Raw genomic sequence first — 86,526 nt, 5'->3', positions numbered from 1 at the left:
AGAAGGGTCGAGCCCCCGCACACCGTGCGGGGGCTCCCCGCATTTAACACCCGTTGTCAGCACGAGCTCTACGGCACAGGCCCTCATGGCACGGTGAGGGCCTGTCCTCGTCCCAGGGCTCCACTGCCGCCGGCGGAGGTGAGCCGGACCCGCGGTACGGCCCCCGCTCCACGGACCGACCGCTGTCCGTCACAGAAGCGCGGGAACGGCTCTCGGCGCATAATGCGGGCATGGATGCGACCGACGATGAGTCCGAGACCCCGAGGGTGATGGAGCAGGACGAGCAGCCCACGGCGGTGGTGACGGGGACGGTGGCCGTGAGCGAGCTGCGGGAGTTCTTCGACCGCGCCTTCGGCGAACTGGGACAGGCGATGTCCGACGGGGCTTTCGAGCCGAGCGGTCCTCCGATGGCCGTCTACCACGGGGTTCCGGCGGAGACGGTGCACCTTGAGGTCGGTTTCCCGGTGCAGGGGGAGGTCTCCCTGAAGGGCGCAGTGATGGCGGGCCGGCTGCCTGCCTCTCGCGTGGTGACGTCCGTGCACCGCGGCAACTACGACGACCTCGGACGATCCTGGCAGCATCTGGTGGAGTGGGCGGGGGAGCAGGGCCTCGCCCTCGGCGACCGCATGTGGGAGGTCTACGTGACCGAGCCGCGGCCGGGGGACGACCCTGCCGACATGGTCACCGAGCTCCACTGGATGCTTCGTCCCTGATGCCCCACGGGCCGCTCCGCCCACGGCCGGGGAAGGCCTCGTGCCCGGGGCCCCGGAGCTGTCCTCGTCAACTGGCCGGGTCGTACCCGAACTGCCGGAGTTCCTGCGGGCAGCGGCAGGCGGCGGCGAACGTCGCGGCCCACTCGAGTGCCGCCTCCCGCGAGGGCAGCTCGAGAACGGTGTAGCCGCCGTTGGTCGCCTCGTGGCCCGGATGCGTGCCCTCGGTGACGGTGCCGTCAGCGGCCACGAGCACCGGGTCCACGTCCTCGTCGATCCCGCCGCCGAAGACGTACACGCCCGCCGCCTTGGCCTCCTCGATGACGGCGTGCGAGGCCTCCACCACCGCCTCGAAATCCTCCTCGGGGACCACCATGGCCTCACTCGGGAACGAGATCAGGTACTTCGTCATGGAAGGACTCCTCTGCTCCGGCGGCGCCGTCCCTCGGCTCCTCGGCGGGGCACCGCATGGGTACCCCGCCCGATTATGGCTCCGGCGCCCGACCTGGGGTCAAGGCGGAGCTTCGGGAACGATCCGCGGCATCCGGTCGAGGGGGACCGTCCGAGCGGGCGCTGCGGAGCCCCGCCCCGCAGTGGAAGGAGCCGGACGACTACCGAGCGGTGTGTGAGTCCGACAGCGTCAGCTCCGCCGGCCTCTCCTGCGCGGATCCGGTTACCGTGCGCCGGCCGATGAGCTTGTTCATGACCACGGCGATGGCGCCGTCCCCGGTCACGTTCGTCGCGGTGCCGAAGGAGTCGATGGCGATGTACGTGGCGATCATCAGGGCCACCGCGGTCTCGTCGAAGCCGAGCATGCCCTGGAGCAGACCCACGGCCGCCATGATCGCCCCGCCGGGAACGCCCGGGGCGGCGACCATCGTGATCCCCAGCATGAGGATGAAGCCCACGTAGGCCACGTCGTCGATCGGGGTGCCGGTGATGGTCATGACGGCCGTCGAGAACAGCACGATCTTCAGGGTGGATCCGGCGAGGTGGATCGTCGCGCTCAGCGGGATCACGAAGCCTGCCACGGACGGACGGACGCCGTTGGTCTCCGCGCACCTCAGGGTGACCGGGATGGTCGCGGCGGAGGACGACGTGCCCAGCGCTGTGGCGTAGGCCGGAAGCATGTTCTTCAGCAGGGTCGCGGGGTTGCGGCCCACGTAGATCCCTGCGACGACGTACTGGGCGACGAGCAGCACGACGGACAGTGCCAGGGCGACGAGCACCACCTTCGAGAAGGTGGCGACGACCACCAGGATCTGACCGTTCATGGTGAGGCCCATGAACATCCCGAAGATGTAGAGGGGCAGCAGCGGGATGATGACCAGCTCCACGATGCGCATGATGATCCGACGCAGGTCGTCCATGCTCCGGTGGAGGGTGTCACCCGGTATGAGGGTGATGCCCACCCCCAGGCAGAAGGCCAGGAGGAGCGCTGTCATGACGCCGAACACGGGTTCCATCTCGAGCGTGAAGAAGCCGGCGAGGGCGCTCTCCTCCGGGTTGGCCAGGGCGTCGACGTCGCGCTCCCCGTCCAGCAGCCACGGGTATCCGGCGCGGGCGACGGCGAAGGCCAGCAGGCTGGAGAGGACGGTGGAGGCGTACGCGATGGCGGCGGTCACGCCGAGCCACTTGCCGGCCCCTCTGCCGAGGTCGCCGATGGCCGGGGTGACGAGACCGACGATCAGCAGCGGGACGATGAAGCCGAGGAAAGCGCTGAAGAGGCCGTTGAACGTCAGGAAGGCCCGGGCGAGCGGTTCGGGGAAGAACAGACCGCAGGCGACGCCCAGGACGATGCCGAGCAGCACGCGCACCAGGAGGTGGGACGTGAGGGGTTTTTTGGACATGAGCCCAACATCCGACGAGGGCCCGGCCGGGGACGAATCGGGACAGAGGGTCGTCGGACCTGCTTATACAATGGGAACGATCATCATGGCGGACCGTTCTCCGGCCACCGCCGACATCCACGAGAGCCGACCGGCACCGCGTCGGCACAGAGGAGCGGTACGTGTCCGAGTCTTTCCAGCACGGGTCCCGGGACGAGCGTCGGAACGGACAGTCCGGCGACCGCCGGTCCGGCGGAGGAGCCGGGCGCGAGGGCGACCGGTCCGGCGCCCAGCCCCGACGCCGTTTCGACGAGGGGCGGCGCGGTCCGGCTCGCGACGGCGAGGCGCGCGGACGCAACTCCGAGGACCGCGGAGCCGCCGACCGGCCCGGCCGCGACCGTCAGGACGACCGTCGTGGTGGGTACGCGCCGCGGGGTGACCGTCGGGACGACCGTCAGGACGACCGTCGTGGTGGGTACGCGCCGCGGGGTGACCGTCGGGACGACCGTCAGGACGACCGTCGTGGTGGGTATGCCCCGCGGGGTGACCGTCGGGACGACCGGCAGGGTGAGCGGGGGCCGCGCCGTGAGGGCGATGGCTACCGTGGTCGTCGCGACGACCGCCAGGACGACCGTCGCGGTGGGTATGCCCCGCGCGGTGACCGGCCGGGTGAGCGGGGGCCGCGCCGTGAGGGCGATGGCTACCGTGGTCGTCGCGACGACCGCCAGGACGACCGTCGCGGTGGCTACGCCCCCCGCGGTGACCGTCGCGATGACCGGCAGGACGACCGTCGTGGCGGGTATGCCCCGCGAGGTGACCGTCGGGACGACCGGCAGGGTGAGCGGGGGCCGCGCCGTGAGGGCGAGGGCTACCGCGGTCGTCGTGACGACCGGCAGGACGACCGTCGCGGTGGCTACGCGCCGCGAGGCGACCGTCGGGACGACCGGCAGGACGACCGTCGCGGAGGCCACGGCGACGACCGCCGCGGCGGGTACGCGCCGCGCGGTGACCGCCGCGGCGGGTTCCCGGACCGCGACGAGGGCTACCGGGGCCGGCGTGACGACCGGGACGACGTCTCGACCCACCGTCACCGGGCGCCCGAGGTGGACGAGGACATCACGGGTCGTGAGCTCGACAAGCCGACCCGTGCCCAGCTGGGGGCGCTCGAGCCGCGCAACGCCGAGGCCGTCGCCAAGCACCTGGTCATGGCCGGGCGCTACCTGCTCGACGTCCCCGAGCTCGCGCTCGAGCACGCGCAGGCGGCGGGACGGCGCGGCGGTCGCATCGCCGCGGTGCGGGAGGCGACCGGCGTCGCGGCGTACGAGGCCGGTGACTACGCACTGGCGCTCAAGGAGCTGCGCACGTTCCGCCGGATGACCGGAGCCGACATCCACCTGCCTCTGATGGTCGACTGCGAGCGGGCCCTCGGGCGCCTGGACAAGGCCGTGGAGCTCGCGACGTCCGAGGCCGTGCAGTCGCTGGAGCCCAGCGAGAAGGTGGAGCTGGCCATCGTCCTGGCCGGCATGCGCCGGGACCAGGGGGACGCCCAGGGTGCGGTGGACGCGCTGACCATTCCGCAGCTGGACAGGAACCGGGGCTTCCCGTACAGCCCCCGGCTGTTCCGCGCCTACGCCGAGGCGCTGCGGGGCGTCGGGAGGGACCGCGAGGCCCTGACCTGGGACCGGCAGGCCGTGGTGGCCGAGGCCGCCCTCGGGACGGGGCAGTTCGCCGAGCCGGAGATCGTCGACTTCGACGACGAGGAGGAGACCGAGCAGGTGCCGGCCGGCGGCGTCGTCCTGGCCGACGCCGAGGAGACGGCTCAGGACCCGACCTCGGACCCGGCGGACGCACCGGTCCCGGACGCGGCTGAGGTCGCCGGCGACAATCCGGGCCTCGACCCCGACGGCGGGGCGGACGACGAGACCGAGGACGTGCTTGACGAGGGCACCGAGGAGCAACCGGACCTGGACCCGGACGACGAGGCGGAGGGCTCGGAGCACGACCTGGACCCGGACGACGACTTCGAGGGCGGCTCCGAGGCCGATCTCGACCCGGACGACGACGCGGATCTCACGGACCTCGGCGGCGACGACGCGAGTGACGAGGCGAACGACGGCACGGACGGCGGCCCGCAGCGTGGCTGAGCGGCTGCTCGACCGGTACGACGCCGTCCTGAGCGATCTGGACGGCGTCGTCTACGCCGGCCCGCACGCCATCCCCGGCGCACCGGAGGTCCTCCGCCGGATCGCCGCGGACGGCGTGCCCGTGGTGTTCGTGACGAACAACGCCTCGCGCTCCGTCGCGACGGTCGCCGAGCACCTGACGGACCTGGGCGTGCCCACGGGCCCGGACGGCGTGGTGAGCGCCGCGCAGGCGGGAGCCGAGCTCCTGGCGCAGCGGGTCCCGGCCGGCACCGCGGTGCTCGTCACCGGTTCCCAGGCCCTGGCCGACGTCGTCGCGGAGGCCGGGCTGGTCCCGGTCCGCGCCCAGTCCGACGAGCCCCGCGCCGTGATCCAGGGCTTCGACCCCGGCCTGGGCTGGGCCGAGCTGGCCGAGGCCGCGTACACGCTGGCCGACCCGGACGTGCTGTGGGTCGCGACCAACACCGACCGCACCATTCCGCAGGCCCGCGGTCTGGCACCCGGCAACGGCACGCTCGTGGCCGCCGTGGCGGCCACGACGGCGCGGCCGCCGGTCGTGGCCGGCAAGCCGGAGGCCCCCATCTTCCGCACCGCCGCCGAGCGCGCGGGCAGCGCCCGGCCCGTGGTGCTGGGGGACCGGCTGGACACCGACATCCGGGGCGGCAACGCCGCCGGCTTCGCGACGATCGCGGTCCTCACCGGAGTGGACACCGTGCACACGATCCTCGCCGCGTGCAGCGCGGAGCGCCCGGACCACGTCGTCGGGACCCTGCACGCGCTTTTCGAGCCGTACCCCGACGTCGAGGTCTCGTCCTCCGCCGGAGCGCACTCCGCGCGCTGCGGGGCGGCGGAGGCCGAGACCGACGGCACACGGCTGCGGATCCGCGGCGCCCAGGACGACCTCGACGCCTGGCGGGCCGCGTGCGCGGCCTGGTGGGCGGCGCACCCCGACACCGATGTCCCCGTGGTCCCGGACCCCGAGTGGGAGGCGGGCGAGTGACCGGGGGCGCCGGGGCGCAGCGCGCGGCCGGGGACGACGGTCCAGCCCTGCGCCCGACCGGTCACGCCCGGGTGGACGCCGTGCTGGACCGTGCCGGTGAGCTGGAGGCGCTGCCCGTCGCGGAGCACCCCGGCCGCTACGACGAGCTGCACGCGGCACTCGTCGCCGAGCTCGACGCCGAGGCCGGCACGGTCCCCGCCGGCCTCGTGCCGCGACCCGGCACCGGACAGGAGGAGGCGGCGCACCGGTGAGCTCCCGTCTCGACCAGGAGCTGACCACGCGGGCGCTGGCCCGCTCCCGCACGGTCGCCGCCCGGTGGATCGGCGAGGGCCGGGTCCTCGTGAACGGCCGCCCCGCGACCAAGCCCTCCGTCCGGGTCGGCCCCGAGGACCTGCTGGAGGTCCGGCCCGCGGACGTCCCGGACTACGTCAGCCGGGCCGGGCACAAGCTCGCCGGAGCGCTCGCGGCCTTCCCGGACATCGGCGTGGCCGGCAAGCGGTGCCTCGACGCCGGCGCCTCGACGGGCGGGTTCACCGACGTGCTGCTGCGACGCGGCGCCCGGGAGGTCGTCGCCGTGGACGTGGGCCACGACCAGCTCGACCCCTCGCTCCGGGCAGATCCCCGGGTCCGGGTGCTGGAGGGCATGAACGTGCGCTGGATGCGCCCCGAGGACATCGGCGGCCCGGCGGAGCTCACGGTCTGCGACCTGTCCTTCATCTCGCTCACCCTGGTCCTGGAGCCGCTGGCGGCGGCCACGGTGCCGGACGGTGACCTCGTGCTCATGGTCAAGCCGCAGTTCGAGGTGGGCGCCGAGCGCCTCGCGCGCACGGGGGTGGTCACGAGCGAGCAGGAGCGGGCCCGGGCCGTCGAGGCCGTGGCCGCCGCCGCCCGGGCCCACGGACTGTCGGTCCGGGGCCGGGAGCGCAGTCCGCTGCCGGGGCAGGACGGCAACCACGAGTTCTTCCTGTGGTGCCGCCGGGACAAGCCGTCCTGACTGTCCCCGCCCTCGCGTAGGGTGGTGAGCGGTGCCCGGTCCGCGGGCACGGCGTGCGCCACGGGCCGGTCCCGGTCCTGACGACGCCCGCGCGCACCGAGCAGTCGAGAACGGGAGGACCCGGTGAGCAGAAAGATCCTGGTCATGGCCCACATGGGCCGGCAAGAGGCCAAGGACGCCGCCCGCGACTCCTGTCTCCAGCTGCACGAGGCCGGCCTGGTGCCGGTGATCTCGCGGGCGGACCTCGAGGCGCTCCAGGAGGACGCGGAGCCGCTGGCGCCCGTGGAGGTCATCGAGGAGGACGTCTCCCTGCGGGAGATCGAGCTCGTCATGGTGCTCGGCGGGGACGGGTCCATCCTGCGCGCCGCCGAACTGGTGCGCAGCGTGGACACCCCGCTGCTCGGGGTCAACCTGGGCCACGTGGGCTTCCTCGCCGAGAGCGAGCGCTCCGACCTGCGCGAGTCCGTGGAGGCCATCGTGGACGGGCGCTACACGGTGGAGCAGCGCATGACGATCGACGTCACCGTGTGGCAGGGCGAGAAGAAGGTCCTGCACACCTGGGCGCTGAACGAGGCCTCGGTGGAGAAGGGCGACCGCGAGAAGATGGTCGAGGTGGTCATCGAGGTGGACCGCCGGCCGCTGAGCACCTTCGGGTGCGACGGCGTGGTCCTCGCCACCCCGACCGGCTCCACTGCCTACGCGTTCTCCGCGGGCGGGCCCGTGGTGTGGCCCGAGGTCGAGGCGCTGCTCATGGTGCCCCTCAGCGCCCACGCCCTGTTCTCCCGGCCCCTGGTCATCTCCCCGAACTCCATGATGGCCGTCGAGGTCCTCACCCGCACCGACGCCCGCGGTGTGCTGTGGTGCGACGGGCGCCGGACCACCGAGCTGCCGCCGGGCTCCCGGATCGAGGTGGTGCGCTCCCCGAAGGCGGTCAACCTCGCGCGGATGCACCTCACCCCCTTCTCGGAGCGGCTCGTGCGGAAGTTCGAGCTGCCCACGAGCGGCTGGCGGGGGCCGGTGCCCCCGCACGAGGCGGCCGCGGCGCGGACCACGGCCCTGCCCACCGTCCGCGGCGACGAGGCGCAGGAGCAGCAGAAGTCCACCGTCGGGCACGAGATGCCGCACGAGCCGGACGCCCCGGCGCCCATCGCACCCGCGACGAGTCCGGGGAGGCCGGCTGAATGATCGAGGAGATCCGCATCCACGACCTCGGGGTCATCACCGACGCCGTGCTGCCTCTCGGCCCGGGGCTGAGCATCCTCTCCGGTGAGACCGGCGCGGGCAAGACCATGGTGGTGACCGCCCTCGGGATGCTGCTGGGCAACCGCTCCGACGCCGGCGCCGTGCGCTCCGGGGCGCCCAAGGCCGTCGCCGAGGCCGTCGTGCGGGTGCCGGCGGGCCATCCCGCCGCGGTCCTCGTCGAGGACGCCGGCGGCGCGGTCGACGTCGAGGCCGTCGGGGACGCCGAGGAGGCTCTCGTCACCGTCGCGCGGACGGTGACCGCGGAGGGGCGCAGCCGCGCCCACGTCGGTGGCCGCTCCGCTCCCGTGGGCACCCTCTCCGCGGTGGGCCAGACCCTGGTGGCGGTGCACGGCCAGTCCGACCAGCTGCGGCTGAGGTCCCCGGCCGCCCAGCGCCACGCCCTGGACCAGTACGCGGGGGAGGAGCTGGCCGCCGAGCTGCGCCGCTACCGGGAGCGCCTCGCCGAGTACCGCTCCGTGCAGCAGACCCTGCGCGAGGTCACCGAGCACGGCCGCGAACGCGCCCTCGAGGCGCAGAGCCTGCAGGGCGCCCTCGAGGAGATCGACGCCGTGGACCCCCAGCCCGGCGAGGACGAGCGGCTCGACCAGGAGAGCCAGAAGCTGACCAACCTCGAGCAGCTGCGCGCCGCCGCCCTCACGGCCCACGCCGCTCTCAGCGGCGGGGAGTTCGCCGACGCCGACACCCCGGACGCGACAGCCCTCGTGGCGGCGGCGCACCGGGCCCTGGAGCAGGAGTCCGGCGCCGACCGTGATCTCGAGGAGCTGTCGGGACGGGTCGCCGAGCTGGCCGTGCTCGTCAACGACATCGCCGCGGACCTCTCGGGCTACGCCTCGGGGCTCGACGACGAGGGCCCCGCCCGCCTGGCCGAGGTGGAGTCCCGGCGGGCCAAGCTCAAGTCCCTGACCCGCAAGTACGGCGCCACCGTGGACGAGGTCCTCGACTGGGCGGGGCGCTCGCGGGCGCGCCTCGACGAGCTCACCGACGACCCCGCGCGGGAGCAGGAGCTCCGGGCGCGGCTCGAGCAGCTGCACGCCGAGCTGAGCGAGCTGGCCGCGCGGATGACCGAACGGCGCCGGGACGCCGCCCACCGGCTCTCCGGGGCCGTCAGCTCCGAGCTCACGGCGCTGGCCATGCCCAACGCCTCCCTCGTCATCGAGGTCGAGCCCACCGAGGAGTTCTCCGGTCACGGGAGGGACGAGATCTCGTTCCTCCTCAGACCGCACGCCGCCGCCGCGCCCCGGCCCCTCGGCAAGGGCGCCTCCGGCGGCGAGCTGTCCCGCCTCATGCTCGCCATCGAGGTGGTCCTCGCCGCCGTGGACCCCGTGCCCACCTTCGTCTTCGACGAGGTGGACTCGGGGGTGGGCGGCAAGGCCGCCGTGGAGATCGGCCGCCGGCTGAAGATGCTCGCCCAGCACGTCCAGGTCCTCGTGGTCACGCACCTGCCGCAGGTCGCGGCGTTCGCCGACCAGCACATCCTCGTCACCAAGAGCACGGACGCCACGGTCAGCGACGTGCGCGTGCTCGACGCGGAGGAGCGCGTGGTGGAGCTCGCCCGCATGCTCGCGGGCCACGAGGACTCCGCGGCGGCCCGTGAGCACGCCCGGGAACTCGTCCGCGGCGCGGCGCTCTGAGGTGCCGCCGCCCGGTGATCCCCAGCACGCAACCGACGTCCTGAGCGGACAAGAATGATAGGGTCGAATTCCGTGGTGAATGCAAACGAAGCCGCCCACGAGGCCGGCGCACAGCAGACCGAAAACCAGCGACCGGGCAAGGTGACCCGCCAGATCTTCGTGACGGGCGGCGTGGCCTCCTCCCTCGGCAAGGGCCTGACGGCCTCGTCCCTCGGGATGCTGCTGCGGGCGCGCGGGCTCTCCGTGACGATGCAGAAGCTGGATCCGTACCTCAACGTCGATCCGGGCACCATGAACCCCTTCCAGCACGGCGAGGTCTTCGTGACCGACGACGGGGCGGAGACCGACCTCGACATCGGCCACTACGAGCGGTTCCTCGACGAGAACCTCGACGCCTCGGCGAACGTGACCACCGGCCAGGTGTACTCCACGGTCATCGCCAAGGAGCGCCGCGGCGAGTACCTCGGGGACACCGTCCAGGTCATCCCCCACATCACCGACGAGCTGAAGAACCGCATGCGCCGCCGCGCGCAGGGCGACGACCAGCCGGACATCATCATCACCGAGATCGGCGGCACGGTCGGCGACATCGAGTCCCAGCCGTTCCTCGAGGCCGCACGGCAGGTCCGCCAGGACGTCGGCCGCCGCAACGTGTTCTACCTGCACGTCTCCCTGATCCCGTACATCGGGCCCTCGGGCGAGCTGAAGACCAAGCCGACCCAGCACTCCGTGGCGGCCCTGCGCGGGCTCGGCATCCAGCCGGACGCGCTGGTGCTGCGCTCCGACCGGCAGGTGCCGGACACGATGCTGCGCAAGATCGGCAACGCCTGCGACGTCGACCACGACGCCGTGATCTCCTGCCCCGACGCCCCGAGCATCTACGACATCCCCAGGACCCTGCACACCCAGGGGCTCGACACCTACATCCTCGACTACCTGGGGCTGGACTACCGGGACGCGGACCTGGCGCAGTGGGAGCGGCTGCTCAAGGCCGTGCACGAACCGTCCCACTTCGTCACGGTGGCCATGGTCGGCAAGTACATCGACCTGCCGGACGCCTACCTGTCGGTCTCCGAGGCCCTGCGGGCCGGCGGCTTCGCCAACGACGCCCGCGTGAAGATCAAGTGGGTGGCCTCGGACCTGTGCGAGACGCCGGAGGGCGCCCAGCGCGAGCTCGGCGACGTCGACGCGATCTGCGTCCCCGGGGGCTTCGGCATCCGCGGCATCGAGGGCAAGCTCGGCACCCTGCGCTTCGCCCGGGAGCACCGCATCCCGACCCTCGGGCTGTGCCTGGGCCTGCAGTGCATGGTCATCGAGTTCGCCCGCTCGGAGCTCGGCCTGGCCGGGGCCTCCTCGACCGAGTTCGAGCCGGAGACCGCCCACCCGGTCGTGGCGACCATGGACGAGCAGAAGCAGTTCGTCGAGGGCGCCGGCGACCTCGGCGGCACCATGCGGCTCGGCCTCTACGACGCGCAGCTGCGGCCCGGGTCCGTCGTGGCCGGCGCCTACGGCTCCACCGAGGTCAAGGAGCGCCACCGCCACCGCTACGAGGTCAACAACGAGTACCGCGAGCGCCTCGAGGAGGCGGGGCTCGTGATCTCCGGGACCTCTCCGGGCGGCACCCTCGTGGAGTTCGTGGAGCTGCCCGCCGACGTTCACCCGTACTACGTGGGCACCCAGGCGCACCCCGAGCTCATGTCCCGCCCGACCCGCCCGCACCCGCTGTTCGACGGGCTCGTCAAGGCGGCCCTCGAGCGCCGTGAGGCCGAGGGCCGCTGAGCCCCCGCCCGTCACCGCACGGGCGTCCCGGTGCAGGCGCCGGTCCTCGCGAGGACCGGCGCCTGCACCGTCTCCCCACCTGCACCGTCTCCCCACCCGCACCCCGCCCGCCGCTCCCGTCGCCCCGCGACGGCGGCCGCTCCGAAAGGGACCCCCATGGACATCCGCCACCTCGCACCCGAGGAGCTCTCCGACCAGCTCAGCGACCGCCGCACGGTGGCCTCCGAGACGGTCTACGAGGGCTTCATCTGGGACGTCCGGCGCGACGAGTTCGAGCTCGCCCGGGGGGAGGACCCGCTGCGGCGCGACTACATCACCCACCCCGGCGCCGTGTCCGTGCTCGTGCTCAACGACCACGACGAGGTGTTCCTGATCAACCAGTACCGCCGGCCGGTCGGGATGACCATGTGGGAGATCCCCGCCGGCCTGCTCGACGTCGAGGGGGAGGACCCCGCCGTGGCGGCCCAGCGGGAGCTCGCGGAGGAGGCCGACCTGCGGGCCGAGCGCTGGGACGTGCTCGTTGACTTCCACAACAGCCCCGGTTCCTCCTCGGAGGCCAACCGGATCTTCCTGGCCCGTGGTCTCAGCGACGTCCCCGACCACGAGCTCCACGAGCGCGACGGGGAGGAGGCGGAGATCCACGGGGCGTGGGTCCCGCTCGACGGCGCGGTGCGGGCGGTGCTGGAGGGCCGGCTGAACTCGCCCGCCGCGGTGATCGGCGTCCTCGCCGCCCACGCCGCCCGGGCGGAGGGCTACCGGTCCCTGCGCCCGGCCGACGCCCCGTGGCCCGGTCACCCCGACCTCCGGTGACCGACCTCCCCGCCGACGGTACGTCCGGGATCTCGCCCGGCGCCCCGTCCGGTGACCACCCCGGCGACGCGCTCGACCGCGCCCTGGAGCGCTATCTGCAGCACCTGGCCGTCGAACGGGGCCTGGCCGCCAACACGCTGGCCGCCTACCGCCGGGACCTGCGCCGCTACGCCGAGCACCTCCGCGAGCGGACGGACCCGCCCGTGACCACCCCGGAGGGCATCACCACCGGTCACGTGCGCGACTTCCTCCGGGACCTGTCCGCCGGGTCGCAGGACAGCGAGCCCCTGAGCACCCGCAGCGCCGCCCGCACCCTCGTCGCGGTCCGGGGCGCCCACCGGTTCTGGGTCCTCGAGGGGATGACGCGCACGGACCCCGCGGCCCCCGTCCAGCCGCCCACTCCTGGGATGCGCCTGCCCAAGGCCGTCCCGGTCGAGCAGGTCACCGCGCTGCTCGAGTCGACCGGCACCGACACCCCCCAGCAGCTGCGCGACCGGGCGCTGCTGGAGCTGCTCTACTCGACGGGCGCCCGGATCTCGGAGGCGACCGGCCTCGACGTCGACGACCTCTCCCGGGCCGTGCGCCGCAGCGGGGAACCGGAGGAGAGCGGCGCGGGGATGCCCTTCGTGCGGCTGTTCGGCAAGGGCGGCAAGGAGCGGATGGTGCCGCTGGGCTCCTGGGCCGTGCGCGCCGTGGACGAGTGGCTCGTGCGGGGCCGGCCCGCGCTCGCCGCCCGGGGACGAGGCACCCCCGCGCTGTTCCTCAACGCCCGGGGCGGGCGGATCAGCCGCCAGACGGCGTGGACCACGGTGAAGACCGCGGCGGAGCGGGTGGGCCTGGGCGACCGGATCACCCCGCACACGCTGCGTCACTCCTTCGCGACCCACCTCCTCGAGGGCGGCGCCGACCTGCGGGTCGTCCAGGAGCTGCTCGGCCACGCGTCGGTCAGCACCACCCAGGTCTACACCCTGGTGACCGTCGACTCCCTGCGCGAGGTCTACGCCGCTGCCCACCCCCGCGCCCGGTAGCCGGGGCGGGTCACCGGCAGCGTGTCTCGGAGGGGTCACACACGCGCCGGTGCTATCGGGAAGGCCCGCCGGCGGCCTAGCCTGGACGCACGCCCGGGCGCTCCGCTCGGCGGACGGACGGGGACGTCATGCGCGAGACCACGCAGCCCAGCACGCGGAGGACCGGGCGGACGGGCCGGACGCTGCTCGTCCTGCTGTTCGCCCTGGGACTGGCGCTCCCGGGACTGGTCCTCCCGGGCCTCGGCACCCCGGCGTTCGGGGCCACGGCGATCCAGGCCGAGCACCAGCGGCTCGGGGGAGCGGACGGCCGGCTCGGCCGGGCCCTGGGGGCCGAGCGGTGCGGGCTCGTCCGGGGCGGCTGCTACCAGAAGTTCGAGCGCGGGACCATCCACTGGTCCCCGCGGACCGGGGCCCGTCCCACGTGGGGTGCGATCCGTGCGGCGTGGGCCGCGCAGGACCACGAGCGGGGGCCGCTGGGCTACCCCGTGGGCCGTGAGGTGTGCGGACTGCGCGACGCCGGCTGCCACCAGGCCTTCGAGGGCGGGGTCGTGGTGTGGTCGCGGCCGAGCGGGGCGCATCCCACCGGCGGCGGCATCCGGGCGGCCTGGCTGCGCCACGGCGCGGAGCACGGCGCCCTGGGGTACCCGGTCTCGGCGGAGTCCTGCACGGGCGGCGGCTGCCGGCAGACCTTCCAGCGCGGGTCCGTCAGCTGGGCCCGCGGCGCCGGGACCAGGGTGGTCCGGGAGATCGACCGTGCCGCGTCGGTGTACGTCGTCGTCAACAAGCGCCGCCCCCTCGACCCGGCCGACCACGTGCCGCGCCCCCTCGAGTCCGTGGGCGGGCAGCTCCTGCGGGCGGACGCCGCCGCGGCGTTCCGGCGGATGCAGCGGGCCGCGGCGGCGGACGGCGCGCCCCTGACCGCGGTCAGCGGCTACCGCTCCTACGCCACGCAGGCCGGCCTCTACCGCGACTACGTGGCGCGCTACGGGCAGGCGCAGGCGGACTTGATCTCGGCGAGGCCGGGTCACAGCGAGCACCAGACCGGGCTGGTCATGGACATCGGCGACCCGAGCGGGGAGTGCGGTCTGCAGAGCTGCTTCGAGGGGACCCCGGCCGGGGCGTGGGCGCGCGAGCACGCCCACGAGCACGGCTTCGTCGTGCGGTATCCCCGCGGCCGGACCGCGACCACCGGCTACGCCTACGAGCCGTGGCACCTGCGCTACGTCGGCGTGCACGTGGCCTCCGGCATGGTCGACCAGGACATCCCCACGCTCGAGCACTACATGGGGCTGCCCGCGGCGCCCACCTACTGAGCCCGCCGCGTCCCGCCCGGAGGTCTCCCGTCCGGACCGTCGCGGGACGGGAGCGGGCCGGCGGGGACGGGCCGGGGGCGGGTCAGCGGATCCGCCCCCGGCCCGGCGCGCTACAGGTGGCGCTCGTCGGGGCCGTTGTACTCGGACAGCGGGCGGATCAGGGAGTTGGCGGCCACCTGCTCCATGACGTGCGCGGTCCAGCCGGTGATTCGGGCGGCCACGAACAGCGGGGTGAACGTGGGGATGTCGAAGCCCATGAGCCAGTAGGTGGGACCGGCCGGGTAGTCGAGGTTGGGCTTGATGCCCTTCGCCTGGTCCATGGACCGCTCGAGCCCGTTGTACAGGCCCAGCAGCTCGCCCCGGCCGTAGTGGGCGACCATCGTGTCCAGGGCCGCCTTCATGGTGGGCACCCGCGAGTCACCGTGCTTGTACACGCGGTGGCCGAAGCCCATGACCTTCTTCTTCGCCGCCAGGGCCTCGTCCATCCAGGCCTTGGCGCGGGCCTCGGCCTCGGCCTCGGTCTCCTCCTTGCGGATGCCCAGCTCCACGAACGTCTCCATGACGGCCTCGTTGGCCCCGCCGTGCAGCGGCCCCTTGAGCGCGCCGATGGCGGCGGTGACCGCCGAGTGCAGGTCCGACAGGGTCGAGGTCACCACCCGGGCCGTGAACGTCGAGGCGTTGAAGGAGTGCTCGGCGTAGAGGATCATCGACACGTTGAACGCCTCGACGACCTGGGGGTCGGCCTCCTCCCCGAAGGCCATCCACAGGAAGTTCGCCGAGTAGTCGAGGTCGTCGCGCGGCTCCACCATGTCCTGGCCGCGGCGGCGGCGCTGGTCGTAGCAGACGACGGCGGGCATCGCCGCGAACAGCTTCTGCGCCTTGGCCAGGTTCGCCGCGGGGGAGGAGTCCTCGGCCTGCGGGTCCTGGGCGCCCAGGACGGAGGCCGCGGTGCGGCACACGTCCATGGGGTGGCAGGTGGTCGGCAGGGCGTCGATGATCGCCTTCAGCTCGGGCGTCAGCGCCCGGTGCTCCCGCTCCCGGGCCCGGAACTCCGCCAGCTCCTCGTCCGTGGGCAGCTCGCCGTTCCACAGCAGCAGGGCGACCTGCTCGAAGGAGCAGTTCGCCGCGAGCTCCTGGACGGGATATCCGCGGTAGAGCAGGGAGTTGGTGTCCGGGTTGACCTTGGAGATGGCCGTGTAGTCGGCGACGACGCCGGCCAGTCCCTTGTGGACCTCGCTCTGGGTCTCGGTCATGGTGGTCTCCTTCACGTGGTCGGTGCGGTGGGTGCGGTCAGTGGTGCAGCCCGGGGACCTCGAAGTCGAAGACCCCGGAGTCGAACTGGTTGTACCCGTTGTAGTCCACCAGCTCGTAGAGCCGGGCGCGAGTGAGCATCTCCGGCACGGCCGCCTCCTGGGTGCCGTCGGTGCGGAGGGTGTCCAGCACGCGCTCCATGGCGCCCAGGGCGGCGCGCATCAGGGTCACCGGGTAGATGATCATGTTCACCCCGGCGTCCTGGAGCTGGTCGGCGGTGAACAGCTGCGACTTCCCGAACTCGGTCATGTTCGCCAGGATCGGCACGTCCACCGCGGCCCGCATCGCCTCGAACTCCGAGAGGTCGGCCATCGCCTCGGGGAAGATCGCGTCCGCCCCGGCGTCCACCAGCGCCCGGGCCCGCTCGGTGGCGGCGTCCAGGCCCTCCACCCCGCGGATGTCGGTGCGGGCCATGATCAGGAAGTTCGGGTCCCGGCGGGCCTCGGCGGCGGCCCGGATCCGCTTGACGGCGGTGGCCAGGTCCACGACGTTCTTGCCGTCCAGGTGGCCGCAGCGCTTGGGATTGAACTGGTCCTCGATGTGGCACCCGGCCAGGCCCGCGTTCTCGAGCTCCTGGACGGTGCGGGCCACGTTCATGGGCTCGCCGAAGCCGGTGTCGGCGTCCACGAGGCACGGCAGGTCCGTCACCCGGGCGATCTGCCCGGCCCGGGCAGCCACCTCGGGCAGGGCGGTGAGCCCGATGTCGGGGAAGCCGAGCTCGTTGGCGAGCACGGCCCCGGAGATGTAGACGCCGTCGAAGCCCTGCTCCTGGATCAGCTTCGTGGACAGCGGGGTGTAGGCGCCGGGGAAGCGGACGGTGCGGGGGCCGGCCAGCATCTCGCGCAGGGCGATCCGCTTGGCCTCGGGGGTGGTGGTGGAGAACAGCATGGCTCTAGAAGATTCCCTTCGTGCCGGTGCGCAGGTCGACGGAGGCGGTGACGTTGAGGGCGTCGAGCTCGCCGGCGCCCAGGGACGGGAGGTTCTCGGCGGCGGCGATGAAGCGCTCCAGCTCGTCGTCGGCGACGATCCCGGCGGCGAGGGTGCGCAGCTTGGTGACGTACTGCTCGCGGGCGAACGGGCGGGCCCCCAGCGGGTGGGCGTCGGCCACGGCGATCTCCTCGACCACCGTGGAGCCGTCGGCCAGGGTGATCTCGGCCCGTCCGCCGAAGGCCTTCTCGGCCGGGTCCAGGGAGTGGTAGCGGCGGGTCCACTCGGCGTCCTCGGCCGTGGTGACCTTGTTCCACAGGGCCACGGTGTCGGGCCGGCCGGCGCGCTCGGGGGCGTAGGAGCCCACGTGGTCCCAGTGCCCGTCCTGGAGCGCGACGGTGAAGATGTAGGGGATCGAGTGGTCGAGGGTCTCCCGGGTGGCGGTCGGGTCGTACTTCTGCGGGTCGTTGGTCCCGGTACCGATCACGTAGTGGGTGTGGTGGGAGGTGTGCAGCACGATGCGCTCGATCCGGGCCGGGTCGGCCAGCTCGGGGCGCTCGCGGTGCAGCTTGCGGGCCAGGTCGATCCAGGCCTGCGCCTGGTACTCCGCCGAGTGCTCCTTGGTGTAGGTGTCCAGGATCGCGGCCTTGGCCTCGCCCGGGGCCGGCAGCGGCACCTCGTAGGCGGCGCCCGGGCCGTCCAGCAGCCAGGCGATGACCCCGTCCTCACCCTCGTAGATCGGGGTGGGGGACGTCTGCCCGCGCATCGCGCGGTCCACGGCCTCGACGGCCATCTTCCCGGCGAAGGCCGGCGCGTGGGCCTTCCAGGTGGAGATCTCGCCCTTGCGGGACTGGCGGGTCGCGGTGGTGGTGTGCAGGCCCTGGCCGATGGCGTGGAAGATCGTCTCGACGGGAAGGCCGAGCAGGGTGCCGATCCCGGCGGCCGCGGACGGGCCGAGGTGGGCGACGTGGTCGATCTTGTGGGCGTGCAGGCAGATGGCCTTCACGAGGTCCACCTGCAGCTCGTAGCCGGTGGCGATGCCGCGCACCAGGTCGTGGCCGTTCGCGCCCACGTGCTGGGCCACGGCCAGGATCGGCGGGATGTTGTCGCCGGGGTGGGAGTACTCGGCGGCCAGGAACGTGTCGTGGTAGTCGAGCTCGCGCACGGCCACGCCGTTGGCCCACGCCGCCCACTCGGGGGAGACCTTGCGGGTGGCGGTGTCCACGCCGTAGAGGCCCGCGCCCGTGCCGCCCGGGGTCGGCGCATGGGCCAGGGCCTGGTCCCGGGCGGAGACGATCGGCGCCCGGTTGAGCGAGGCGATCGCGACCGAGGCATTGTCCAGGACCCGGTTGATCACCATCTCCGTCACCTCGGGGGTGACCTCGACCGGGTCCGCGGCGACCTCGGCCATCTTCCAGGCCAGCTGCTCCTCGCGGGGCAGGTTGTCCTTGGACGGGTGGACGCGCACGGAATGGAGAACGGTCATGGGAGTTCCTCTCGTGGGGACGGACGACCGCCGGCGGCGGTCGAAGGGGTGTCCGCGCTCAGCCGGCGGCCTCGAGCGGGGGAGCGGGCTGGACCCACTCCCGGACAGGGGTGGTCAGGACGGCCTGCAGCGAGTTGGCCAGGTGCACACGGGTCGACGCCTCGGCGAGCTCCTCGGAGCCCTCCGCGACGGCGCGGGCGATCTGGGCGTGCTCGGCGGCGGCGCGCGCGAGCCGGTCGGGGTTGGTGCGGGAGAGCTTGCGCACCCGGGCCAGGTGCAGGCGCAGGGAGCGCTGGGCCGCGGTGAGGTACGGATTGGCCGTGGCCTCGTCGATGGCCCGGTCCATGCGCTCCACGAGGTCGTAGTACCCGGCCCGGTCCGTGCCCGGCCCGTGGAGCTGGGCCACGACCGCCTCGAGCTCGGCGGCCAGCTCCTGGAACGCGACGGGGTCGCGGCGCCGGGCGGCCAGCCGGGCCGCCCGGCAGTCGAGGGCCTCCCGCAGCTCGAACAGGGCGCGGACGTCCTCGAGGGAGACCTGGGAGACCACGACGCCGCGGCCCCGGTGCGCCTCCGCGAGACCGTCGGCGGTGAGCCGGCTGAGGGCCTCGCGGATCGGCGTGCGCGAGATGCCGAAGCGCTCCGACTGCTCGACCTCGCCGAGCACCTGGCCCGGGAGCAGCCGCCACTCGACGATGTCCTCGCGCAGGGCCTCGTAGGCGCGGTCGCTGGCTCGCACGGCTCCCTCCTCGCTCTTGTCGCCCGCGACGGGGAGTGCGCCGCGGACTCTGGGTGACAGGCATCACAATGCACGAGCATTGTATACACAGTTCGGTGCAAATGACGAGGGATTTGGTCCAGCTCGGCTCGATGGTGCATCTGTGTATACAGAGGTCTTGTCGTGTGTGACCTGCACCACTAGGGTGTCCGGCAGGACCGCAACCCCTGGGAGGGACCCATGAGCACCGACCACCGAACACCGCCGCCGGCCGAGGGCTACGCGGAGCTCTACCGCCGCAGCGTGCAGGACCCGGAGGGGTTCTGGCTCGACGCCGCCCGCGCCGTGGACTGGGTGCGCGAGCCCACCACCGCCCTCGACGACACCGCCGCCCCGCTCTACCGCTGGTTCCCCGACGGCGAGCTCAACACCTCCTACAACGCCCTTGACCGGCACGTGGAGGCCGGCCACGGCGAGCGCACCGCGCTCGTCTACGACTCCGCCGTGCTGGGGGTCCAGGAGCGGTTCAGCTACGCGCGCCTGCGGGACGACGTCGCCCTGTTCGCCGGGGCGCTCGCCGCCCGGGGGGTGGGCAAGGGCGACCGGGTGCTCGTCTACCTGCCGATGATCCCGCAGGCCGTCGTGGCGATGCTCGCCTGCGCCCGGCTGGGCGCGGTGCACTCGGTGGTCTTCGGCGGGTTCGCCCCGAAGGAGCTCGCCTCCCGCATCGACGACTCCCGGCCGGTCGTGGTGGTGACCACGACCGGCGGGGTGGAGCCGAAGCGGCGGATCGAGTACATCCCGGCCATCGAGGAGGCCCTGCGGATCGCCGAGCACGCCCCCGGGACGGTGCTGGTGCACGAGCGCCCGGGGTTCGAGACGACGCTCGAGGACGCCCGGGGCCGGGCCGGGGCCGGCGGGCAGCCGGCCGTCGAGTGGCTCGACTGGGCGGAGGCCGTCGAGGGCGCCGAGCCCGCGGCGCCCGTCCCGGTCGCGGCCACCGACCCGCTCTACGTCCTGTACACCTCCGGGACCACCGGGACCCCCAAGGGCGTGGTCCGCGACAACGGCGGGCACGCCGTGGCCCTGACGTGGTCCATGCGCCACATCTACGACGTCGGCCCCGGCGAGGTGATGTGGACCGCGTCCGACGTCGGCTGGGTGGTGGGCCACTCCTACATCGTCTACGGCCCGCTCCTGGCCGGCGCCACGACCGTGCTCTACGAGGGCAAGCCCGTGGGCACCCCGGACGCCGGGGCGTTCTGGCAGCGCGTCGAGGACCACGGCGTCAAGGTGCTGTTCACGGCGCCCACGGCCCTGCGGGCCATCCGCCGGGCGGATCCCGAGGGCGAGCTGGTGCGCCGGCACGACATCGGCTCCCTGCGGGCCCTGTTCGTGGCGGGGGAGCGGCTCGACCCGGAGACGTACCACTGGGCCGCCCGGGTGCTGGGCGTCCCGGTCGTCGACCACTGGTGGCAGACGGAGACGGGGTGGGCCATCTGCGCCAACCCCTTCGGGATCGAGCGGCTGCCCCTGAAGGCCGGCTCGCCGTCCGTGCCGGTGCCGGGCTACCGGGTGGAGATCCTGGACCCGCTGGGGCGGCCGGTGGAGACCGGCGAGGAGGGCAACATCGCCCTGCGCCTCCCGCTGCCGCCGGGCACGCTCCCCACGCTGTGGGGCGACGACCAGCGGTTCGTGGACTCCTACCTCAGCGCGTTCCCCGGCTACTACGCCACGGGCGACTCCGGCCACGTGGACGAGGACGGCTACGTCTACGTCATGGGGCGCACCGACGACGTCATCAACGTCTCCGGGCACCGCCTGTCCACCGGGGCCATGGAGCAGGTCCTCGCCTCCCACCCGGCGGTGGCCGAGTGCGCCGTGATCGGGGTGGGGGACCCGCTGAAGGGCCAGCGGCCGTCCGGGTACGTGGTGCTCAAGACCGGCGCCGACGTCCCGCCGGAGCAGCTCCGGGAGGAGCTCGTGGCGCTCGTGCGACGGCAGATCGGGGCGGTGGCGGACTTCAAGGACGTGGCCGTGGTGGAGGGGCTCCCCAAGACCCGCTCCGGGAAGATCCTGCGCAAGACCATGCGGCAGATGGCCGACGGCGAGGACTACACCGTGCCCTCGACGATCGAGGACGCCTCCGTGCTGGAGGCCCTCGAGGGCGTGCTGCGCCCGCCGAGCGGTCGGTGACGCCCCGGCGCGCGGCACGGGGTCAGCGGCCGGGGGAGACGTCCTGCCCGGCCCAGCCGTACTCGAGCTCGGGCCGCCCGGGGGTGCCGTGGCGCGGGCGGCGCTGCACGAGGCCCCGGGCCGTCAGGTGCTCGAGGTAGCGCCGCGCCGTGACCCGGGACAGCGTGCCGCGCTCGGCGACCTCACCGGCCGAGAGCCACTCCCCGCCCCGGATCAGCGCGGTGACGGACTCGAGGGTCTGCGGGGACAGGCCCTTGGGCGCGTCCGGGCGGGTGGGCGCGCCCAGGGCGGCGAACGCGCGGTCCACCTCCGCCTGGCCCACCGTCCCGGCCGCGCCCAGGGCGGAGCGGTAGCGCCGGTAGGCGTCGAGCTTCTCCTCGAACACGGCGTAGGTGAAGGGCTTGATGAGGTAGCCGACCACGCCCAGGGCGCTCGCGGCCCGGACGGTCGCCACGTCCCGGTGCGCCGTGATCACCAGGAGGTCCACCGTCTCGCCGCGGGCGCGCAGGGTCCGTGCCACGTCGAGACCGGACATGTCCGGCAGGTTCACGTCCAGCAGCACCAGGTCCACGGGTCGCCCCGCCCGCCGGGCGGCCTGCACGGCCTGCACGGCCGTCCGCCCGGACACCGCGGTGGCGGCCGCCTCGAAGCCCGGTGAGCGCTCGACGTACTGGGCGTGGGCGGCGGCGGTGAGCGGTTCGTCGTCCACGACCAGGACGCGGACCGGCGCGCTCACGGGGCCCGCCCCGCCGCGGCGTCGCGGGCCACCGGGACGGTCACCGTGAACACGGCCCCGCCGTCGTTGCGGTGCTCGATCCGCGCGCCCCACCGCTCGACGACCTCCCGCACCAGGTGCAGGCCCACGCCGCGGCCCTCCGGGCCGGCCGGCTTCGTGGTGACGCCGAGCTCGAACACCTCCCGGGCGAGGTCGTCGGGGACCCCCATCCCGGTGTCGGCGACGGTGATCACGACCGCGTCCCGGGCGGGGTCCGCGGCGTCGGGCGCCCGGGCGATCTCGACCTCGACGACCGGGCGGACCCGGTCGGCGTTGGCCGCGGCGGCCTCGACGGCGTTGTCGACGAGGTTGCCGACGAGGGTCACGAGGTCGGCGGGGGAGACGGGGATCCGGGGCGCGTCCGGGTCGACGACGACCTCCAGCTCCACACCGCGCTCGTGGGCCGCGGCGGTCTTGCCGACCAGCAGGGCCGCGAGGAACGGGTCGTCGAGGTGGGCGAGGAGGTCGTCGGACAGCACCCGGGTGCGCACCATGTCCGCCGAGGCGAAGCCGAGGGCCTCCTCGTCCCGGCCGAGCTCCAGCAGGGAGACGACCGTGTGCATGCGGTTGGCGTGCTCGTGGGTCTGGGCCCGCAGCGCCCCGGCCAGCGCCGCGGTGGCGCGCAGCTGTCCCGAGAGCCGCGAGATCTCGGTGTGGTCCCGCAGGATCACGATCGTGCCGCGCCCCGCGAGCGCTCCGCGGGCCGGGAGGGCCGAGACGATGAGGGTGCGCTCCCCGACCACGAACCACTGCTCCTGCACGGGCGCGCCGGCGCGCAGGAGGACGGCCAGCGCGTCCGGCAGGTCCAGGTCCGCGACAGGGAGCGGTTCGTGCCGGGCCGGTCCCGGGTCCGCCGGCGCCCGGACCCCGAGCAGCTCCCGCGCCCGGGCGTTGAGCACCTGCACCGCGCCGGTCGTGTCCACGAGCAGGAGGCCCTCCGTGGCCTCGTTGAGCACGGCGTCGTGCAGCGAGTGCACCTGGGCGAGCTCCTCCGGCCCCCAGCCGTGGGTGACCCGGCCCAGGTACCGGGAGCCGAGGGCCGCGACCGTCGCCGACGCGGCCAGCAGCAGCAGCCCGACGAGGAGCACCGCCGGCAGCTGGGCGAGCGCCTGCTGCGAGACGGCCTCGAGGAGGACACCGGTGGCCACGAGCGCCACGACCGTGCCGTCCCCGTCCCGGACCGGGGCGATCGTGCGCACGGAGGGGCCGAGGTTGCCGCGCTCCGTGCTGGTCCAGGTCTGCCCGGCGAGCGCGTGCGAGCGGTCCCCGCGGTAGGCCTCGCCGACCGAGGAGGGCAGGGGGTGCGTCCAGCGGGTGCCGTCCGGGGCCATGATCGTGACGAAGTCGAGGTCCGTGTCCGCGAGCAGCCGGTCCGTGAGCGGCTGCAGCACGGCGTGCGGGTCCGGCCCGCCCACCGCCTCGAGCACGTACGGGTCGTCCGCGAGGGCCGTGGCGAGGACCCGGGTCACCGCCTCCGCACGGTCCACGACCGCGCCGCGCTCGTGGGCGAAGAGGACCAGGGAGACGGCGAGGGTCACCAGCGCGACGACGGCGAGCTGCATCAGGAAGAAGTGCCGGGCCAGGGACATGTCCGCTCCTTGATCTCCCGGTCGTCCCTCCCTCGGTTGTGGTGGGCGTCACGACCATTATGACCACAACACGACAGGGCGCCGGGCCGCGGTGAGACTCGTCACATCGGCCCGATCCCGGGCCCCGCACCGCCCCACCGCACCGCCCACCCGAACCGGAGGACAAGCATGGCCACCGTCGCCACGGACCCCGTCGACCCGCAGCCGCCCGCCCAGAAGCAGAAGAAGGACAGGACGCACTACCTGTACGTCTTCGTGATCGTCGCCGTCGTCGCCGGCGCCGTCCTGGGCCTCGTGGCCCCCGAGTTCGCCCAGACGCTCAAGCCGGTCGGCACCGCGTTCATCGCCCTGATCAAGATGATGATCGCCCCCATCATCTTCTGCACGATCGTCCTGGGCGTCGGCTCCATCGCCAAGGCGGCGACCGTCGGCAAGGTCGGCGGCCTGGCCCTGGCCTACTTCATGGCGATGTCCACCATGGCACTGGGCATCGGCCTGGTGGTGGGCAACCTCATCCACCCGGGCGAGGGCCTGAACATCCAGGGCTCGGAGTACGAGGTCACGGACGCGGGCCACGGCGACGGGGAGGGCGGGACCATCGGGTTCCTGCTCGGCATCATCCCCACGTCCCTGCTGTCCTCCCTGACCGAGGGCAACATCCTGCAGACCCTCTTCGTGGCGCTCATCGTGGGCTTCGCGCTGCAGCAGATGGGCCCGGCCGGCAAGCCCGTGCTCAAGGCCGTCGGCTACGTCCAGGCACTGGTCTTCCGGATCCTGATCATGGTCATGTGGGTCGCCCCCATCGGGGCGTTCGGCGCGATCGCCGGTGTGGTCGGCGAGACCGGCGTCCAGGCCATCGTCTCGATGGCCACCCTGATGATCGCCTTCTACCTCACCTGCGTCCTGTTCATCGTGGTGGTCCTGGGCGGGCTCCTGAAGGCGGTTACGGGGATCAACATCTTCCGGCTCATGAAGTACCTGGGCCGCGAGTACCTGCTGATCTTCTCGACCTCCTCCTCCGAGGCGGCCCTGCCCCGGCTCATCGCCAAGATGGAGCACGTGGGCGTCTCCAAGCCCGTGGTCGGCGTCACGGTCCCGACCGGCTACTCCTTCAACCTGGACGGCACGGCCATCTACCTGACCATGGCCGCCCTGTTCGTCGCCTCCGCGATGGGCAGCCCGCTGGCCATCGGCGAGCAGATCTCCCTCCTGGTGTTCATGATCATCGCCTCGAAGGGCGCCGCCGGGGTCACCGGCGCCGGCCTGGCCACCCTGGCGGGCGGCCTGCAGTCCCACCGCCCCGACCTGGTCGACGGGGTCGGCATCATCGTCGGCATCGACCGCTTCATGTCCGAGGCCCGCGCTTTGACCAACTTCACCGGCAACGCCGTGGCCACCCTGCTGATCGGCAAGTGGACCCGCGAGATCGACCTCGTCCAGGTGGAGCGTGTGCTCTCCGGCCAGGACCGGTTCGACGAGTCCACCATGGCCGCGCACTCGCACGGCACCGCCGAGGACCGGCCCGCCGCCGAGCCCGCTCCCGGGACCCGGGTGGAGGACTCCGTCGCGGAGAAGGTCGAGGCCGCGGCCGGCGCCGGCGCGCGCTGACCCGCCCCCGCACCGGAACCCGTGTCCGGCCCGCGCCCGCCGTGCCCCCTCTCGGGGGCGCGGCGGGCGCGGGCCGTCGTCGTCGGCCGGCTCCACCGCGCCCGGGAATTCGGGGCCGCCCGGCGGCGGCGGTACCCTGGTAGCTGATCGAGTCCAGGAAAACCCCAGGTCGGCCCGTCCGGCCCGGGCCGCCCCGTGCCCGGGGCCGGTCCGCCCGAGCGCGACCCCGAACGAAAGAGCGGTGCCACGAGTGAGCCAGCAGAGCGACGAGAGGAACCCCGGCACGGGCGAGGCCGGGACGGGAACCGTCGGCCTGACCGGCCGTCCCGCCCGCGACTTCCCCGAGCCGCCCGAGCTCTCCACCCACGGGCCCGCCCGGATCATCGCGATGGTCAACCAGAAGGGCGGGGTCGGGAAGACCACCTCGACCATCAACCTCGGCGCGGCGCTCGCCGAGCTGGGGCGCAAGGTCCTGCTCGTCGACTTCGATCCGCAGGGCGCCCTCTCCGCCGGCCTCGGCGCCAACCCGCACGAGCTGGAGCTGACGGTCTACAACGTCATGATGGACCGCTCCGTGGACGTCTGGGACGTGGTCCAGGAGACCGACGTCGAGGGCGTCGACCTGCTCCCCGCGAACATCGACCTCTCCGCGGCGGAGGTGCAGCTCGTCACCGAGGTGGCCCGCGAGCAGGTGCTGGCCAGTGCCCTGCGCAAGCTCGAGGAGCACTACGACGTCATCATCATCGACTGCCAGCCCTCGCTGGGGCTGCTGACGGTCAACGCGCTGACCGCCGCGCACGGGGTGGTCATCCCGCTCATCGCGGAGTTCTTCGCCCTGCGCGCCGTGGCGCTGCTCGTGGACTCCATCGAGAAGGTCCAGGACCGGCTCAACCCCCGCCTGCAGATCGACGGGGTGCTCGCCACGATGTTCGACTCCCGGACCCTGCACTCCCGCGAGGTCATGGCCCGGATCGTGGACGCCTTCGGCGACAAGGTCTTCGACACCGTCATCAAGCGCACCGTGAAGTTCCCGGACGCCACGGTGGCCGCCGAGCCCATCCTCTCCTTCGCCACGGCCCACCAGGGCGCCGAGTCCTACCGTCAGCTGGCGCGGGAGCTCATCTCGCGCGGCGGCGCACCCTGATGCACCCCGAGGAGCCGCCGGTCCCCGAGGGTCCCGGCGGCTTCGCGGTGCAGCTGGAGGACTTCGCGGGGCCCTTCGAGGTGCTGCTCTCCCTGATCGCCAAGCACGAGCTGGACATCACCCGGATCGCGCTGGCCACCGTCACGGACGAGTTCCTCCAGTACGTGCGCGCCCTGCACGAGATCGGCTCGACCCGCGCCCTCGACGAGGCCAGCGAGTTCCTCGTGGTCGCCGCGACGCTCCTGGACCTCAAGGCCGCCCGGCTGCTGCCGCTCGGGGAGGTCGAGGACGAGGAGGACGTGGCCCTGCTGGAGGCGCGGGACCTGCTCTTCGCGCGGCTGCTGCAGTACAAGGCGTTCAAGGAGGTGGCCGTGCTGCTCGACGAGCGGATGCGGGCCGAGTCCACCCGCCTGCCCCGGTCGGTGCCGCTGGACCCGGAGGTGGCGGCCGTGCTGCCCGAGCTCGACTGGCGGACCACGCCGGAGCAGTTCGCCGAGATCGCCCGCTCCGTCTTCGTGCCCCGCCCCGGGGCGCCCGCGGAGGTCGGGGTGGACCACCTGCACGGGGCCGCCGTGACGGTCCGGGACGAGGCGGAGATCCTCGCCGGGCTGCTCGAGGACGGAGCCCCGCGCTCCTTCCGGGTGCTCGTCGCGGACGCCGGGTCCACCCTTGCGGTGGTCGTGCGGTTCCTGGCGCTGCTCGAGATGTACCGGGACGCGGTGCTCGAGCTCGCCCAGGAGCAGCCGCTGGGGGAGCTGACGGTCCGCTGGACCGGGTCGGGCACCGGGTGGACCGCCGACCGGCTGTCTGAGGACGCCGCGGGCCCGGCGGCCGTCGTCGCGGCCCCGGACGGGGTCCCGGCCGTCTCGGGGGCCCCGGCGTGAGCCCCGCGGCCGAGGGCGGACCGGACCTCGAGGCGCTGCCCGGCGGGGTGCGGGCCGCCGTCGAGGCGATCCTGATGGTGGCCGACGAGCCCGTCAGCGAGTACGAGATCGCCGCCGCCCTCGTGGTCCCGGTCGCCTCCGTGCAGCGGGTCCTCGACCGGCTCCGCGCGGAGTACGACGGCGTCGCCGCCGATCCGGGGTATGATGGGACGTTGGCGCCGCGCGGGTTCGAGCTGCGCAGCACCGGTGCCGGCTGGCGGATCCACTCGCGCAGCGAGTTCGCCCCCGTCGTCTCCGCGTTCGTCGCGGAGGGACAGACCGCCCGGCTGTCGCAGGCGGCCCTGGAGACCCTGGCCGTCGTGGCCTACCGCCAGCCCGTGAGCCGGGGACGCATCTCCGCGATCCGCGGGGTCAACGTCGACGGCGTCGTCCGCACGCTCGTGCAGCGAGGCCTGATCCGCGAGCTCGAGCGGGACGGCGAGTCCGGCGCCGTGCTCTACGGCACCACCACGTTCTTCCTGGAGAAGATGGGCATCGGCTCGCTCGACGAGCTCCCCGACATCGCCCCTCATCTGCCGGGCATCGACCAGATCGACCACTACGAGGACTGAGACACCACCATGGCCACTTCACGTTCATCATCCGGCCGCCCCGGGCCCGGCGGCCGCCGCGCCCCCGGCTCCCAGGGCGGCCAGAAGCCCCGCACCGGCCAGGGCGGCACGTCGTTCCAGGGCGGGAAGGGCGCTCCCGGCCGCGGCCCCGCCAAGGGCGGCGCCGGCAAGGGCGGTGCTGCCAAGGGTGGCGCCGCCAAGGGTGGCGCCGCGAAGGGCGGCGCCGCCAGGGGCGGGTCCTCGGCGGGCACCGGTCAGGACCGCGGGCCCCGCCCGTTCGCGTCCTCCGAGAAGAGCGCCCGGCGGATGCCCGCCACTCCGTACCGCCCGCCGCACCGGAAGCGCCGGCCCAAGAACCCGCCCGTGGACCGGCTCGACCAGCACGACCCGGACGGGGTGCGCCTGCAGAAGCTCATGGCCCAGGCCGGCGTGGCCTCGCGGCGCGTGTGCGAGGAGATGATCGAGGCCGGCCGCGTGCAGGTCAACGGGGAGACCATCACCGAGCTCGGCATCCGCGTGGACCCGGACACCGTCGAGATCCACGTCGACGGCGTCCGCGTGCAGCTCGACGAGAACCTCGTCTACTACGCCTTCAACAAGCCCGAGGGGGTGCTCTCCACCATGGAGGACCCCGAGGGCCGGCCGTGCGTGGCCGACTACCTCAACCAGCAGAAGAACGAGCGCGTCTTCCACGTGGGCCGCCTCGACGTCGAGACCGAGGGCCTCCTGCTGCTGACCAACGACGGCGAGCTGACCAACCGGCTCACCCACCCCTCCTACGAGGTCCCCAAGACCTACCTCGTACAGGTCCGCGGGCCCATGGAGAAGGGCGTCGGCGCGGCCATGAAGGCCGGCATCGAGCTCGAGGACGGCATCGCCTCCGTCGACTCCTTCCGGCTCGTGGACTCCACCCCCGGCCACCTGCTGGTCGAGGTCGTCCTGCACTCCGGGCGCAACCGCATCGTGCGCCGGCTCTTCGACGCCGTGGGCCACCCCGTCGAGAAGCTCGTGCGCACCGAGGTCGGCCCCATCCGGATCGGGGACCAGCGCCAGGGCACCATCCGCCGCCTGTCGAAGACCGAGGTCGGGCACCTCCTCGCCTCGGTGGGCATGTAGGGAGCGCCCGTGACGCAGACCCCCACCGCACCGCCGCCCCCCGCGGCGACCGCCGGGCCCGTGCTCGTGGTCGGCGCCGGCCTGCTCGGCGCCAGCATCGGCCTGGGCCTGCGCCACCTCGGCGTGGACGTCTGGCTGCAGGACTCCTCGCCCACCGCCGAGGCCGTGGCCCAGGACATCGGCGCCGGCCGCTCCTGCCGCGCGGCGGGGGAGGACCCCGTGCCGGAGCCGGCCCTCGTCGTCGTCGCCACCCCGCCCGACGTCACCGCCGAGACCGTGGTCGAGGCGCTGGGACGCCACCCGGAGGCGGTCGTCCTCGACATCGCCTCCGTGAAGGAGGCCGTGCTGGAGGACGTGCGCGCCCGGGGCGGGGACCTCACCCGCTACGTGGGCACCCACCCCATGGCCGGGCGGGAGAAGTCCGGCCCCGTGGCCGCCCGCGGCGAGCTGTTCACGTCCATGCCCTGGGTCGTGTGCGACTCGGGCCGCTCCGCGCCCGCGGCGCTCGCCGCGGCGAAGAACCTGGCCGTGGACCTCGGGGCGACGGTCACGTTCATGGACGCCCGCGAGCACGACGCGACCGTGGCGCTGATCTCCCACCTGCCGCAGGTGATGTCCTCCCTGCTGGCCTCCCGGCTGCAGGACACCCCGCTGCACCACCTGTCCCTCGCGGGCCAGGGGCTGCGGGACACCACCCGCATCGCCGCCTCCGACCCGGGCCTGTGGGTGCAGATCCTCTCCGCGAACGCCGCTCCCGTGGTGGCGTCCCTGCACGGGGTGCGCGAGGACCTCGACCGGCTCATCGCCACGCTCGAGGCCCCGCGGGCCCCGGGCGCCCGGCTGGACATCGCCCAGCTGATGTCGGAGGGCAACGCCGGCCGGGCCCGGATCCCGGGCAAGCACGGCGGCGCGCCCCGCGCGTTCGCGACCCTCACCGTGCTCGTCGGGGACGTCCCCGGGCAGATCGCCCGGCTGCTCACCGAGATCGGGGAGATCGGCGTCAACCTCGAGGACCTGCGCCTCGAGCACTCCCCGGGCCAGCCCGTGGGCCTCGTGGAGGTCTCCGTGCTGCCCAACCGCCGCAAGGAACTCGTCGAGGCGCTCCAGGAGCGCGGATGGAAGGTCGTGCAGTGAACACCGGAACGAACACCGCCCGCAGCGCAGCACCCGGCACCGGGGCGCCGGCCGCCGCCGGCCGGCAGCTGGTCGTCGCCATCGACGGGCCCTCCGGCTCCGGCAAGTCCAGCGTGTCCAAGGAGGTGGCCCGCCGCTTCGGCCTCGCCTACCTGGACACGGGCGCGATGTACCGCGCGCTGACGTGGTGGTGCCTCGACCGCGGGGTGGACCTCTCCGACGGCGACGCCGTGGTCGAGGCCGCCCGCTCCTTCCCGCTCGCCCAGGGCACCGACCCCGACCGGGAGCTGGTGTTCGTGGGCGGGACCGACGTGGGCGTCGAGATCCGCGGCGCCCGGGTGACCGAGGCCGTCAGCGCCGTGGCCACCAACCAGGCCGCGCGGGCGGTGCTGGTGGCCCGCCAGCAGGAGCTCATCGCGGACAGCGGCCGGCGGATCGTGGCCGAGGGCCGGGACACCACCACCGTGGTGGCCCCCGACGCCGACGCCCGGATCCTGCTCACCGCCGACGAACGGGCCCGGATGGCCCGGCGCGGCCTGCAGAACGGCGGCGTCGAGGACGCCGATCAGCTGCGGGCACGGGTCGTGGGCCGGGACGCCAAGGACGCCACGGTCGTGAACTTCACCGAGGCCGCGGACGGCGTCGTGACGATCGACTCCTCCGAGCTCACCGTGGAGCAGACGGTCCAGGCCGTCATCGACGTGGTCGTCCGGGCCGCGGGCCGCTCCGCCTGAACCGCTCCGCCCCGCCTCCCCCGACATTTTTCCGCACCCCGACCGGCCGCACCCGGCCCAGCGAAGGACAGCCATGACCGGCAACCCCGAGAACTCCGCGCACGACACCGCCCACGACCCCTACGAGGCCGAGATCCTCGGCGGCACCACGGACGACGTCGCCCAGCGGCTCGCGGCCATCGACGACGACGAGGCCGAGCAGCGCGCGCAGGCGCTGCGGGCCGGGCTCGAGGACTACGAGCTCGACGAGGAGGACGCCGCGCTGCTCGCCGAGTGGGCGGAGGACGGGGACCAGGCCCCCGTGCGCCGGCCCGCCCCGGTGCTCGCCATCGTGGGCCGCCCCAACGTCGGTAAGTCGACCCTCGTCAACCGCATCCTCGGCCGGCGCGAGGCCGTCGTGGAGGACACCCCGGGCGTGACCCGGGACCGCGTCTCCTACCGGGCCACCTGGAACGGGCGCAACTTCACCCTCGTGGACACCGGCGGGTGGGAGTACGACGCCAAGGGCATCAACGCCCGCGTCGCCGAGCAGGCCGAGATGGCCGTGGAGTTCGCCGACGCCGTGCTGCTCGTGCTCGACGCCACCGTGGGCGTCACCGCCGCGGACGAGGCCATCGTGAAGATGCTGCGCAAGGTCCGGAAGCCGGTGATCCTGGTCGCCAACAAGGTCGACTCCCCGCAGCTCGAGGTCGAGGCCACCTACCTGTGGTCCCTCGGCATGGGGGAGCCGCACCCGGTGTCCGCCCTGCACGGGCGCGGCGCCGCCGACGTCCTCGACGCGGTCACGGACCTGCTGCCGGAGTTCTCCGCCGTGGCCGAGACCGAGCTGACCGGCGGGCCCCGCCGCGTGGCGCTCATCGGGCGCCCGAACGTGGGCAAGTCCTCGCTGCTCAACAAGCTGGCCGGCTCCGAGCGCGTCGTCGTGGACCCCCTGGCCGGGACCACCCGCGACCCCGTGGACGAGCTCATCGAGCTGGGCGGCAAGCCCTGGCGCTTCATCGACACCGCGGGCATCCGCCGCCGCGTGCACATGGCCCAGGGCGCGGACTTCTACGCGTCCCTGCGCACCCAGGCCGCCCTCGAGCGCGCCGAGGTGGCCGTGGTGCTGCTGGCCGCGGACGAGGTGCTCTCCGAGCAGGACGTCCGCATCCTGCAGCTGGCGGTGGACTCCGGCCGCGCCCTCGTGCTCGCCTTCAACAAGTGGGACCTCATGGACGAGGACCGCCGCTACTACCTGGAGCGGGAGATCGACCGCGACCTCGCGCACGTGGCCTGGGCGCCGCGGGTGAACGTCTCGGCGAAGACCGGCTGGCACAAGGACCGGCTGGTCCCCGCCCTGGAGACCGCCCTGGCCTCGTGGGACACCCGCGTCCCCACCGGGCGGCTCAACGCGTTCCTCGGCGAGATCGTGGCCGCCCACCCGCACCCCGTGCGCGGCGGCAAGCAGCCGCGCATCCTCTTCGGCACCCAGGCCTCCTCCCGGCCGCCGCGCTTCGTGCTGTTCACCACCGGTTTCCTCGACCCCGGGTACCGGCGGTTCATCACCCGCCGCCTCCGCGAGACCTTCGGTTTCGAGGGCACCCCCATCGAGGTGTCCATGCGCGTGCGGGAGAAGCGGAACCGGAAGCGCTGAGGCGCCCGCCGAGATGAATTCCGCCGGAGCTTGCTGTAATGTGATGCGAGTGCTCGGGGCGGGAACGTACTGAGCACTTCGGGCTGTGGCGCAGCTTGGTAGCGCACTTGACTGGGGGTCAAGGGGTCGCAGGTTCAAATCCTGTCAGCCCGACGATTCGAGGCCGGTGGACCGCGGGAACGCGGACCACCGGCCTTCTTTCGTTCCCGGGGACGGCGCCTGCGGCACCCGTGCGGCCTACCGGCGGGCCCGGGAGGCCGACTCCCGCAGCCGGTCCAGGTCGAGGTCCGGCCGGCCGCCGGCGCTGCCGACCACGTCGGCCGCTGCCGCCGCGGCCCACCAGGCGGCGGACTCCGGGCTCTCCCCGCGCAGCAGCGCGACGGTGAGCGCGGCCACGAACGAGTCGCCCGCCCCGGTGGGGTCCACGGGATCCTCGCCCAGGTGGGGCAGGAGCACGTGCCCGCCCGGCCAGGCGACCACGTCGCCCTCGCCGGTGGCCAGGGCGACGACGCGCGGGCCCTCCGCGAGCAGCGACTCCGCGGCCCGCACCGTCCCCGGCACGTCCTGCGGCGCCCAGCCCACCAGTGCCTCCGTCTCGGCGGTGTCGGCGCGCACCACGTCCGCGGTGGCCAGCACCCGCCGGCGCACCGCCCCGTCCGCCGGGGCGCCGTCGGCCACCGTGAGCGCGCCCCCCGCCGCGGCCGCCTCGAGGGCCTCCGTCACGGCCGTACCCGGCTGCTGCAGCTGGACCAGCACGGCGTCCGCCGAGCGCAGCAGGTCCCGGCTCGCGCGCACGTCCGCGGCGTCCAGCAGCATCCGGGCGTCCACGTCCTCCAGCAGGCGGCGGACCCCGCGCGGCCCCACGAGGTCGACGAGCAGCGCGGTCGGGGCGCCGGCGCGGCGCACCACGGCGCCGACGTCGATCCCGTCGGCCGCGGCCTGGGCGAGCACCTCCGCGCCGGCGGAGTCGGTGCCCACGACCCCCACCAGGGCGACCTCGACGCCGAGCTGGCGGCACGCCACGGCCTGGTTCGCGCCCTTGCCGCCGAGCAGCTCCTGCCGCTCGAGCACGTCGGCGGCACCGCCCTCCGCCGGCAGCTCCGCCACGGTCAGCACGAGATCCCGTCCCACCTGTCCGACCACCACGACACCGGACATCCGGCACTCCTTCCTCCGAGCGGCTCCGCTCGCGAGCCTAGAGCACTCCGGCCGCGGAGCCGACGGCGGTCGCGCGGTGCGGGGCGACCCGGCCGCGGGGGCGGAGCCCCGGCGCCGATGGCGGCGCATACACTGCACGGGACGCAGAGTGCTCCGGTCCCCGGGGCCGACCACGAAGGAGCGCCGGAGTTGAACGACCTGCACACCCTGCCCAAAGCGGAGCTGCACCTGCACATCGAGGGCACCCTCGAGCCTGAGCTCGCGTTCGCGCTCGCCGCCAAGAACGGGGTGGAGCTGCCCCACGGCTCCGTCGAGGAGCTGCGGCGGCAGTACGACTTCGAGGACCTGTCCTCGTTCCTCGCGCTCTACTACGCAACGATGGCGGTGCTGCGCGACGCCTCCGACTTCGAGGCGCTGACCCGGGCCTACCTCGAGCGCGCGGCGGCGCAGGGCCTGCGGCACGTCGACGTCTTCTTCGACCCGCAGGCGCACACCGCCCGGGGCGTGCCGCTCGGGACGGTGGTCGACGGCATCCGCGCCGCCCTCGACGCCGCCCGGGCCGAGCACGGCCTCACCAGCACGCTGCTGCTGTGCTTCCTGCGGGACCGGCCCGCCGCGGAGGCCGTGGAGCTCTTCGACTCCCTCGGGGACCAGCTGCCGCGCATCGACGGGATCGGCCTCGACTCGGCCGAGGTCGGCCATCCCCCGGCACTCTTCGAGGAGGTCTACGCGCGGGCACGGGCGGCCGGACTGCACGTCGTCGCCCACGCGGGGGAGGAGGCGGGCCCCGAGTACGTCCGGGAGGCCCTCGACGTGCTGCGCGTGGAGCGGGTTGACCACGGCATCCAGTGCCTGAGCGACCCGGAGCTCGTGGACCGCCTCGTCGCGGAGCGGGTCCCGCTCACCGTGTGCCCGCTGTCCAACGTGCGGCTGCGCGTGGTCGACACGCTCGCCGACCACCCGGTCCTGGACATGCTCGAGCGCGGACTGCTGGTCACGGTCAACTCCGACGACCCGGCCTACTTCGGCGGCTACGTGGGGGACGTCTTCCAGGACCTGCGCGACACGCTGGGACTGACCGACGAGCAGGCCGCCGCCCTGGCCCGCAACTCGGTGGACGCGTCCTTCGCGGGAACGGAGCGCAAGCGGGCGATCCACGCCGAGATCACCGCGTGGGAGGGCCGCTGAGCGGCCGGCACCCGCGACGCACCGCGCCCTCGGGCCACGGGGACGTCTGTGCCATAATCGAGCCGACCGCACCCGCCGGACCAGGAGCCACCCCATGAGCAACATCCCCGCCGACCTGTCCTACACGGCCGAGCACGAGTGGATCGCGGGCCCCGACGCCGACGGCGCGGTGCGCATCGGGATCACCGACCACGCGCAGGGCGAGCTGGGCGACGTCGTGTTCGTCCAGCTGCCCGAGGTGGGGGAGAGCGTCGAGGCGGGCGCCGCCGTGGGCGAGATCGAGTCCACCAAGTCCGTGAGCGACATCTTCGCCCCGGTCTCCGGCGAGGTCACCGCGGTCAACGAGGCGCTCGAGGCCGAGCCCGGGACCGTGAACTCCGCCCCCTACGCGGAGGGCTGGCTGTTCGAGGTCCGCCCCTCCGGCGAGGACTACCGCTCCGGGCTGCTCGACGCCGACGGGTACGCCGCCCAGCTCGACTGACCCGCGCAGGACCCGACCACGCGCGAGCCGGGACGTGTCCCGGCCGCCCCTCCGTGTCTCCACCACCCGGTACACTGACAAGCAACCGGGTGGCTCCGGCCGGTCGCCCGGGAACCGCCGGGACAGGAGGTCGCGGGGCAGGGGTCCCACAGGACCCGTCCACCAACACGTCACCAGTCGAGGGAAGAGATGTCCAGAACCCAGAACGGCTCGAACGCACCCCAGGGGGAGCCGGAGACCACGTCGATCCAGATCGTGGCCGAGGTCCTCTCGCACGCGGCTTCCCACAAGCTCTCCCCCGAGGAGAGCTCAGCGGTCTCCGCGCTCCCGCCGCGCAGCGCACTGCTCGTGGCCCACGACAGCGGCGGCTCCGGGTCACGCTTCCTGCTGGACCGGGACGAGGTCCCTGCCGGCCGCCACCCGTCCTCCGAGATCTTCCTGGACGACGTCACCGTCTCGCGCCGGCACGCGCGGTTCGTCCGGCGCGGCGACTCCTTCGAGATCATCGACTCCGGGTCCCTGAACGGCACCTACGTCAATGGCGACCGCGTGGACAGCGCGCAGCTGGACAACGGCGACGAGGTCCAGATCGGGAAGTTCCGGTTCACGTTCTACCGTTCGCTGCGCTCGCAGTCGGACCAGTAGAAGGGAGCCATGACCGACCCCGCGGAGACCGATCCCCACCGGGACGACGTCCAGCACGAGGCCCGGGTGGGCATCAGCGCCGTGCTCAAGGAGCTCGGCGAGGACCACCCCGGCATCACCGCCTCGAAGCTGCGCTTCCTGGAGGACAAGGGCCTGGTCCACCCGGCGCGCACCGCGTCCGGCTACCGCAAGTTCTCGCGCGCGGACGTGGACCGGCTGCGCCGGATCCTGGAGCTCCAGCGCGACCGCTACCTCCCGCTGAAGGTGATCCGGGAGCGGCTGGACGCCGACGAGGACGCCCGCGCCGACGACGCCCGGCGCACCGCGGAGCCCGCCGACCCGGTCACCGCCCCCCTCCCGGTCGTCAGCGCGCCGCGCACCTACAACCTGCGGGAGCTCGCCGCCCGCACGGGCGCCGGCATCCCGCTCGTCCGCGAGCTCGTGAGCTACGGGCTGATCCGGGAGCAGAACGGGGCCTTCGACGACCACGCCCTCGCCATCACCCGGGCGGCCCTCGCGCTGACGGCCCACGGCCTGGAACCGCGCCACCTGCGCCCCTTCAAGGCCGCCGCGGACCGGGAGCTGGGCCTCGTGGAGCGCGCCGTCGCGCCCCTCACCTCCCGCCGGGACGCCGCCTCGAGGGCCCGCGCGGTCGAGCGCGCCCAGGAGATCTCGGGCCTGTGCCTCACCATCCACACCTCGCTCGTGCGCTCGGAGATCGCCGCGCTCCAGGAGCGCGCCGCGGTGGAGGGCTGACGTGGCCGTGCACCAGGTCCTGATGGAGATCGCGGGCGTCCGCATGGACGTGCCGTCGGCGCAGCCCGTCGTCGTCCTCCGCGAGGTCGAGGGCGGACGGCACCTGCCGATCTGGATCGGCACGAACGAGGCGACGTCCATCGTCTTCGCCGTGCAGGGGATCGAGCCGCCCCGGCCCCTGACGCACGACCTCGTGCTGTCGGTGGCCACCGCGTTCGGGCGCACGCTCACCCGGGTGCGGATCCACACGGTGGAGGAGGGGGTCTTCCACGCCGCGCTCGAGTTCTCGGACGGCACGGTCGTCGACTCCCGCGCCTCGGACGCGATCGCCCTGGCCGCACGCACCGACTGCCCGATCCTGTGCACCGAGACCGTCCTCGACGAGGCCGGTCTCGTGATGAGCGGGGACGGGGAGCTGCGGGAGCCGTCCCCCCGCGCGGGGGAGGGGGAGCCGCAGCTGCCCCCGGAGACGCAGGTCGAGCAGTTCCGCGACTTCCTCGACAACGTCGACCCCGAGGACTTCTGAGCCGTCCCCGCCCGCCCGACACGGGGTCCGGGCCCCTGATGTCTTTGACCCCGTCCCCGGGGAGGTCTACCGTCATAAGGTGTACTCGAGGTGTTCCCGGGGGGATCCGGACGTCTCTGTGAGACCATCCACTCCCGGCGCCGCGAGCACCGGGTCCACGAGCGAGGAGGCGGCGTGAGCGAACGCGAGCAGCCCGGCGGCCCTCCGGCGCACGGCACCCAGGGCGTCCTCTTCGACGACTCCGTGATCCGGGACGAGTCCGTCGGCTACCGCGGCCCCACCGCCTGCAAGGCCGCGGGCATCACCTACCGGCAGCTCGACTACTGGGCGCGGACCGGTCTCGTGGAGCCCACCGTGCGCGGCGCCTCCGGGTCCGGCACGCAGCGGCTCTACAGCTTCCGCGACATCCTCGTCCTGAAGATCGTCAAGCGGCTCCTGGACACCGGCGTCTCCCTGCAGCAGATCCGCACCGCCGTGGGGGCGCTGCGCGCCCAGGGCGTGGAGGACCTGGCCCGGCTCACCATGATGAGCGACGGCGCCAGCGTCTACGCGTGCACGTCCCCCCACGAGGTCATCGACCTGGTGCAGGGCGGACAGGGCGTCTTCGGGATCGCCGTGGGCCGGGTCTGGCGCGAGGTCGAGGGGACCCTCGCGGCGCTCCCCGGGGAGCACACCGGAGCGGACCGCGCCCCCGCCCAGGAGCCGCTGCCCGGGGACGAGCTCTCCGAGCGCCGGGCCCGCCGGCAGAGCGCGGGCTGAGCCGGGCGGCTCAGGACGAGCCGTCGAGCAGGCCCTGCAGGATCGCCGTGTACCGCCCGGAGATGTCCTGGGCCTCAGCTCCCGGCCAGCGGTGGATCGGCCAGGCCGCGCCCTGCGCCTGCTGCCAGACGGGCAGGTCCGGGATCACCGGGCTGACCAGCAGGGGGCCGAACAGCTCCTGCAGCTCGTCCAGGCGGTGACGGTGCTCCACCGACGAGTGCTGGACCTTGTTGACCACCACCCCGGCAGCCGGCACGGCCCACGTGCGGCTCTGCTCGAACTGGGCGATCGCCGTCATCGTGCGCTTGGTGCCCGCCACCGAGAACAGCGAGGGCTCCGCCACCGAGAGCACCTTGTCGCTGGCGGCCCACGCCGTGCGGGTCAGCGCGCTGAGGGTGGGCGGGCAGTCGACCAGCACCAGGTCGTACCCCTGGGCGCCGGAGAGCGCGCGCTCCAGCCGGCCGAGGTCCTTCTCCCGGTACTCGGAGCGGTCGAGGTGGGACGAGCGGGCCGAGCCCGGGGCGACGTCGAGGGCCCTTCTGTCCAGACCGGCCCGCACCGCCCAGGCCGAGGCCACGACGACGCGCTCTAGTGCACCCCGGCGCGGCCTGCGCAGCACCTCTCCGATGTCGTGACCGCGCTCCGGGTGCACGCCCAGCCCGGTCGTGGCGTCGGCGTGCGGGTCGAGGTCCACCACCAGCGTGGGCACTCCCGCCTGCAGGGCCGCCGAGGCGATCCCCAGGGTCACGGAGGACTTGCCGACACCGCCCTTGAGGCTGCTGACGCTGACGATCTGCACGGAGGGGACACCCTTCGCTCGCGGGGAAACGGGAGGAGCGGCTCCTCGGGTCCGGGATCGGGGGCCGCGGCGAGGAGACGGCTGCGCCCATCGTAGCCGGGCGGGCGCGCTCCGCCCCGATCCGGCGCGGAGCCGCCCGCGGGCGCCCCGCCGTCCCGCGCCGCCGCCGTGTACGCTGACCACGACGTCGCTCTGTGACAGCAGTCACAGTGTGCCCCGGGGTGGCGTGGTTCACTGGTCAGGACCGCCCGCGGACGGCCATGCTGACCGTGTGCGCGACGTTGTACGACCTTCGACGAATCAGTGCCCGGGTGTCCGCCGAACGGCCCCGGGTGCGGAACGGGTGTTGATGTTCTCCAAGATCCTGGTGGCCAATCGCGGCGAGATCGCGATCCGTGCTTTCCGTGCCGCCTACGAGCTGGGCGCCAAGACGGTGGCGGTGTTCCCGTACGAGGACCGCAACTCGATCCACCGGCAGAAGGCTGACGAGGCGTACCGGATCGGGGAGGAGGGCCACCCCGTGCGGGCCTATCTCGACGTCGAGGAGATCGTCCGGGTGGCCAAGGAGTCCGGGGCGGACGCGATCTACCCCGGCTACGGGTTCCTCTCGGAGAACCCGGACCTGGCCCGTGCCGCCGCGCGCGAGGGCATCACCTTCGTCGGCCCGCGGGCCGAGATCCTGGAGCTGGCCGGCAACAAGGTCGCGGCGCTGAAGGCGGCGAAGCGGGCGGGGATCCCGACCCTGGCCTCCACGGAGCCCTCGGCGGACCCCGAGGAGCTGCTGGCGCAGGCGGAGGGCATCGGGTTCCCCATCTTCGTGAAGGCCGTGGCCGGCGGCGGGGGCCGCGGCATGCGCCGGGTGGAGACCCCCGAGGCGCTGCCCGAGGCGCTGGCCGCCGCGATGCGCGAGGCCGACACCGCCTTCGGCGACCCCACCGTCTTCCTGGAGCAGGCCGTGCTCCGGCCCCGCCACATCGAGGTGCAGATCCTCGCCGACAGCGAGGGCGGGATGGTGCACCTGTTCGAGCGCGACTGCTCCCTGCAGCGCCGGCACCAGAAGGTCGTGGAGATCGCCCCGGCGCCGAACCTCGACGAGGGGATCCGCCAGGCCCTGCACCGGGACGCGGTGAAGTTCGCGAAGGAGCTCGGCTACGTCAACGCCGGCACCGTGGAGTTCCTGGTCGACACGGCCGGGGAGCGGGCGGGTCAGCACGTGTTCATCGAGATGAACCCGCGCATCCAGGTCGAGCACACGGTGACCGAGGAGATCACCGACGTCGACCTCGTCCAGTCGCAGCTGCGCATCGCCTCCGGGGAGACCCTGGCGGACCTGGGCATCGCCCAGGACGAGCTGGCCGTGCGCGGGGCCGCCCTGCAGTGCCGGATCACCACCGAGGACCCGGCCAACGGGTTCCGCCCCGACGTCGGGAAGATCTCCGCCTACCGCTCCGCCGGCGGCGCGGGGGTGCGCCTGGACGGCGGCACGGTCTACGCCGGGGCGGAGATCTCCCCGCACTTCGACTCGATGCTGGTGAAGCTCACCTGCCGGGGCCGGGACTACGCCACCGCCGTGCACCGGTCCCAGCGTGCCCTGGCCGAGTTCCGGATCCGCGGGGTGTCCACCAACATCCAGTTCCTGCAGGCCGTGCTGGCCGACCCGGAGTTCCTCGCCGGCAACGTGGCCACCGACTTCATCGAGCGCCGCCCCGAGCTGCTCGAGGCCCGCACCTCCGGGGACCGGGCCACCAAGGCGCTGACCTGGCTGGCCGAGGTCACGGTGAACCAGCCCAACGGGGAGCGGGTGGAGGGCATCGACCCGCGCACCAAGCTGCCCCACTACCCGGGCGACAAGCAGGACGAGCCGTTCCGCTCGCCCTTCGACGGACCCTCCGAGCACACCCCGCCGCCGGGGTGGCGGCAGCGGCTCGTGGAGCTCGGCCCCGAGGGGTTCGCCCGGGCCCTGCGGGAGCAGCAGGCGGTGGCGGTGACCTCGACGACGTTCCGGGACGCCCACCAGTCGCTGCTGGCCACCCGGGTGCGCACCCGGGACCTGCTGGCCGCGGCCCCGGCCTACGCCCACACGCTGCCGCAGCTGCTGTCCGTGGAGGCCTGGGGCGGGGCGACCTACGACGTCGCGCTGCGCTTCCTCGGCGAGGACCCGTGGGAGCGGCTGCGGCTGCTGCGGGAGGCGATGCCGAACATCCCGATCCAGATGCTGCTGCGCGGGCGCAACACCGTGGGCTACACCCCGTACCCGACCGAGGTGACGGACGCGTTCGTGGCCGAGGCCGCGGCCACCGGGGTGGACATCTTCCGGATCTTCGACGCCCTCAACGACGTGGAGCAGATGGCCCCGGCCATCGAGGCCGTGCGCAAGACGGGCACCGCGGTCGCCGAGGTCGCCCTGTGCTACACCGGGGACCTGCTGGACCCGGCCGAGGACCTCTACACCCTGGACTACTACCTCGAGCTCGCCCAGCAGTGCGTCGACGCCGGGGCCCACGTGCTGGCGATCAAGGACATGGCGGGGCTCCTGCGCCCCGTGGCGGCGGCGAAGCTGGTGACCGCCCTGCGGGAGCGCTTCGACCTGCCGGTGCACCTGCACACCCACGACACCGCCGGCGGGCAGCTCGCCACGCTGATGGCCGCGATCGACGCGGGCGTGGACGCGGTGGACGTGGCCGAGGCCTCGATGGCCGGCACGACCTCCCAGGTGCCGGCCTCGGCGCTGATCGCCGCCCTGGCCCACACCGACCGGGACACCGGCATCCCCCTGGAGGCCGCGACCGCCCTGGAGCCCTACTGGGAGGTCATCCGCCGGATGTACGCCCCGTTCGAGTCCGGGCTCACTGCCCCGACCGGGCGCGTGTACCGGCACGAGATCCCCGGCGGTCAGCTGTCGAACCTGCGCCAGCAGGCCATCGCGCTGGGGCTGGGGGAGCGGTTCGAGGCGATCGAGGACATGTACACCGCCGCCAACGCCATGCTCGGCAGGCTGGTCAAGGTCACCCCCTCGTCCAAGGTCGTGGGCGACCTCGCCCTGCAGCTGGTGGGCATGGGCGTGGACCCGGCCGAGTTCGAGGCGAACCCGCAGAAGTTCGACATCCCGGACTCGGTGATCAGCTTCCTCGCCGGGGAGCTCGGCACGCCTCCCGGCGGGTGGCCCGAACCGTTCCGCTCCAAGGCCCTCGAGGGCCGCAACGTCAAGGTCGGGATCACGGAGCTGGCCCCGGAGGACTCGCAGGCCCTGGCCGGGGACCCGGCCACCCGGCGGGCCACGCTGAACCGGCTGCTGTTCGCCGGCCCGACGCGGGACTACGAGGCCAGCCGGGCGAAGTACGGCGAGCTGGCGCTGCTGCACACCCGGGACTTCCTCTACGGGCTGACCTCCGACCGGGAGCACGTGATCTCCCTGGGCAAGGGGGTGCGGCTGCTGGTGACCCTGCAGGCCATCTCGGAGCCGGACGACAAGGGCATGCGCACCGTGATGGTCACCCTCAACGGCCAGCCCCGGATGATCGAGGTCCGCGACACCTCGATCACCTCCTCGGTGCCCGAGACCGAGAAGGCCGACCCCACGGACCGCGGCCACGTGGCCGCCCCGTTCGCGGGGGCGGTGACCGTGACGGTGGCCGAGGGCGACACCGTGGAGGCGGGCGGCCAGGTGGCCACCATCGAGGCCATGAAGATGGAGGCCTCCATCACCGCCCCCACGGGCGGCACGGTCGCCCGGGTGGCCCTCAAGGGCGTCACCCAGGTCTCCGGCGGCGACCTCCTGCTGGCGCTCGACACCGCGGGCTGACCCGGCACGTTCGCGCCGGCACCACGGACCCCGGGAGGGCCGCGGTGCCGGCGGGGGCCGCCGGGAGGCCGCCGCGGCCGCGCATAGGATGGGCCGCATGCGGAAATTCGACCTCATCATCATCGGCTCCGGCTCGGGCAACTCGATCCTCACCGAGGACTACGAGGGCCTGGACGTCGCCATCATCGACGGCGGGACCTTCGGCGGCACCTGCCTCAACGTGGGCTGCATCCCGACGAAGATGTACGCGTACCCGGCGAGCGTGGCCCGCCGCGCCCAGGAGGCGGACCGGCTCGGCCTCGACGCCTCGGTGAACGGCGTGCGCTGGCGGGAGATGCGGGACCGGATCTTCGGGCGGATCGATGCGATCTCCCACGGCGGGCTCGAGTACCGCCGGACGCTGCCGCACGTGACGGTCTACGAGGAGCACGTGCGCTTCACCGCCCCGCGGACCCTGCGCACCGCCTCGGGGGAGGACCTCACGGCCGACCAGATCGTGGTGGCCTCCGGCTCGCGCCCGGTGCGGCCGGAGATCCCCGGGATCGACCTGCCCCAGGTGCACACCTCGGACACCGTGATGCGCATCGAGGAGATGCCCCGCCGCGTGGTGGTGGTCGGCGGCGGCTACATCGGCGCCGAGTTCGCCCACGTCTTCTCCAGCCTCGGCGCGCGGGTGACCCAGGTCAACCGCTCGCACCGGATCCTGCGCTACCACGACCCGGAGATCGCCGAGCGGTTCGCCCGCGAGGCCTCCCGGCAGTGGAAGCTCGAGACGGGCTGGTCGCTGAGCGAGGTCGAGGAGTGGGACGGCGACGAGTGCGCCGTGATGGTCACCTTCCGCGACCCGCAGGACCCGGAGCTCGTCATGCGCCTGCCCGCGGACGTGGTGCTGGTGGCCACGGGCCGGCAGCCGAACACCGACGTGCTCGACGCCCGGGCGGGCGGCCTGGACGTGCGGCCGGACGGGCTGCTGGCCGTCGACGAGCACCAGCGCGCCCTCTCCGGGGGCCGCCCCGTCGAGGGCGTGTGGGCCCTGGGCGACATCAGCTCGCCCTACCAGCTCAAGCACGTGGCCAACGCCGAGGCCCGCACGGTGCAGCACAATCTCCTGCACCCCGGCGACCTCCGGGCCACCGACCACCGGTTCGTGCCCTCCGCCGTGTTCACCAGCCCGCAGATCGCCTCCGTCGGCATGACGCAGCAGGAGGCCGAGCAGTGGGCGGTCGAGCAGGGCACCGAGATCACCGTCAAGGTGCAGGACTACGGGGCCACGGCCTACGGGTGGGCCATGGAGGACCGCACGGGGCTGTGCAAGCTGATCGCGGAGAAGGGCACCGGTCGCCTCCTGGGCGCGCACCTGATCGGGGAGGAGGCCTCCCTGCTCATCCAGCCGCTGGTGCAGGCCATGTCCTTCGGCCTCGACGCGCACACGATGGCGCGCGGCCAGTACTGGATCCACCCCGCCCTCAGCGAGGTCGTCGAGAACGCCCTGCTGGGCCTCGACGTCCCCGAGCACTCACCGCTGTCCCCGGGGGCCCTCGTCGGCGGCCGGTGATCCCACCGGCCGCCGGCTGGCCCCGGGTCAGCCGCGGCCCGGCAGGTGCGCGTGGGAGAGCTTCTCCTTGATCCGCTCCGCCGGGGTGGCGGGGGCCGCGGCCGGTTCGGGGGCGGGACGCGAGTAGATCTCCTCGATCCGGTCCGCGAAGTCCTGCGCGATCTTGGCCCGCTTGATCTTCATGGACGGGGTCAGGTGCCCGGAGGCCTCCGTCCAGTCGACGTCGAGGATCTCGAAGGCCCGGATGCTCTCCGCGCGGGAGACCGCCTGGTTCGCCCGGGTGACGATGTCCTGGACGTGCTCGACGACCTTCGGGTGGCGGGCGGCCTCGGCCACCGGCATCGCGGGGTCCAGGCCCATCAGCTCCAGGCGAGCGGGGAGCACGTCCTGGTCGAGGGTCACGAGGGCGGCCACGAACGGCCGGTCGTCCCCGACCACCATGACCTGGGAGACCAGGGCCGAGGCGCGGATGGGGTCCTCCAGCACGTTGGGGACCACGTTCTTGCCGCCGGCGGTGACGATGATCTCCTTCTTCCGGCCGGTGAGGGTGAGGGCGCCGTCCTCGTCGAGCGAGCCGAGGTCGCCGGTGCGGAACCACCCGTCCTCGAAGGCCTCGGCGGTGAGGTCCTCCCGCCCGTGGTAGCCGCGCATGACGTGGGTGCCCCGGACCAGGACCTCCCCGTCCTCGCCGATCCGCACCTCGTTGCCCGGCAGCGGCAGGCCCACGGTGCCGATCTTGCCGATCTCCGGGGTGTTGACGGCGATCGGGGCGGTGGTCTCCGTGAGCCCGTAGCCCTCCACGACGTACACGCCGATCCCGTTGAAGAAGTGGCCCAGCCGGGTGCCGAGGGCGGCGCCGCCCGAGACGGCGTGCGTGACCTCCCCGCCCATCGCGTCCCGCAGCTTCGAGTACACGAGCCGGTCGTAGAGGGCATGGCGCGCCCGCAGGAGCGGCGGGACCCGCCCGTCCTGCCCGGCCTTCGAGTACGCGACGGCCGTGGTCACCGCGCGCTCGAAGATCAGGGACTTCGCCCCGCCGGCCTTCTCGGCCTTGAGGCGGGCGCTCTGGTAGATCTTCTCGAACACGCGCGGGACGGCCAGGATGAACGTGGGCCGGAAGGCCCCGAGGTCCGCCATCAGGTTCTTCACGTCCGGGGTGTGGGCCAGGACGGTCCCGGAGTAGAGGGCGATCACCTCCACGAAGCGGGCGAAGACGTGGGCCAGCGGAAGGAACAGGAGCGTCCGGGCGCCCGGGTGGATGATGTCCTCGACGACCAGGGTCGTGTTCTCGCACAGCCGCACGAAGTTCCCGTGCGTCAGCTCGCACCCCTTGGGCGGTCCGGTGGTCCCCGAGGTGTAGATGATCGTGGCGACGTCCTCGAGCCCGCGCGACGTGCGGCGGGCCTCGAGCTCCTCGTCCGGCACGTCCGCGCCGGCGCGCGCGAGGTCGTCGAGGCCCGTGCCGGTGCCGTCCAGGCGCCAGACGTTCTCCGCGGCGCGGAACGGCGTCTCCCGCGAGGCAGCGAGCACGGACTCCTCGAGGGCCTGCGTCTCGACGAACACGGCCTTGGCGTCGGAGTCGCCCATGATCCAGGCGATCTGCTGCGTCGAGGACGAGTCGTAGACGGGGACGGGAACGGCGCCGGCGTACCAGATCGCGAGGTCCGCGAGGGTCCACTCGTAGCGCGTCCGGCTGAGGATGCCCACCCGGTCCCCGGGCTCGATCCCCGCGGCCACGAGACCCTTGGCCACACCCTGCACGGCGGCGAGGAACTCCCGGGCGCGCACCTCGCGGGCGGCCCCCTCCGGTGCCAGGACGGTGTACAGGTGCGGATCCTCGTCCTGGCCCGCCTGCATGAGCAGGAAGTCGGTGATGCGGCTGTGGGCCGGTGGGTCCACGAGGGCGTCGGTCGCGACGTGGCGCATGGGGTTCTCCTCGGATCGGGGTCGGTGGGCCGTCCGCTACAGTCTAGTGAATTGGCTCACGCAAACCCCGTCAGACGCGGGCGCCGTCGTCCAGGTCGTCGCGGTCGTCGGGCAGGGACCGCAGCAGGTGGCCGATGGCCCCGACCACGGCGACCAGGCCCCCCACGATGGCCCACCACGGCAGGGAGCCGGGCAGGAGGGAGAGCACCACCAGCAGCACGGGCACCCCGACCAGCACGGTCCAGGACAGCAGCGCACCGCCGCTGAGTCCCTGCGTGACCGGCCCGGGGTCGGGGGAGTAGGGCGCGTCGTCGTCCCCCGCGTCCTCCGGCTCCCCGACGCCCTCTGCCGCGGCAGCCTCTGCCCCGGAGTCCGCCGCCCCGGCGGACGCGCCCGGCCCGGCGTCCTCGGGGGACCAGTCCCGGGGCCCGGCGAGGTGCCGGTCCCCGGCCCGGCGCACGTCCTCGAGGTCCGACACGATCCGGCTCCACTCGTCCTCGGGGCCGTGCCCGGCGCCGCCCGGCGTCCCCGGGCCCGCACTCATCGCCGGTCCCCCCGGGAGGTGGGGCGCAACGGTCTCGCGGTGACCGGGTTGCGGCCCGCCAGCAGGTCCTCCAGGAAGCGCACGGACCGCGCCGCGACCACGTCCGCCTCCCGGTCCAGGGTGGCCACGTGGAAGCTCTCCGCCAGCCGCACCAGCTCCACGTCCCCGCCGGCCCGGCGCAGCACGTGCAGGTGCGAGGCGTCCGAGACCACGTGGTCGTGCTGCGAGCGCAGCACCAGGACCGGGGCGGTGACCGCGGGCAGCATCCTCCGGGTCCGGGTCATGAACCGGCCCAGCTCGGCGACGCCCGCCACGGGCGTGCGCGGGTAGGCGTGCTCGGTGACGCCCGGGAGGCTGATGTCGTTCCCCACGCCCGGCACGGAGGGCACCGCGCGGTGCAGTGCCGGGGCGAGGCGGGCCGTGCGGCTGACGAGGGACAGCGCCGGGTTCAGGGCCACGACCCCGTCGACGGGCAGGGTCGCGGCGAGGTGCAGGGCGAGCGCCCCGCCCATGGACAGCCCGCACACCACCACCACGTCGTGCCGGGCCCGCAGCCGCTGCACGTGCTCGGCCGCGTGGTCGCGCCACTGCTCCCAGCGGACGCCGGCGAGGTCCTCCCAGCGGGTGCCGTGGCCGGGCAGCACGGGCCCGACGACGTCGGCGCCCGCCGCGTGCAGCGCCCGGCCCCACGGGCGGACGCTGAACGGGACGCCGGTGAAGCCGTGTAGCACGAGCGCGCCCGCGGGCCCGTCGGCCGGATGGTGGAAGGGCGCGCCCGGATCGTCCGCGGCGGCGGGCCCGCCGGCCGCGGAGGGGGTGGGCAGGTGCTGGTCCTCGACGGGTGGCGTCATGCGTCCATGATGTCAGGGCGGGCGCCGTCGGCGGGCGGACCGGCGCGGGTGCCCGTGCGGACGTGAGAGAATACCGGAGGCCGGACCCGGTCCGAGCGGCACGGACCCTCGCGACATCCCGATCAGCACGAAGGAGTCCTCTCCCACATGGTCTACATGTTTCTGAAGCGCTACGTCGTCGGCCCCCTGATCAACGTCGCCTTCCGTCCCGAGGTGCGCGGCCTGGAGCACGTGCCCGAGGAGGGCCCGGCCATCCTCGCGAGCAACCACCTCTCCGTCTCCGACTCGGTGTTCATGCCCGTGGCCGTGCCCCGGCAGGTGTACTTCCTGGCGAAGTCCGACTACTTCAACAGCCCCGGCGTCAAGGGCCGGGTGATGGCCGCGTTCTTCCGCGCCATCAACCAGATCCCCATGGACCGCTCCGGGGGCCGGGCCAGCGCGAAGTCCCTGAGCAACGGCGGCCGCAAGCTGCTGGAGGGCGAGCTGCTCGGGATCTATCCGGAGGGCACGCGCTCCCCGGACGGCCGCATGTACAAGGGCAAGATCGGGGTGGCCCGGCTCGCGCTCGAGACGGGGGCCCCGGTCGTCCCGATCGCCATGGTCGGCACCGACAAGGTCCAGCCGATCGGGACCAGGCTCCCGCTGCCCCGTCGCAGCGCCCGGGTCACCACGATCTTCGGCGAGCCCCTCGACTTCTCCCGCTACCGGGGCCGGCAGGGCGAGCACGCCCTGCTCCGCGAGGTCACCGACGAGATCATGCACGCGATCCAGGCCCTCTCCGGCCAGGTCTACGTGGACGTCTACGCCTCGGAGCACAAGAGGCGGCTCGCCGAGCAGAAGCGCCAGGAGACCAAGCAGGCCGCGGCGGAGCTCGTGGGCAACGCCAAGGACAAGGCGCGCAGCGCCGCCCACACCGCCCGCCGGACCGCGGACTCCCTCGCCCACCGCGACCGTCCCGGGGCCGCGGACGACGACACCCCGCGGCCCACCGCACCCTGATCCCGCGCCCGGCCCCGCCCCGGACGAGACATAGGAAGACATGATGCTCGACTTCACCGTTCCCGACAGCCTCCGCAACCTCGCCTCCCCGGTGCCCTCCGCGGCCGACTACCCGGGGCTGGACGACTGGCGCGAGCTGGCCGCCGACCAGCAGCCGACCTGGCGCGACCACCCCGACTTCGCCGCATCGATCGCCGAGCTCAACGCGGTCCCGCCCCTCGTCTTCGCGGGGGAGGTGGACAAGCTGCGCGACCGTCTGGCCGAGGTCGCCAACGGCCGGGCGTTCTTCCTGCAGGGCGGGGACTGCGCCGAGACCTTCGAGGGCGCCACCGCCGACCGGATCAGCGCCCGGGTCAAGACGCTGCTGCAGATGGCCGTGGTGCTCACCTACGGCGCGTCCATGCCCGTGGTGAAGATGGGCCGGATGGCCGGGCAGTTCTCGAAGCCCCGCTCGTCCAACGACGAGACCCGCGACGGCACGACCCTGCCGACGTTCCGCGGCGAGATGGTCAACGGCTTCGACTTCACCGAGGAGTCCCGGGTCCACGACCCGCGGCGGATGGTGCGCGGCTACCACACCTCGGCCTCGACCCTGAACCTCATCCGGGCCTTCACCACGGGCGGGTTCGCGGACCTGCGCCTCGTGCACGCCTGGAACATGGGCTTCACCACGAACCCGGCCCACGCCCGGTACGAGTCGCTGGCCCGCGAGATCGACCGGGCCGTGAAGTTCATGGACGCGTGCGGCGCGGACTTCGACGCCCTGCGCACCACGGAGTTCTACGCCGGCCACGAGGCCCTGCTGCTGGACTACGAGCGCGCGCTGAGCCGCATCGACTCCCGCACCCACCTCCCGTACGGCACGTCCGGGCACTTCCTGTGGATCGGGGAGCGCACCCGGGAGCTCGACGGCGCCCACGTGGACCTGCTCTCCCGGCTGCGCAACCCGATCGGCGTGAAGCTCGGCCCCAAGACCACCGGGGACGACGCGCTGGCGCTCATCGACAAGCTCGACCCGGAGCGCGAGCCCGGACGGCTCACCTTCATCACCCGCATGGGCGCGAAGAACATCCGGGAGAAGCTGCCCCCGCTCGTCGAGGCCGTGGAGCGCTCCGGCGCCAAGGTCGTGTGGGTCACCGACCCCATGCACGGCAACACCGTGTCCCTGCCGTCCGGGTACAAGACCCGCAACTTCGACGACGTCGTGGACGAGGTCCGCGGCTTCTTCGAGGTGCACGAGGCGATCGGGTCCTTCCCCGGCGGCATCCACGTGGAGATGACGGGCGACGACGTCGCGGAGTGCCTCGGCGGCGCCGACCCCGTCGACGAGTCCTCCTTCCAGGACCGCTACGAGTCGCTGTGCGACCCGCGCCTGAACCACATGCAGTCCCTGGAGATCGCGTTCCTCGTGGCGGGCTATCTCTCCCGCCGCTGAGCGCGGGACCGGCCGACGGGGCCGGGGCCGTCCCTGCCGTCCGCTCAGACGACGGTGAGGACGACCTCGGCCCCGTCCGTCGTCTGGGCCACCACGTAGCCGAAGGGGGCACCGAGGCTCTCCTCGACCCGCGCCGCGAACCCCGCCTCCGCGAGGAGCCGGACCGCCTCGTCCACGGGCCTGCCCAGCACCCCGGGCGCGGAGTCGGCGCGGGCCCCGAGGGAGACGGCGAGGTCCACCGCCGACCCCTCGGCCACCGCCTCGCCCGCCTCGGGGTGCTGGCCCACGACCGTCCCGGCGGCGGCGTCGTCGGCGACCGGGCTCCGGGTGCCGGCCGCCAGCCCGGCGTCCTCGAGGCGCGCCCGGGCGTCCTCCTCCGACATCCCGGTGACGTCGGGCGCGGTCGTCCGCACGGGACCGGTCGAGACCAGCAGGACGACCTGCTCCGCGGAGCGCACCGTGGACCCGGCCTCCGGGTCGGTGCCGAGCACGGTGCCGGCGGGGGCCACCGGGTCCGCGGTCTCGTGCACCGCGACGTTGCCCAGACCGGCCCCGGCCAGGTACTGCTCGGCGAGCTCCGGACCCGCTCCCCGCACGTCCGGCACGCTCACGGTCCCGCCCGGACCGGAGCCCAGGAGCCAGCCCAGGAACGCCGCCCCGGCCACCGCGAGCGCGACCAGGGCCAGCGTCCCCGCCGCGTGCAGGGGCCGGGTGGGGCGCAGCTCGACCTCGGGCCGCCAGGGGTCGGAGGAGCCGGTCGGGGGCCGCGCCGACACCGGTCGGCCGGAGACCCCCGGGGCACCGGGCCCGGCCGGCCCCAGGGGCGCGGCCTGCGGACCCGGCACCCCGGTCCGGCTGGCCGCCGGGCCGAACGCCTCCGTGGGCGCGTCGCGGCCGAGGGCTTCTGTGGGGGCGTTCCGGCCGAGGGTCTCGGTGGGGGCGTCCCGGCCGATGGTCCCCGTGGTGCCGCCCGATCCGAGAGCCTCCGTGGGAGCGGTCCGGCCGAGGGCTTCCGTGGGGGCGCCCGCCCCGAGGGCCGCGGTGGTTCCGACCGCGGGGTGCAGGGCCGCCGTGGCCGCGGCGTCCGGCGCCGGCCCGGCCGGGGTGCCGCGGGCGGCGCCGGGTCCCGGGGGGCGGTCGAGCTCCGCGGGCCGCAGACCCGCCCGGACCGACCGGAGCTCGTCGAGGAAGCTGCCGGCGTCGGGCGGACGCCGCTCCGGCTCCCGTGCCGTGGCCCGGGCGACCAGCCGCGCCACAGCGGCCGGGAGGCCGGGGTCGAGGGTGCGCAGGTCCGGGACGGCGCCCTCGGCGTGGGCCCGGGCCACGGCCAGCGGGCCGCCCTCGAAGGGACGGCGTCCGGCCAGGAGCTCGAAGAGCATGATCCCGGCCGAGTACACGTCCGCGCGGGTGTCGACCCGCTGCCCCGTGACGAGCTCCGGCGAGGCGTAGCCGACCGTGCCCAGCACCGTTCCGGTCGCGGTGTGCTGGTCGACGGCGCGGGTGAGGCCGAAGTCCGCGACGGTCACCCGGCCGGTGGCGGAGATCAGCACGTTCTCCGGCTTCACGTCGCGGTGCACCAGGCCCTCCCGGTGGGCCGCCGCCAGCCCGTCGAGGACCGGTTCCAGCAGCCCGAGCGCCTCGCCGGGGGGCAGGGCGCCGCGCCGGCGCAGGAGGTCCCGCAGCGTCGAGCCCGCCACGTGCTCCATGACCAGGTACGGCACCCCGTCCGGGGCGTGGCCCTGGTCGAGCACGGAGACCACGTGGGGGTGGGACAGCCGCGCCGCCGACCGGGCCTCCCGCACGAACCGGTCCGCCGCGGCCGGGTCCTCGGCCAGGTGGGCGTGCATGAGCTTGACCGCCACGACGCGCTGCAGGCGGGTGTCCACCGCCCGGTACACGGTGGCGGTGCCACCGCGGGCGATCCGCGGACCCAGCTCGTAGCGGCCCTCGAGGACGGTCCCGGTCAGGTGGTCGGGGAGCGCGTGCTGCACGGGATCAGCCTAGGGCGGGGCGCTGTGCGCAGGCTGGGTCGCAGGTCACGGTCCGAACCGCTTGCGGTGGGTCTTGACGCTCTTGACGTACTGCTTGGTGTCGTCGTACATCCCGTACTTCTTCACCCCGTGCAGGCCCTGGTAGTACGCGGCGATGGCCACGTCGGTGCTGGGTGCGGCGCGGCCCAGCTGCCGGATGATGGCCACGCCGGCGGTGACGTTGTCCTGCGGGTCCAGCAGGTCGAGCTCCCGGCCCACGAGTCCCGAGGCCCAGTCCCCGGCGTCCGGGATGACCTGCATGGTGCCCACGGCGTCGGCGGGGGACACGGCCCGGTGGTCGAAGCCCGACTCCTGGTGGGCGTGCGCCAGGGCGAGCGCCGGGTCCACGCCCATCCGCACGGCGGTGTCGTGGACGAGCCGGCGCATCTCCTCGCGCGAGGGCGCGGGGCGGGCGGCGAGCTGCTCGTGGTGGCGGTTGGCGGAGTCCACCACCCCGTCCTCGTACGTGCGGCCCAGGAAGGTGTCGCCGACGGCGCGCTCGGGCGCCGGCCGGGGCTGTTCGGCCCGCTCGGGGGCGGGGGCCTGGGCAGGCCGCACGGTCTCGGGGGCCGGCTCCGTGACCGACAGCCGCTGGCCCGGGCGCAGCAGCGAGTTCACCGTGAGGTCGTTGCCGTCGAGGAGCGACTGGACCGACACCCCGCGCGCCTGCGAGATGCTCCACAGCGAGTCGCCCGAGCGCACCACGTGCTCCGTCCGGGGCGGCTCCGCCGCGGGCGGGGCCGGCTTCTTCGGGGGCTCGGCCGCCGGGGCCGCGCCGCCGGAGAGGCGCAGCTCCTGGCCGGGCAGCAGCAGCGCCGCGCCGGAGAGGTCGTTCCACCGCATGAGCTCGTCCACGGCCACGCCGTGGCGCTGGGCGACCGCCCACAGGGAGTCCCCGGGGGACACGGTGTGCACGGGGGTCTTCGTCGTCTTCTGTCCGGCGAGCAGGGGCGCCGAGGCCACCTGGGCCGTCTGGGCGGGGGCGGCGTGGGCCACGGTGCCCCCGCCCAGGGCGGCGAGGGCGGCGACGGCGGTGACCGCCGACCCCGTCCGGGCGCGGCGCGCCCAGCCGGGGGAGCGGTCGTCCTGCTGCCCGGTGGTCTCGGCGGTGGTCTCGGCGGTGGTGGAGCGCGGTGCGTCGTTCGGGTCGGTCGTGTCGCTGTCGGGGGGATACGGCATGAAGTAACTCTCTGACGCTGATCGGGGAAGGTGCGGAGGTCTCAGCCGGCTCCGCGGGTCGAGCATACCGTGGCGGGCCCGCGTGGCACGGGCACCGGCGGACGTGGCACTCTGGGGGCGTGAAGAACACATCCGGAATCAGCACCGAGGAGTTCGACCGCCTGGACGGTCTCGTCCAGGAGTGGTTGCCCCTGCCCGACGTCGCCGAGCAGCTCGGCCTCGTGGTCACCCGCGTCCACGGCCTCGTCGACGACGGGACGCTCCTCGCCGTCCGCAACCCGCACGACAGCATCCGCCGGGTGCCGGCCGCCTTCCTGCTGGACGGCGCCGTGGTCGACTCGCTGAAGGGCACGGTGGCGGTCCTGCGGGACTCCCGCTTCACCGACGTCGAGGCGATCACGTGGCTGTTCACCGAGGACGAGTCCCTGCCGGGCCGTCCCGTCGACGCGCTGCGGGACGGGCGCAAGACGGAGATCCGCCGCCGGGCGCAGGCCCTGGCCTGGTGACCCGCTCCTGACCGGCGCGCCGGACCGGCCCCGACCGCGGGACCGGCCCGGCGCACCGGACTCAGGACGAGCGGCGGACCGCCGCCGTCGCGAGGCCGCGCAGCGCGGCCATCGGCACGGCGTCGGCCCCGAGCCGGTCCAGCGCCGTGAACGCCTCCCCGCTGAGCCGTTCGATGAGCTCCTCCGTGGAGCCCAGGGCGCCGCACGCCGTGATGAGCGAGCGGAGCTCCTCGACGTCGTCCTCCGTCAGCTCCGGCCGGCCCAGGGCGTCCTCGAGCCGCGCGATCTGCGCCTCGCTGCCGAGCGTGCGGACGTAGCCGACGAGCACCGTCCGCTTGCCCTCGCGCAGGTCGTCGCCGGCGGGCTTGCCCGTGGCCGCCGGGTCGCCGAACACGCCCAGGACGTCGTCGCGCAGCTGGAACGCCTCGCCCAGGGGCAGCGCGAACGCGGAGCAGCGCTCCAGGACCGGCTCCGGCGCCCCGGCCAGGGCGGCGCCGAGCACCACGGGGTGCTCCACCGAGTACTTCGCCGACTTGTACCGGATGACGTCCAGGGCCCGCTGCACCGCGCCGTCGCGGTCCTGGCCCCCGCCGGCGACCTCGCCCTGCACGTCCAGGTACTGCCCGGCCATCACCTCGGAGCGCATGAGGTCGAAGACCGCCCGTGCGCGGTGGCCGCCGGGCGCCGTGGTGGTGGCCGCGGCGAACGACTGCTCGCTCCAGGACAGGCACAGGTCGCCCGAGAGGATCGCGGCGGCCACGCCGAAGGCCGGACCGTCCAGGGCCCAGCCCCGGTCCGCGTGCACGGACTCGAAGCGGCGGTGCACGCTGGGGGCTCCGCGGCGGGTGTCGGAGCGGTCGATGACGTCGTCGTGGATGAGCGCGGCGGACTGGAAGAGCTCGAGCGCCGCCCCGGCCCGGACCACGGCCGGGTCCTCCGGGGCGCCGCCCGCCGCCCGCCAGCCCCAGTAGCACAGCCGCGCCCGCAGCCGCTTGCCGCCGGCGGAGAGCGCGACGACGGCGTCCAGCAGCGGGAGGGCGTCCGCCGAGATGCCGCCCAGGACCGCTCGCTGCTGGCCGAAGAACTCCTCCAGCTCCGCGTGCAGCCGCGCCACGAACCGCTCGTCCTCGGCGCGGAAGGCGTCCTCGGGCCGGGCCTGCGGCGCGGCGCCGGCGGGGGCGTCGGGGTGGTGCGGGAGGGGCGGGCACGTCATGGGCGGATCGACCTCGGTCTCGGGGCGGCGGCGGACGCCCTCTGCCGGCCGTCCGCGATGTCCGCCCCAGCCTATCGAAGGCCCGGTGTGCGGGCCGGGGCGCTCCGCCCGGGCCGGGGCCCGCACCGCGGCCGGGATGTCCGCGCCGGGGGCTAAGCTGTGCCGGACCCGGGAGGAGGACACGGTGACCGAGACGCCGAGGGACCGGCTGGAGCGCTGGCGGCAGTGCGCCGTGCTGCACGTCGACATGGACATGTTCTACGTCGGCGTGGAGCTGCTCGCGGCCCCCGAGCTGCGCGGCCGGCCCGTCATCGTGGCCGGGGCGGGCGGCCGCTCCGTCGTCCTCTCCGCGTCCTACGAGGCCAGGGCGTTCGGCGTCCGCTCCGGCATGCCCCTGGCGCGGGCCCGGGCGATGTGCCCCCGGGCCGTCCTGCTCGAGCCCCACCGGGACGCCTACGACGCCTACTCCCGCCGGGTCATGGCCATGTTCCGGGAGATCACCGACCGCGTCGAGCAGATCAGCGTGGACGAGGCCTTCCTCGACGTCGCCGGAGCGGTCCGGCGGCTCGGCCCGCCCGTGGGCATCGCCCGCGGCCTGCGGGCCCGCGTGCGGGACGAGCTGGGGCTGACCGCCTCCGTGGGGATCGGTGCCAACAAGACCGTCGCGAAGATCGCCTCCACCCGCTCCAAGCCGGACGGCCTGCTGCTCGTCCAGCCCGAGGACACCGTCGCGTTCCTGGCGGAGCTGCCGGTCTCGGCGCTGTGGGGCGTCGGCGGGCGCACGGCCGAGACGCTCACCGGCGCGGGGCTCAGGAGCGTGGAGGACCTCGCGGCCGCCCCCGTGCCGATGCTGACCCGCCTGGTCGGACGGGCGGCCGGCCACCACCTGCACGAGCTCGCCAACGGGCGGGACCCCCGTCCCGTCGAACCGGTCCGGGAGGAGAAGAGCGTGGGCGCGGAGGAGACCTTCCCCCGGGACGTCGCGGACGACCGCGTGCTTCACGAGACCCTCCTGCGACTCAGCCATCGGACCGCCTCGCGGCTGCGCCGGCAGGGGCTGCGCGCCCGCCGGGTGGGGCTCAAGGTGCGCTGGGCGGACTTCACGACCATCACCCGGTCGCGGACCCTGCAGCATCCCTTCACGTCCGCCCACGACCTCCTCGAGCACGGCGTGGGCCTGCTCGAGGAGCTCGGGGACCGGCCCCAGCCGGTCCGGCTCATCGGCATCCGCGCCGAGCGGCTGGAGCCTGCCACGGACGCCCTGCAGCTGAGCCTGGACGGCCGCGAGGAGGAGTGGGGGGCCGCCGAGCAGGCCATGGACCGGGTGCACGCCCGCTTCGGCGCCGAGCGCCTCGGGCCCGCCCGCCTCCTGCCTCCCGCACCCCGGAGTCCGGAGGGCAACTCGGAGGCTGTTGACAGCCGTGTGCGCGGTGCCAAATCAGCACCCGACGGTCTATCCTGGTAGCAGGCGGCGCCGGAACAGCCGGGGAATCCGCACCCGAAGGATGAGGAGGCATACCGTGCCACTGTCCGAGCACGAGCAACAGCTCCTGGCGCAGCTCGAGAAGCAGCTCCACGCGGACGACCCGAGGTTCGTGACGAGCATGGGTTCCCGCGCCGTCAGGGGTGCTTCCACCCGTAACATCGTCCTCGGGATCGTGATCGCCGTCGTCGGCCTGCTCGTCCTCCTGGGCGGGGTCGTCATCGACTCCATCCTGGTCGGGGTCCTGGGCTTCGTCGTGATGGGCGCGGGTGTCTACGTCGCCACGCTGCGCTCCGGCAAGCCGCGCCCCGGCGGGGAGCCCGGCAAGGGGGGCCCGCCCCGTCGCTCGTCGCCCTTCCTCCAGAACCTCGAGGAGCGCTGGGACCAGCGCAACTCCGGGGGCCCGTCCACCTGACCGGCCCCGCCGGGACACGTAGCCGACCGCGAGGCACCCGCCGCAGGGCGCCGCCCGCTCGGACCGACCCGCCTGGCCCCTCCACCTCCCCCCACCCTGCCGCCGCACAACGGTGTGCAGGGTCCGACCAGCTCCCCGGTGCACCGCCGGGGAGCTTTTGCATGCCCCGGAGGTGCCGCCGCCGCACCCCGGCCGCACCACGGGAACGTCCGGGGGAGCGTTCCTCCACCGTCCTCCCCGCAGCCCGCACCGCGGCGTCCTCCACTCTCCTCCCCGCAACCCTCCGCCGGCGCCCGGCGCCGCGGGCCGCGGCGTCCTCCACCACGCTCCCCGCCGCCGGCTGCCGACGCCCCGCACCGCGGGCCGCGGTGTCCTCCACCCTCCTCCCCGCCGCCCTCCGCCGCAGCGCCGCCGTGCCCACCTGGGGCGACGCCCGTCGCGGCGCCCGGGCGCCGCGCCACGCCGCGGCGCCCGGGCCCCGCGTTCGTTGACCGGGGAGTGAAGTGGAGTAAAGTGGGGCGAAGAGATGGATCTGGGAGAACTCTCGGGCTGGAGAGGCGGTGAGCATGTTTCTCGGAACGTACTCACCCCGTCTCGACGAGAAGGGCCGCCTGATCCTGCCGGCGAAGTACCGGGAGGAACTGGCGGAGGGACTCGTCCTGACCCGCGGTCAGGAACGGTGCCTCTACGTGTTCAGCGTCCGCGAGTTCGAGCGGGTCCACGAGCAGCTGAGGGCGGCACCGCTGTCCTCGAAGCAGGCCAGGGACTACATCCGGGTCTTTCTCTCGGGCGCCTCGGACGAGGTCCCGGACAAGCAGGGCCGAGTCACCATACCGCCGCCGTTGCGGGACTACGCCGGGCTGGGCCGGGAGCTCGCCGTCATCGGCGCGGGCACCCGGGCGGAGATCTGGGACGCCCAGGCGTGGACCGACTACCTGAACGAGAAGGAGGCCGTCTTCTCCGAGACCGAGGAGGAAGTGGTGCCCGGGCTCTTCTGAGCGCAGGGCCGCCGAGACCACCGCGGAGCACGCGGAGCCGCTTCCCGGATGAGATCTCCAGCCGCACAGCCGTCACCGTCCTGACTCACCTTCCCCTGAGCCAGGCCGGATTCGAGGGACGGCCAGCGGATGGGGTTCTGATCCTGGAACGCCCGCCGCCGCACCACGGCGTCGACCCGGCGCCGGCCACCGAACACCGATCCACCGTCGACCGCCGAAGAGAGGGCCCATGGCGCAACGCCCAGCCGAGCAGCTCCACGTTCCCGTGCTGCTCGAACGGTGCCTGGACCTGATGGCTCCCGCACTCGGCGAGGACGGCGCCGTGGCGGTGGACGCGACGATGGGCATGGGCGGTCACTCCGAGGCGCTGCTGCGGCGCTTCCCCGGCCTGCAGCTGGTGGCGATCGACCGGGACCCGCAGGCCCACGCGCTGGCCGGCGCGCGGCTCGCCCCGTTCGGCGACCGGTTCCACCCCGTGCACACGACCTACGACCGGATCCCGGAGGCCCTCGGCCGGCACGGGTTCGACCACGCGGACGCGGTGCTCTTCGACCTCGGGGTCTCGTCCCTGCAGCTCGACGAGCGCGAGCGCGGCTTCGCCTACTCCTACGACGCGCCCCTGGACATGCGCATGGACTCCACCGCGCCCGTCACGGCCCAGGACGTGGTCAACGACTACAGCGAGGAGGACCTGCGCCGGATCCTGCGGGACTGGGGCGAGGAGCGCTTCGCCGGTCGGATCGCCCGCGCGATCGTGGCGGAGCGGGCCAGGACCCCGCTGCGGACCACGGGCGAGCTCGTCGAGGTCGTCCGCGGGGCCGTGCCGCAGGGTGCCCAGCACCGCAAGGGGCACCCTGCGAAGCAGACCTTCCAGGCGCTGCGGATCGAGGTCAACGAGGAGCTCGACGTGCTGCGCCGGGCGATCCCCGCCGCGCTGGACGCCGTGCCCGTGGGCGGGCGCGTGGTGGCCATGAGCTACCACTCCCTCGAGGACCGGATCGTCAAGCAGGCCTTCGCCCGCGGAGCCGCCTCGACGGCGCCGAAGGGCTTCCCCGTGGAGCTCGACCAGCACAAGCCCACCCTGCGGGTCCTGACCCGCGGGACGGAGACCCCCACCCCCCGGGAGATCGACGAGAACCCCCGTGCCGCCTCCGCGCGCCTGCGCGCGGTGGAGCGCATCCGAGAGCACGTCCCCCCCACAGCACAGAACGCGCAGAGGTACACGGCATGAGCGGAACCGGACTCCAGCGACGCCCCGTCCGCCCGACCTCCCAGCGCACGGGCATCGGCGCCTGGGCCGGGCGGCGCGGGCAGCGCCCGCCGGTGGAGGGCACCTCCGCCCGCCAGCTGAGCGACCCGGCACCGCCCGCCGAGGAGCGGGCCGGTTCGACCCGGGCCCCGCTGTCCGTGGTCCCGGGCCGGGCGCGCCGGCAGCGGTTCTCCACCGTGGTGCTCAGCCTGGTGGCGCTCGTGGTGGCGCTGGCCTCGATCCTGGTCCTGAACATCCAGATCTCCGGGGGCCAGTACCGGCTCGTGGAGCTGCGCGCCCAGGAGCAGGCCCTCAGCCAGCAGAACGAGGCGCTCACCCAGGACCTCGAGTTCTACAACGCCCCGCAGAACCTCGCGGTGATGGCGACGGACCTCGGCATGGTCCCCGCGCAGGACTCGGGCACGGTCGACGTCACGAACGGGACCGTCGAGGGCGACCCCATGCCCGCGCAGCCCCAGGAGAACCACGAGATCCTGGTCGACCACGCCCACCAGACCGGCTCCGAGGCCGCGGACCGTGCCGCCCAGCGCGCCGAGGACCGCGAGCGGGAGCAGGCGGCGCAGGAGCGGGAGGACGCCGAGCGCAGCGCCCGCGAGGACGCCGCGCCGGCCGGCGCCGCGGACGCGGAGGGCGGCTCCCTCCCGGCCCCGCCGCAGCGCACGCCCGGGGAGTGACCGGGCCACCGGCCCCCGCACCCGCCGGCAGCAGCCCCCCGGACATCTCCCAGTCGCAACCAGGAACGAGGCAGACACGTGGCACGCGCACGCTCGACGTCCGACGCCCCCCGCGCCCGCGGCATCGGCCGCAGCCACATCGGCGTCGTCCTCGTGCTCGGCCTGCTCGTGGTCCTCGGGATCCGGCTCGTGTGGGTGCAGGGCTTCGACGCCGCCGGCCGGGCCGAGGCCGCCGCCGGTGAGCGGTCCCGCACCGAGGTGGTGCCCGCGCTGCGCGGCGAGATCCGCGACACCCACGGCAACGTCCTGGCCCGCACGCTCCAGCGCTACGACGTCACGGTCGACCAGTCCCTGGTGCGCGAGTTCGAGCGGCCCCTGGCCGACGGCACCACCGAGACCGTGACCCCCACGCAGGCGGTGTACCAGCTCGCCGACGCCCTCGAGCTCGAGGACACCGAGGTCAAGGACGCCCTCGACGGCGACAAGCAGTTCGAGTACGTGGCCCGCGGGGTCACGCCCGAGCAGTGGAACACCGTTCGCGAACTCGGCCTGCCCTACGTGTACGGGCAGCCGTCCTCCGACCGCATCTACCCCAACGGCCCGGTGGGCGGCAGCGTGGTCGGCTTCATGGGCGGGGACGACGAGGCGCTCGGCGGGATCGAGCAGACCCAGGACGAGCTCCTGCGCGGCACGGACGGGAGCCGGACCTTCGAGATCAGCGCCGACGGCGTGCGGATCCCGGTGGCGCCCCAGGAGGAGAGCCCGGTGGAGGACGGCTCCTCGGTGCAGCTGTCGATCGACAGCGACGTCCAGTTCTTCGCCCAGCAGGCCGTCACCGAGCGCGCCGAGGAGCTCGACGCCGAGTGGGGCACGGCCGTGGTCATGCGGATCGAGGACGGCGCGGTGCTCGCACTGGCCGACTCCTCGACCGTGGACCCCAACGACATCGGCTCCGCCGAGGCGGAGGACCTGGGGGCGCGGGCCGTCACCCAGGCCGTGGAACCCGGCTCCACCCAGAAGATCCTCACCGCGGCGGCCGCCGTGGAGGAGGGCGTGGCCACGCCCCGCACGGAGGTCACCGTGCCCCCGTTCCTGGAGATCGACGGGCAGAAGATCACCGACGCCTTCGACCACGGCGAGCAGCGGCGCACGTTCACCGGGATCATCGCCGACTCGATGAACACCGGCACCGTCCTGATCGGCGGCAAGCTCGCCCCGGAGCAGCGCCACGAGTGGATGCAGCGCTTCGGCGTCGGCGAGACCACGGGCATCGAGCTGCCCGGCGAGTCGCCCGGCATCCTCACGAGCGCGGACCAGTGGGACGTGCGCCAGCAGTACACCGTGCTCTTCGGCCAGGGCGTCGCTCAGACCCCGCTGCGCACGGCGACGATCTTCCAGGCCATCGGCAACGGCGGGGTCCAGGTGGAGCCCCGGGTCGTCGAGTCCGTCCTCGCCCCCGACGGCACCAGCACCCCGGTCGAGCGGCCCGAGGGCGAACGGGTCGTCTCCGAGGAGACGGCCGAGCAGGTGCTCGACATGATGGAGGTCACCGTCACCCAGGGCGGCGCCAAGGAGGCCGCCGTGGAGGGCTACCGGGTGGGTGGCAAGACCGGCACCGCCGAGGCCCCCAGCCCGGAGGGCGGCTACGACGGCTACACCACCTCCTTCGTGGGCGTCGCTCCCGTCGAGGACCCCCAGTACCTCGTGGCGGTCACGCTCCAGCGACCCCAGGGCGACGTCCGCGCGATCGGCACCACCCCCACCTTCAGCAAGATCATGGGCCAGGTGCTGCGCCACTACGACGTCCCGCCCTCCACCACCGAGCCCGTGCGGATCCCGCTGCGCACGGACGATCCGGAGGAGGACGAGAGCGAGCAGACGGCGCCGGTGGACACCCCGCCGGGCGTCGAGGCGCCCGAGGACGGCGGCACCGGGGCGGACGCCCCGGGCGACGCCGAGGAGGGGCCCGCCGCCGACACGGAGGCCGACACGGAGGCCGGTACCGGGGCCGACGCCGCGGCCGGGACCGGTCCCGCCGGGACCGGTGGGACCGCCCCGGAGGCGTCCCGGCGGGCCGACGAGGGCGACTAGACTTCCATATCGCCGTGCCCGGCCACCCCCCGGGCCCGCCCCCCGCTCCCGGCGGACCACCCACCCGCCGCCCAGACCACGAAGGACGTTGATGGACGCGACAGCCCAGCAGGGACACGACGCGCAGACGATGCGCCCCGCCCGCCCCCGGCCGCTGAGCCTCGCGGAGACCGCCCGGCTCGCGGGCGGGACGGCGCCGTCCCGCGCCGTGGACGTCACCGGCATCTCCCTGGACTCCCGGGAACTGCGCCCCGGGGACCTCTACGCGGCGCTGCCCGGCGCCCGCACCCACGGCGCCCGCTTCGCCGCGGCCGCCCAGCGCTCCGGCGCCGCCGCGGTGCTCACCGACGCCGAGGGCGCCGCGATCCTCCGGGACGCCGGCATCGGGCTGCCCGTGGTCGAGGCCCCGGACCCCCGCCGGTCCGTGGGGGCGATCGCCGCACGCGTCTACGGCTCCCGGCCGGAGGACGGGACCGCCCCGGCCCTGTTCGCGGTGACCGGCACCAACGGCAAGACGACCACGACCTACTTCACCAACTCGGTGCTCCGCGCCCTGGGCCGGCGCACGGGGCTGATCGGGACCATCGAGATCCTCGCCGGCGACGAGTCGATCCCCTCCCGGCTCACCACCCCCGAGGCCCCGCACGTGCACGCGCTGCTGGCGCTCATGCGCGAGCGCGGCATCACGGCGGCGTCCATGGAGGTCTCCTCCCACGCCCTGCAGTTCCACCGGGTGGACGGCGTCCGCTTCGACGTCGCCGGGTTCACCAACCTGACCCAGGACCACCTCGACCTGCACGGGTCGATGGACGAGTACTTCGCGGTCAAGGCCCAGCTGCTCACCCCGGAGCGGACCCGCCGGGCCGTCGTCGTGGTCCAGGACGAGGACGACGTCTGGGGCCTGCGGATGGCCGAGCACGCGCGGGAGCGGCTCGGCCCGGACCTCGTCGACACGATCGCCCTGCGCGGCGGCGTGCCGGGGGACCGGGACGCCGGACCGGGCCGGCACGGCGCGGACTGGACGCTGACCAGCCTGACCCGCCGCGGGATCGGGCACTCCTTCGCGCTGCGGCACCGGGACGGCCGCACGCTGCGCGTGTCCACGGGCCTGCCGGGCGACTTCAACGTGGCCAACGCCGCGCTCGCCGTGGTCATGGTCGTGGCCTCCGGGGTCGACGTCGCCGAGGTGCAGCGCGTCCTCGACGAGGCGGACCCCCTCACCACGGACGTGCCGGGGCGGATGCAGCTCATCGGCACGCAGCCCACCGCCGTCGTCGACTTCGCGCACAACCCGGACGCCCTGCGCCGCGCGCTCGCCGCCGTCGAACCGCCCGACGAGGAGGGCCGCGTGATCGTGGTCTTCGGCGCCACGGGGGAGCGGGACCGCTCCAAGCGCCCGGTCATGGGGGAGATCGCCGCCCGCCACGCGGACGTGGTGATCATCACGGACGACGACCCGCACGACGAGGACGCCGGCGCGATCCGCGCCGAGGTCGCGGCCGGGGCGTTCGCGGCCCGCGACGCCGGCGCCCGGGCCCAGGAGGTGCTCGTGCTCGAGCCCCGCGCCGTGGCCATCCGCGCCGCGGTGGCCATGGCGGGGCGCACCGACTCCGTGCTCGTGGCCGGCCGCGGGCACGAGACGGTCCAGGAGATCCGGGGCGTGGACCACCCGCTGGACGACAGGGAAGAGCTGCGGGCCGCGCTGGCCGACGGGCAGCAGGACCGTTGGGAGAACCGATGATCGACCTCACCGCCGCACAGCTCGCCCAGATCACGGGCGGGCGCGCCGTCGGCGCCGCCGCCGCGGCGCCCGTCGTCCGCCACGTCGCGACCGACTCCCGCGAGGCGCGTCCCGGCACGCTGTTCGTCGCCAAACCGGGGGAGGTCACCGACGGCCACGAGTACGTGGGCGCGGCCTTCGCCGCCGGCGCCGTCCTCGCCCTCGTCGAGCACGAGGTCTCCGACGCCGCGGGGGTCACCTACCCGGGCGTGGTGGTCCCCGACGTCGTGGAGGCGATGGGCCGGCTGGCCGCCTGGGTCGTGGCCCAGCTGCGCGCCGACCACGAGGTGAAGGTCATCGCCGTCACCGGATCCGTCGGCAAGACCACCACCAAGGACCTCCTGCGGGGCATTTTCGCCGCGGAGGGTCCCACGGTCGCGCCCCGCGGTTCGTACAACGGGGAGGTCGGCGTGCCGCTGACCGTCTTCGAGGCCGAGCCGGGCACCCGGTTCCTCATCATCGAGATGGGCGCCACCCGGATCGGCAACATCGACTACCTGTGCCGGATGGTCCGCCCCGACATCGGGGTGGTGCTGTGCGTGGGCTCCGCCCACGCCGGCGAGTTCGGCGGGGTCGCCAACATCGCCCGCGCCAAGGGCGAGCTCGTCGAGTCCCTGCGGGCCGACGGCGTGGCGGTCCTCAACGACGACGACCCCCTGGTCCGCCAGATGCACCGCCGCACCGCCGCGCCCGTGCTGTTCTTCGGGGAGTCCCCGGCGAACGCGCTGCCCGACGTCCCGGCCGCCCGGGTGCACGCCTCCGAGATCCGGCTCGGGCCCGGCGGCAGCCCGGAGTTCCGCCTGCACTTCCCGGACGGCTCCGCGCACCGGGTCGTCTCCCGGCTCATCGGGGAGCACCACGTCTCCAACCTGCTCGCGGCCGCCTCCGCGGCCTTCGTGGCCGGGGTCGCCCCGGAGCGGATCGCGGCCTCGCTCAACGCCCAGGGCGCCGCGAGCCGGTGGCGGATGGAGCGCACCGAGCGGGCCGACGGCGTCACGGTGGTCAACGACGCCTACAACGCCAACCCGCAGTCGATGCGCGCCGCGCTGCAGACCCTGGCCCAGCTGGGCCGCGGCTCCGCCGGGTCCGCGCCGCGCCGCACCTGGGCGGTGCTCGGGGGCATGCTCGAGCTCGGCGACAGCACGATCGAGGAGCACGACGCCCTGGGCCGCATGGTGGTCCGGCTCAACATCTCCAAGCTGATCGCCGTGGGCGACCTCGCCCGCCCGGTCTACGACGCCGCCCAGCTCGAGGGCTCGTGGGGCAACGAGGCCACCTGGGCGGCGACCGCGGAGGACGCCGAGGAGATCCTGCGCCAGGAGCTCGCACCGGGTGACATCGTGCTCTTCAAGTCCTCCAACGCCGCCGGTCTCCGGGTCCTGGGGGACCGGGTCGCGGCCGACGCCGGGGACGGCGCCGGCGGACCCGCCCCGGGCAACGACGCCCCGGCGCACGGCGACCACTGGCTCTCGGCCGGTCCCTTCGTCAACGCCTCCCTCGACCCGAGCGGGAGGCCCACCACCCCGGGCCCCTCCGCGGACGGGAACGAGCCGGCATGATCCAGATCCTTATGGCGGCCTGCTTCGCCCTGGTCCTGTCCCTCTTCGGCACCCCGGCCTTCATCAAGTTCCTCGCCCGGCGCGGCTACGGCCAGTTCATCCGGGACGACGGGCCCACGAGCCACCACACCAAGCGCGGGACGCCCACCATGGGCGGCGTGGCGATCCTCGGCTCCGTGGTGGTCGCCTACGCGCTCACGCACCTGATCTCCGGGATGCTGTGGCCCTCCTACGGGGGCGTCACCCTCTCCGGGCTCTCCGCGCTGCTGCTGATGCTCGGCATGGGCTTCGTCGGGTTCATCGACGACTACAAGAAGATCGCCAAGAAGCAGAACCTCGGGCTCAGCCCCGTGGGCAAGATCGTCCTCCAGGGCCTCATCGGCACCGCCTTCGCCCTGCTCGTGCTGCTCGTGCCCGGTCCGCAGGGCACGACCCCCGCGTCCTCGGCGATCTCCATCACCCGGGACACGGCCCTCGACCTCGCCTTCGCCGGCACCGCGGTCGGGGCCGTCCTCTTCGTGATCTGGGTGAACCTGATCGCCACCGCCACGACCAACGCCGTGAACCTCACCGACGGCCTCGACGGCCTCGCCACCGGGGCGTCCATCCTCGTGTTCAGCGGCTACCTGCTGATCGCCATGTGGCAGAACACCCACCTGTGCGGAGCCGTGGCCGAGGGGGTCTGCTACGAGGTGCGCGACGCCGCCGACCTCGCCCTCACCGCCGCCGCGCTGGTCGGGGCCCTGGTGGGCTTCCTGTGGTGGAACACCTCCCCGGCGAAGATCTTCATGGGCGACACGGGATCGCTGGGCCTCGGCGGCGCGCTCGCCGCGTTCGCGGTGCTCACCCGCACCGAGCTGCTGCTGGTGCTCATCGCCGGGCTGTTCGTGATCATCACGGTCTCCGTCATCCTGCAGGTCGGCTACTTCAAGCTCTCCGGCGGCAAGCGCATCTTCAAGATGGCGCCGCTGCAGCACCACTTCGAGCTCAAGGGCTGGAACGAGGTGACCATCGTGGTCCGCTTCTGGATCATCGCCGGGCTGTTCGTCGCGGCCGCGCTCGGCGTCTTCTACGGCGACTGGCTGCTCTCCCACGGAGGAATGATCCAATGATCCACGCGAGCAACGACAACCCCGTCCTGGACCGGCCGCGCCTGGCCGGGCTCACCACGTGGGACGCCGACTGGGCCGGGCTGCGCGTGGTCGTCGCCGGCATCGGCCTGTCGGGCTTCGCCGCCGCGGACACCCTGGTCGAGCTCGGCGCCCGCGTCGTCGTCGTCGACGGGGCGGACACCCCGGAGAACCGGGTGAAGGCCGACACCCTGCGGATCGTGGGCGCTGCCGACGTCCTGCTGGGGGAGGCGGCCCAGGGGGCCGTGCCCGACGTCGAGGGCGAGCGCCCCGACCTGGTCGTCACGTCCCCGGGGCTGCGGCCCGACCACCCCCTGCTCGCCGCCGCGGCCGCCGAGGGCGTCCAGATCTGGGGCGACGTGGAGCTCGCCTGGCGGGTGCGCGAGCGCGCCGGGCGCAAGACTGCCGAGTGGGTGTGCATCACCGGGACCAACGGCAAGACCACCACGGTCGGGATGACCGCGTCGATGCTGCAGGCCGCCGGGTTCACCGCGGCCGCCGTCGGCAACGTGGGCACCCCCATCCTGGACGCGCTGCGCGAGCCGGTCGAGCACGACGTCCTCGCCGTGGAGCTCTCCAGCTTCCAGCTGCACTGGACGTCCTCGATGTCGCCGCTGGCGTCCGTGGTGCTCAACGTGGCCGAGGACCACGTGGACTGGCACGGCGGCTACGAGAACTACGTGGCGGACAAGTCCCGCATCTACGAGCACACCCGGGTGGCGTGCGTCTACAACGCCCAGCAGGCCGAGACCGTGCGCATGGTCGAGGAGGCCGACGTGCTGGAGGGCTGCCGCGCCGTGGGCTTCACCCTCGAGACCCCGGACGTCAGCATGCTCGGCGTCGTGGAGGACCTGCTCGTGGACCGCGCCTTCCTCGACGACCGCCGGGGCTCCGCCCTCGAGCTCGCCTCGATCACCGACACCGGCCCCCTCCCCACGCCCCACGGCGTGGCCAACGCGCTGGCCGCCGCGGCGCTGGCCCGGGCGGCCGGCGCCCCGCCGGAGGCCGTGCGGGAGGGGCTGCGCGCCTGGGAGCCCGGCGACCACCGGATCCAGGCCGTCGCCACGACCCACGGCGTGCTGTGGATCAACGACTCCAAGGCCACCAACCCGCACGCGGCCGACGCGGCCCTGGCCGCGTTCGACTCCGTGGTGTGGATCGCCGGCGGCCTGTCCAAGGGCGTCTCCTACGACCGGCTCGTCGCCCGGCACGCCGGCCGGCTGCGCACCGTGGTGCTCATCGGCACGGACAACGACTCGCTGCTGGCCGCGCTCGCCGCGCACGCCCCCGAGGTCCCCGTCCTGCGGACCGCCGAGCGTCCCGGCCCCGCGGCGGGCGACGCCGTGATGGGCGAGGCGGTGCGGCTCGCCCACGAGGTCGCCCGGAAGGGCGACACGGTGCTGATGGCGCCGGCGTCCGCCTCGATGGACCAGTTCAGCTCCTACGCCCACCGCGGTGACGCGTTCGTCCGGGAGGTCGCGGACCTCGTGGGACGGCTCTCGTGACGCAGGTGCAGGACCGGGCGGGGCTCGCGCGGACGGCCCGCGGCTCCCTGGGCGGGGCGCGCCGCTTCTGGCGTGCCCTCGTGGACGGACCACTCATCCACTCCTACTACGCGCTGGCCGGCTCCGTGCTGCTGCTGACGGCCATCGGCATCATGATGGTCCTCTCGGCCTCGGCGGTCGAGTCGATCTCGGCGCAGGAGTCCGCGTACTCGTACTTCGTCAAGCAGGCCACCTTCGGCGGGATCGGCGTGGTCCTGATGTTCGCGCTGTCCTTCGTGCCCACCGCCTGGTACCGCCGGGGCGCGACCGGACTGCTGGTCCTCGCCGTGCTGCTGCTCATGCTCGTCTTCACCCCGCTCGGGCAGGAGATCAACGGCAACCGGAACTGGATCGTGGTGGGCGGGCAGACCTTCCAGCCGTCCGAGGCCGCCAAGCTCGCCGTGGCGATCTGGCTGGCCATGGTCCTGGCCCGGCAGGGCGACGCCGTGCGCGACTGGCGCCAGGCCCTGTGGCCGTCCGGGCTGGGCATCGGGATCCCCGCCGCGATGATCGTGCTGGGCGACGACGTCGGCACGGCCCTCGTCTTCGTGCTGATCTACGGGGCCGCCCTGTTCTTCGCCGGGGCGCCGCTGCGGCTGTTCGCGATCGCGGCCGCCGGGGCCGCGCTGGTCGGCACGCTGGCCGTGGTCACCGCGCCCCACCGCGTGGACCGGATCACCGGCTGGCTGTTCGGCGAGTGCGGCGCCACCGACGCCTGCTACCAGTCCCAGCAGGGGCTCAACGCCCTCGCCTCGGGCGGCTGGTGGGGCGTGGGGCTGGGCCAGTCCCGGCTCAAGTACAACTACGTCCCCGAGGCGCACAACGACTACATCTTCTCGATCATCGGCGAGGAGCTGGGCCTGCTGGGCACGGTGCTGATCCTCGCCCTCTTCGCGGTCATGGCCCTGGCGATGGCCCGCGTCATCCTGCGCGCCCGCAGCGGCTTCGTCCGGATCGCCACCGCCTGCATCGTGACCTGGCTGGTCGGCCAGGCGTTCATCAACATCGGCATGGTCACGGGGGTGCTGCCCGTGATCGGCGTCCCCCTCCCGTTCATCAGCTACGGTGGGTCGTCGCTGCTGATGAGCCTCGCGGCCGTCGGCGTCGTGATGTCCTTCACCCGGCTGCCGCGCCGGATCCAGGTCCCCACCCCCCGCCCCCGCACCCCGAACGAGGATCGCGCATGACACCGTCCGAACCCACCACCGGAGGCCCCGCGCCGTCGGTCCTGCTGGCCGGCGGGGGCACCGCCGGGCACGTCAGCCCCCTCCTGGCCGTGGCCGCCGCGCTGCGGGAGCAGGCACCGGAGGCCCGCCTGACGGCGGTGGGCACCGCGTCCGGGATGGAGACCCGGCTCGTCCCGCAGGCCGGGCTCGAGCTCGAGCTCGTCGACCGGGTCCCGCTGCCCCGCCGGCCCTCCGTGGACCTCGTCCGGCTGCCCGGACGGCTCCTCGGCGCCGTGCGGCAGGCCGGGGAGATCCTCGACCGCGTCCGGCCGGACGTGGTGCTGGGCGTCGGCGGCTACGTCTGCACCCCCGTCTACCTCGCCGCCGCCCGGCGCGGGCTGCCCATCGTGGTGCACGAGGCCAATGCCCGCCCCGGTCTGGCCAACCGGGTCGGCGCGCGCTGGGCCAGGACCGTGGCCGCCGCGTTCCCCGGCACCCCGCTGCGCGGAGCCGTCACCGTCGGCATGCCCATGCGCCGGGAGATCTCCCACCTGGACCGGGAGGCGCTGCGCGCGGAGTCCCGCCGGTCCTTCGGGCTCGACCCCGACCTGCCCACCGTCGTGGTCACCGGCGGCTCCTCGGGCGCCCTCGCCATGAACCGCACCGTGGCCGGCGTCGTCGGGGAGGTCGCCGCGCGCGGCTACCAGCTCCTCCACGTCACCGGCCGGGGCAAGCAGCTCACCCGGGACGACGGCGCGCCGCTGAGCGCCCCCGGCTACGTGCAGGTCGAGTACGTGGACGGCATGGAGCGGGTCTACGCCGCCGCGGACCTGCTCGTGGCCCGCGCCGGCGCCGCGACCGTCTCGGAGGTCGCCGCCGTCGGCCTGCCCGCCGTGTTCGTCCCGCTGCCCGTCGGCAACGGCGAGCAGGCGCTCAACGCCGCCTCCCTGGTGGCGGCCGGCGCGGCGCAGCTCGTCGCCGACGACGCGTTCACCCCCGACTGGTACCGCCGGAACGTGCACCCCCTGCTGGACGACCCCGGCCGCCTCGCCGCGATGGCCGCCGCGAGCCGCGCCCACGGCGTGCGCGACGCCGACACCGTGCTGGCACGGATGATCCTCGAGGAGGTCCCCGGTGAGCGCTGAGCACGAGACCGACCCCGCCCTGCTGGGCCGGGTCCACTTCATCGGGATGGGCGGCGCGGGGATGTCCGCCGTCGCCAAGCTGATGCTCGCCCGCGGGGTCCCGGTCAGCGGCTCCGACCGCCAGGACTCTCCGGCGCTGCGCCAGCTCCAGGACCTGGGCGCCACCGTGCACGTGGGCCAGCGCGCCGAGCACGTGGACGGGGCGCAGACCGTGGTGGTGTCCACCGCGATCCCGCCCGAGGACCCCGAGTACTCCGCCGCCCGGGCCGCCGGGCTGCGCGTGCTGCACCGCTCCGAGGCGCTCGCGTCCGCGATGCACGGCCGCGCGGTCGTGGCGGTGGCCGGCACGCACGGCAAGACCACCACGAGCGCCATGGCCGCGCTCGCGCTGCACACCGCCGGGCTGGAGCCCTCCTGGGCGATCGGCGCGCACGTGGCCGACCTCGGCTCCAACGCCGCCCTCGGCACGGGCCCGTGGTTCGTGGCCGAGGCCGACGAGTCGGACGGCTCCTTCCTCGCGTACGGTCCGCGGATCGCCGTGGTCACCAACATCGAGCCCGACCACCTCGACTACTACGCCTCCCGCGAGGCCTTCTACCGGGCCTTCGACGAGTTCGCCGCGACCCTGCCCGCGGACGGGCTGCTCGTGGCCTGCCAGGACGACCCCGGCTCGCGAGAGCTCGCGGAGCGCCACCGGTCCGCCGGCGGACGGGTGGTCAGCTACGGCACGGACCCGGGCTCCGACGTCCAGGTGCTGCCCGGGGAGGCCGACGGGCTGCGCACCAGCAGCACCCTGCTCCTGGGCGAGGGCGCCGACCGCCGGGAGGAGCGGCTCGAGCTCGTGGTGCCGGGCCGGCACAACGTCCTCAACGCGACCGCCGCCTTCTGCGTGGCCGTCGAGGCCGGCGTCCCGCCCGCGGACGCGGTGCGCGGGCTGGCCGGTTTCCACGGCTCCGCCCGGCGCTTCGACCTGCGGGGCGAGGTGGACGGGGTCCGGGTCTTCGACGACTACGCCCACCACCCCACCGAGGTGGTCGCGGCGCTCACGGCCGCGCGGGAGGTCGCGTCCGGGCACCGGGTGATCGCGATCTTCCAGCCGCACCTGTTCTCCCGCACGCGCGAGTTCGCGGCCGAGTTCGCCGACGCCCTGGCGCTGGCCGACGAGGCCCTCGTGATCGACATCTTCGCCGCGCGGGAGCAGCCCGTCGACGGCCTCACGAGCCGGATCGTCACCGACCGCGCCCCCGCCCACGTCCGCTACGTGCCGGACGGCGCCGACGCGGTCGCCGAGGCCGCGGCGGCCGCACGCCCCGGGGACCTGGTGCTCACGGTGGGCGCCGGGGACGTCACCGCCCTCGGGCCCCGGCTCGTGGACCGCCTCGGGGCCCGCTGATGAGCCGGCACGGCCGCCCGCACCAGCCCCGCTTCGGGGACCCGGCCGGGGACTCCGCCGGGGGCGCCGGCGTTCCCGGGCCCGCCGGCGGGACCGTGCCGGAGACCACCTCGGGCCCCGCGTCCGAGCGAGGCGCCGCCCCCGAGCGCGACCCCGGACCGCCGGCCGGCCCCGGGGGCCCGCCGCGGTCCGGGAGCACCGCCTCCGGCGCGGCCGCGCCGGAGGGCGGGCGCGTGCGCGTGCGCGTGAACGACGGGACCAAGGTCACGCCCCTGGCCGACGAGGACGACCTCGAGGAGGTCCCGGCCGCCGGCGGGCGCTTCAGCGCGTGGCGGCGGCACCGGCAGGAGCGCGCCGCCACCCGCACGCTCACCGCCTCCCGGCTCCCCCCGGTGGAGGAGCCCCCGCGGGCCGGTTCCACGGCTGTGGGGGCCACCGCCGTGGGGGCCACGGTCGTGGCCTTTCCCGCCTCACCGGGGGCCCGGCGCCGGCGCCGGCGGATCGGCGCGGTCCTCGGGGTGCTCGCCGCCCTGGCGGTGCTCGCCGGCGTCCTGTTCCTCTCCCCGGCGCTGGCCGTGCGGGACATCACCGTGCGCGGCGCGGAGCTGACGGACCCGGCCCGCGTCGAGTCCGCGCTCGACGCCTACCGGGGCGTCCCGCTGACGCGGATCTCCAAGGACGAGGTGCGGGAGCGGGTGGGGCGGATCCCGCAGGTCCGCTCCATCGAGGTCCTGCTCGAGCCCCCGCACCACCTCGTGGTCGCGCTGCGCGAGCGCGTGCCCGTCGCCGCGATCGAGGACGACGGGGAGTTCGTGGTCGTCGACTCGGAGGGGGTGGAGCTGATGACCGCAGGCTCCGCGGAGGAGGCGGGCGTCCCCGTCGTCACGGGCGGGCGCGACGTGCTCGAGGGCGAACGGTTCGAGGCCATCGCGGACGTGCTGGCCGCCCTGCCGGAGTCCGTCCTCGCCCAGCTGCGCACCGCCTCGGCCGAGTCGCTGTCCTCGGTGGAGCTGGCCTTCACCGACGGCCGCACGGTCGTCTGGGGCACCGCCGAGGACAGCGAGCTCAAGTCGCAGGTCCTCCGGGAGCTCGTCGAGGCGCGCGGCGCCGGCAGCGGCGTCGAGACCTACGACGTGTCGAGCCCGACGCGCCCCGTGGTGCGCTGAGGGGCGACACCGGAACTCACGTTCCACCAGAGGTCGAGAGTGCGGCCGAAACGCAGCACGACGTGCGGTTTTGGCGAAAAGTGTCGAAAGCGGTATGGCTTGTCGTGCAGGTGGTCCCCGTCGTTGTTAGGCTTGACCCCGACATCGAACCCGCCGGGGGAGCAGCTGACGGCATGAGATTCGACCTTCGATAGAAGGTTGAGAAACGGCTCGCCATCCCCGACCCGAACCATCTCCAGTTAGGTACCCATGGACTCCTCCACCCCCCAGAACTACTTGGCCGTCATCAAGGTCGTCGGAATCGGCGGCGGCGGCGTCAACGCCGTCAACCGGATGATCGAGGAGGGGCTGCGCGGCGTCGAGTTCATCGCGATCAACACGGACGCGCAGGCCCTGCTGATGAGCGACGCCGACGTCAAGCTCGACGTCGGGCGCGAGCTCACGCGCGGTCTGGGCGCCGGCGCCAACCCCGATGTCGGCCGCCAGGCGGCGGAGGACCACCACGAGGAGATCGAGGAGGTCATCAAGGGGGCCGACATGGTCTTCGTGACCGCCGGCGAGGGCGGCGGCACCGGCACCGGCGGCGCCCCCGTGGTCGCCCGCATCGCCCGCTCCCTGGGCGCCCTGACCATCGGTGTCGTCACCCGCCCCTTCACCTTCGAGGGCCGCCGCCGGTCCAACCAGGCGGAGAACGGGATCGAGACGCTGCGCGACGAGGTCGACACCCTCATCGTGATCCCCAACGACCGGCTGCTGTCCATCTCCGACCGCAACGTGTCCATGCTGGACGCCTTCAAGTCCGCGGACCAGGTGCTGCTCTCCGGCGTGCAGGGCATCACGGACCTGATCACCACCCCGGGCCTGATCAACCTCGACTTCGCCGACGTGAAGTCCGTGATGCAGGGCGCCGGCTCGGCGCTCATGGGCATCGGCGCCGCGCAGGGCGAGGACCGTGCCGTGAAGGCGGCGGAGCTCGCCATCGCGTCGCCGCTGCTCGAGGCCTCGATCGACGGCGCCCACGGCGTGCTCCTGTCCATCCAGGGCGGCTCCGACCTCGGGCTGTTCGAGATCAACGAGGCCGCCCGCCTGGTCCAGGAGGTCGCCCACCCCGAGGCGAACATCATCTTCGGCGCGGTCATCGACGACGCCCTGGGCGACCAGGCCCGCGTCACGGTCATCGCCGCGGGCTTCGACTCGGTGAGCCCGGAGACCAACGCGAACAACACCAACGCGGCCGCCCAGCAGGCGGCGAGCACGCGCGCGGCCTTCGGGTCCGGCGCCGGTCAGCCCGCCGGCGTGGGCCGTGCCCCGCAGCGCGGCGGGACCCCGTCCTTCGCCCAGCCCTCCACCTCGCAGCGGTGGGCGCAGCCGGTGCAGAACGACGACGTGCCCGACGACGCCGGCTTCGACGTCGACCTGCCCGCCGAGGCGGAGGCCGGCGCCGGGGCGGGCTCCGGGCGCAAGGACTCCCTGGACTTCCCCGACTTCCTGAAGTGAGTCCGGCGCCCTGGGGGCGGACGCGGTGGACCCGCGTCCGCCCCCAGGGCGCGTTAAGCCCCGCCGCCGGTTCCTCCGGCGGCACGACGAGACACGACGAGCAACGACAGGAGGACCCGGTGCTCTGGTGGCAGGACGACGTCGGGCAGGGCGTCCGGGTGGCGTTCACGGACCGGGGCGCGGGCAACCTCGCGCTGCACACGGGCGACGACCCGGACGCGGTGCGGGCCCGCCGGGCCGCGCTCGAGCGGTCGATCGGCGTCCCCGGGGGCTCCCTGGTGTTCCTCGACCAGGTGCACGGCACCGACGTGGCCGACGCGGACCGGCACGACCGGCCGGCCGTGCCGACCGCGGACGCCGCGGTCACGGCGACGGGTGTGCCGCTGGCCGTGATGGTCGCCGACTGCGTGCCCGTCGTGCTCGTCGGGGAGGGGCCCCGAGGCCCGCTCACGGGCGTGGCGCACGCCGGGCGCCGCGGACTGCTCGAGGGCGTGCTCGATCGCGCGGTCGAGCAGCTGCGGGCACGGGGCGCGAGCGGGCTGTCGGCCTGGCTCGGTCCCTCGATCTGCGGCAGCTGCTACGAGGTGCCGGCCGCCATGCGCGCGGAGTCCGCGGAGCGGATCCCCGCGGTGGCCGCCACGACGTCCTGGGGCACGCCTGCCCTCGACCTGCGCGCCGGGGCCCGGGAGCGGCTGTCCGCCCTCGGGGTCGGCGTCGTTGAGCCGTCGGGGGCCGGCTCCTCCTGCACCCTCGAGAACGAGCGGCTGTCCTCGCACCGCAGGGACCCCGGCTCCGGCCGCATCGTCGGCCTCGTCTGGCGCTCCGGTCCCCGCGGGGAGGGTGCCGCGTGAGCGCCGACCCGGCCGCCGCCCCCGGCGGCGACGATCCGCGGACCCTGGAGCTCGCCCGGTCCCTCGACCGGGTGCGTGCCCGGATCGCGGCCGCGGCGCGGGGGAGCGGGGCGGCCGAGGAGCCCGTGCTGGTCGCCGTGACGAAGTTCTTTCCGGCCGCGGACGTGGCCCGGCTGCACCGGCTCGGCGTCCGGGACGTGGGGGAGAACCGGGACCAGGAGGCCGCCGCCAAGGCGCGGGAGGTGGCCGGGCTCGTGGACGGACCCCTCACCTGGCACTTCGTGGGCCAGCTCCAGTCGAACAAGGCGAAGTCGGTGGTGCGCTACGCGGCGTGGGTGCACTCCGTGGACCGGGCCTCGCTGGTCACGGCCCTCGGCAAGGCGGTGCAGCGGCACCGGGAGGCCGTGGCGGCCGGGGACGCGGCCCCCGGGCCGTGCGCCGAGCAGGACCTGACGTGCCTCGTCCAGGTGTCCCTGGACGCCGAGGAGCGCCGCGGCGGCGCCCGCCCCGAGGACGTCGTCGGGCTCGCCGAACAGATCGCCGGCACCGAGGGGCTGCGTGCCGGAGGCCTCATGGCCGTCGCCCCGCTGGGGTCGCCCCCGGGGCCCGCCTTCGACCGCCTCCAGGAGCTCTCGCAGCGGCTGCGGCGGTCCCTCCCGGAGGCCACGGCCGTGTCCGCGGGCATGAGCCAGGACCTCGAGGAGGCGGTCGCCCGGGGAGCCACGCACGTGCGCGTCGGCTCCGATATCCTCGGCCCCCGGGCGCCCGTAGGATAGCTTGGAGGACGGCCCCGCGGGGCCAGGGCCGTACCGCGTTCCGGGCAGCACCACGGGCGCAGGGCGGTCCGAGGATCCCGGAACTCCCCCCACCGCCGATATCCGCACAGACAGTCAAGGAGAGCACCATGGCCGGAGCGTTGCGCCGCACCATGATCTATCTCGGCCTCGCCGAGACGGACGAGGACTACGACGAGCCGACGCCGTCCCGCCAGGAGCACCAGCCCGCCGCCGCGGTCCGCGAGGAGCCGCGCGAGGCCCGCGCCCACGAGTCCACCGCAGTGGCCGTGCCGCGCCGGTCGGCCGAGTACCGGGCGCCGGTCACCCCCATCAAACGCGCCCCCTCCAGCTCTCGAGAGGACAGCTCGACCTTGCGCACGATCACCACGGTCCACCCCCGCTCCTACAACGACGCGAAGTCCATCGGCGAGGCCTTCCGCGAGGGCACGCCCGTCATCATGAACGTCAGCGACATGGGCGACGCCGAGGCCAAGCGCCTGGTGGACTTCTCCGCCGGCCTGGTCTTCGCCCTGCACGGCTCCATCGAACGGGTGACCGGCAAGGTCTTCCTGCTCACCCCGTCCTACGTGGAGGTCGTCGGGCACCCCGCCGGCGGCGAGGACGAGACCGACGACCACCAGGAGGACTGAGGCGGACCGATGGACCTGTTGCTCTCCGTGCTGTACCTGGCACTGCACCTCGTGTACGTCGCGCTGCTCGCGCGCCTCGTGCTCGACTGGGTGCAGATGTTCGCCCGCAACTGGCGGCCCCGCGGAGCCGCCCTCGTCGGGGCCTCCGCCGTGTACACCGTCACCGACCCGCCGATGCGGTGGCTCCGGCGGATCGTGCCGCCCCTGCGCTTCGGCGGGGTGTCGCTGGACCTCGGGTTCCTCATCCTCATCTTCGCCGTCAGCATCGTCCAGGGCATCATCGGCTCGATGCTGGTCTGACGCAGTGCTGGTCCGACGCAGTGCTGGTCCGACGCAGTGCTGGTCCGACGCAGTGCTGGTCCGACCCGGTGCCTGTCGGACCCGGCCCGCCGGAGACCGGCCTGTACGCTGTAACCGCACGACCACCGGGCGCCGGCCACCGCGCCGCCCCGGCCCCGGTCGGACGGATCCCCCGCCGCGGGCCGCGCCCGCGCTCCGCCCACGAAGGAATGCACCCATGGCTCTGACGCCCGAAGACGTCATCAACAAGCGGTTCCAGCCCACGAAGTTCCGGGAGGGCTACGACCAGGACGAGGTCGACGACTTCCTCGACGAGATCGTCGTGGAGCTGCGCCGCCTGAACCAGGAGAACAGCGACCTCAAGCAGCAGCTCGAGGCCGCCGGGCAGCCCGTCGCTCCCAAGGACTCCGCGCCGTCGCCCGTCTCCGAGCCCGGCCTCCCCGTCGCCGACGACACCGCCGGGGAGACCGCCGGGGAGACCGTCGAGGCCCCCGCCCCGGTCACCGGCGGTGCGCCGCAGGAGGCGGTGGAGCGGACCTCGCCCGCCGCGGCCGGCACCGGGGCCGCCGAGACCGTCGCCGCGGAGACCGCGCCCACCTCCGGTGCGGCGCAGTCCGCGGCCGGCGTCCTGGCGATGGCCCAGAAGCTGCACGACGAGTACGTCGCCGAGGGCACCGCCGAGCGGGACCGGATCGTCGGCGAGGCCCGCGAGCGGGCCGAGGAGCTCGTCACGGACGCCCAGCGCACGCGCGAGGAGACCCTCACGGCCCTCCAGGAGGAGCAGGCCGAGCTGCAGGCCCGCGTCTCGGGGCTGCGCGCCTTCGAGCAGGACTACCGCACCAACCTCAAGGCGTACATCCAGGACCAGCTGCAGGACCTGGACACCACCCCGTCCCTCGAGCCCGCACCGGCCGCGGACGGCGCCGCCGGCCCGGTCCGGTCCGAGCAGGCCTAGCCGCCGCGCCGCGACGCGCACCCTGCGGAGGGACCGGCCACGTGCCGGTCCCTCCGTCGTCGCCCCGCCCCGGGGCCGCCCCTGGAGGGGCGCCCCCGGGGCCGATGGCTCCCGGGCGGACGTGGCACCATGGAACGGGGCCGACGTCCCCGCCGCCCCGCCACCCGGGGCGGGCCCGATCCCCGCCCCGCCACCCGAGGAGAGCATGAGCGAGTCCCCCGAAGTCCCCGCCGGCGCACCCGACCGCCGGACCCCGCGGGGCGTCCTCCTCCTCGCCGCGGCCGCCGCGCTGCTGGTGTACGCCGCGGACCAGCTCACCAAGTGGTGGGTCGTCGCGACCATGGAGCTCGGCCAGCGGACGCCGGTGGTCGAGGGACTGCTGTGGTGGCAGTTCATCCGCAACCCCGGCGCCGCGTTCTCCCTGGGGGAGAACATCACGTGGGTCTTCACCCTGGTGATGGTGGTCGTCTCCGTCCTCATCGTGCTCACCCTCCGCCGGGTGCGTTCGGCCGCGTGGGCCCTGGCCCTGGGGCTCGTCCTCGGCGGCGCCCTCGGCAACCTGACCGACCGGCTCCTGCGGGACCCCGGCTCCGGGATGGGCCACGTGGTGGACTTCATCGCCGTGCCGCGCTTCGCGATCTTCAACATCGCCGACTGCGGGGTGGTCGTGGGGGTCTCCCTCGTGGTGCTCCTGACGCTGCTCGGCCGGGAGCTCGACGGCACCCGCACGGGCGCGGGCGCCCCGGCCGCGCAGCGGGTCGAGGCCTCGCCGGAGGAGGAGGGCACCCGTGGCTGAGCCCGAGGAGCACGTGCAGGAGCGCTTCACCGTGCCGCCCGAGCTCGAGGGCCAGCGCGCGGACGCCGCCGTGGCCGCCCTCACCGGGCTCTCCCGCTCCGCGGCCGCCGTGCTCTGCGCCGAGGGTCGCGTGCTGCACCGCGACCGGCCCGTCGCCAAGTCCTTCCGGGTCGAAGCCTCGCAGACCCTCACCGTGCACGTGCCCGTCCCCGAGGACCCGGCACGGATCGTGCCCCAGCTGGTCGAGGACTTCCGCGTGGTGCACCTGGACGACGACATCGTGGTGATCGACAAGCCACCCGGCGTCGCCGCGCACCCCTCGCCGGGCTGGAAGGGACCGACCGTGGTCGGGGCCCTGGCGGGCGCGGGCGTCACCGTGAGCACCTCCGGCGCCCCCGAACGGGCCGGTGTGGTGCACCGGCTCGACGTCGGCACGTCCGGGCTGATGGTCGTGGCCCGCACCGAGCGCGCGTACACCGCGCTCAAGCGCGCCTTCAAGGACCGGACGGTCACGAAGGTCTACCACACGGTGGTGCAGGGCCTCCCTGACCCGCTGCGCGGGACGATCGACGCGCCGATCGGGCGCCACCCCGGCTACGACTGGCGCTTCGCCGTGGTCGACGGCGGCCGCGCGTCGATCACCCACTACGAAGTCCTGGAGGCCTTCGGCCGGGCGGCGCTCGTCGAGGTGCACCTGGAGACCGGCCGCACCCACCAGATCCGCGTGCACTTCTCCGCGCTGCGCCACCCGTGCTGCGGGGACCTCACCTACGGCGCGGACCCCGCGCTGTCGGCCGGCCTCGGGCTCACCCGGCAGTGGCTGCACGCCAAGCGCCTGGGCTTCGAGCACCCCGGCACGGGGGAGCCCGTCGAGTACGAGAGCCCGTACCCGCCGGACCTCTCCTTCGCCCTCGAGACGCTGCGCGACGGCGGTCCCGCCTGACCCGGCGGAGCGGCCCCGGCCGGGGGAGCCGGCCGCCGCGGGACGGCCCCGGCGGGGCGGAGCGGTCGGTGCGGACCACTACACTGGTCGGGTGACGACGGCGACCGGCAAGAACAGCTTCACCCACCTCCACGTGCACACCGAGTACTCCATGCTCGACGGTGCGGCACGCCTCGACGACCTCTTCGAGGCCTGTCACGAACTGGGGATGTCCTCCCTGGCGACGACCGACCACGGCTTCGTCTTCGGGGCCTTCGACTTCTGGAACAAGGCCCGCAACGCGGGGATCAAGCCCATCATCGGCGTGGAGGCCTACCTGACGCCGGGCACCGCCCGCTCCGACCGCACCCGCGTGAAGTTCGCCGACGGCGGCCGGGACGACGTCTCGGGCGGCGGCGCCTACACGCACATGACGCTGCTCGCGGAGACCACCCAGGGCATGCAGAACCTGTTCCGCGCCTCGTCCCTGGCGTCCCTTGAGGGCCAGCTCTACAAGCCGCGCATGGACCGCGAGCTGCTGAACACCTACGGCAAGGGCCTCATCGCGACCACCGGCTGCCCCTCCGGGGAGGTGCAGACCCGCCTGCGCCTGGGCCAGTACCAGGAGGCGCGGCAGGCCGCGGCGGAGTTCCGCGACATCTTCGGCGCCGAGAACTACTACTGCGAGCTCATGGACCACGGCCTGGGGATCGAGAAGCGGGTCACCGGCGACCTGCTCAAGCTCGCCAAGGACCTGCAGCTGCCGCTCGTGGCCACCAACGACCTGCACTACACCCACGCCGAGGACGCGAAGTCCCACGCCGCCCTGCTGTGCGTGCAGTCCGGCTCGACGCTGGCGGACCCGAAGCGGTTCAAGTTCGACGCCGACGAGTTCTACCTGAAGTCCCCGGCGGAGATGCGGGAGCTGTTCCGGGACTTCCCCGAGGCGTGCGACAACACCCTGGAGATCGCGGAGCGGTGCAACGTCGAGTTCGACACCTCCGCGAACTACATGCCCCGCTTCCCGACCCCCGAGGGCCACGACGAGGAGTCCTGGTTCGTCGAGGAGGTGCAGCGGGGCCTGCACCACCGCTTCCCCGGCGGGATCCCCGAGGACGTCCAGCGGCAGGCGGACTACGAGAAGGGCATCATCCTGCAGATGGGCTTCCCCGGGTACTTCCTGGTGGTGGCCGACTTCATCAACTGGGCCAAGAACAACGGGATCCGGGTGGGACCGGGCCGCGGCTCCGGGGCCGGCTCGATGGTCGCGTACGCCATGCGCATCACCGAGCTGAACCCGCTGGAGCACGGCCTGATCTTCGAGCGCTTCCTCAACCCGGACCGCGTCTCCATGCCCGACTTCGACGTCGACTTCGACGACCGCCGCCGCTCCGAGGTGATCCACTACGTCACCGAGAAGTACGGCGACGAGCGCGTGGCCATGATCGTCACCTACGGCACCATCAAGGCCAAGCAGGCGCTCAAGGACTCCTCGCGCGTGCTGGGATACCCCTTCTCGATGGGGGAGAAGCTGACCAAGGCCATGCCGCCGGACGTCATGGGCAAGGGCATCTCCCTCAAGGACGTCTACGACGAGAGCGCCAAGCGCTACGGGGAGGCCGACGAGCTGCGCGAGATCCTCGCCCAGGACCCGGAGGCGAAGAAGATCTTCGACACCGCCGAGGGCCTCGAGGGGCTCAAGCGGCAGTGGGGGGTGCACGCGGCGGGCGTCATCATGTCCTCGGACCCGCTGATCGACATCATCCCGATCATGCGCCGCGAGCAGGACGGGCAGGTCATCACCCAGTTCGACTACCCCACCTCCGAGGGGCTCGGGCTGATCAAGATGGACTTCCTGGGGCTACGCAACCTCACGATCATCTCCGACGCGATCGAGAACATCACGCTGAACCAGGACGGGTTCGTCCTCGACCTCGAGAACCTCCTGCTCGACGACGCCGAGTCCTACGAGCTGCTGGCCCGCGGCGACACCCTCGGGGTGTTCCAGCTCGACGGCGGGCCCATGCGCCAGCTGCTCAAGCTCATGCGCCCCGACAACTTCGAGGACATCTCCGCGGTCATCGCCCTGTACCGTCCGGGGCCCATGGGCGCGAACTCGCACACGAACTACGCGCTGCGCAAGACCGGCCAGCAGGAGATCACCCCGATCCACCCCGAGCTCGAGGAGCCGCTCGCGGAGATCCTCAACACGACCTACGGCCTGATCGTCTACCAGGAGCAGGTCATGGCGATCGCCCAGAAGGTCGCGGGCTTCACGCTCGGCCAGGCGGACATCCTCCGCCGCGCCATGGGCAAGAAGAAGAAGTCGGAGCTGGACAAGCAGTACGAGGGCTTCCACGGCGGCATGGTGGAGCGCGGCTACTCCGAGGCCGCGATCAAGGCCCTGTGGGACATCCTCCTGCCCTTCTCCGACTACGCGTTCAACAAGGCCCACTCCGCCGCCTACGGCCTCGTCTCCTACTGGACGGCGTACCTCAAGGCGCACTACCCGGCCGAGTACATGGCCGCGCTGCTCACCTCGGTGGGCGACGACAAGGACAAGCTCGCCCTGTACCTCACCGAGTGCCGCCGGATGGGCATCACCGTGCTGCCCCCGGACGTCAACGAGTCCGCGCTGAACTTCACCCCGGTGGGCACCGACATCCGCTTCGGGATGGGCGCGGTGCGCAACGTGGGCGCCAACGTGGTCAGCGCGATGGTCGAGGCCCGGGAGGAGCACGGCGCCTTCACCTCCTTCAACGACTTCCTCGCGAAGGTCCCCGCCGTGGTGTGCAACAAGCGCACCATCGAGTCCCTGGTCAAGGCGGGCGCCTTCGACCGGCTGGGCCACACCCGGCGCGGACTCGTGCTCTGCCACGAGGAGGCCGTGGACGCCACGGTCGCCGTCAAGCGCCAGGAGGCGGCCGGGCAGTTCGACCTCTTCGGGGGCATGGGGCTGGACGACGAGGACCCCTCGACGTCGCTGACCGTCGCGGTGCCGGACGTGCCCGAGTGGGAGCGCAAGGACCTGCTGGCCTTCGAGCGCGAGATGCTCGGCCTGTACGTCTCCGACCACCCGCTGCGCGGCCTCGACGAGGCGCTCGGGCAGTACGCCGACACCTCGATCCAGCCGCTGCTCGGCGAGGACGGCCGGCCCGACGGCGCCGTGGTGACCGTGGCGGGCATGATCACCTCCCTGTCCCGGCGGATCGCCAAGACCTCGGGCAACGCCTACGCGCGGGTGGAGCTCGAGGACCGGACGGGCTCGATCGAGATCATGTTCTTCGGCAAGGCCTACGCCCCCATCGCGGGCGTGCTCGCGGAGGACCTCATCTGTGTAATCAAGGGCCGGCTGCAACGCCGGGACGACGGGTCGGTGACGATCTCCGCGCAGGAGCTCACCGTGCCGGAGCTCTCGGCGGACGGGCACAGCGGCCCCGTGCTGATCGCCCTGCCCGAGTTCCGCGCCACGGAGGAGACGGTCAAGGAGATCGGCGCGGTGCTGCGCAACCACCGCGGGGACTCCGAGGTGCGCATCCACCTCGAGACCCGCCAGAAGGTGCAGGTCCTGCGCCTGGGCCCCGATCTGCGGGTGAACCCCTCACCGGCGCTGTTCGGGGACCTCAAGGTGCTGCTCGGCCCGACCTGCCTGGAGGTATAGCCCACCGGGCGGCGGAGCGCAAGGCCCGGCACCCGGCCGGGCGCCGCGGTGGAATACCATGGAGAGCGTGACTACTGCTGAGACGACCACGACTCCCGTCCTGCGAACGATCGACCTGCGCGGCCGGCACCTGTCCTGGTCCGAGCTGCGGGCGGCCGTGCCCCGGCAGAGCTCCACGTCGCTCGCCTCGGCGCAGCAGGTCGTGGAGGAGATCATCGCCGCGGTCCGCACCGAGGGCGCCGTCGCCCTGCGCCGCTACGCGCAGCGCTTCGACGGCGTGGCCCAGGGCCGGCTGCGCGTCGACCCGGCGGAGATCCGGCGGGCGGTCGACGAGCTGGACCCGGCCGTGCGCCGGGGCCTGGAGACCGCCATCGAGCGCACCCTGGCCTTCGCGCAGGCGCAGCGCCCGGCCGACGCCCGCGTCGAAGTCGCGCCCGGCGCCGTGCTCGTGCACCGGTGGACGCCCCTGCACCGGGCGGGGCTCTACGTGCCCGGCGGGCTGGCCGTCTACCCCTCGTCCGTGGTCATGAACGTCGTCCCGGCCCAGGCGGCGGGGGTCGGCTCGGTGGTGCTGTGCAGCCCGCCGCAGAAGGAGTTCGGGGGCCTGCCGCACCCCACGATCCTCGCGGCCGCCGGGCTGCTCGGGGTGGACGAGGTCTGGGCCATCGGCGGTGCCCAGTCGCTGGCCGCCATGGCCCACGGGGTCACGGACGGCGACGACGTCCTCGAGCCGGTCGACACCGTGACCGGTCCGGGCAACGTCTACGTCGCCACGGCCAAGCGCCTGCTCCGCTCCGTGGTCGGCGTGGACGCCGAGGCGGGGACCACCGAGATCGCCGTGCTGGCCGACGACACCGCCGTGCCCGCCTACGTGGCCGCCGACCTGATCTCCCAGGCCGAGCACGACCCCGCCGCCGGCGCGGTGCTGATCACCCACTCGCCCGGGCTCGCCGAGCGGGTCGCCGCGGAGCTCGCCGTCCAGGTCCCCGAGGCGAAGCACCGGGAGCGGATCGCCACCGCCCTGTCCGGGCAGCAGTCCGGGATCGTGCTCACCGACGACCTCGACTCCTCGATCGCCGTGGCCGACGCCTACGCCGCCGAGCACCTCGAGATCCACACCGCCGACCCGCAGGAGGTCGCCGCCCGGGTGCGCAACGCGGGGGCGATCTTCCTGGGGCCCTACAGCCCCGTCCCGCTCGGCGACTACGCGGCGGGCTCGAACCACGTGCTGCCCACGGGCGGGACGGCGGTGCACGCCCAGGGCCTGTCCACCACCGCCTTCATGAAGGCCGTGCAGATCGTCGAGTACACCCAGGACGCGCTCGCCGTGATCGGGGAGGACATCGTGGCCGTCGCGCGCTCCGAGGACCTGCCCGCGCACGGCCGGGCCATCACGATCCGCACCGGGAGCTGATCCGACCGTGCACTGCCCGTTCTGCCGTCACACCGACTCCCGCGTCGTCGACAGCCGCACCACGGACGACGGGACGGCGATCCGCCGCCGCCGCCAGTGCTCCGAGTGCGGCCGGCGCTTCACCACGCTCGAGACCACGACCATCTCGGTCATCAAGCGCTCGGGCGTCACCGAGCCCTTCGACCGGCAGAAGATCGTCAACGGGGTGCGCAAGGCCTGCCAGGGGCGGCCGGTGAGCGAGGACGACCTCGCGATGCTAGCCCAGGAGGTCGAGGAGACGATCCGGGCGCTGGGCGCCGCGGAGATCGAGGCGCACGAGGTGGGGCTGGCGATCCTGGCCCCGCTCCGCCGGCTGGACGTCGTGGCGTACCTGCGCTTCGCCAGCGTCTACCAGGCCTTCGACGGCCTGGGGGACTTCGAGGAGGCGATCGACCTCCTGCGCCGGCAGCAGGCCGAGCAGACCGGGCAGCAGACCATCCCCGCGACCGTGGAGCCCATCGGCGCCGCCCGCAAGCGCACCGGCCGGCGGCCGCGGGGCAAGGGCGTCGAGGGCGTGTCCCAGCCGAGGCTGCTCTGACGACCCGCCCGTGCGGTGCACCGGCTCCGGCCGCCACGTCCCGGCGTGTCCCTTGCCGCAGGCCGGAGGAGGACCGTAGAGTGGGGTCCACAACAAGCTCCCGCCGGGGGCTGCGGAGGGGAAGCCGCGGCCCCCGGCGGGTTTTTTCTGCCCCGGCCGGATCGTTCCCGCCCGGTCACGACGACGCCCGGTCACCTCCTCGCGGAGGTGACCGGGCGTCGTCGTCGGACCGGGCTCAGCTCTCGGGCGCGTGCGGGATGCCAGCCCACAGGGCGGCGCCCACGATGCCGGCGTTGTTCCGGAGCTCGGCGACCTTCACGGGCGTGCGCAGCTCGATGAAGGGGAGGAACTTCTCCGCCTTCTTCGACACCCCGCCGCCGACCACGAACAGGTTGGGCGAGAACAGGAACTCCACGTGGCTGAAGTAGCGCTGCAGACGGGTGGTCGCCCACTTCTTCCACGGCATGTCCTCGCGCTCGCGCGCGGCGGCGGACGCCTTCGTCTCGGCGTCGTGGCCGTCGATCTCCAGGTGCCCCAGCTCGGCGTTGGGGACGAGCTTGCCGTTGAGGATCAGGGCGGAGCCGATCCCGGTGCCCAGGGTGATCACGATGACCAGGCCCTTGACGCCCCGTCCGGCCCCGTAGACGGCCTCGGCCAGCCCCGCGGCGTCGGCGTCGTTGAGGGCCTCGACCGGGCGGCCGAGCCGTTCGGTCATGAGGCCGTCGACGTCCGTGCCGATCCAGGACTTGTCGATGTTCGCCGCGGACAGGGCCACGCCCTCCTTGATGATCGCCGGGAAGACGATGCCCACGGGCGAGTCTGGGGCGGGAGCCCCGGGACGGGACTGCAGCTCCGCGACGATCTGCTGCATCACCTCCGCGACCTTCTCGGGGGTGGCCGGGCGGGGGGTGGCGATCCGGAATCGCTCGCCGACGAGCTCGCCCGTGTCGAGGTCCACGATCCCGCCCTTGGTCCCGGTGCCGCCGAAGTCGATGCCGATGACGCGGCGGTTCGGGACGGCGGCGACGTCGCGGTCTGGTGTGGTCATGGGGCGGTCCTCTCGTGGGGCCGTGGTCGGATGATCAGTGGGCAGTCTACGGCAGGGCCTACGGCAGGGTGAGGACGTCCACCCCGTCCTCGGTGACGGCCATGGTGTGCTCGAACTGCGCGCTGCGCCGCCGGTCGCGCGTGGTCACGGTCCAGTCGTCGTCCCACTGCTCCCACTGGATCGTGCCCAGGGTCAGCATGGGCTCGATCGTGAAGACCATGCCCGGGACCATCAGGGTGGAGTAGGACGGCGCGGCGTCGTAGTGGGGGACGATCAGCCCGGAGTGGAACTCCCGGCCCACCCCGTGGCCGGTGAAGTCCCGCACCACGCCGTAGTCGAAACGCCGGGCGTACTTCTCGATGACGCGGCCGATGACGTTGATCTCCCGGCCCGGGCGGACGGCCTTGACGGCCCGGTTCAGGGCCTCCTCGGTGCGCTCGACCAGCAGGCGGGACTGCTCGTCGACCTCGCCCACCAGGAACATCCGGTTGGTGTCGCCGTGGAAGCCGTCCTTGTAGGCCGTGACGTCCAGGTTGATGATGTCGCCCTCCT

The 86,526-nt window shown here is 73.9% G+C and carries 75 protein-coding genes and 1 tRNA gene (1 of these 76 running past the window's edge); 57 read left to right on the top strand and 19 right to left on the bottom strand.

The features are described 5' to 3' along the window. Positions 1 to 230 precede the first annotated feature (230 nt). Positions 231 to 713 (top strand): GyrI-like domain-containing protein, encoded by a 483-nt coding sequence (locus tag AC6CH6_RS11305; protein WP_498255184.1) that lies wholly within the window; start codon positions 231 to 233, stop codon positions 711 to 713. A 67-nt stretch (positions 714 to 780) separates the two neighbouring features. Here the strand turns inward: AC6CH6_RS11305 and AC6CH6_RS11300 are convergent, their stop codons facing one another. From AC6CH6_RS11300 to AC6CH6_RS11290, 3 genes are all read right to left on the bottom strand, one after another. Continuing rightward, positions 781 to 1,122, bottom strand: coding sequence for a YciI family protein (locus AC6CH6_RS11300; RefSeq protein ID WP_498255183.1), 342 nt, complete (start codon positions 1,120 to 1,122; stop codon positions 781 to 783). 199 nt (positions 1,123 to 1,321) lie between these two features. Further along, positions 1,322 to 2,560: a dicarboxylate/amino acid:cation symporter gene (locus AC6CH6_RS11295; RefSeq protein ID WP_498255182.1), complete on the bottom strand. Its 1,239-nt coding sequence runs from the start codon at positions 2,558 to 2,560 to the stop codon at positions 1,322 to 1,324. An 83-nt stretch (positions 2,561 to 2,643) separates the two neighbouring features. Further along, complete coding sequence (locus AC6CH6_RS11290; RefSeq protein ID WP_498255181.1) at positions 2,644 to 3,630, bottom strand: hypothetical protein; 987 nt, start codon at positions 3,628 to 3,630, stop codon at positions 2,644 to 2,646. 12 nt (positions 3,631 to 3,642) lie between these two features. Here AC6CH6_RS11290 and AC6CH6_RS11285 point away from each other — a divergent pair, with 12 nt between their 5' ends. From AC6CH6_RS11285 to AC6CH6_RS11240, 10 genes are all read left to right on the top strand, one after another. Continuing rightward, complete coding sequence (locus AC6CH6_RS11285) at positions 3,643 to 4,683, top strand: hypothetical protein (protein WP_498255180.1); 1,041 nt, start codon at positions 3,643 to 3,645, stop codon at positions 4,681 to 4,683. After that, complete coding sequence (locus AC6CH6_RS11280) at positions 4,676 to 5,680, top strand: HAD-IIA family hydrolase (protein ID WP_498255179.1); 1,005 nt, start codon at positions 4,676 to 4,678, stop codon at positions 5,678 to 5,680. The genes AC6CH6_RS11285 and AC6CH6_RS11280 overlap by 8 nt, the downstream gene beginning before the upstream one ends. After that, positions 5,677 to 5,931 (top strand): hypothetical protein, encoded by a 255-nt coding sequence (locus tag AC6CH6_RS11275; RefSeq protein ID WP_498255178.1) that lies wholly within the window; start codon positions 5,677 to 5,679, stop codon positions 5,929 to 5,931. The genes AC6CH6_RS11280 and AC6CH6_RS11275 overlap by 4 nt, the downstream gene beginning before the upstream one ends. Continuing rightward, positions 5,928 to 6,674: a TlyA family RNA methyltransferase gene (locus AC6CH6_RS11270; RefSeq protein ID WP_498255177.1), complete on the top strand. Its 747-nt coding sequence runs from the start codon at positions 5,928 to 5,930 to the stop codon at positions 6,672 to 6,674. The genes AC6CH6_RS11275 and AC6CH6_RS11270 overlap by 4 nt, the downstream gene beginning before the upstream one ends. A 123-nt stretch (positions 6,675 to 6,797) precedes the next feature. Then, positions 6,798 to 7,859 (top strand): NAD kinase, encoded by a 1,062-nt coding sequence (locus tag AC6CH6_RS11265; protein ID WP_133411645.1) that lies wholly within the window; start codon positions 6,798 to 6,800, stop codon positions 7,857 to 7,859. Continuing rightward, entirely contained in the window at positions 7,856 to 9,568 is a 1,713-nt protein-coding gene (gene recN / locus AC6CH6_RS11260) for a DNA repair protein RecN (RefSeq protein WP_498255176.1), read from the top strand. Before AC6CH6_RS11265 ends, recN begins: the two co-directional genes overlap by 4 nt. Before the next feature lie 54 nt (positions 9,569 to 9,622). After that, positions 9,623 to 11,347, top strand: a complete 1,725-nt coding sequence (pyrG, locus tag AC6CH6_RS11255) for a CTP synthase (RefSeq protein WP_276321336.1) — start codon at positions 9,623 to 9,625, stop codon at positions 11,345 to 11,347. A 156-nt stretch (positions 11,348 to 11,503) separates the two neighbouring features. Next, positions 11,504 to 12,157 carry an NUDIX domain-containing protein gene (locus AC6CH6_RS11250; RefSeq protein ID WP_133411647.1) on the top strand — a complete coding sequence of 218 codons (654 nt, stop codon included), beginning with the start codon at positions 11,504 to 11,506 and terminating at the stop codon, positions 12,155 to 12,157. Then, the gene (locus AC6CH6_RS11245; protein ID WP_498255175.1) at positions 12,154 to 13,185 is read left to right on the top strand and encodes a site-specific tyrosine recombinase XerD; all 1,032 of its coding nucleotides are present in this window, start codon (positions 12,154 to 12,156) and stop codon (positions 13,183 to 13,185) included. Before AC6CH6_RS11250 ends, AC6CH6_RS11245 begins: the two co-directional genes overlap by 4 nt. A 128-nt stretch (positions 13,186 to 13,313) precedes the next feature. Further along, positions 13,314 to 14,498, top strand: a complete 1,185-nt coding sequence (locus AC6CH6_RS11240; protein WP_498255174.1) for a D-alanyl-D-alanine carboxypeptidase family protein — start codon at positions 13,314 to 13,316, stop codon at positions 14,496 to 14,498. Between the two features lie 110 nt (positions 14,499 to 14,608). Here the strand turns inward: AC6CH6_RS11240 and AC6CH6_RS11235 are convergent, their stop codons facing one another. From AC6CH6_RS11235 to AC6CH6_RS11220, 4 genes are read right to left on the bottom strand one after another with little or no spacing between them, the layout of a single operon-like run. After that, positions 14,609 to 15,751, bottom strand: coding sequence for a bifunctional 2-methylcitrate synthase/citrate synthase (locus tag AC6CH6_RS11235; protein WP_498255173.1), 1,143 nt, complete (start codon positions 15,749 to 15,751; stop codon positions 14,609 to 14,611). A 37-nt stretch (positions 15,752 to 15,788) separates the two neighbouring features. Continuing rightward, positions 15,789 to 16,697 (bottom strand): methylisocitrate lyase, encoded by a 909-nt coding sequence (gene prpB / locus AC6CH6_RS11230; protein ID WP_498255172.1) that lies wholly within the window; start codon positions 16,695 to 16,697, stop codon positions 15,789 to 15,791. A 4-nt stretch (positions 16,698 to 16,701) separates the two neighbouring features. Then, the gene (locus AC6CH6_RS11225; RefSeq protein WP_498255171.1) at positions 16,702 to 18,222 is read right to left on the bottom strand and encodes an MmgE/PrpD family protein; all 1,521 of its coding nucleotides are present in this window, start codon (positions 18,220 to 18,222) and stop codon (positions 16,702 to 16,704) included. 58 nt (positions 18,223 to 18,280) lie between these two features. Beyond that, positions 18,281 to 18,958, bottom strand: a complete 678-nt coding sequence (locus AC6CH6_RS11220; protein WP_498255170.1) for a GntR family transcriptional regulator — start codon at positions 18,956 to 18,958, stop codon at positions 18,281 to 18,283. Positions 18,959 to 19,177: 219 nt separating this feature from the next. Between AC6CH6_RS11220 and AC6CH6_RS11215 the strand changes: the two genes are divergently transcribed. Further along, the gene (locus AC6CH6_RS11215; protein ID WP_498255169.1) at positions 19,178 to 21,133 is read left to right on the top strand and encodes an AMP-binding protein; all 1,956 of its coding nucleotides are present in this window, start codon (positions 19,178 to 19,180) and stop codon (positions 21,131 to 21,133) included. A gap of 22 nt (positions 21,134 to 21,155) precedes the next feature. Here the strand turns inward: AC6CH6_RS11215 and AC6CH6_RS11210 are convergent, their stop codons facing one another. Further along, positions 21,156 to 21,869, bottom strand: a complete 714-nt coding sequence (locus AC6CH6_RS11210; RefSeq protein WP_498255168.1) for a response regulator — start codon at positions 21,867 to 21,869, stop codon at positions 21,156 to 21,158. Further along, a complete protein-coding gene (locus tag AC6CH6_RS11205) occupies positions 21,866 to 23,497 on the bottom strand; it encodes a sensor histidine kinase (RefSeq protein ID WP_498255167.1) in 1,632 nt (543 codons plus the stop codon). Before AC6CH6_RS11205 ends, AC6CH6_RS11210 begins: the two co-directional genes overlap by 4 nt. Positions 23,498 to 23,665: 168 nt before the next feature. On the opposite strand from AC6CH6_RS11205, the gene AC6CH6_RS11200 reads away from it, so the two are divergent. From AC6CH6_RS11200 to AC6CH6_RS11160, 9 genes are all read left to right on the top strand, one after another. Beyond that, positions 23,666 to 25,105, top strand: a complete 1,440-nt coding sequence (locus AC6CH6_RS11200) for a cation:dicarboxylate symporter family transporter (protein ID WP_498255166.1) — start codon at positions 23,666 to 23,668, stop codon at positions 25,103 to 25,105. A 250-nt stretch (positions 25,106 to 25,355) separates the two neighbouring features. Beyond that, the gene (locus tag AC6CH6_RS11195; RefSeq protein WP_017833723.1) at positions 25,356 to 26,249 is read left to right on the top strand and encodes a ParA family protein; all 894 of its coding nucleotides are present in this window, start codon (positions 25,356 to 25,358) and stop codon (positions 26,247 to 26,249) included. Further along, positions 26,249 to 27,133, top strand: coding sequence for a segregation and condensation protein A (locus AC6CH6_RS11190; RefSeq protein ID WP_498255165.1), 885 nt, complete (start codon positions 26,249 to 26,251; stop codon positions 27,131 to 27,133). The genes AC6CH6_RS11195 and AC6CH6_RS11190 overlap by 1 nt, the downstream gene beginning before the upstream one ends. After that, the gene (gene scpB / locus AC6CH6_RS11185; protein WP_035924068.1) at positions 27,130 to 27,744 is read left to right on the top strand and encodes an SMC-Scp complex subunit ScpB; all 615 of its coding nucleotides are present in this window, start codon (positions 27,130 to 27,132) and stop codon (positions 27,742 to 27,744) included. Before AC6CH6_RS11190 ends, scpB begins: the two co-directional genes overlap by 4 nt. Before the next feature lie 9 nt (positions 27,745 to 27,753). After that, a complete protein-coding gene (locus AC6CH6_RS11180; protein WP_498255164.1) occupies positions 27,754 to 28,860 on the top strand; it encodes a pseudouridine synthase in 1,107 nt (368 codons plus the stop codon). A 9-nt stretch (positions 28,861 to 28,869) separates the two neighbouring features. After that, positions 28,870 to 29,994, top strand: coding sequence for a prephenate dehydrogenase (locus tag AC6CH6_RS11175; protein ID WP_498255163.1), 1,125 nt, complete (start codon positions 28,870 to 28,872; stop codon positions 29,992 to 29,994). After that, positions 29,991 to 30,728 carry a (d)CMP kinase gene (cmk, locus tag AC6CH6_RS11170; RefSeq protein ID WP_498255162.1) on the top strand — a complete coding sequence of 246 codons (738 nt, stop codon included), beginning with the start codon at positions 29,991 to 29,993 and terminating at the stop codon, positions 30,726 to 30,728. Before AC6CH6_RS11175 ends, cmk begins: the two co-directional genes overlap by 4 nt. Positions 30,729 to 30,801: 73 nt before the next feature. Next, positions 30,802 to 32,361, top strand: a complete 1,560-nt coding sequence (gene der, locus AC6CH6_RS11165; RefSeq protein WP_017833717.1) for a ribosome biogenesis GTPase Der — start codon at positions 30,802 to 30,804, stop codon at positions 32,359 to 32,361. Between the two features lie 79 nt (positions 32,362 to 32,440). After that, positions 32,441 to 32,514, top strand: a tRNA-Pro gene (locus tag AC6CH6_RS11160). 84 nt (positions 32,515 to 32,598) lie between these two features. Here AC6CH6_RS11160 and AC6CH6_RS11155 read toward each other — a convergent pair. Continuing rightward, positions 32,599 to 33,519 carry a PfkB family carbohydrate kinase gene (locus AC6CH6_RS11155; protein ID WP_498255161.1) on the bottom strand — a complete coding sequence of 307 codons (921 nt, stop codon included), beginning with the start codon at positions 33,517 to 33,519 and terminating at the stop codon, positions 32,599 to 32,601. Positions 33,520 to 33,708: 189 nt separating this feature from the next. Between AC6CH6_RS11155 and AC6CH6_RS11150 the strand changes: the two genes are divergently transcribed. From AC6CH6_RS11150 to AC6CH6_RS11125, 6 genes are all read left to right on the top strand, one after another. Continuing rightward, positions 33,709 to 34,707 carry an adenosine deaminase gene (locus tag AC6CH6_RS11150; RefSeq protein ID WP_498255160.1) on the top strand — a complete coding sequence of 333 codons (999 nt, stop codon included), beginning with the start codon at positions 33,709 to 33,711 and terminating at the stop codon, positions 34,705 to 34,707. Between the two features lie 94 nt (positions 34,708 to 34,801). Then, the gene (gcvH, locus tag AC6CH6_RS11145; RefSeq protein ID WP_498255159.1) at positions 34,802 to 35,188 is read left to right on the top strand and encodes a glycine cleavage system protein GcvH; all 387 of its coding nucleotides are present in this window, start codon (positions 34,802 to 34,804) and stop codon (positions 35,186 to 35,188) included. 189 nt (positions 35,189 to 35,377) lie between these two features. Continuing rightward, complete coding sequence (locus tag AC6CH6_RS11140; protein WP_017833713.1) at positions 35,378 to 35,833, top strand: FHA domain-containing protein; 456 nt, start codon at positions 35,378 to 35,380, stop codon at positions 35,831 to 35,833. 9 nt (positions 35,834 to 35,842) lie between these two features. Then, positions 35,843 to 36,589: a transcriptional regulator FtsR gene (ftsR, locus tag AC6CH6_RS11135; RefSeq protein WP_017833712.1), complete on the top strand. Its 747-nt coding sequence runs from the start codon at positions 35,843 to 35,845 to the stop codon at positions 36,587 to 36,589. Between the two features lies 1 nt (position 36,590). Continuing rightward, positions 36,591 to 37,115, top strand: coding sequence for a bifunctional nuclease family protein (locus tag AC6CH6_RS11130; protein ID WP_017833711.1), 525 nt, complete (start codon positions 36,591 to 36,593; stop codon positions 37,113 to 37,115). A 174-nt stretch (positions 37,116 to 37,289) separates the two neighbouring features. Beyond that, on the top strand, positions 37,290 to 37,874 hold the full coding sequence (locus AC6CH6_RS11125) for a MerR family transcriptional regulator (protein ID WP_017833710.1): 585 nt from the start codon (positions 37,290 to 37,292) through the stop codon (positions 37,872 to 37,874). Between the two features lie 10 nt (positions 37,875 to 37,884). Here AC6CH6_RS11125 and AC6CH6_RS11120 read toward each other — a convergent pair whose 3' ends face one another. Then, the gene (locus AC6CH6_RS11120; RefSeq protein WP_498255158.1) at positions 37,885 to 38,673 is read right to left on the bottom strand and encodes a ParA family protein; all 789 of its coding nucleotides are present in this window, start codon (positions 38,671 to 38,673) and stop codon (positions 37,885 to 37,887) included. A 349-nt stretch (positions 38,674 to 39,022) separates the two neighbouring features. Here AC6CH6_RS11120 and AC6CH6_RS11115 point away from each other — a divergent pair, with 349 nt between their 5' ends. Together AC6CH6_RS11115 and AC6CH6_RS11110 are read left to right on the top strand one after the other, a co-directional pair. Then, entirely contained in the window at positions 39,023 to 42,475 is a 3,453-nt protein-coding gene (locus AC6CH6_RS11115; protein WP_498255157.1) for a pyruvate carboxylase, read from the top strand. A 97-nt stretch (positions 42,476 to 42,572) separates the two neighbouring features. Beyond that, entirely contained in the window at positions 42,573 to 44,030 is a 1,458-nt protein-coding gene (locus tag AC6CH6_RS11110) for a mycothione reductase (protein ID WP_498255156.1), read from the top strand. A gap of 27 nt (positions 44,031 to 44,057) precedes the next feature. Here AC6CH6_RS11110 and AC6CH6_RS11105 read toward each other — a convergent pair whose 3' ends face one another. The 3 genes from AC6CH6_RS11105 to AC6CH6_RS11095 form a co-directional block, all read right to left on the bottom strand. Further along, complete coding sequence (locus AC6CH6_RS11105; protein WP_498255155.1) at positions 44,058 to 45,956, bottom strand: AMP-dependent synthetase/ligase; 1,899 nt, start codon at positions 45,954 to 45,956, stop codon at positions 44,058 to 44,060. A gap of 70 nt (positions 45,957 to 46,026) precedes the next feature. Beyond that, positions 46,027 to 46,500: a hypothetical protein gene (locus AC6CH6_RS11100; RefSeq protein ID WP_498255154.1), complete on the bottom strand. Its 474-nt coding sequence runs from the start codon at positions 46,498 to 46,500 to the stop codon at positions 46,027 to 46,029. Next, the gene (locus AC6CH6_RS11095) at positions 46,497 to 47,351 is read right to left on the bottom strand and encodes an alpha/beta hydrolase (RefSeq protein WP_498255153.1); all 855 of its coding nucleotides are present in this window, start codon (positions 47,349 to 47,351) and stop codon (positions 46,497 to 46,499) included. Before AC6CH6_RS11095 ends, AC6CH6_RS11100 begins: the two co-directional genes overlap by 4 nt. A gap of 147 nt (positions 47,352 to 47,498) precedes the next feature. Between AC6CH6_RS11095 and AC6CH6_RS11090 the strand changes: the two genes are divergently transcribed. Both AC6CH6_RS11090 and AC6CH6_RS11085 read left to right on the top strand, forming a co-directional pair. Next, positions 47,499 to 48,350 carry a lysophospholipid acyltransferase family protein gene (locus AC6CH6_RS11090; protein WP_133411668.1) on the top strand — a complete coding sequence of 284 codons (852 nt, stop codon included), beginning with the start codon at positions 47,499 to 47,501 and terminating at the stop codon, positions 48,348 to 48,350. A gap of 40 nt (positions 48,351 to 48,390) precedes the next feature. Then, positions 48,391 to 49,785, top strand: coding sequence for a class II 3-deoxy-7-phosphoheptulonate synthase (locus tag AC6CH6_RS11085; RefSeq protein ID WP_017833702.1), 1,395 nt, complete (start codon positions 48,391 to 48,393; stop codon positions 49,783 to 49,785). Between the two features lie 44 nt (positions 49,786 to 49,829). On the opposite strand, the gene AC6CH6_RS11080 is transcribed toward AC6CH6_RS11085, so the two are convergent. After that, positions 49,830 to 51,776, bottom strand: a complete 1,947-nt coding sequence (locus AC6CH6_RS11080; RefSeq protein ID WP_498255152.1) for a protein kinase domain-containing protein — start codon at positions 51,774 to 51,776, stop codon at positions 49,830 to 49,832. Between the two features lie 45 nt (positions 51,777 to 51,821). Then, entirely contained in the window at positions 51,822 to 52,994 is a 1,173-nt protein-coding gene (locus AC6CH6_RS11075; RefSeq protein WP_498255151.1) for a lytic transglycosylase domain-containing protein, read from the bottom strand. A gap of 119 nt (positions 52,995 to 53,113) precedes the next feature. Between AC6CH6_RS11075 and AC6CH6_RS11070 the strand changes: the two genes are divergently transcribed. Further along, entirely contained in the window at positions 53,114 to 53,500 is a 387-nt protein-coding gene (locus AC6CH6_RS11070) for an Rv2175c family DNA-binding protein (RefSeq protein ID WP_498255150.1), read from the top strand. 61 nt (positions 53,501 to 53,561) lie between these two features. On the opposite strand, the gene AC6CH6_RS11065 is transcribed toward AC6CH6_RS11070, so the two are convergent. Further along, positions 53,562 to 54,713, bottom strand: a complete 1,152-nt coding sequence (locus tag AC6CH6_RS11065) for a polyprenyl synthetase family protein (RefSeq protein WP_498255149.1) — start codon at positions 54,711 to 54,713, stop codon at positions 53,562 to 53,564. 184 nt (positions 54,714 to 54,897) lie between these two features. Between AC6CH6_RS11065 and dinB the strand changes: the two genes are divergently transcribed. The 25 genes from dinB (at position 54,898) to nrdR (ending at position 84,926) form a co-directional block, all read left to right on the top strand. Then, a complete protein-coding gene (gene dinB / locus AC6CH6_RS11060) occupies positions 54,898 to 56,178 on the top strand; it encodes a DNA polymerase IV (protein WP_498255148.1) in 1,281 nt (426 codons plus the stop codon). A gap of 55 nt (positions 56,179 to 56,233) precedes the next feature. Beyond that, positions 56,234 to 56,611, top strand: a complete 378-nt coding sequence (locus tag AC6CH6_RS11055; protein WP_133411674.1) for an SCO2097 family morphological protein — start codon at positions 56,234 to 56,236, stop codon at positions 56,609 to 56,611. 566 nt (positions 56,612 to 57,177) lie between these two features. Beyond that, a complete protein-coding gene (mraZ, locus tag AC6CH6_RS11050) occupies positions 57,178 to 57,609 on the top strand; it encodes a division/cell wall cluster transcriptional repressor MraZ (protein WP_133411675.1) in 432 nt (143 codons plus the stop codon). Between the two features lie 229 nt (positions 57,610 to 57,838). Beyond that, positions 57,839 to 58,840 (top strand): 16S rRNA (cytosine(1402)-N(4))-methyltransferase RsmH, encoded by a 1,002-nt coding sequence (gene rsmH, locus AC6CH6_RS11045; protein ID WP_498255147.1) that lies wholly within the window; start codon positions 57,839 to 57,841, stop codon positions 58,838 to 58,840. Further along, the gene (gene ftsL, locus AC6CH6_RS11040; RefSeq protein WP_498255146.1) at positions 58,837 to 59,553 is read left to right on the top strand and encodes a cell division protein FtsL; all 717 of its coding nucleotides are present in this window, start codon (positions 58,837 to 58,839) and stop codon (positions 59,551 to 59,553) included. Before rsmH ends, ftsL begins: the two co-directional genes overlap by 4 nt. Before the next feature lie 78 nt (positions 59,554 to 59,631). After that, positions 59,632 to 61,644, top strand: a complete 2,013-nt coding sequence (locus tag AC6CH6_RS11035; RefSeq protein ID WP_498255145.1) for a peptidoglycan D,D-transpeptidase FtsI family protein — start codon at positions 59,632 to 59,634, stop codon at positions 61,642 to 61,644. A 91-nt stretch (positions 61,645 to 61,735) separates the two neighbouring features. Then, complete coding sequence (locus tag AC6CH6_RS11030) at positions 61,736 to 63,385, top strand: UDP-N-acetylmuramoyl-L-alanyl-D-glutamate--2,6-diaminopimelate ligase (RefSeq protein ID WP_498255144.1); 1,650 nt, start codon at positions 61,736 to 61,738, stop codon at positions 63,383 to 63,385. Then, complete coding sequence (locus AC6CH6_RS11025) at positions 63,382 to 64,983, top strand: UDP-N-acetylmuramoyl-tripeptide--D-alanyl-D-alanine ligase (RefSeq protein WP_498255143.1); 1,602 nt, start codon at positions 63,382 to 63,384, stop codon at positions 64,981 to 64,983. The genes AC6CH6_RS11030 and AC6CH6_RS11025 overlap by 4 nt, the downstream gene beginning before the upstream one ends. Next, a complete protein-coding gene (mraY, locus tag AC6CH6_RS11020; protein ID WP_133411679.1) occupies positions 64,980 to 66,095 on the top strand; it encodes a phospho-N-acetylmuramoyl-pentapeptide-transferase in 1,116 nt (371 codons plus the stop codon). Before AC6CH6_RS11025 ends, mraY begins: the two co-directional genes overlap by 4 nt. Then, positions 66,092 to 67,618: a UDP-N-acetylmuramoyl-L-alanine--D-glutamate ligase gene (murD, locus tag AC6CH6_RS11015; RefSeq protein WP_498255142.1), complete on the top strand. Its 1,527-nt coding sequence runs from the start codon at positions 66,092 to 66,094 to the stop codon at positions 67,616 to 67,618. The genes mraY and murD overlap by 4 nt, the downstream gene beginning before the upstream one ends. Next, positions 67,615 to 68,844 carry a putative lipid II flippase FtsW gene (gene ftsW / locus AC6CH6_RS11010; RefSeq protein ID WP_133411681.1) on the top strand — a complete coding sequence of 410 codons (1,230 nt, stop codon included), beginning with the start codon at positions 67,615 to 67,617 and terminating at the stop codon, positions 68,842 to 68,844. The genes murD and ftsW overlap by 4 nt, the downstream gene beginning before the upstream one ends. After that, positions 68,841 to 69,968, top strand: a complete 1,128-nt coding sequence (gene murG, locus AC6CH6_RS11005) for an undecaprenyldiphospho-muramoylpentapeptide beta-N-acetylglucosaminyltransferase (protein WP_498255141.1) — start codon at positions 68,841 to 68,843, stop codon at positions 69,966 to 69,968. Before ftsW ends, murG begins: the two co-directional genes overlap by 4 nt. Next, positions 69,958 to 71,361 (top strand): UDP-N-acetylmuramate--L-alanine ligase, encoded by a 1,404-nt coding sequence (gene murC, locus AC6CH6_RS11000; protein WP_498255140.1) that lies wholly within the window; start codon positions 69,958 to 69,960, stop codon positions 71,359 to 71,361. The genes murG and murC overlap by 11 nt, the downstream gene beginning before the upstream one ends. Beyond that, the gene (locus AC6CH6_RS10995; protein WP_498255139.1) at positions 71,361 to 72,527 is read left to right on the top strand and encodes a cell division protein FtsQ/DivIB; all 1,167 of its coding nucleotides are present in this window, start codon (positions 71,361 to 71,363) and stop codon (positions 72,525 to 72,527) included. Before murC ends, AC6CH6_RS10995 begins: the two co-directional genes overlap by 1 nt. Positions 72,528 to 72,776: 249 nt before the next feature. Further along, positions 72,777 to 74,024, top strand: coding sequence for a cell division protein FtsZ (gene ftsZ / locus AC6CH6_RS10990; RefSeq protein WP_498255138.1), 1,248 nt, complete (start codon positions 72,777 to 72,779; stop codon positions 74,022 to 74,024). A gap of 119 nt (positions 74,025 to 74,143) precedes the next feature. Beyond that, entirely contained in the window at positions 74,144 to 74,875 is a 732-nt protein-coding gene (locus tag AC6CH6_RS10985) for a purine nucleoside phosphorylase YfiH/LACC1 family protein (protein ID WP_498255137.1), read from the top strand. Further along, positions 74,872 to 75,651 carry a YggS family pyridoxal phosphate-dependent enzyme gene (locus AC6CH6_RS10980; protein ID WP_498255136.1) on the top strand — a complete coding sequence of 260 codons (780 nt, stop codon included), beginning with the start codon at positions 74,872 to 74,874 and terminating at the stop codon, positions 75,649 to 75,651. Before AC6CH6_RS10985 ends, AC6CH6_RS10980 begins: the two co-directional genes overlap by 4 nt. A gap of 128 nt (positions 75,652 to 75,779) precedes the next feature. Next, entirely contained in the window at positions 75,780 to 76,301 is a 522-nt protein-coding gene (locus AC6CH6_RS10975; protein WP_133411687.1) for a cell division protein SepF, read from the top strand. A gap of 9 nt (positions 76,302 to 76,310) precedes the next feature. After that, complete coding sequence (locus AC6CH6_RS10970) at positions 76,311 to 76,601, top strand: YggT family protein (RefSeq protein WP_017833679.1); 291 nt, start codon at positions 76,311 to 76,313, stop codon at positions 76,599 to 76,601. A 217-nt stretch (positions 76,602 to 76,818) separates the two neighbouring features. Beyond that, positions 76,819 to 77,556, top strand: a complete 738-nt coding sequence (locus AC6CH6_RS10965) for a DivIVA domain-containing protein (protein ID WP_498255135.1) — start codon at positions 76,819 to 76,821, stop codon at positions 77,554 to 77,556. 205 nt (positions 77,557 to 77,761) lie between these two features. Then, positions 77,762 to 78,352: a signal peptidase II gene (gene lspA, locus AC6CH6_RS10960; protein ID WP_498255134.1), complete on the top strand. Its 591-nt coding sequence runs from the start codon at positions 77,762 to 77,764 to the stop codon at positions 78,350 to 78,352. Then, positions 78,345 to 79,295, top strand: a complete 951-nt coding sequence (locus AC6CH6_RS10955; protein ID WP_017833676.1) for an RluA family pseudouridine synthase — start codon at positions 78,345 to 78,347, stop codon at positions 79,293 to 79,295. Before lspA ends, AC6CH6_RS10955 begins: the two co-directional genes overlap by 8 nt. Before the next feature lie 91 nt (positions 79,296 to 79,386). Next, positions 79,387 to 82,935, top strand: coding sequence for a DNA polymerase III subunit alpha (gene dnaE, locus AC6CH6_RS10950; protein WP_017833675.1), 3,549 nt, complete (start codon positions 79,387 to 79,389; stop codon positions 82,933 to 82,935). A 58-nt stretch (positions 82,936 to 82,993) separates the two neighbouring features. Next, positions 82,994 to 84,349, top strand: coding sequence for a histidinol dehydrogenase (gene hisD, locus AC6CH6_RS10945; RefSeq protein ID WP_498255133.1), 1,356 nt, complete (start codon positions 82,994 to 82,996; stop codon positions 84,347 to 84,349). A gap of 7 nt (positions 84,350 to 84,356) precedes the next feature. Then, positions 84,357 to 84,926: a transcriptional regulator NrdR gene (gene nrdR, locus AC6CH6_RS10940; protein ID WP_419967254.1), complete on the top strand. Its 570-nt coding sequence runs from the start codon at positions 84,357 to 84,359 to the stop codon at positions 84,924 to 84,926. A 235-nt stretch (positions 84,927 to 85,161) separates the two neighbouring features. Here nrdR and ppgK read toward each other — a convergent pair whose 3' ends face one another. Next, positions 85,162 to 85,974, bottom strand: a complete 813-nt coding sequence (gene ppgK / locus AC6CH6_RS10935) for a polyphosphate--glucose phosphotransferase (RefSeq protein ID WP_498255132.1) — start codon at positions 85,972 to 85,974, stop codon at positions 85,162 to 85,164. 58 nt (positions 85,975 to 86,032) lie between these two features. Next, a protein-coding gene (gene map, locus AC6CH6_RS10930) for a type I methionyl aminopeptidase (protein ID WP_419967253.1) crosses the window boundary here: on the bottom strand, positions 86,033 to 86,526 show its 3' portion. 406 nt of this gene lie beyond the right edge of the window; 494 of the gene's 900 nt are visible here — the last part of the coding sequence; its start codon lies beyond the right edge, outside the window — the gene reads right to left on this strand; its stop codon occupies positions 86,033 to 86,035.

The sequence above is a fragment of the Kocuria sp. GQ42 genome (genome assembly GCF_059758435.1).
Note: the sequence above shows the minus strand (reverse complement) of the source record. Positions and strands in the feature narration are given on the sequence as shown.

Coding starts and splice junctions, on each gene's coding strand:
- AC6CH6_RS11305 (WP_498255184.1), top strand. CDS start 231: ATGGATGCGACCGACGATGAGTCCGAGACCCCGAGGGTGATGGAGCAG.
- AC6CH6_RS11300 (WP_498255183.1), bottom strand. CDS start 1,122: ATGACGAAGTACCTGATCTCGTTCCCGAGTGAGGCCATGGTGGTCCCC.
- AC6CH6_RS11295 (WP_498255182.1), bottom strand. CDS start 2,560: ATGTCCAAAAAACCCCTCACGTCCCACCTCCTGGTGCGCGTGCTGCTC.
- recN (WP_498255176.1), top strand. CDS start 7,856: ATGATCGAGGAGATCCGCATCCACGACCTCGGGGTCATCACCGACGCC.
- pyrG (WP_276321336.1), top strand. CDS start 9,623: ATGATAGGGTCGAATTCCGTGGTGAATGCAAACGAAGCCGCCCACGAG.
- AC6CH6_RS11250 (WP_133411647.1), top strand. CDS start 11,504: ATGGACATCCGCCACCTCGCACCCGAGGAGCTCTCCGACCAGCTCAGC.
- AC6CH6_RS11240 (WP_498255174.1), top strand. CDS start 13,314: ATGCGCGAGACCACGCAGCCCAGCACGCGGAGGACCGGGCGGACGGGC.
- AC6CH6_RS11235 (WP_498255173.1), bottom strand. CDS start 15,751: ATGACCGAGACCCAGAGCGAGGTCCACAAGGGACTGGCCGGCGTCGTC.
- prpB (WP_498255172.1), bottom strand. CDS start 16,697: ATGCTGTTCTCCACCACCACCCCCGAGGCCAAGCGGATCGCCCTGCGC.
- AC6CH6_RS11225 (WP_498255171.1), bottom strand. CDS start 18,222: ATGACCGTTCTCCATTCCGTGCGCGTCCACCCGTCCAAGGACAACCTG.
- AC6CH6_RS11215 (WP_498255169.1), top strand. CDS start 19,178: ATGAGCACCGACCACCGAACACCGCCGCCGGCCGAGGGCTACGCGGAG.
- AC6CH6_RS11205 (WP_498255167.1), bottom strand. CDS start 23,497: ATGTCCCTGGCCCGGCACTTCTTCCTGATGCAGCTCGCCGTCGTCGCG.
- AC6CH6_RS11200 (WP_498255166.1), top strand. CDS start 23,666: ATGGCCACCGTCGCCACGGACCCCGTCGACCCGCAGCCGCCCGCCCAG.
- AC6CH6_RS11190 (WP_498255165.1), top strand. CDS start 26,249: ATGCACCCCGAGGAGCCGCCGGTCCCCGAGGGTCCCGGCGGCTTCGCG.
- AC6CH6_RS11180 (WP_498255164.1), top strand. CDS start 27,754: ATGGCCACTTCACGTTCATCATCCGGCCGCCCCGGGCCCGGCGGCCGC.
- der (WP_017833717.1), top strand. CDS start 30,802: ATGACCGGCAACCCCGAGAACTCCGCGCACGACACCGCCCACGACCCC.
- AC6CH6_RS11155 (WP_498255161.1), bottom strand. CDS start 33,519: ATGTCCGGTGTCGTGGTGGTCGGACAGGTGGGACGGGATCTCGTGCTG.
- gcvH (WP_498255159.1), top strand. CDS start 34,802: ATGAGCAACATCCCCGCCGACCTGTCCTACACGGCCGAGCACGAGTGG.
- AC6CH6_RS11140 (WP_017833713.1), top strand. CDS start 35,378: ATGTCCAGAACCCAGAACGGCTCGAACGCACCCCAGGGGGAGCCGGAG.
- ftsR (WP_017833712.1), top strand. CDS start 35,843: ATGACCGACCCCGCGGAGACCGATCCCCACCGGGACGACGTCCAGCAC.
- AC6CH6_RS11115 (WP_498255157.1), top strand. CDS start 39,023: ATGTTCTCCAAGATCCTGGTGGCCAATCGCGGCGAGATCGCGATCCGT.
- AC6CH6_RS11110 (WP_498255156.1), top strand. CDS start 42,573: ATGCGGAAATTCGACCTCATCATCATCGGCTCCGGCTCGGGCAACTCG.
- AC6CH6_RS11105 (WP_498255155.1), bottom strand. CDS start 45,956: ATGCGCCACGTCGCGACCGACGCCCTCGTGGACCCACCGGCCCACAGC.
- AC6CH6_RS11100 (WP_498255154.1), bottom strand. CDS start 46,500: ATGAGTGCGGGCCCGGGGACGCCGGGCGGCGCCGGGCACGGCCCCGAG.
- AC6CH6_RS11095 (WP_498255153.1), bottom strand. CDS start 47,351: ATGACGCCACCCGTCGAGGACCAGCACCTGCCCACCCCCTCCGCGGCC.
- AC6CH6_RS11090 (WP_133411668.1), top strand. CDS start 47,499: ATGGTCTACATGTTTCTGAAGCGCTACGTCGTCGGCCCCCTGATCAAC.
- AC6CH6_RS11085 (WP_017833702.1), top strand. CDS start 48,391: ATGATGCTCGACTTCACCGTTCCCGACAGCCTCCGCAACCTCGCCTCC.
- AC6CH6_RS11075 (WP_498255151.1), bottom strand. CDS start 52,994: ATGCCGTATCCCCCCGACAGCGACACGACCGACCCGAACGACGCACCG.
- AC6CH6_RS11065 (WP_498255149.1), bottom strand. CDS start 54,713: ATGACGTGCCCGCCCCTCCCGCACCACCCCGACGCCCCCGCCGGCGCC.
- mraZ (WP_133411675.1), top strand. CDS start 57,178: ATGTTTCTCGGAACGTACTCACCCCGTCTCGACGAGAAGGGCCGCCTG.
- rsmH (WP_498255147.1), top strand. CDS start 57,839: ATGGCGCAACGCCCAGCCGAGCAGCTCCACGTTCCCGTGCTGCTCGAA.
- ftsL (WP_498255146.1), top strand. CDS start 58,837: ATGAGCGGAACCGGACTCCAGCGACGCCCCGTCCGCCCGACCTCCCAG.
- AC6CH6_RS11030 (WP_498255144.1), top strand. CDS start 61,736: ATGGACGCGACAGCCCAGCAGGGACACGACGCGCAGACGATGCGCCCC.
- AC6CH6_RS11025 (WP_498255143.1), top strand. CDS start 63,382: ATGATCGACCTCACCGCCGCACAGCTCGCCCAGATCACGGGCGGGCGC.
- mraY (WP_133411679.1), top strand. CDS start 64,980: ATGATCCAGATCCTTATGGCGGCCTGCTTCGCCCTGGTCCTGTCCCTC.
- murD (WP_498255142.1), top strand. CDS start 66,092: ATGATCCACGCGAGCAACGACAACCCCGTCCTGGACCGGCCGCGCCTG.
- murG (WP_498255141.1), top strand. CDS start 68,841: ATGACACCGTCCGAACCCACCACCGGAGGCCCCGCGCCGTCGGTCCTG.
- AC6CH6_RS10995 (WP_498255139.1), top strand. CDS start 71,361: ATGAGCCGGCACGGCCGCCCGCACCAGCCCCGCTTCGGGGACCCGGCC.
- ftsZ (WP_498255138.1), top strand. CDS start 72,777: ATGGACTCCTCCACCCCCCAGAACTACTTGGCCGTCATCAAGGTCGTC.
- AC6CH6_RS10975 (WP_133411687.1), top strand. CDS start 75,780: ATGGCCGGAGCGTTGCGCCGCACCATGATCTATCTCGGCCTCGCCGAG.
- AC6CH6_RS10970 (WP_017833679.1), top strand. CDS start 76,311: ATGGACCTGTTGCTCTCCGTGCTGTACCTGGCACTGCACCTCGTGTAC.
- AC6CH6_RS10965 (WP_498255135.1), top strand. CDS start 76,819: ATGGCTCTGACGCCCGAAGACGTCATCAACAAGCGGTTCCAGCCCACG.
- lspA (WP_498255134.1), top strand. CDS start 77,762: ATGAGCGAGTCCCCCGAAGTCCCCGCCGGCGCACCCGACCGCCGGACC.
- hisD (WP_498255133.1), top strand. CDS start 82,994: ATGGAGAGCGTGACTACTGCTGAGACGACCACGACTCCCGTCCTGCGA.
- ppgK (WP_498255132.1), bottom strand. CDS start 85,974: ATGACCACACCAGACCGCGACGTCGCCGCCGTCCCGAACCGCCGCGTC.